This window comes from Streptomyces sp. ISL-1 (assembly GCF_018614585.1).
Classification (GTDB): Bacteria; Actinomycetota; Actinomycetes; order Streptomycetales; family Streptomycetaceae; genus Streptomyces; species Streptomyces maoxianensis.
This window is the reverse complement of record NZ_JAGGOI010000001.1, coordinates 56,711-172,053: the sequence shown is the minus strand read 5'-3', so window position 1 is coordinate 172,053 and position 115,343 is coordinate 56,711. Positions and strand designations below refer to the sequence as shown.

General features: G+C 70.0%; 88 protein-coding genes, 1 tRNA gene and 3 pseudogenes (2 of these 92 running past the window's edge). 43 read left to right on the top strand and 49 right to left on the bottom strand.

The features are described 5' to 3' along the window. Positions 1–633: the 5' portion of a polymorphic toxin-type HINT domain-containing protein gene (locus tag J7E87_RS00710; RefSeq protein ID WP_215088933.1), read on the bottom strand. 6,243 nt of this gene lie to the left of the window's left edge; only the first 633 of its 6,876 coding nucleotides appear in the window; its start codon is at positions 631–633; its stop codon lies off the left edge, out of view. Between the two features lie 147 nt (positions 634–780). Continuing rightward, on the bottom strand, positions 781–4,086 hold the full coding sequence (locus J7E87_RS00705) for a LamG domain-containing protein (protein WP_251016767.1): 3,306 nt from the start codon (positions 4,084–4,086) through the stop codon (positions 781–783). Between the two features lie 818 nt (positions 4,087–4,904). Between J7E87_RS00705 and J7E87_RS00700 the strand changes: the two genes are divergently transcribed. The 13 genes from J7E87_RS00700 (at position 4,905) to J7E87_RS00640 (ending at position 22,734) form a co-directional block, all read left to right on the top strand. Then, complete coding sequence (locus J7E87_RS00700; protein ID WP_215088932.1) at positions 4,905–6,065, top strand: ROK family transcriptional regulator; 1,161 nt, start codon at positions 4,905–4,907, stop codon at positions 6,063–6,065. A 97-nt stretch (positions 6,066–6,162) separates the two neighbouring features. Continuing rightward, positions 6,163–7,500 carry an ABC transporter substrate-binding protein gene (locus J7E87_RS00695; protein WP_215088931.1) on the top strand — a complete coding sequence of 446 codons (1,338 nt, stop codon included), beginning with the start codon at positions 6,163–6,165 and terminating at the stop codon, positions 7,498–7,500. Positions 7,501–7,591: 91 nt separating this feature from the next. Further along, positions 7,592–8,473 (top strand): carbohydrate ABC transporter permease, encoded by an 882-nt coding sequence (locus tag J7E87_RS00690; RefSeq protein ID WP_215088950.1) that lies wholly within the window; start codon positions 7,592–7,594, stop codon positions 8,471–8,473. Between the two features lie 5 nt (positions 8,474–8,478). Beyond that, on the top strand, positions 8,479–9,390 hold the full coding sequence (locus tag J7E87_RS00685; protein WP_215088930.1) for a carbohydrate ABC transporter permease: 912 nt from the start codon (positions 8,479–8,481) through the stop codon (positions 9,388–9,390). A 7-nt stretch (positions 9,391–9,397) separates the two neighbouring features. Continuing rightward, complete coding sequence (locus tag J7E87_RS00680; RefSeq protein WP_215088929.1) at positions 9,398–10,663, top strand: 6-phospho-beta-glucosidase; 1,266 nt, start codon at positions 9,398–9,400, stop codon at positions 10,661–10,663. Then, the gene (locus tag J7E87_RS00675; RefSeq protein WP_215088928.1) at positions 10,660–11,655 is read left to right on the top strand and encodes an N-acetylglucosamine kinase; all 996 of its coding nucleotides are present in this window, start codon (positions 10,660–10,662) and stop codon (positions 11,653–11,655) included. Before J7E87_RS00680 ends, J7E87_RS00675 begins: the two co-directional genes overlap by 4 nt. A 285-nt stretch (positions 11,656–11,940) precedes the next feature. After that, positions 11,941–13,332, top strand: a complete 1,392-nt coding sequence (locus J7E87_RS00670; RefSeq protein WP_374195109.1) for a hypothetical protein — start codon at positions 11,941–11,943, stop codon at positions 13,330–13,332. 11 nt (positions 13,333–13,343) lie between these two features. After that, complete coding sequence (locus tag J7E87_RS00665; protein ID WP_215088927.1) at positions 13,344–14,354, top strand: glutamate ABC transporter substrate-binding protein; 1,011 nt, start codon at positions 13,344–13,346, stop codon at positions 14,352–14,354. 73 nt (positions 14,355–14,427) lie between these two features. After that, complete coding sequence (locus tag J7E87_RS00660; protein WP_215088926.1) at positions 14,428–15,714, top strand: hypothetical protein; 1,287 nt, start codon at positions 14,428–14,430, stop codon at positions 15,712–15,714. Then, the gene (locus J7E87_RS00655) at positions 15,711–18,446 is read left to right on the top strand and encodes a serine/threonine-protein kinase (protein WP_215088925.1); all 2,736 of its coding nucleotides are present in this window, start codon (positions 15,711–15,713) and stop codon (positions 18,444–18,446) included. Before J7E87_RS00660 ends, J7E87_RS00655 begins: the two co-directional genes overlap by 4 nt. Before the next feature lie 3 nt (positions 18,447–18,449). Next, on the top strand, positions 18,450–19,835 hold the full coding sequence (locus J7E87_RS00650) for a PP2C family serine/threonine-protein phosphatase (protein WP_215088924.1): 1,386 nt from the start codon (positions 18,450–18,452) through the stop codon (positions 19,833–19,835). Between the two features lie 141 nt (positions 19,836–19,976). Next, entirely contained in the window at positions 19,977–21,335 is a 1,359-nt protein-coding gene (locus J7E87_RS00645) for a VWA domain-containing protein (protein WP_215088923.1), read from the top strand. Between the two features lie 118 nt (positions 21,336–21,453). Continuing rightward, positions 21,454–22,734 carry an FHA domain-containing protein gene (locus J7E87_RS00640; RefSeq protein ID WP_215088922.1) on the top strand — a complete coding sequence of 427 codons (1,281 nt, stop codon included), beginning with the start codon at positions 21,454–21,456 and terminating at the stop codon, positions 22,732–22,734. Positions 22,735–22,787: 53 nt separating this feature from the next. Here the strand turns inward: J7E87_RS00640 and J7E87_RS00635 are convergent, their stop codons facing one another. Further along, complete coding sequence (locus tag J7E87_RS00635; protein WP_215088921.1) at positions 22,788–23,771, bottom strand: methyltransferase domain-containing protein; 984 nt, start codon at positions 23,769–23,771, stop codon at positions 22,788–22,790. Positions 23,772–23,870: 99 nt separating this feature from the next. Between J7E87_RS00635 and J7E87_RS00630 the strand changes: the two genes are divergently transcribed. Next, entirely contained in the window at positions 23,871–24,275 is a 405-nt protein-coding gene (locus tag J7E87_RS00630; protein WP_215088920.1) for a globin, read from the top strand. Between the two features lie 81 nt (positions 24,276–24,356). Here the strand turns inward: J7E87_RS00630 and J7E87_RS00625 are convergent, their stop codons facing one another. The 11 genes from J7E87_RS00625 to J7E87_RS00575 all read right to left on the bottom strand — a co-directional run bounded on the left by J7E87_RS00625 (position 24,357) and on the right by J7E87_RS00575 (position 39,242). Next, positions 24,357–25,511: an aromatic ring-hydroxylating dioxygenase subunit alpha gene (locus J7E87_RS00625; RefSeq protein WP_215088919.1), complete on the bottom strand. Its 1,155-nt coding sequence runs from the start codon at positions 25,509–25,511 to the stop codon at positions 24,357–24,359. Between the two features lie 11 nt (positions 25,512–25,522). Further along, a complete protein-coding gene (gene solA / locus J7E87_RS00620; protein WP_215088918.1) occupies positions 25,523–26,677 on the bottom strand; it encodes an N-methyl-L-tryptophan oxidase in 1,155 nt (384 codons plus the stop codon). A 26-nt stretch (positions 26,678–26,703) separates the two neighbouring features. Then, positions 26,704–29,163, bottom strand: coding sequence for an FAD-dependent oxidoreductase (locus tag J7E87_RS00615; protein WP_215088917.1), 2,460 nt, complete (start codon positions 29,161–29,163; stop codon positions 26,704–26,706). 356 nt (positions 29,164–29,519) lie between these two features. After that, positions 29,520–30,284 carry an IclR family transcriptional regulator gene (locus tag J7E87_RS00610; protein WP_215088916.1) on the bottom strand — a complete coding sequence of 255 codons (765 nt, stop codon included), beginning with the start codon at positions 30,282–30,284 and terminating at the stop codon, positions 29,520–29,522. Between the two features lie 132 nt (positions 30,285–30,416). After that, the gene (locus tag J7E87_RS00605; RefSeq protein WP_215088915.1) at positions 30,417–31,091 is read right to left on the bottom strand and encodes a hypothetical protein; all 675 of its coding nucleotides are present in this window, start codon (positions 31,089–31,091) and stop codon (positions 30,417–30,419) included. Further along, positions 31,088–31,555: a thioesterase family protein gene (locus J7E87_RS00600; RefSeq protein WP_215088914.1), complete on the bottom strand. Its 468-nt coding sequence runs from the start codon at positions 31,553–31,555 to the stop codon at positions 31,088–31,090. The genes J7E87_RS00605 and J7E87_RS00600 overlap by 4 nt, the downstream gene beginning before the upstream one ends. Positions 31,556–31,564: 9 nt before the next feature. Continuing rightward, complete coding sequence (gene ettA, locus J7E87_RS00595) at positions 31,565–33,229, bottom strand: energy-dependent translational throttle protein EttA (protein WP_215088913.1); 1,665 nt, start codon at positions 33,227–33,229, stop codon at positions 31,565–31,567. A 383-nt stretch (positions 33,230–33,612) separates the two neighbouring features. After that, complete coding sequence (locus tag J7E87_RS00590; protein WP_215088912.1) at positions 33,613–34,959, bottom strand: LAETG motif-containing sortase-dependent surface protein; 1,347 nt, start codon at positions 34,957–34,959, stop codon at positions 33,613–33,615. Between the two features lie 334 nt (positions 34,960–35,293). Next, entirely contained in the window at positions 35,294–35,719 is a 426-nt protein-coding gene (locus J7E87_RS00585; protein WP_215088911.1) for a single-stranded DNA-binding protein, read from the bottom strand. A gap of 119 nt (positions 35,720–35,838) precedes the next feature. After that, the gene (locus J7E87_RS00580) at positions 35,839–37,641 is read right to left on the bottom strand and encodes a YfjP family GTPase (RefSeq protein ID WP_215088910.1); all 1,803 of its coding nucleotides are present in this window, start codon (positions 37,639–37,641) and stop codon (positions 35,839–35,841) included. Between the two features lie 5 nt (positions 37,642–37,646). Next, entirely contained in the window at positions 37,647–39,242 is a 1,596-nt protein-coding gene (locus J7E87_RS00575) for a dynamin family protein (protein ID WP_215088948.1), read from the bottom strand. 317 nt (positions 39,243–39,559) lie between these two features. Here J7E87_RS00575 and J7E87_RS00570 point away from each other — a divergent pair. Continuing rightward, positions 39,560–39,632: transfer RNA gene (locus J7E87_RS00570), tRNA-Arg, on the top strand. Between the two features lie 600 nt (positions 39,633–40,232). On the opposite strand, the gene J7E87_RS00565 is transcribed toward J7E87_RS00570, so the two are convergent. Both J7E87_RS00565 and J7E87_RS00560 read right to left on the bottom strand, forming a co-directional pair. Continuing rightward, positions 40,233–41,090, bottom strand: a complete 858-nt coding sequence (locus J7E87_RS00565) for a hypothetical protein (RefSeq protein WP_215088909.1) — start codon at positions 41,088–41,090, stop codon at positions 40,233–40,235. A gap of 74 nt (positions 41,091–41,164) precedes the next feature. Then, a complete protein-coding gene (locus tag J7E87_RS00560; protein ID WP_215088908.1) occupies positions 41,165–41,464 on the bottom strand; it encodes a muconolactone Delta-isomerase family protein in 300 nt (99 codons plus the stop codon). Between the two features lie 507 nt (positions 41,465–41,971). On the opposite strand from J7E87_RS00560, the gene J7E87_RS00555 reads away from it, so the two are divergent. The 6 genes and pseudogenes from J7E87_RS00555 to J7E87_RS00535 all read left to right on the top strand — a co-directional run bounded on the left by J7E87_RS00555 (position 41,972) and on the right by J7E87_RS00535 (position 47,715). Then, positions 41,972–42,463, top strand: coding sequence for a hypothetical protein (locus tag J7E87_RS00555; protein WP_215088907.1), 492 nt, complete (start codon positions 41,972–41,974; stop codon positions 42,461–42,463). Between the two features lie 104 nt (positions 42,464–42,567). After that, entirely contained in the window at positions 42,568–42,957 is a 390-nt protein-coding gene (locus J7E87_RS00550; RefSeq protein ID WP_215088906.1) for a TraR/DksA C4-type zinc finger protein, read from the top strand. 615 nt (positions 42,958–43,572) lie between these two features. Next, entirely contained in the window at positions 43,573–44,637 is a 1,065-nt protein-coding gene (locus J7E87_RS00545) for a lipopolysaccharide assembly protein LapB (RefSeq protein WP_215088905.1), read from the top strand. Next, positions 44,634–45,806 (top strand): polyprenyl synthetase family protein, encoded by a 1,173-nt coding sequence (locus J7E87_RS00540; RefSeq protein ID WP_251016766.1) that lies wholly within the window; start codon positions 44,634–44,636, stop codon positions 45,804–45,806. Before J7E87_RS00545 ends, J7E87_RS00540 begins: the two co-directional genes overlap by 4 nt. Before the next feature lie 400 nt (positions 45,807–46,206). Continuing rightward, positions 46,207–46,344, top strand: a pseudogene (locus J7E87_RS36340) (RICIN domain-containing protein); the annotation flags it as partial. 198 nt (positions 46,345–46,542) lie between these two features. Continuing rightward, positions 46,543–47,715 (top strand): S1 family peptidase, encoded by a 1,173-nt coding sequence (locus J7E87_RS00535; RefSeq protein ID WP_215088904.1) that lies wholly within the window; start codon positions 46,543–46,545, stop codon positions 47,713–47,715. Positions 47,716–47,812: 97 nt separating this feature from the next. Here the strand turns inward: J7E87_RS00535 and J7E87_RS00530 are convergent, their stop codons facing one another. Beyond that, entirely contained in the window at positions 47,813–48,286 is a 474-nt protein-coding gene (locus tag J7E87_RS00530) for a DUF1772 domain-containing protein (protein ID WP_215088903.1), read from the bottom strand. 90 nt (positions 48,287–48,376) lie between these two features. After that, entirely contained in the window at positions 48,377–49,990 is a 1,614-nt protein-coding gene (locus J7E87_RS00525; RefSeq protein ID WP_215088902.1) for a von Willebrand factor type A domain-containing protein, read from the bottom strand. Positions 49,991–50,391: 401 nt separating this feature from the next. Between J7E87_RS00525 and J7E87_RS00520 the strand changes: the two genes are divergently transcribed. Beyond that, complete coding sequence (locus tag J7E87_RS00520) at positions 50,392–50,994, top strand: DNA-binding response regulator (protein ID WP_308312792.1); 603 nt, start codon at positions 50,392–50,394, stop codon at positions 50,992–50,994. A gap of 18 nt (positions 50,995–51,012) precedes the next feature. Here J7E87_RS00520 and J7E87_RS00515 read toward each other — a convergent pair whose 3' ends face one another. Next, a complete protein-coding gene (locus J7E87_RS00515; protein ID WP_215088901.1) occupies positions 51,013–51,870 on the bottom strand; it encodes an ABC transporter permease in 858 nt (285 codons plus the stop codon). Further along, positions 51,867–54,659, bottom strand: coding sequence for an alpha/beta fold hydrolase (locus tag J7E87_RS00510; RefSeq protein ID WP_215088900.1), 2,793 nt, complete (start codon positions 54,657–54,659; stop codon positions 51,867–51,869). The genes J7E87_RS00515 and J7E87_RS00510 overlap by 4 nt, the downstream gene beginning before the upstream one ends. A 144-nt stretch (positions 54,660–54,803) precedes the next feature. Here J7E87_RS00510 and J7E87_RS00505 point away from each other — a divergent pair, with 144 nt between their 5' ends. Together J7E87_RS00505 and J7E87_RS00500 are read left to right on the top strand one after the other, a co-directional pair. After that, complete coding sequence (locus J7E87_RS00505) at positions 54,804–55,220, top strand: GNAT family N-acetyltransferase (RefSeq protein ID WP_215088899.1); 417 nt, start codon at positions 54,804–54,806, stop codon at positions 55,218–55,220. 212 nt (positions 55,221–55,432) lie between these two features. Then, entirely contained in the window at positions 55,433–56,611 is a 1,179-nt protein-coding gene (locus J7E87_RS00500; RefSeq protein WP_215088898.1) for a S8 family peptidase, read from the top strand. 105 nt (positions 56,612–56,716) lie between these two features. On the opposite strand, the gene J7E87_RS00495 is transcribed toward J7E87_RS00500, so the two are convergent. The 6 genes from J7E87_RS00495 to iolC form a co-directional block, all read right to left on the bottom strand. Beyond that, positions 56,717–57,490 carry a DUF2637 domain-containing protein gene (locus J7E87_RS00495; protein WP_215088897.1) on the bottom strand — a complete coding sequence of 258 codons (774 nt, stop codon included), beginning with the start codon at positions 57,488–57,490 and terminating at the stop codon, positions 56,717–56,719. 494 nt (positions 57,491–57,984) lie between these two features. Next, a complete protein-coding gene (locus J7E87_RS00490) occupies positions 57,985–59,484 on the bottom strand; it encodes a CoA-acylating methylmalonate-semialdehyde dehydrogenase (protein WP_215088896.1) in 1,500 nt (499 codons plus the stop codon). A gap of 26 nt (positions 59,485–59,510) precedes the next feature. Beyond that, the gene (gene iolD / locus J7E87_RS00485) at positions 59,511–61,472 is read right to left on the bottom strand and encodes a 3D-(3,5/4)-trihydroxycyclohexane-1,2-dione acylhydrolase (decyclizing) (protein ID WP_215088895.1); all 1,962 of its coding nucleotides are present in this window, start codon (positions 61,470–61,472) and stop codon (positions 59,511–59,513) included. Next, positions 61,469–62,359, bottom strand: a complete 891-nt coding sequence (gene iolB / locus J7E87_RS00480) for a 5-deoxy-glucuronate isomerase (protein WP_215088894.1) — start codon at positions 62,357–62,359, stop codon at positions 61,469–61,471. The genes iolD and iolB overlap by 4 nt, the downstream gene beginning before the upstream one ends. A 16-nt stretch (positions 62,360–62,375) precedes the next feature. Beyond that, positions 62,376–63,260 carry a deoxyribose-phosphate aldolase gene (locus tag J7E87_RS00475; protein ID WP_215088893.1) on the bottom strand — a complete coding sequence of 295 codons (885 nt, stop codon included), beginning with the start codon at positions 63,258–63,260 and terminating at the stop codon, positions 62,376–62,378. Continuing rightward, complete coding sequence (gene iolC, locus J7E87_RS00470; protein ID WP_215088892.1) at positions 63,257–64,399, bottom strand: 5-dehydro-2-deoxygluconokinase; 1,143 nt, start codon at positions 64,397–64,399, stop codon at positions 63,257–63,259. The genes J7E87_RS00475 and iolC overlap by 4 nt, the downstream gene beginning before the upstream one ends. A gap of 129 nt (positions 64,400–64,528) precedes the next feature. Between iolC and J7E87_RS00465 the strand changes: the two genes are divergently transcribed. Both J7E87_RS00465 and J7E87_RS00460 read left to right on the top strand, forming a co-directional pair. Then, complete coding sequence (locus J7E87_RS00465; RefSeq protein ID WP_215088891.1) at positions 64,529–65,440, top strand: sugar phosphate isomerase/epimerase; 912 nt, start codon at positions 64,529–64,531, stop codon at positions 65,438–65,440. A 213-nt stretch (positions 65,441–65,653) separates the two neighbouring features. After that, the gene (locus tag J7E87_RS00460) at positions 65,654–65,851 is read left to right on the top strand and encodes an AlpA family transcriptional regulator (protein WP_215088890.1); all 198 of its coding nucleotides are present in this window, start codon (positions 65,654–65,656) and stop codon (positions 65,849–65,851) included. Positions 65,852–65,906: 55 nt separating this feature from the next. Here J7E87_RS00460 and J7E87_RS00455 read toward each other — a convergent pair whose 3' ends face one another. Further along, positions 65,907–68,231: an MMPL family transporter gene (locus J7E87_RS00455; protein ID WP_215088889.1), complete on the bottom strand. Its 2,325-nt coding sequence runs from the start codon at positions 68,229–68,231 to the stop codon at positions 65,907–65,909. 166 nt (positions 68,232–68,397) lie between these two features. Here J7E87_RS00455 and J7E87_RS00450 point away from each other — a divergent pair, with 166 nt between their 5' ends. From J7E87_RS00450 to J7E87_RS00440, 3 genes are all read left to right on the top strand, one after another. Beyond that, positions 68,398–69,171, top strand: coding sequence for a TetR/AcrR family transcriptional regulator (locus J7E87_RS00450; RefSeq protein WP_308312791.1), 774 nt, complete (start codon positions 68,398–68,400; stop codon positions 69,169–69,171). Positions 69,172–69,317: 146 nt separating this feature from the next. Next, a complete protein-coding gene (locus J7E87_RS00445; protein WP_215088887.1) occupies positions 69,318–69,629 on the top strand; it encodes a heavy-metal-associated domain-containing protein in 312 nt (103 codons plus the stop codon). A 188-nt stretch (positions 69,630–69,817) separates the two neighbouring features. Continuing rightward, positions 69,818–72,013 (top strand): heavy metal translocating P-type ATPase, encoded by a 2,196-nt coding sequence (locus J7E87_RS00440; protein WP_215088945.1) that lies wholly within the window; start codon positions 69,818–69,820, stop codon positions 72,011–72,013. A gap of 403 nt (positions 72,014–72,416) precedes the next feature. On the opposite strand, the gene J7E87_RS00435 is transcribed toward J7E87_RS00440, so the two are convergent. From J7E87_RS00435 to J7E87_RS00415, 5 genes are all read right to left on the bottom strand, one after another. Then, positions 72,417–73,706 (bottom strand): citrate synthase, encoded by a 1,290-nt coding sequence (locus tag J7E87_RS00435; RefSeq protein WP_215088886.1) that lies wholly within the window; start codon positions 73,704–73,706, stop codon positions 72,417–72,419. A gap of 227 nt (positions 73,707–73,933) precedes the next feature. Next, positions 73,934–76,141 carry an ATP-dependent RecD-like DNA helicase gene (locus J7E87_RS00430; protein WP_215088885.1) on the bottom strand — a complete coding sequence of 736 codons (2,208 nt, stop codon included), beginning with the start codon at positions 76,139–76,141 and terminating at the stop codon, positions 73,934–73,936. 764 nt (positions 76,142–76,905) lie between these two features. Next, positions 76,906–77,703: a sugar phosphate isomerase/epimerase gene (locus tag J7E87_RS00425; RefSeq protein ID WP_215088944.1), complete on the bottom strand. Its 798-nt coding sequence runs from the start codon at positions 77,701–77,703 to the stop codon at positions 76,906–76,908. A 65-nt stretch (positions 77,704–77,768) separates the two neighbouring features. Continuing rightward, entirely contained in the window at positions 77,769–78,911 is a 1,143-nt protein-coding gene (locus J7E87_RS00420) for a dihydrodipicolinate synthase family protein (RefSeq protein WP_215088884.1), read from the bottom strand. Then, complete coding sequence (locus tag J7E87_RS00415) at positions 78,908–80,059, bottom strand: Gfo/Idh/MocA family protein (protein ID WP_215088883.1); 1,152 nt, start codon at positions 80,057–80,059, stop codon at positions 78,908–78,910. The genes J7E87_RS00420 and J7E87_RS00415 overlap by 4 nt, the downstream gene beginning before the upstream one ends. Positions 80,060–80,259: 200 nt before the next feature. On the opposite strand from J7E87_RS00415, the gene J7E87_RS00410 reads away from it, so the two are divergent. The 3 genes and pseudogenes from J7E87_RS00410 to J7E87_RS00400 form a co-directional block, all read left to right on the top strand. Next, positions 80,260–81,324 carry a LacI family DNA-binding transcriptional regulator gene (locus J7E87_RS00410; protein WP_215088882.1) on the top strand — a complete coding sequence of 355 codons (1,065 nt, stop codon included), beginning with the start codon at positions 80,260–80,262 and terminating at the stop codon, positions 81,322–81,324. Between the two features lie 110 nt (positions 81,325–81,434). Then, entirely contained in the window at positions 81,435–82,370 is a 936-nt protein-coding gene (locus J7E87_RS00405) for a helix-turn-helix domain-containing GNAT family N-acetyltransferase (RefSeq protein WP_215088881.1), read from the top strand. Next, positions 82,367–83,128: pseudogene (locus J7E87_RS00400) on the top strand (sugar phosphate isomerase/epimerase family protein); the annotation flags it as partial. The gene J7E87_RS00405 and the pseudogene J7E87_RS00400, both read left to right, overlap by 4 nt. Here the strand turns inward: J7E87_RS00400 and J7E87_RS00395 are convergent. Then, positions 83,031–83,987: an EamA family transporter gene (locus J7E87_RS00395; RefSeq protein WP_215088880.1), complete on the bottom strand. Its 957-nt coding sequence runs from the start codon at positions 83,985–83,987 to the stop codon at positions 83,031–83,033. The pseudogene J7E87_RS00400 and the gene J7E87_RS00395 overlap by 98 nt on opposite strands. Before the next feature lie 104 nt (positions 83,988–84,091). Between J7E87_RS00395 and J7E87_RS00390 the strand changes: the two genes are divergently transcribed. The 3 genes from J7E87_RS00390 (at position 84,092) to J7E87_RS00380 (ending at position 87,826) form a co-directional block, all read left to right on the top strand. After that, positions 84,092–84,991: a LysR family transcriptional regulator gene (locus J7E87_RS00390; protein WP_215088879.1), complete on the top strand. Its 900-nt coding sequence runs from the start codon at positions 84,092–84,094 to the stop codon at positions 84,989–84,991. 170 nt (positions 84,992–85,161) lie between these two features. Beyond that, the gene (locus J7E87_RS00385; RefSeq protein ID WP_215088878.1) at positions 85,162–86,979 is read left to right on the top strand and encodes a glycoside hydrolase family 3 protein; all 1,818 of its coding nucleotides are present in this window, start codon (positions 85,162–85,164) and stop codon (positions 86,977–86,979) included. Between the two features lie 133 nt (positions 86,980–87,112). Next, positions 87,113–87,826, top strand: a complete 714-nt coding sequence (locus tag J7E87_RS00380; protein ID WP_215088877.1) for a hypothetical protein — start codon at positions 87,113–87,115, stop codon at positions 87,824–87,826. A gap of 46 nt (positions 87,827–87,872) precedes the next feature. Here the strand turns inward: J7E87_RS00380 and J7E87_RS00375 are convergent, their stop codons facing one another. The 8 genes from J7E87_RS00375 to J7E87_RS00340 all read right to left on the bottom strand — a co-directional run bounded on the left by J7E87_RS00375 (position 87,873) and on the right by J7E87_RS00340 (position 98,699). Next, entirely contained in the window at positions 87,873–89,306 is a 1,434-nt protein-coding gene (locus tag J7E87_RS00375; protein WP_215088876.1) for a S28 family serine protease, read from the bottom strand. Between the two features lie 108 nt (positions 89,307–89,414). Next, positions 89,415–89,825 (bottom strand): hypothetical protein, encoded by a 411-nt coding sequence (locus J7E87_RS00370; protein ID WP_374195107.1) that lies wholly within the window; start codon positions 89,823–89,825, stop codon positions 89,415–89,417. A gap of 68 nt (positions 89,826–89,893) precedes the next feature. Continuing rightward, positions 89,894–91,516 carry a hypothetical protein gene (locus J7E87_RS00365; protein WP_308312789.1) on the bottom strand — a complete coding sequence of 541 codons (1,623 nt, stop codon included), beginning with the start codon at positions 91,514–91,516 and terminating at the stop codon, positions 89,894–89,896. A 304-nt stretch (positions 91,517–91,820) separates the two neighbouring features. Continuing rightward, positions 91,821–95,588 carry an ABC transporter ATP-binding protein gene (locus tag J7E87_RS00360; RefSeq protein WP_215088875.1) on the bottom strand — a complete coding sequence of 1,256 codons (3,768 nt, stop codon included), beginning with the start codon at positions 95,586–95,588 and terminating at the stop codon, positions 91,821–91,823. A 118-nt stretch (positions 95,589–95,706) separates the two neighbouring features. Beyond that, positions 95,707–96,675 carry a serine hydrolase gene (locus J7E87_RS00355; RefSeq protein WP_215088874.1) on the bottom strand — a complete coding sequence of 323 codons (969 nt, stop codon included), beginning with the start codon at positions 96,673–96,675 and terminating at the stop codon, positions 95,707–95,709. Between the two features lie 196 nt (positions 96,676–96,871). Further along, positions 96,872–97,708, bottom strand: a complete 837-nt coding sequence (locus J7E87_RS00350) for a protein kinase (RefSeq protein ID WP_215088873.1) — start codon at positions 97,706–97,708, stop codon at positions 96,872–96,874. A gap of 67 nt (positions 97,709–97,775) precedes the next feature. After that, positions 97,776–98,219 carry a hypothetical protein gene (locus tag J7E87_RS00345; RefSeq protein WP_215088872.1) on the bottom strand — a complete coding sequence of 148 codons (444 nt, stop codon included), beginning with the start codon at positions 98,217–98,219 and terminating at the stop codon, positions 97,776–97,778. 249 nt (positions 98,220–98,468) lie between these two features. After that, complete coding sequence (locus J7E87_RS00340) at positions 98,469–98,699, bottom strand: hypothetical protein (protein ID WP_215088871.1); 231 nt, start codon at positions 98,697–98,699, stop codon at positions 98,469–98,471. 125 nt (positions 98,700–98,824) lie between these two features. On the opposite strand from J7E87_RS00340, the gene J7E87_RS00335 reads away from it, so the two are divergent. After that, the gene (locus J7E87_RS00335; protein ID WP_215088870.1) at positions 98,825–100,168 is read left to right on the top strand and encodes a hypothetical protein; all 1,344 of its coding nucleotides are present in this window, start codon (positions 98,825–98,827) and stop codon (positions 100,166–100,168) included. Here J7E87_RS00335 and J7E87_RS00330 read toward each other — a convergent pair. Continuing rightward, positions 100,146–100,679: an NUDIX hydrolase gene (locus J7E87_RS00330; protein WP_215088869.1), complete on the bottom strand. Its 534-nt coding sequence runs from the start codon at positions 100,677–100,679 to the stop codon at positions 100,146–100,148. The two genes, J7E87_RS00335 and J7E87_RS00330, sit on opposite strands and share 23 nt — an antisense overlap. Positions 100,680–101,044: 365 nt before the next feature. On the opposite strand from J7E87_RS00330, the gene J7E87_RS00325 reads away from it, so the two are divergent. Beyond that, a complete protein-coding gene (locus tag J7E87_RS00325) occupies positions 101,045–101,818 on the top strand; it encodes an aminotransferase class IV family protein (RefSeq protein ID WP_215088868.1) in 774 nt (257 codons plus the stop codon). Positions 101,819–102,034: 216 nt separating this feature from the next. Here the strand turns inward: J7E87_RS00325 and J7E87_RS00320 are convergent, their stop codons facing one another. Genes J7E87_RS00320 through J7E87_RS00310 form a run of 3 tightly spaced genes read right to left on the bottom strand, consistent with a single transcriptional unit; the run spans position 102,035 to position 106,193 of the window. Continuing rightward, the gene (locus J7E87_RS00320; RefSeq protein ID WP_215088867.1) at positions 102,035–103,717 is read right to left on the bottom strand and encodes a thiamine pyrophosphate-binding protein; all 1,683 of its coding nucleotides are present in this window, start codon (positions 103,715–103,717) and stop codon (positions 102,035–102,037) included. Further along, positions 103,714–104,682: an agmatinase gene (gene speB / locus J7E87_RS00315; RefSeq protein ID WP_215088866.1), complete on the bottom strand. Its 969-nt coding sequence runs from the start codon at positions 104,680–104,682 to the stop codon at positions 103,714–103,716. The genes J7E87_RS00320 and speB overlap by 4 nt, the downstream gene beginning before the upstream one ends. Before the next feature lie 41 nt (positions 104,683–104,723). Continuing rightward, the gene (locus J7E87_RS00310; RefSeq protein WP_215088865.1) at positions 104,724–106,193 is read right to left on the bottom strand and encodes a sodium:solute symporter; all 1,470 of its coding nucleotides are present in this window, start codon (positions 106,191–106,193) and stop codon (positions 104,724–104,726) included. Between the two features lie 122 nt (positions 106,194–106,315). Here J7E87_RS00310 and J7E87_RS00305 point away from each other — a divergent pair, with 122 nt between their 5' ends. Together J7E87_RS00305 and J7E87_RS00300 are read left to right on the top strand one after the other, a co-directional pair. Continuing rightward, positions 106,316–107,998, top strand: a complete 1,683-nt coding sequence (locus J7E87_RS00305) for a PucR family transcriptional regulator ligand-binding domain-containing protein (RefSeq protein ID WP_251016764.1) — start codon at positions 106,316–106,318, stop codon at positions 107,996–107,998. A 96-nt stretch (positions 107,999–108,094) separates the two neighbouring features. Continuing rightward, a complete protein-coding gene (locus J7E87_RS00300; protein WP_215088863.1) occupies positions 108,095–108,577 on the top strand; it encodes a hypothetical protein in 483 nt (160 codons plus the stop codon). 102 nt (positions 108,578–108,679) lie between these two features. Here J7E87_RS00300 and J7E87_RS36335 read toward each other — a convergent pair whose 3' ends face one another. After that, on the bottom strand, positions 108,680–108,841 hold the full coding sequence (locus J7E87_RS36335; protein ID WP_374195105.1) for a hypothetical protein: 162 nt from the start codon (positions 108,839–108,841) through the stop codon (positions 108,680–108,682). A gap of 315 nt (positions 108,842–109,156) precedes the next feature. Between J7E87_RS36335 and J7E87_RS00290 the strand changes: the two genes are divergently transcribed. Together J7E87_RS00290 and J7E87_RS00285 are read left to right on the top strand one after the other, a co-directional pair. After that, the gene (locus J7E87_RS00290; RefSeq protein ID WP_215088862.1) at positions 109,157–110,314 is read left to right on the top strand and encodes an acyl-CoA dehydrogenase family protein; all 1,158 of its coding nucleotides are present in this window, start codon (positions 109,157–109,159) and stop codon (positions 110,312–110,314) included. Positions 110,315–110,324: 10 nt separating this feature from the next. Beyond that, positions 110,325–111,197 carry an acyl-CoA thioesterase II gene (locus J7E87_RS00285; protein WP_215088861.1) on the top strand — a complete coding sequence of 291 codons (873 nt, stop codon included), beginning with the start codon at positions 110,325–110,327 and terminating at the stop codon, positions 111,195–111,197. 6 nt (positions 111,198–111,203) lie between these two features. Here J7E87_RS00285 and J7E87_RS00280 read toward each other — a convergent pair. The 3 genes and pseudogenes from J7E87_RS00280 to J7E87_RS00270 form a co-directional block, all read right to left on the bottom strand. After that, a pseudogene (locus J7E87_RS00280) lies at positions 111,204–111,332 on the bottom strand (transcriptional regulator); the annotation flags it as partial. 75 nt (positions 111,333–111,407) lie between these two features. After that, positions 111,408–112,196, bottom strand: coding sequence for a phosphatase (locus J7E87_RS00275; protein ID WP_215088860.1), 789 nt, complete (start codon positions 112,194–112,196; stop codon positions 111,408–111,410). 91 nt (positions 112,197–112,287) lie between these two features. Continuing rightward, positions 112,288–112,881 (bottom strand): TetR/AcrR family transcriptional regulator, encoded by a 594-nt coding sequence (locus J7E87_RS00270; RefSeq protein WP_215088859.1) that lies wholly within the window; start codon positions 112,879–112,881, stop codon positions 112,288–112,290. A 108-nt stretch (positions 112,882–112,989) separates the two neighbouring features. On the opposite strand from J7E87_RS00270, the gene J7E87_RS00265 reads away from it, so the two are divergent. Both J7E87_RS00265 and J7E87_RS00260 read left to right on the top strand, forming a co-directional pair. Beyond that, positions 112,990–114,606, top strand: a complete 1,617-nt coding sequence (locus J7E87_RS00265) for a carboxyl transferase domain-containing protein (RefSeq protein ID WP_215088858.1) — start codon at positions 112,990–112,992, stop codon at positions 114,604–114,606. A 14-nt stretch (positions 114,607–114,620) separates the two neighbouring features. Continuing rightward, positions 114,621–115,343, top strand: the beginning of a protein-coding gene (locus J7E87_RS00260; RefSeq protein WP_215088857.1) for a biotin carboxylase N-terminal domain-containing protein. Its footprint extends 1,224 nt past the window's final position; only the first 723 of its 1,947 coding nucleotides appear in the window; the start codon lies at positions 114,621–114,623; its stop codon lies beyond the right edge, outside the window.

Below are 115,343 nucleotides of genomic sequence, written 5' to 3'. Positions count from 1 at the left end.
CGTGGTCAAAGCGCAAGCGGGCAGTTGGAGCACTTGCAGGCGCCCGGCCCAGTCACCGCCATAAGCCGAGGCAAACTTGCCGTAGCCGATGCCGAGTTGCGCGCTGCCGCCGCTGACCGGTCCCGTGGCGTTGAGTACTACGCCCTTCACGCCGAGACCGGCCGCCGCCTTCTGGTCCAGGACACGTACCTTCACTGAGCGGGCTTCGGCGGGCTGGGACTTAGCCCCCTTGGGCGTGGCCGGCCGGCCGAGCGTGAGGGGCAGCGCGCCAGGAGCCGCAGTGGCTGTTCCCTTTGCGGGCAGCGTCAGTTCGGCAGTGGCGGCTGAGGGCCAGCTGACCTCTCTGCCACGGTCGGTCCCGGCTCGCTTGGTGTCCTGGCGGCGCGCCTCGGCGGCACGTCGCAACGAGGCCACGGCCTGCTTGTCGGGCTTCGGAGAAACCGGCCGGACATTGTCCTTGCGATGCGAGGGCGGCTTGGAAGTACCAAGGGGCTGCGCGTCGGCGACATAAGAGATGGGCGTCAACAGACCTGGCACCAGGATGAATCCGGTAAGTGTCGCGACGCGCTGCATCCAGCGCTTACTGCCTGGTCTCGCACGACCTGCGCGCCGAGGCGTCCCCTGCTGGTTCATTTCCGCTCCCATTGGCCGCGGTCTCGGCCGCGGCTCACCGCCCCGCATCCAACGGGGGTCGCCATCTGTGAAAGTTCTCGAATCCGCCGGTACTGCCCGGCGGGCCGGCCGAGCGTGATCCACGCACCGCTCGGCCATGAAGCCTCGCTACGTGCCCGCACCGATCGCGGACGCGACCCCGTCCGCGGTCAGAGCACCACTCCAGATACGCAATTGATCAAGGCTGCCGGGGAAGTAGTGGCCAGTCGTCCCAGTCCTCGCACCCCTGCCCGCAGCGAGTTCACCCGCCCCCTGCGCCCACGCGGTCAGACCCGCGCTGGGATTTGCATTTTGTGCGGTGGCACCGGTGTAGAGCCGAAGTTTGCCCGGCGGGCCGTTCGGGTCGGCTGGGTCGGTCTGAGCGGCGTCAAAAACAGCCGTAACGTCTACTGGAACGTCGAAACCGTCGGACGATAGGCCTGTGTCCGCCTTCGCCTCCGCCCTCGCCGTCACTGTGCCCGAGCCGTCCACCGCAGTGCGCTCGAAACGCCACAGGTAGGAAACGGGTCCTTCCTCGTCCGGCTGGACTTTGGTCAGCCACAGTGCCCATGACGACTCACCGGCGTTCTTCTGGCCCGCCACCATTCCGCGATAACCGACCGGCTTGGCCTCCCATATGGCGCGGTCGACGCGAACGCGTGCGGAGACACTGAAGGAGCCGGTCTCGTCTACGACCGGACCGGTCGTGGACGCGTATCCCTTGTCCCCGTCCAGGAGCAACGTCGTGCCCTCAGCCTCGCTCGTGCTGAGTTGTGCTCCTTCGGCCGACAGCTTCAGACCGGATCGGTCATAGAGGCTGAGGTCCTCGATCTCGCTCCCGGTGGCCAACTCGGCATTCCAGTCAGCGACGAGAGCTGCCGTCGGCACGCCAGCCTGCTTCAACTCCGACTCCTCCCGGATTTGGTTCGGGAGAAGCGCGCGTTGCCACACCGCAACCTCGTCCAGCTGGCCGCGGAAGTACTGCTGGAAGGTGCCAGTGGCTTTAGTCCGACCAAACTGCAGACCCGTGGTGGACGCCCAGGGTTCGTACGTTGCCGCTTGTTCTGAGAGTCGCACGGCGCTGCCTTGCGGACGGCCATTCACGTACAGCTGGATGGTGTCATCCGTCTTGTCTCCGTTGTTCTTTGTGTCGAACACGCCGGCCAGGTGCGTCCACACGCCTACTGGCGGACTCGCGGCGTCACTGTACGAGGCCACGTCCAGCGCGTCGGCCTTGTCTTGAGCTCCCCTGTTGAACACCCATTTCTTGTACCCGGCGGCGTAGTAGAGAGTGAACGCCGTGTCCTGGTCACCTGGGGCGGACAACACGACGCGGTTAGCCGTCGCATCGGTCAGATATGCCCACGCCGACACGGTGAACGATTCCCTGGTGTCGAGTACGACAGCGGACCCCGTGGAGGCGTACGCCTGCTGCTTGGCCGGATCCGTGCTGGCCAGCCCCAGCGAGTAGTCGTCCTGGCCTCTCCTGGAAAGACTGGACCACGCGGCACCGCCTGCCAGCGCCGCTGAGTTGCGTGCTCCAACGGTCCCGCTGTCATACGCCAACTGGTCGCCGTGCTCCTCCGGGGACTCGTCGAAACGCCAGCGTCCAACCTCGGCCTCGGCCGGCCTCACCTTGAAGGAGAACGATGCAGTGTCGCCCCATCGGTCACGCACGTCCTTTGCCTGCACGAACAATCGATCTTCCCCGGCGATCGTTGGGGTGAACGGGACCGTGCCCGCCTCGGCAGCGCTCACTGGCTCGACGTTTGGCTGCGTAAGGGACCAGTAGCGGTAGCCCGTGACATCGGTGTCGGCCGCATTCGGCTTGAACTGGAACGTGCCAGGCTCGCCCGGACCGCCGTCGCCCACGCAGCTGGTGCAACCCATGTAGGGACCGACGGGAATTACTTGCGGTGCCTTGGGCGCCAAAAAATCGGTCTTGAAGTAGCACCATGGCGTGTAGGCCGAAGCCATGCTCGAAGTCGTGCCTTCATGCGTCCAGTACGACTGAGTGCGCATCCTGACCCGATACAGGATGCTGTCCGCCCGGTACGTCGTCCTCACCGATTCCAGTGTCCCGTCTGGGTCGAAGCCAGTGCTGGGTGAGGTGGCATCCCAGGTGTGGATCCAGTTCTTCGTCACCGGGTCCTGCCGCTCAGCGTCGAAATAGACCCGCAGAGATCCCTTGAACGCGGTGGACGTGGGCTGCACCAGCGCCTGGGCCCCGGCTTCGATCATGGGATCTGAACGTGTCACGGTCAGCGGGTCGTTGTCCGGGTTGCAGTGCCGGGAGGCTCCGTAGCCGGGAATCACCCCGTACGGGGTCGGCAGGCCCGGCTTGGGCACATAGTTGATCTGCAGCTCGGCATTGTCGTCGAACCGCTTCCAGGCGTCCGGATTGTTCTCGTCCTGCGCCCGTAGCATCAGCGTCAGCCGTGAGAACTTGCCGTCGGCAAACGACCGCACCGTAGATGTCAGGTTCTCGTCGCTCTCCGACGGATTGTCGCTGAACTCGACCCAGCTGTCCGGCTGTTCGGGGGTGCAGTTGGTGCCTCGTCCCGCCGACACGTTGACATCGCCCATCTTGTCCAGATGCGCGGGCCCCGGCCAACTGCTGCCTTCAGAGATGTTGTTCGTGCGCCACAGGTCCACCTGATGCGCACTGCAGGAGAACGACCAGGTCTCGTACGCCCGGAAGTCCGCGTCCACCACGTACTTGCCGGCCAGATTGGTCGGGGCAAACTCGAAGTACATCCGGTTCGTGTGGTCCTTGTCGCAGTACCACGGCCCCACGCGGTAACAGCGGCCCACGCCCTCATCGCCGTCGAAGTCCCAGAACCGGTCCCCGTCCGACGAGAGCACCGTGCGCTCCTGCAGTGCTGCGCCCATCGGCGGGTCGATGAAGACCGGGTAGACCGTCTCCTCGCCCCGCAGCAGCTCCAGATCCGGCTTCACCGCAACTGCGGTGCCGTCCACCTGTACGGGCAGCTCCGCCGTGGAGTCGCCCGCGCCCGGACGGTTCGGGTCCTCCGTCGGCTCCGGCTCGTCCGCCTCGGCCGCAGCCGTCGAACGCATCAACTGCGGCTGCGCGCCAGCGTCGCCTGCCGAGTCCCACATCACCCCGGCCGGTCCCGTGAATGCCGCGTTGCCGTCCCCGTCGATCGCGCGCAAGCCGCCGCCCGCGCCCGCCGCAATCGACAGACCATCACCCTTGGCCGTCAGCTTGATCTGCTCCAGCGCCGGATTCGCAGCAGCCTCCGCCGACTTGACCACCAGCACCTCGCGGTAGCCCTCGGCCGTCGCGGTCAGCTTGAGGTCGACGCCTTCGAAGACCTCCGGGTACGTGGCTGTGGCCCCCGACAGCTGCGGCTCCGGCAAGGATCCCGGCCAGTCCAGCGACATCGAGCCCCTCTTGCTGCCGAGGCTGATCATGGGGTCGGCGCTGCCGCCCCCGGAAAAGGAGAGGTCGACCGCCGCGGACTTCGGGCCGACCATGCCATCCGCGCGGCGCTCCAGCGTGACGTCGATGCCGCGCCACGAGCCGTCCTTGGTCCGGGCTCGCTGGGGCCGGGTCGACTGCGTCAGTGTGAACGTGCCGTCCGGGTTCGCCATCGTGGTCGAGTACTCGGTGCGCTCTTCGACCACCTCGACAGGCTCACCGGACTCCGCTGCCAGCGCAGACGAGGAACTCTGATCCACCGATCCCACGGCAGTCGGCACCTGCGCGGGCGCTGCCGCGAACGCGGGCGCCGACGTTGAGCCCATCAATAGCCCGCAGGCCAACGTCACGATCACCGAGCGTCTGCCGCCCAGAGCACGCCAAGACATAGCTCTCCCCACCCCAGGGCCTCCCCAGGCCCATCACAAAAGTGCTGATCAAGTGAGGATCAGCCGGCGCAGCTTAGGCACATCTACGTGTCCACGACAATCAAAATCAGTCGCTGACTTCAGGTCACGTAAGAACCTGACCCCACCCCAGACTTGCGGAAACCGGCAAGAAGTCGAGCAAGAGCCACATGGGAGAGCTCCCCATAAGGCTCCGGCGCACGTAACGCTTTGGTTGCCTCATCAGCGCCGACCATTGACGCCCACCCGACCTGCGCCTTACTTTCCTCTCACCGAATAGGAAACTTTCCTAACAGTCCACCTCGGGGACATTCGGCAGCAGAAGGGCAGGTGCACCCGCCGTGGCCATTACGACACCCGGTACTCCGGGGACCACACCCGGTACCCCCCGCGTCCTGCGCGCCATGAACGATCGCGCCGCGCTCGATCTGCTGCTGGCGCACGGGCCCCTGTCGCGCACCAAGATAGGGAAGCTGACCGGGCTCTCCAAGCCCACCGCCTCCCAGCTGCTCGCACGGCTCGAGGCCGCCGGCCTCGTCGTCGCCACCGGTACCACCGAGGGGCGGCCCGGGCCCAATGCCCAGCTGTACGCCGTGAATTCGCGGGCCGCCTTCGCCGCCGGGCTGGATGTGACCCCGCAGCGCATCCGCGCCGCCGTCGCCGACATCACCGGCGCCACCGTCGGCGAGTTCGAGCTGAAGACCCCCGGGCGGCGCGCCGCGAGTGTCGTACGGCAGGTCACCGAGGCGCTCGACGGGGCGGTGAAGGCCGCCGGGGTCACCCGCTCCGACGTGCACCGTCTGGTCATCGGCACGCCCGGCGCGTTCGATCCGTCCACCGGGCGGCTGCGGTACGCGTCGCATCTCCCCGGCTGGCACTCCCCCACCCTGCTCGACGAGCTGGCCGCCGTGCTGCCGATGCCCGTCGAGTACGAGAACGACGTCAACCTGGCAGCGGTCGCCGAACAGCGCGTCGGCGCCGCGCACGGACATGAGAATTTCGTGCTGCTGTGGAACGAGGAAGGCCTCGGCGCCGCCGTCGTCATCGGCGGCCGACTGCACCGGGGCTTCACCGGCGGCGCCGGCGAGGTCGGCTTTCTGCCGGTGCCCGGCACTCCCCTCGTACGCCGGGTGACCAAGGCGAACAGCGGCGGCTTCCAGGAACTGGCCGGCGCCCAGGCGTTGCCCCGGCTGGCGCGCGAACTCGGGATCGAGGGCGTCGGGCACGGCCCGCACGCCGACGTCGCCACCGCGCTGGTCTCCCGGGCGGCGGGCGCCGAGTCCGGTCCGTACCGCGAGCTGCTCGACGCGTACGCCACGGGGCTCGCCACCGGTCTCGCCTCCATGGTCGCCGTGCTCGACCCCGAGCTCGTCGTCCTGTCCGGCGATGTGATCACCGCCGGCGGGGAGCCGCTGCTCGAACGTGTGCAGGCGGAGCTCACCGAACTCGCGGCTTCGAGGCCGCGCCTTGTGCTCGGTTCCGTACGCGAACACCCGGTCCTGCGCGGGGCGTTGGAGAGCGCCCTGGCCACCACGCGGGACGAGATCTTCGACACCTCCCGCTGAGAGACCCCGCCGACAGTCCTGCCGACAGTCCCGCCGAAGACCGCTGAGAGAACCGCGAAAACCCCTGCCACCTCGACCCGTCACAGGGAGACCCGCCATGTCCACACGCACCAGGACCACGGCCGCCGCGCTCGCCGCGACCGCCGCGATATCCCTCCTCGCCTCGGCCTGTACGGGGTCGAACGACACCGCCGCGAACGACGACCCCAAGGCCGGGACCACCATCACCTTCTGGCACGGCTGGAGCGCCCCCAGCGAGGTCAAGGCGATCCAGGACAACGTCGCGCGCTTCGAGAAGGAGCACGCGAACGTCAAGGTCAAGGTCGTCGGCAATATGACCGACGACAAGACCAACCAGGCGCTGCGGGCGGGCGGTTCGAACGCCCCGGACGTCGTCGCGTCGTTCACGACCGACAGCGTCGGGAAGTTCTGCGCCTCCGGTGCGTTCGTGGACCTGAAGCCGTTCCTGGAGAAGTCGAAGATCGACCCGGCCAAGGTCTTCCACAAGCCACTGCTGGACTACACCCAGTTCGACGGCAACCAGTGCTCGCTGCCGCTCCTCAATGACGCGTACGGCCTCTACTACAACAAGGACGCGTTCGAGGAGGCCGGGATCACCGCCCCGCCGAAGACCTGGAGCGAGTTCGAGAAGGTCGCCGAGAAGCTGACCAAACCCCAGGGCGACAGCTACTCGCAGCTCGGCTTCATGCCGAACTACCACGGCTACGAGACCACTCCGATGCACTACGTCTCGCAGTGGGGCCCGACCTACTTCGACGCCGAGGGCAAGTCCAACATCGTCAAGGACCCGGCGTTCTCGGAGATGCTGACCTTCCAGAAGGGCCTGGTCGAGAAGCTGGGCGGCTTCACCAAGCTGGAGAAGTACCGCAGCACCTTCGGCGACGAGTGGGGCGCCAAGCACCCCTTCCACACCGGCCAGGTCGCCATGCAGCTCGACGGCGAGTGGCGGCTCGGCATGGCCAAGGACGCGAAGGTGAAGTTCGAGATCGGCACGGCGCCGCTGCCCGTCGCCGACGACCAGGCCGCCGACTACGGCAAGGGCTATCTCTCCGGCACGATCATGGGCATCGCCTCCACCAGCAAGAAGCAGAACGCCGCGTGGGAGCTGGTGAAGTACATGACCACGGACACCGACGCGGTGGTGGCCTTCGCCAATGGCATCCACAACGTGCCCTCCACGATCGAGGCGCTCCAGTCGCCGCAGCTGAAGATCGACCCGGAGTTCAAGACCTTTATCGACATCGCGCAGCACTCGAAGTCCAGCACCACCCCGGCCAACGTGGACGGCGGCGCGTACCAGGTCACCTTCCAGGACTTCGGCTACCAGTACGAGGCGGGGAAGGTGAGCGACCTCAAGGCCGGTCTGGAGAAGACCGCGCGGCAGATCGACACGGACATCGCGAAGGCGAAGTAGCACCGTGACGACGGACACTGTGGCCTCGAAGCGCCTGCGGTCCGGCCTTGTGGCGAGGCGCAGAAAACAAGCGCTGCGCAACGCGGCCTTCATGTCGCCCTGGCTGATCGGCTTCAGCGTCTTCTTCGCCTACCCGCTGATCTCCACCGTCTACTTCTCCTTCATGAAGTACGACGGCTTCCGGCCGCCCGTCTTCAACGGCCTGGACAACTGGACGTACGTCTTCAGTGAGTACCGGATGTTCTGGCCCGCTCTGCAGAACACCCTGTGGCTGGTACTGGTGATGGTCACCTGCCGGGTCGTCTTCGGCCTCGGTGTCGGAATGCTGATCACCAGGATCAGGACGGGCGCCGGCGTCTTCCGCACCCTGTTCTATCTGCCGTATCTGGCCCCGCCGGTCGCGGCGACGCTCGCCTTCGTCTTCCTGCTCAACCCCGGTACGGGACCGGTCAATTCGATCCTCGAATCGATCGGACTGCCCACCCCCGGCTGGTTCACCGACCCCGCCTGGTCCAAGCCGGCGCTCACCTCGCTCGCCCTGTGGGGCATCGGCGACCTGATGGTGATCTTCATGGCGGCGCTGCTGGATGTGCCGAAGGAGCAGTACGAGGCGGCGGAGCTGGACGGCGCGTCCGCGTGGCAGCGCTTCCGTTTCGTCACCCTGCCGAACATCTCGCCGATCGTGATGTTCGCCGTCGTCACCGGCGTGATCCAGACGATGCAGTACTACACACAGCCGCTGGTCGCCGGAAAGGTCGCCTCCGGAGTCATCGGCGGCAGCGGGCAGCAGTTCGAGCCCGGCTACCCCGAGAAGTCCACGCTGACGCTGCCGCAGCTGATCTACAACCTCGGCTTCCAGCGCTTCGACTACGGCTCCGCCGCTGTCATCGCGCTCGTTCTGTTCGTGCTCTCCATGGTCTTCACCGCGTTCTTGATGCGACGGCGCGGCGGACTGATGCAGGCAGGTGAGTGACCGCCATGACCCAAGTACTGGACAGGCCCGGCCGGCCCGGAAAGCCCCTCGCCCCGGCGCCGACCGCTTCCCGGGCCGCACGCACGGCGCGCCGCAGGGCGCTGCTGCACTGGATCGCCGTGCACTCGCTGGGCATCGCGGCCGCGCTCTTCTTTGTGCTGCCGTTCGTCTTCGTCGTCCTCACCTCACTGATGAGCGACCAGCAGGCACTCACCCGCGATCTTGTCCCCAGGACCTGGGAGTGGGACAACTACGCCCGGGTCCTGGACACACCCGGCTTCCTGACCTGGTGGAAGAACACCCTTCTGTACGCGGGTCTCGGCACCGTTCTGACCGTCGCGTCCTCCATCCCGGTGGCCTACGCGCTCGCCAAGTTCCGCTTCCGCGGCCGCAATCTGTCGATGATGCTCGTCATCTCGACGATGATGCTGCCGCCCCAGGTGATCATCATTCCGATGTATCTGTTCTGGGCGAAGCAGCTGGACCTGGCCGGCACGCTCTGGCCGCTGATCATCCCGATGGCGTTCGGCGACGCGTTCTCGATCTTCCTGCTGCGGCAGTTCCTGCTCACCATTCCCAACGAGTACCTGGACGCGGCGAAGGTCGACGGCTGCGGTGAACTGCGCACGCTGATCAAAGTGGTGCTGCCGATGGCCAAGCCGGGTATCGCCGCCGTCGCGCTCTTCCAGTTCTTCTACGCCTGGAACGACTACTTCGGCCCGCAGATCTACGCATCGGAGAACCCGGCGGCGTGGACTCTGAGCTACGGCCTGGAGTCGTTCAAAGGCGCTCACCACACGGACTGGAACATGACCATGGCCGCGACCGTCCTGGTCATGGCCCCCGTGATCCTCGTCTTCTTCTTCGCCCAGAAGGCATTCGTCGAGGGCGTCACACTGACCGGAGTGAAGGGCTGATGCACATATGAAGCTCGCAGTCGTGGGTGGCGGATCCACCTACACCCCCGAGTTGATCGACGGCTTCGCCCGGCTGAGGGACACCCTCCCGATCAGTGAACTGGTGCTCATCGACCCCGCGGCAGACCGCCTCGAGCTGGTCGGCGGCCTGGCGCGGCGGATCTTCGCCAAGCAGGGTCACGACGGGAAGATCGTCACCACCTCGGATCTGGACGCGGGCGTCGCGGACGCCGACGCGGTGCTGCTGCAGCTGCGCGTGGGCGGGCAGGCGGCCCGGAACCAGGACGAGACGTGGCCGCTGGAGTGTGGATGCGTCGGGCAGGAGACGACGGGCGCGGGTGGGCTGGCCAAGGCGCTGCGGACCGTCCCGGTCGTTCTCGACATCGCCGAGCGGGTGCGGCGTACCAGCCCTGACGCCTGGATCATCGACTTCACCAACCCGGTGGGCATCGTCACCCGGGCGCTGCTGCAGGCCGGGCACAAGGCCGTCGGGCTGTGCAATGTCGCCATCGGCTTCCAGCGCAAGTTCGCGAAGCTCCTCGAAGTGGCCCCGTCCGACGTCCACTTGAACCATGTGGGCCTCAACCACCTGACGTGGGAGACGGGTGTGCGGCTCGGCGGCCCGGACGGTACCGATCTGCTGCCGAAGCTGCTGGCCGAGCACGGCGACGCGATCGCGGACGAGCTGCGGCTCCCGCGCCAGGTGCTGGACCGGCTGGGTGTCGTCCCCTCGTACTACCTGCGGTACTTCTACGCGCACGACGAGGTCGTACGGGAGCTGAGGACCAAGCCGTCGCGGGCCGCCGAGGTCGCGGCGATGGAGAAGCAGCTGCTCGCGATGTACGGGGACCCTGCGCTGGACAGCAAGCCGGAGCTGCTCGCCAAGCGCGGCGGCGCCTTCTACTCGGAGGCGGCAGTGGACCTCGCGGCCTCGCTGCTGGGCGGCGGCGGCAGCTCGGTGCAGGTGGTGAACACGTACAACAACGGCACGCTGTCCTTCCTGCCGGACGACGCGGTGATCGAGGTGCAGGCGCGCGTCGACGGCGGCGGCACCACGCCGCTGCCTGTGCCCGAACTCGACCCGCTGTACGCGGGGTTGATCGCCCATGTGACGGCGTACGAGGACCTGGCGCTGGAGGCGGCCCTGCGCGGCGGCCGCGACCGCGTCTTCAAGGCGCTGCTGTCGCATCCGCTGATCGGCCAGTACGAGTACGCCGAAGCGCTCGCCGACAAGCTGATCGCGCACAACCGGGAGCACCTCGCGTGGGCATGACCGCACGTGGCGTCCTGGCCATCGACGCCGGCAACAGCAAAACCGACGTCGCGGTGGTGGCGGCCGACGGGACTGTCCTCGGCAAGGCCCGTGGCGGGGGGTTCCAGCCGCCGTTGGTCGGCATCGAGGCGGCTGTCGACGCCCTGGGCCGTACGGTCGCGGCCGCCGCGTCCGCGGCCGGTGTCACCACGGCCGGTGGCACCGCGCTCTGCGAACCGTTCGTCGCTCATGTCTCGGCCTGTCTCGCCAATGCCGATCTGCCGGTCGAGGAACGGGAGTTGGCGGCGGCGGTGCAGGCGTGCGGCTGGGGGCTCACGACCGAGGTGCGCAACGACACGTTCGCCATCCTGCGGGCGGGCGTGGATGAGCCACGGGGGGTCGCGGTGGTGTGCGGCGCGGGCATCAACTGCGTCGGCATGCTGCCGGACGGCCGTACAGCGCGCTTCCCTGCGATCGGCCGGATCTCCGGCGACTGGGGCGGTGGCTCGGGGCTGGCGGAAGAGGCGCTGTGGTTCGCGGCGCGGGCGGAGGACGGACGCGGCGAGCCGACTGCCCTGGCCCGTGCGCTGCCCGCGCACTTCGGCCTGGACTCCATGTACGCCCTGATCGAGGCACTGCACCTGGGGCGGATCCCCTCGGCGCGCAAGCACGAGTTGACGCCGGTCCTCTTTGCCACCTCCGCGGAGGGCGACGCGGTGGCCCGCTCGGTGGTGCACCGGCTGGCCGAGGAGGTCGTAGCCCTGGCCACGGTGGCGCTGACGCGGCTGGATCTGCTCGACGAGGAGGCGCCCGTGCTGCTGGGCGGCAGCGTGCTCGCGGCCAGGCACCCGGAGCTGGACGAGCAGATCGGCAAGCTGCTCGCGGCCAAGGCGCCCAACGCGGTGATCGAGGTGGTGACGGCACCGCCGGTGCTCGGCGCGGCCCTGCTGGGCATGGACCGGATCGGGGCTTCGCAGGAGGCACGCGCCAGGCTGCGCTCGAACTACGCGTAGCCACCTGTATCTCCGGTCACCGGAGGGGGTGACCTCACGCCCGTCCGGTGACCGGCGATGCCCGACATCCGTGCGACGGGGAACCGATCAAGGGGCCGAAGCGTATTCATGATGGGGAGAATGGCGGGGGAGACGGGGCCTGGCGGATACTGACTGCTGCGGCAGGACAAGATCCAGTCAATCCTGCTGTGTCTGTCAGTCATTGCGGCCATACTGCTGGCCGGGGGGACGTCCCCCCGACCCGCCGGGGGGCGGGCCGACGTCAGAGACCAAGGGGGAGGTCACGTGACATACCCGCCGACGGTGCGCACCGCGCCCCAATCGGCTCCGACGCATGCGCCCGCGCAGCCCCCGGCCGCACCGCCCGCCCACCGAGGCGTCTGGGCCGTGGGCAAGGAGCGGCTGCGCACGGCCGCGACGACCGAGCCGGGGCGACTGCAGATCATCGGGGCCGTTCTGGCGGTGCTGGTAGTGGCGTTCGGCGCGGTGACAGCGTTCGAGATCTCCGACCGGGCATCCGCGGCCGACGACGTGGTGAGCCGGAGCCAGCCGCTGAGCGCGGACGCCGCGTCCATCTACCGCTCGCTGGCCGACGCCGACACTGCGGCCTCCAGCGGTTTCCTGGCCGGCGCCGAGGAGCCCCGCGCGGCGCGCGAGCGGTACCAGAAGGACATCGCGCTCGCGTCCCGACTGCTGGTCAAGGCCGCGGCGAACACGGACGGTTCGAGCGAGTCGGGCCGCCAGATCGCCGCCCTGAACGAACAGCTCCCCCGCTACACCGGCGTGATCGAGACGGCCCGCGCCTACAACCGGCAGGGCCTGCCACTCGGCGGCGCGTATCTGCGTTTCGCGAACGGGCAGATGACCCGGGATCTGCTGCCGGCCGCCCAGAAGCTGTACGACGCGGAGACGGCCCGGCTCGAACGGGACGACGACCACGCCCGATTCTGGCCGGTCTCCTCGCTCGCCGTGGGCGTGGCCGCGCTGGCCGCTCTGGTGTGGATGCAGCGCCGCAACTACCTGCGCACGAACAGGGTGTTCAACCACGGCCTGCTCGCCGCCACGGCCGCCGCCACCGTCGTACTGCTGTGGCTGGCCGTAGGGCACACGGTGGCCCGCGCCGAGCTGAACGCCGCCGAGGCGCACGGCCAGAAGTCACTCAAAGTGCTCAACGACGCGCGGATCAGCTCCCTGAAGGCGCGGGCGAATGAGAATCTGACGCTCGTCGCGCGGGGCGCGGTGCTCACCGACGACGGCAAGAGCGACAAGTACGAGACGGACTACACCTCGGGCATGAAGAAGCTCGGCGACCGGCTGAGCGAGGCACGCAGCCTCGCCGACGACAAGGAAGGCCTCGGTCCCGTCGAGTCCGCCGTCAAGGGCGTGTCCGAGTGGAAGGTCCGGCACGCCAGCGCCAGTACCACCGACAAGGCCGGTGACTACGAGGGCGCGCTGGCCAAGGTCATCGGGCCCAAGGCGTCCACCGGCCAGTCCTTCGACCAGGTGGACGACGCGCTGGCGACGGCGCTCGCGCACGAGCAGCGGGAGTTCACCCACGCCGCCGAGGACGGGCGCGGCGCGCTGACCGGGCTGCCGGTCGGCGCCGCGTTGCTGGCCGTGCTGGGTGCGGCGGGCGCCGTGCTCGGCATCAACCGCAGGCTTTCGGAGTACCGGTGAGAGGAGGGGCGATGACGGACCTGAAGGCGAGGTTCCGCGGCTGGGGCGGCGTCGCGGGGATGGCCGCTGCCTGTGCGCTGACCGCCGCCGTCACGCTGCTGCCGCTGTCCCACGGCGGTGCGGACGACCTCGGCTCCGGCGCGGACGGCCGGAGCGCCGCATCGGCGACGCCCGCCAAGGACGACGGCTGTACGGAACCGGAACGCTCCCTGTCGCCGTCGGCGGCGAACGGGCCGAACATCGACGCGATCGTGGCGCGGGGCAAGCTGATCGTCGGCGTCGACCAGAACAGCTACCGCTGGGGCTACCGCAATCCGGCCACCGGCGGTCTCGAAGGCTTCGACATCGATCTCGCCCGGGCCATCGCCCAGGACATCCTCGGCGAGCCGGACGCCGTCATCTTCCGCGCCATCCCGACCAACCAGCGCATACCCGCGCTGAACAACGGCACGGTGGACATCGTCGTCCGCACGATGACGATCAACTGCGCCCGGATCAAGCAGGTCGCCTTCTCCACCGCGTACTTCCAGGCGGGCCAGCAGGTCCTCGCCTCCGAGGGCTCGTCCATCACCGGATACGACAAGTCCCTCGCCGGGAAAAAGGTCTGCACGGCGGAGGGATCGACGGCGTACGACGCGCTGGAGAAGAACTCCTTCGGCGCCACGTTCAAGGACAAGCACGACGGGCAGCCGGGAGACGAGGACGTGCTCACCGTGTCCAACCAGCTGGACTGCCTTGTGCGGCTCCAGTTGGGCCTCGTCGATGCGATCGTGACGGACAACGCCCTCGCGGCCGGCCAGGCGGCGCAGGACCCGGCGGTCGAGCTCAAGGGCGGCAAGCCCTTCACCACCGAGTACTACGGCGTGGCCACCAAGCTCGGCAAGACCGACCTGGTGCGCCGGGTGAACAAGGTGCTCGACGAGTACCGCAAGGGCGCCTGGACGAAGGCGTACAACAAATGGCTGGTGGCCGATCTCCCCGGGATAACCGGGCCGCCGGCGCCGAAGTACAGCGCCGGCTGAGTACGAACGACTAGTCCTGGCAGGAAGAGCAGAGAGGTGATCGATGGGCGTCGCGGGACCCCCAGGGCCGGTCATGGACCGGGACGAGGTGGACCGTGCGCTGGCGCGGCTCGGCGCGGAGCACGAGGCGGTCGAAACCTCGCTCCTCGCCCTGCAGGACCACGCGGGCCGCAGGCTCCTCGAAGGCGCCGAGCTGACGGGCGTCACCAAGGACCGCTGGGCCTCCGCCGAGCAGGCGATCAGCCTGCTGTGGGGGTACTTCGACGCGTACACCGCCGCCCTGAACGACACCCGTGAGCTGCGCGCCAGGCGCCGCTGGCCGAACCGCGAGGACCTGGTGGAGCTGACCGACCGGCTGCGCGGCCGCAGCGTCACGATCGCCAGCTCGGCCACCCACACCTCGCCCTCGATCACCGGACCCGCCAAGCTCTCCGAGCAGTTCACGCTCGAAGAGCTCGTCGCCCGGATGAATGAGCTGTACGCGAGCTCGCTGGACATGGTGGTGACGGCCGACTCGGTGTGGTCGGCGCTGCCCGCCCGGATAGGTCTGCTCTCCGCCGAGCTGCAGCGCACCCGCTCGCTCGCGCACTCCGTCGGCGTACGGCCCGGGGAGCACCCGGCCGGCGACGAACTGGAGTCGATCACCCATGAACTGTCCACGCTGCGCGCCCAGGTGATCTCCGACCCGCTCGCCTTCTGGCGGCCCGCACTCGGCAGTTCGGCGCCGGGCGGCGGGCGCCCCGACACCGACCGCTACGACCGTGCGGCGCGCGCCCTCGAAGACATCCGCCGGGAGATCGAGGCGGTGCTCCGGGTCCGGCAGGACTCCGAGGAGCGGCTGATCCGGCTGCGCGACGTGCTGTCGCGCGCCGACCGCACGCTGACCGAGGCGCGGTCCGCGCGCGGCGAGGTGCTGGCGAAGATCGCCGCCTCCGAGGTGCCCGCGGTCAGCGGCCCGTCGACCGCGCTGCAGGAGCGGCTCGCCACCGCCGCCGAGTACCGCAGGCATTCTCAGTGGCACCGGCTCTCGCCGCTGCTCGAGTCCCTGGAGCGCGAGGCGGAGGACGAACTGCTGCGCGCCCGTGAGTCTTTGACGGCCGTCACCGCCCCGCTCGCGGTCCGCGCCGAGCTGCGCGGCCGTCTCGACGCGTACAAGGCGAAAGTGGCCAGGCACGGGATGGCGGAGGATCCGCTGCTGATCGAGCGGTACGACGCGGCCCGCCGGATGCTGTGGAGCGCGCCGTGCGATCTGCGCGTCGCCGAGCAGGCGGTGCTGCGTTATCAGCACGCCGCCGCCGAAGTCCTCGTCCCGGGACAGCCGGGACCGTCCGGGCCCAATGACCGCAGGGGGGATTCATGAGCGAGAACAAGAACTGCCAGCGCCCCGGCTGTGAGGGCTCGTACGAGGACATGGGCAGTGGTGAGCTGTACTGCGACACCTGCGGCCTCGCGCCCGTCGTCACCTCCAACGGGATGGTGTCATCGCCGCCCACCGGCATTACGGGCGGCGGCCGGGACTCGGGCTCGGGGCGTGGCAGTTCGCGCTCGTCGCGGGCCTCGTCGCGCTCGTCGACGTCGCGCCGTTCCGTGTCCGGGCGGCTTTCGCGCTCGCTGAGCGGGAGCAGCACCTCGTCCCGGTCGGTCTCGGTGCGCAGCTCCGGCAGCTCCACGGGTGCGTCGGGCCGCAACCGGCTCGGCGCGGGCCTGGTATCGGTGCCGGACGTGCCGCGTCCCGATCCGCGTACCGCGGTGATGGAGCACCCCGAGGTCCCCGAGCGCAAGCGGTTCTGCTCGCGCTCCGACTGCGGGGCCCCGGTGGGGCGTTCGCGCGGGGAGCGTCCCGGGCGTACAGAAGGGTTCTGCACCAAGTGCGGCCATCCGTACTCCTTCGTGCCCAAGCTCGCCGGCGGGGACATCGTGCACGGGCAGTACGAAGTGGTGGGCTGCCTCGCCCACGGCGGCCTTGGCTGGGTCTATCTGGCGGTGGACCGCGCGGTCTCCGACCGGTGGGTGGTGCTCAAGGGTCTGCTGGACACGGGCGACCAGGACGCGATGGCCGCGGCGATATCGGAGCGCCGCTTCCTCGCGGAGATCGAGCACTCCAACATCGTCCGGATCTACAACTTCGTGGAGCATCTCGACCAGCGCACCGGCTCGCTCGACGGCTACATCGTCATGGAGTACGTCGGTGGCAAGTCGCTGAAGGAGATCGCCAACGAACGGCGCGACCCGGGGGGCAAGCGCGATCCGCTGCCGGTCGAGCAGGCGTGTGCGTACGGCATCGAGGCCCTGGAGGCGCTCGGGCATCTGCACAGCAGGAACCTGCTGTACTGCGACTTCAAGGTCGACAATGCCATCCAGCAGCAGGACCAGCTCAAGCTCATCGACATGGGCGCGGTCCGCAGGATGGACGACGACGAGTCCGCGATCTACGGCACGGTCGGGTACCAGGCCCCGGAGGTCGGAGAGGTCGGCCCGTCGGTGGCCTCCGACCTGTACACCGTCGCGCGCACGCTGGCCGTGCTGACCTTCGACTTCCAGGGCTACACGAATGTCTTCGTGGACTCCCTGCCGGACCCGGAGAACATCCAGGTCTTCCAGACCTACGAGTCCTTCTACCGGCTGCTGGTACGGGCGACGGACCCGGATCCGGCGCGGCGGTTCGCCTCGGCGCAGGAGATGGCGGAGCAGCTGACGGGGGTGCTCAGAGAGGTCGTCGCGATCCAGACGGGCCGCCCGCGGCCCGCGCTGTCCACGCTGTTCGGACCTGAACTGCGGGTCACGGACACGCAGTTGTTCGCGGAACTGACGGGGGACGTCTCGCAGCTGGGCGGGCGTACGTCGGCGCGCGCTGGCCGCGGCCGCGGCAAGCGCTCCGCGGCGGTAAACGGTTCGGCGGCGAACAGCTCGGCCACGGTGGGTGGCGGTCCGACGGTTGGCGGCGGCCCGGCCGCTGCGCACCCCTGGGGCGCCGGGACGCTGCCCGGCGGAGCCGGGAACGCCGGCGGCATGCCGGCGGCGGGTTCCGGTCCGGGCCAACTGGGCGCCTCCGGCTCCGGATACCCCGGCGGCGGAGCGGCCAGTGCCTATGCCGCCGCACCGATCCCCGCGCCGCGCCCGGCCCCACTCACCTCCGCCCCCGCGAACCTCTCCCTCGCCCCGCAACTCGCCGTACTCGACTCCAGGGCGACCTCGCTGGCCCTGCCCGTGCCGCACGTCGACCCGGACGACCCCAACGCGGGATTCCTCGCCGGCCTGATGGCCTCCGCGCCCGCCGAGCTCATCGCCGCGCTGCACTCCGCGTCCGCGGCGTCCCCGGAGACCCGGCTGCGCGAGCTGCGCGCCCGGCTCGAGATGGGTGAACTGGACTCCGCGACCCGGGCTCTGGCCACGCTGGAGAGCCAGCACCCCGACGACTGGCGGGTCGTCTGGTACCGCGGTCTCACCTCGCTGGTGACCGGGGACAACGAGGTCGCCGCCCTCTCCTTCGACGCGATCTACGACGCGTTCCCCGGCGAGGCCGCGCCCAAGCTGGCGCTCGGCGTCTGCGCCGAGGTGCTGGGCCAGCTGGACAATGCCGCGGAGTACTACCGCCTGGTGTGGACGACCGACCCGAGCTATGTCAGCGCCGCGTTCGGCCTGGCCCGGGTGCAGCTCGCGGCGGGCGACCGGCCCGGAGCCGTACGGACTCTGGAGTCGGTGCCGGAGGCGTCGATCCACTACACGGCCGCCCGGGTCGCTGCCGTACGGGCGAGGCTGCGGCGACGCGCCGCGCACGAACCGCTTGTCGGCGACCTTTCGGCCGCCGCCGCGCAGGTGGACGCCCTGAAGGACTTCGGTCTGGACGCGGTGCGCCGCGCGCAGTTGTCCACAGAAGTGCTCGGCACGGCCCTCGACTGGGTACTCTCCGGTAGTCCCGGAGCCCCGCCGTCCGGACAGAGCGTGCTGCTCGGCAGCGAACTGGACGAGCGCGGCCTGCGCTTCGGGCTGGAACGCTCCTACCGGGTGCTCGCCCGGCTCGCCCAGCGCGGCGAGGAGCGGATAGACCTGGTGGAGCGGGCGAACCGCTTCCGCCCCAGGACGTGGGTGTGATTGATGGGCTCGCAGATGCACCAGTCGGCCGCCGGGGCGACATGCCCGAGCTGCACCGAGCCGCTGGAAACGGGTGACCTTTTCTGCGGTGCGTGCGGATACGACCTTTCCGTCGTGCCGGCGCCGCCGGACGACCACCCGACCATCGCCATGGGCACGCCGGTGGAGTGGCCGACGGCCACCGGGACGGACAGCTCGGGCGTGCCCGCGTCGGCGCATCTGCCCGGAGATCTGCCGGGCACGGACTCGGGCGGCGGCCCGCTGCCTGCCTCGGCCGTGCGCTACGACGACCCGCCCGGCGCACCGAACGCCTCGCCGGGCGCCTCGCCGAACGCCTCTCCCGCGGCGCCGCCCAACCCCTCCTCCAGCGGCGACTTCGAGCTGCCCGCCCCCGAGGCAGGCGCCGCCGACCCGCGCGCCGCGGGCCCGGTCGCCACCACCGCGTCCGGCAGCAAGGTCTGTGTGGCCTGTCGCGCCGGCCATGTCGACACCGACGGCTACTGCGAGAACTGCGGCCACGCCCAGCCCCGTGAGCGCGACCACATGGAGCAGGAGCTCGGCTCGGTCGCGGCCGTCAGCGACCGCGGGCTGCGCCACCACCGTAACGAGGACTCGTTCGCGGTGTCGTCCACGGCCCTGCCCGACGGCTCGCCCGCCGTCGTCGCGATCGTCTGTGACGGGGTGTCGTCGGCGACCCGCCCCGACGAGGCCTCCGAGGCTGCCGCGAGCGCCGCCAATGAGCTGCTGCTCGAGTCGCTGCCGCGCGGCACCCACCCCCAGCAGGCCATGCACGAGGCGATCGTCGCAGCCTCCGAGGCGGTCAACTCCCTTGCCAGGGAGCCCGGTCAGGGCGAGGCGATGGAGCACGACCCGCACCACCACCAGAACGCCCCGGCCTGCACGATCGTCGGCGCCGTGACGGCCGGCGGCCTGCTCGTCGTCGGCTGGGTCGGCGACAGCCGCGCCTACTGGGTACCGGACGACCGCAGCGGCGCGCCCGCCCGGCTCACCGAGGACGACTCCTGGGCGGCCCAGATGGTGGCGGCCGGCCTGATGAGCGAGGCGGAGGCGTACGCCGACGAGCGCGCTCACGCCATCACGGGCTGGCTCGGGGCCGATGCGTACGAACTGGAGCCGCACACGGCATCGTTCAAGCCGGACCGTTCCGGCGTGGTCGTGGTCTGCACGGACGGCCTGTGGAACTACGCGGAGGGCGCCGAGGACATGGCCCGGGCGATCCCGGGCGATGCGGCGGGCCGTCCGCTGCACAGCGCGCAGGTTCTGGTCGGCCACGCACTCGACGGCGGGGGCCACGACAACGTAACAGTGGCCGTCCTGCCGTTCGCCGTGCCGCACCAAGGGGCAGGATCGGCCTACAACAGGGCTTGAGCCCCCTTATGTCCGCCGAGTTGCCGCATGTCGCCGCTTGTCACCGCCTGTTGCGCCTACGCACTCTTTCGTCAGTTCACTGCCTATCCCTGCCCATCTCCGCCCATCTCTGCCCAAGTGGAGCCTCAAGGAGCCGATCAGATGGCCAATTTCTCCAAGTCACAGGTGCCGCAGTTCTCCGTCGAGGTGTACCAGAACGAATATCTGCCGGAGGGCGGCCGCGAGGTGAACGCGATCGTCACCGTCACCTCCACCGGAGGCGGCACGAGCGGCAGAGCTCCGCTCGCCGGCGCTTCGCGCTCCCCTGCGTACATACCTGGGCAGGCGCCGAGCGCCGCCGTGGTGATCATGGTCGACTGCTCCGGCTCGATGGACTATCCACCGACCAAGATGCGCAACGCCCGTGACGCCACGGCCGCCGCCATCGACACCCTGCGCGACGGCGTCGCCTTCGCGGTCGTCGCGGGCACGCATGTGGCGAACGAGGTCTATCCGGGCGGCGGCCGGCTCGCGGTCGCCGATTCGCGGACCCGCGGCCAGGCCAAGGAGGCACTGCGGCGGCTCACCGCGGGCGGCGGCACCGCGATCGGTACCTGGCTCCGCCTCGCCGACCGGCTGTTCGCAACCACCGACGTAGGCATCAGGCACGGCATCCTGCTCACCGACGGCCGTAACGAGCACGAGTCGCCCGAGGACCTGCGGGCCTCCCTCGAAGTCGGCGCGGGCCGCTTCACCTGCGACGCCCGCGGCGTCGGCACCGACTGGGAGGTCAAGGAGGTCACCGGCATCGCCTCCGCCCTGCTCGGCACGGCGGACATCGTCGCCAACCCGGCCGAGCTGGCCGCGGACTTCACCAGCATGATGGAGAACGCGATGGGCAAGGAGGTCGCGGACGTGGCGTTGCGGCTGTGGACGCCCGTCGGCGTGGAGATCAAGTTCATCAAGCAAGTGGCGCCGACGGTGGAGGAGTTGACGGGACGGCGTACGGAAGCGGGCCCGCGGGCCGGTGACTACCCGACCGGCTCCTGGGGCGACGAGTCCCGCGACTACCACGTGTGCGTGCAGGTCCCGGAGGCCGGGATCGGCCAGGAGATGCTGGCGGCACGGGTCTCGCTGATCATTCCGGCCGCGGACGGCGGGGCTCCGCAGGTGCTGTCGCAGGGTCTCGTACGGGCGGTGTGGACGGACGACATGGTTGCGTCCACCTCGATCAACCCTCAGGTCGCGCACTACACAGGCCAGGCCGAACTGGCACAGGTCATCCAACAGGGGCTTGATGCCCGCAAGTCGGGCGATTATGACGGCGCGACAGCGAAGTTGGGCCGTGCGGTGCAGCTCGCGGCGGATTCCGGGAACGAGGACACGGCGAAACTGCTTTCGAAGGTGGTGGACGTCGTCGATGCCGCGACAGGTACTGTGCGACTGAAGGCGAAGGTCGCGGAGGCCGATGAGATGACTCTCGAAACTCGGTCCACCAAGACGGTTCGTGTGAAGAAGTAGTCGGCACCAACGCCGGCGCAAACGCCGACAGAACGCTGACAACGCCGCCGGAAACGCCGCCGGAAACACCGCAGTGAAACGGCCCTCGGGCCGGACGAGGAGAGGGGGAAGCGCCGACATGCCGACCTGCCCGAACGGACACCAGTCGGGTTCCGACGACTGGTGCGAGGTCTGCGGCCACCGCATGGCCGGTCCTGGCGCTCCCGCGGGTGCCGTTCCGCCGCCGCCTCCCCCACCGTCGGCCTATGGCTACCCGGGCCCCGGCGATCCGAACGCCACCGCCCAGGCCGAGCTCTGCCCGCAGTGCCGCACCCCCCGCGAGGCCATGGCCCCGTTCTGCGAGGAGTGCCGGTACAACTTCCTCACGCACACGGCGACCTCGTACACCCCGGTGGCCCCGCCCCAGCAGCAGTCGGCCGGGCTGAACCTCCCGCCGGGCTTCCAGTCGCATCCTGCGCCCGCGCCCGCGCCGCCTCCTGTCCCGCAGCAGCACGATCCCTACGACTACCAAGCTTCGCGGCCCTCGCAGATGAACCGGCCGGCCGAGCCGCTGACGAACGACCCGTCGCAGCAGCCGCCGCAGGCGTTCCAGCAGGGGCCGCCGCCCCCGCCGTCCTTCCAGCAGCCGCAGCCGAGCCCGCACAGCCCGCCCCCGCCGTCCTTCCAGCAGCAGTCGGCGCCGCCCATGCCGCCGCAGCCGCAGCAGACGGGCGGCGGGGACGACTGGATGCTGCCCCCGCCCTCGCAGGCGCCGCAGCAGCCGCAGGCACCTCAGGCGCCACAGCAGCCCCAGGCGCCGCAGGCGTTCCAGTCACCGCAGGCGTTCCAGCAGCAGATGCCACAGCAGTACGCCCAGCAACCGGGTCCGCAGCCGGGGCAGCATGGGCAGCCGGGTCAGCCCCAGGGGCAGCCGGGTCCGCAGCAGCCGCCCCAGTACCAGACCCAGGCGCCGGCTCAGGCCCCGGCCCCGGCCCCGGCCCCGGCCCCGGCCCCGGCGGGCTGGACGGCGGTCATCGCGCCCGACCGCGAGTACTTCCTCGCGATGATGCAGCGCAGCGGCCCTGACGCCGGTGGCCTCAACCTGCCCGCGTACTCCCCCGAGCAGCACCTCCCGCTCGCCGGCAACCAGATCACGATCGGCCGCCGCCGGCACTCCACCGGCGAGTCCCCCGACATCGACCTGTCCGTCCCGCCCGAGGACCCGGGCGTCTCGCACCAGCACGCGGTGCTGGTCCAGCAGCCCGACGGCTCCTGGGCCGTCGTCGACCAGAACTCCACCAACGGCACCACGCTCAACGGTGCCGAGGATCCGATCCAGCCCTATGTACCGATCCCGCTGAACGACGGCGACCGGGTCCACGTCGGCGCCTGGACGACCATCAGCATCCGCCGCGGCTAGCCCCGCACGTACGGCTGTCAGCTGAAAGTCGGCCGGTAGAGCCGGTAGAACAGTCAGCCGGCCGGCCGCCCGAGCGGCCAGGCGTACGGCCCCTCGGGGTCGTCCAGCCATGCCCACTGGTGGTGCCCGCTGACCGTGACCCCGAATCGGTCCCGCTGCGGGCGCCGCTCCCGCTCCCACAGCGAGAGCGCCTCGTGCGGATCGAGGCTGCCCGCGGTCAGTGTCAGCAGGAAACGGAAGAGTTCGTTCTCGGCCGCGCGCCTCGGCAGCCCTCCGGTGCGCCCCTCCGGTGCGTGCCCGCCGCCGCGCAGCGGCACGAAGTAGGCGGACGTCCGCAGGAAGTTTCCCTCCGCGGTCCGGCCGCGGCTGCCGTCGCTTACCCGTAGCGCGATCAGCCCGGTGAAGAGCGGGGCCAGGATCCGCGCGCCCGGCCGGCACTGCGGCAGCCAGTCGAACGGCACGGACGCCAGCGTGCAGGTCGCGATGATGCGGTCGAAGGGCGCGCGCTCCGGGCAGCCGCGCGCCCCGTCACCGGTGATCACAGCCGGGTGGTAGCCGGCCGCCGCCAGGTGCGTACGCGCGGACTCGGTGATCTCCGGGTCCACGTCGACGGTCGTCACCAGGTCGTCGCCGAGCCGGTGCGCGAGCAGCGCCGCGTTGTAGCCGGTGCCCGCGCCGATCTCGAGGACGCTGTGCCCGTCCTGTATCCCCAGCTCCTCGAGCATCCTGGCCATCAGCGAGGGCTGGCTGCTGGAGGAGATCAGTTCGCCGTCGCGCACCCGGGTGGCGAGCGGCCCGTCCTTGTAGGCACCCCGCAGCCACTGGCTGCGCCGCACGGGATCGGGGTCCTCGCGCCACAGACGCTCGTACGTGCCGCCCCGGACGACGAAGTAGTACGGCACGAACAGATGCCGAGGCACCTCCTCGAACGCCGCCCGCCAGGCGGGATCGCTCAGCCCGCCCTCGGCCACGATCGCCCGCACCAGCGACTGCCGCGCCTCGGCGGCCGGCTCGGCATACTCCAGGTCCGCACCCATGCGTCTACTGTCCCGCCGCGCCCCGCCCGAGGCGAGCACCCGAACGTGGGTGGTCCTAGGACCTGAGTCCTCGGCCGGTGCGTCTGAGACGATGGTGGGGTGAAAGAGATTCCGCGCGGCACGCTTCAGGAGCAGACCTTCTACGAACAGGTCGGCGGCGAGGAAACCTTCCGGCGCCTCGTACACCGCTTCTACCAGGGCGTCGCCGAGGATCCGCTGCTGCGGCCGATGTACCCGGATGAGGACCTGGGTCCGGCCGAGGAACGGCTCACGCTGTTCCTGATCCAGTACTGGGGCGGGCCCCGCACCTACAGCGACAACCGCGGCCACCCGCGGCTGCGGATGCGGCACGCGCCGTTCACCGTCGACCAGGCCGCGCACGACGCCTGGCTGAAGCACATGCGTACCGCCGTCGACGAGCTGGGCCTTCCCGAGGAGCACGAGCGGACGCTCTGGAAGTACCTCACGTACGCCGCGGCCTCGATGCTGAACACCGGGGACTGACAGCACCGGAACCGAGGCCCGGACCGATAGGTCTGCCCGGGGTCTGTCCGGCATGATCGGCCTGATCGGCCGGGCAGGATCCTAGGCGATCTGCTCGGTCACCCACGCGTGGAACGCGCCGATGTGGTGCTCGCTGGGCACCAGCACCCCGCCCGCCCGGTAGGCGCGCGAGTCCATCGCCGGCTGAGTGCGTTCGCAGGCGTCGAAGTCCTGCACATTGACCCGGTGGAACAGTTCCACGGAGCGTGAGACGTCCGCCCCGGCCTCGACGACCTCGGGCGCGTACAGCCAGTCGCACTCGACGACCGTACGGTCATGGCTCATCGGGAACATCCGGTGCACGATCACATGGTCGGGGACGAGGTTGATGAAGACCTGCGGCTTGACGGTCACCGCGTAGTAGCGCCGGTCCTGGTCCTCGGCGAGCCCGGGCAGCCGGTCGAAGCCCGCGCCGCCGTCGACGGTGAAGCCCTGCGCGCCCTCGGCGAAGGCCGCGCCGTGGCCGACGTAGTACTGGGCCGCGTAGCCGCGTGCGAACTCCGGGAGCACGTAGGTCAGTTCGGGGTGGATCGTGGCGCAGTGGTAGCACTCCATGAAGTTCTCGACGATCAGCTTCCAGTTGGCCTTGACGTCGTAGCTGACGCGCTTGCCCAGGGCGAGTCCTTCGGTGCGGTAGCGCTCGACCGCGGCGGTGTCGCCGAGCCGCTCGACGGCCGCGCCCATGACCGTCGCCTCGAAGGACGGCGGTTCGTCGGCCAGGCACACCCAGGCGTAGCCGAGCCACTCGCGCAGTGCGACGGTGCGCAGACCGTACGCGGTGCGGTCGATGTCCGGCATCTTCGCCAGGTTGGGCGCGGCGACGAGCGCGCCGTCCAGGTCGTAGCTCCAGGCGTGGTACGGGCAGCGCAGCGTACGCCTCACCTCACCCGCCTCCTCGGTGCACAGCCGCGCCCCGCGGTGCCGGCAGACATTGAGGAAGGCCCGCAGCTCGCCGGAGCGGTTGCGGGTGATCACGACGTTCTCCCGGCCCACCTGGACCGTGCGGTACGCGCCGGGTCCGGACAGATCCCCGGAGCGCACCGCGCAGAACCAGAGCGACTCGAAGATCCTCTCCTGCTCCCGGGCGAAGATCCCCGGATCGGTGTAGTGGTGCCCGGGCAGGGTGGTGATCAGGCTCGACGGGAGCGCCGGAGCCGGCAGGGGCGGCGGCGTCGTCGAAAGCGGCGTGGTCGTCATGGCGGCCTCCATCAGGCGGGCGCGATCGCGATGCGACCGGGGTCGAAGAGCTCGATGGGGTGGTGCGTGGTGCCGTCCAGCGCCAGGTCGGCGAGGATCTCGCCGACCACGGGCACGAACTTGAAGCCGTGCCCGGAGAATCCGCAGGCCACGGTGACGGCGCCGGCGTGTGCCGGATGCCGGGCGATGACGAAGTGCTCGTCGGGGGTGGTGGAGTACATGCAGGTGGCGGCCTTGATGAAGGTGCCGGGGAGGGTCGGGACGCACCGCTCCAACTGCTCGGCCATGGCGCGTACTTCATGGTCGTGCACGGTGCGGTCGATGGTTTCCGGTGTGCAGACGGTTCCCTTGCGGAAGAAGGCCACCTTGGCGCCGCCGTCGGGTCCGTCGATGGCGGGGAAGCCGTAGATCTGGACGCCCGCCGCGTCCTCCCAGATGTAGATGGGGTGCCGCTCGGGCACATACGGTCCGGTGCCGCCCGCGGGCTGGAACCAGTACATGATCTGCCGCTCGATGGTGAACGGCACATTGAGATCGGTCAGCAGCTGCGGAGCCCACGCGCCGGGGCAGATGACGAGTTGGCCGGCGGTGTAGGTGTTCTCGGCGGTGTGGACGCGGACCCCGTCGCGGTACGGCTCCCAGCGCGTCACCGGCTCCTCGAAGTGCAGGTCCGCGCCGTGCCGGGTGGCGAGCTGGAGGTGGGCGGCGACGGTGGTCTCGGGCCGCAGCAGCCCGGCCCGCGCCTCGTAGAGTGCTACTTCGTCGTCGGCGGGGGTGAGGGTCGGGTAGCGGCGGCGCAGCTCCTTCGCGTCGAGCATCTCGTGCGGCAGACCCCACTGCTCGGCGGAGCGCAGCGACCCGGAGACGGTGCGGGACTGTGGCCGCCCGACCATCACCCCGCCGCACAGTGTGGCGACATCGCGCCCAGTCTCCCGCTCCAGCTGCTCGTACAGCTCGTAGGCGCGCAGCAGCAGCGGTACGTAGGCGGGGTCCTCGAAGTACGACTGGCGGGTGATGCGCGAACCGCCGTGGCTGGAGCCGCGATTGTGCACCGGGCCGAACTTCTCCAGACCCAGCACACGCACGCCGCGGGCGGCGAGATGGGCTGCGGCCGCACTGCCCATGCCGCCGAGGCCGAGGACGATCACGTCGTATGCGGGTGCCATGTGCATCCCTTCTGCGGGGTACGTCTCTACTTGCGGATGCGGGTCATCCCGGGGTCGAACAGGGGCTCTTCGGCGACGGTGGCGGCGACCTTCTCGCCGAAGTACTCGACATGGACGGCGCTCCCGCTCGGAAGCGTCGGCAGCCAGGCGTACGCGATGCAGCGGCCGATCGTGTAGCCGTAGCCGGCGCTGGTGACATAGCCGGCCGGGACGCCGTCGACATGGACCGGCTCCCTGCCGAGGACGACTGCGGCCGGGTCGTCGAGCGTGAGACAGGTGAGGCGGCGGTGCGCGCGCTCGGGATCGAGTCCGTCGCGTTCGGGATCGAGTGCGTCACGCCCGGCCTCGAGTGCGTCGCGCCCGGTGAAGTCCCCCTTGTCCAGCCGTACAGCGAAGCCGAGCCCGGCCTCGTACGGACTGTCCTCCGCGGTCATGTCCTGGCCCCAGGCCCGGTAACCCTTCTCCAGGCGCAGCGAGTTGAAGGCGCTGCGGCCCGCCGCGATCACCCCGAGCGGCTGTCCGGCCGCCCAGAGCGTGTCCCAGAGCCTGAGCCCCAAGTCGGCGGTGGTGTACAGCTCCCAGCCGAGCTCGCCTACATAGCTGAGGCGCAGCGCGGTGACGGGGACATGACCGATATAGGTCTGGCGGGCCTTGAAGTAGCCGAAGGCACGGTGGGAGAAGTCGTCACGGGTCAGCGGCTGGACGAGCTCGCGGGCAAGCGGTCCCCAGACTCCGATGCAGCAGGTGCCGGAGGTGATGTCGCGTATCTGCACGGCGGCGGGGGCGTGCCGCAGCAGCCAGTCGAGGTCGGCCGGCGAGTTGGCGCCGACCTGGAATCGCTCGTCGCCGAGCCTGGCGACGGTCAGATCGGACCGTACGCCGCCCGACTCGTCGAGGAGCAGGGTGTACGTCACCGAACCGACCGGTTTCGCAAGCTGGTTGGTGGTCATCCGCTGAAGGAAGTCGAGGGCGCCGGGGCCGGTGACTTCGAGCCGCCTGAGCGGGGTCATGTCGTAGAGCGCGACCTTCTCGCGGGTGGCTTTGGCCTCGGCGGCGGCGATCGGCGACCAGTAGCGCGCGGACCAGTCGTCGCGGGTCAAAGTCCCTTCCACGAGAGAGGAGTTGGCCTCGTACCAGTGGGGCCGCTCCCAGCCCCCGCCCTCCAGGAAGTACGCGCCGAGCTGCTGCTGCCGCCCGTAGAAAGGGCTGGTGCGCAGCGGTCGCGGCTGCTCAAGCGGCTGGAGGGGGTGGATGACGTCGTACACCTCGACGAAGTTCCGCGCGCTGCGCTCGGCGACGTACGCGGGTGAGCGCTGCGCCTCCTCGAAGCGGGCGATGTCGCACTCGTGGATGTCGGTGGCCGGGCGGCCGTCGGTCATCCACTCGGCGACGGCTTTGGCGACGCCGGCGGAGTGGGTGACCCAGACGGCCTCGGCGAGCCAGAAGCCGCGCAGTTCACGGGATTCGCCGAGGACCGGCATGCCGTCCGGGGTGAAGGAGAAGACGCCGTTGAAGCCCTCGGCGATCTCGCTCCTGGCGAGAGCGGGGAGGAGTTCGGTCGCGTCGTCCCAGCTGGGCGCGAAGTCGTCGGGGGTGAAGGCGAGGGAGGAGGGCATGACGGGCGCGTCCTCGTACGCGGGGACGGTGAGCGGGTCGACGGGCATGGGCCGGTGCGCGTACGACCCGATGCCGATGCGGTCGCCGTGCTGCCGGAAGTACAGATCGCGGTCCTGGTGCCGCAGGATCGGCAGTGCGTCGGGCAGCTGCCGCACGGCGCCGGTTCTGGCGTACTGATGGGCGAGCGGCAGCAGCGGTACGTCGACCCCGGCCATCGCCCCGATCACCGGCCCCCAGAACCCCGCCGCCGACACGACGCGCTCGGCGGGGAAGCTCCCCCGGTCGGTGACGACGGCGGTGACCCGCCCGCAGTCGCGCTCGATTCCGGTGACGGTGTGCCGGTCCAGGAACCGGGCGCCGCGAGCCTCGGCGCGCTCCATCTGGACCCGCGCGGCATCCACGGCCCGGGCGAGCCCGTCATCCGGCGTATGGAGCCCGCCAAGGATCTTCGCCTCGTCGAGCAGTGGCCACAGCTCCATGCACCGGCCGGGGTTGAGCACCTCGGCCCGCACACCCCAGGAGGCGGCGAGTCCGGCCTTGCGGTGCAGATCCGCCAACCGGGCGCGGGTGGTGGCGACTTCGAGCCCACCGACCGCGTCGAAAGCGCCGAGGGCAGTGAACTTCTCGACGGTGTAGGCGGCGAAGGAGGTCATCGTCCGGGACGGATTGGTCTGGAAGACGAGCCCGGGCGCATGCGACGTGGAGCCGCCGGGCGCGGGCAGGGGCCCTTGTTCCAGCACGGTGACGTCGGTCCAGCCGCGTGCGGTGAGCTCATCGGCCAGGGAGCATCCGACGATGCCGGCTCCGATGATGACAACGGGTGTGGGGACGGGTGCGGCGACGGATGCGCCGACGGGTGTACGGGCCATGCCTCAACCCCCAGCTGTTGCGCTGTGCACGATGGGTTGCGCGATGAGAGACATAGTGGGAACGGCGGACGGTCACCGTCAAGGGCCCAGAGGCAACGCACGGTGTGTTTCCCGACCTGTAACACGGCGGGCGTCGGGAAAGGGTGCGTGGCCCCCTGCCGGAAACAAGCCACGGCGGGCGGTGGCGCCGGGGTGCCGCCGAGGGCGGGGCGGTGGGGCCGGGCGCGGAGGGCGCCGGGGGCCCGGGGGCAAGGGACCGGGGCGTCCGGGCTCAGCTCGCCCGGCGGGCAAAGGCAAGGCGCGCTCAGGCGGTCCGGCGCAGGCGCGCTCCCGCGGAGGCGTGTGCGCCGCCCCGCTCAGCCCCCGTACCCCATGCGGCGCGAGAGCTCCTCCGCCACCGCCATCGTCCGCTTGGCCAGTTTCGGCAGCAGCTCCTCGCCCAGGCGGTACGCCGGGCCCGACGCGCTCAGCGCCCCGATCACCGCCCCGTCGTGCGCGTACACCGGTGCCGCCACCGCGTTCAGGCCGATCTCCAGTTCCTCCACCGCGACCGCATAACCCTGCTCGGCCGCCAACGTGAGCTGGGTGCCCAGCTCCGTGGGAGAGGTGACCGTACGCTCCGTGAACCGTTCGAGCTCGCCGCCCAGCACCTGGTCCTTGGCCGTCACAGGGGCGTGTGCGAGCAGGATCTTGCCGCTGGACGTGGCGTGCAGCGGGGTGCGGCGGCCCAGCCAGTTGTACGTCGTCACCGACGCCACCCCCCGCGCCTGGGCCACGTTGACCGCGGCATCGTCGTCGAGAATCGCGATGTTGACGGTTTCGCCGGCCTCGTCGGCAAGCTCGCGGCAGAGCGGCGTGCCCTCCTGCGAGATGTCGAGCCGCACGGCCGCCGCGCCCGCGAGCCGCAGCATTCCGGCCCCCAGGCAGTACTTTCCGCGGTCCTTGGCCTGGGTGACGAGACCCCGGTTCTCCAACACCCCGAGCAGCCGGAACGCGGTCGATTTGTGCACGCCCAGCTCGTCGGCGATCTCCGTGACGCCTGCCTCGCCGTGCCGCGCGAGGCTCTCGAGCACGCTCACGGCGCGGTCCACCGACTGCACGGCACTGGACTTGTCCGTCATCCGTCGTACCCCCGTATTGCTTTACGCACTGCGCGTTTCCTCGCGATCCGCGTTGCACGTTTCCGCGTTGCGCATCGCGCTACACGATGCACCATGTGCCGCGCATGCCCATTCGGCCGAGGGTTAACCGGGTCAGCCGGACCTGGTGGGGGTGACGCTCAGTCCGCCCAGGCCGCCCGTGCGTACGGCGATCGACCCAAAGGGCGTACGCAGTCTGAGCCATGCGCCCGTGGACAGCAGTGCGACCGGGACTCCGGGCCGCAGAAAACCGAGCGACTGAGCGGCGTGCACGGCGCGCAGCGGCAGCCCGGTTCCGCCGACCGTGCGCGACCAGATCTCGCGCCCGATGCGGTCCCGCTCGGCGCGCGTACGCCGCTCGGCGGGCAACTGCTCGTCACGGGTACGGAATTCAGCCACGGCCGCGGCCACCGCGCCCCGCATCGCGGTCACTTCGGGTAGCCCGGGCAGTTCCCGCCAGCCGCCGCGGGGCGGCAGCAGGCCGGCCCAGGGCGGCCCGGTGACTGCGGCGGGCACGGTGAACTCCGCCCCGCCCGCGCCGCCGAGGGACTCCAACAGCTCACCGGCCGAGACGGTGACATCCAGCTCGACCCGGTCACCGAGCCGTGCCGTACGGATCGCTAGCACCTCGAAGGAGGGCGGACGTCCGAAAACGCCGAGCGCGCCACCGCCGGCCTGAAGCCGGACGGCGGCGGCGCGGTCGTAGTGGATGAGCCGGGCGAGGAAGGCGGCGAGATCTTCCGCCTCCCCCGCGTCGGCGAAGTGCAGACTCCGCACAGGCACGCTCATGCCGCGAGAGCACTCTCGTCGGCATTGGCAGCATTGGCGGCGTTGTTGGCGTCGTCGAGGTAGTTCTGGAGGAAGGACTTCTCCTCCGCGCTGATCCGGCGCGGACGCTCCGCACTCAGGTCGTACGGCACGACGATGGTCGAGGCCTTCACATACACCTGCGAGGGCCCTTCCGCGTCCTTGACCTCGTACGCGATGGTCAGCGACGCCGCGCCTATCTTCGTCACCCACGACTCGATGATCACCGGCTCGTGCCGGTGGACCAGTGGGCGCTTGTAGTCGATCTCGTGCCGGGCCACGACGGACCCGCCGGCGAACGACGGGGAACCGTCCCCCGGCGCCAGCCGGAACATGAAGTCAATGCGCGCCTCTTCCAGATACCGCAGGAAGACGACGTTGTTGACGTGCCCGAAGGCGTCCATGTCCGACCAGCGAAGGGGGCAGCGGTAGATGTGCCGGGCCATGTGTGAACCTCAGCCCCGGGTCAGCTTCTTGTACGTGGCACGGTGCGGACGGGCGGCGTCCGGGCCGAGCCGCTCGACCTTGTTCTTCTCGTACGAGTCGAAGTTGCCCTCGAACCAGAACCACTTGGAGTCGCCCTCGTACGCCAGGATGTGCGTGGCGACGCGGTCGAGGAACCAGCGGTCGTGGGAGACGACCACGGCCGCGCCGGGGAACTCGAGCAGTGCGTTCTCCAGGGAGGAGAGCGTCTCGACGTCGAGGTCGTTGGTGGGCTCGTCGAGGAGCAGCAGGTTGCCGCCCTGCTTCAGGGTGAGCGCCAGGTTGAGGCGGTTGCGCTCACCGCCGGACAGCACACCGGCCGGCTTCTGCTGGTCCGGGCCCTTGAAGCCGAACGCCGAGACATAGGCGCGGGACGGCATCTCGACCTGGCCGACATTGATGTAGTCGAGCTCGTCGGAGACGACGGCCCACAGGGACTTCTTGGGGTCGATGTTGGCGCGGTTCTGGTCGACGTAGCTGATCTTGACCGTATCGCCGACCTTGATCACACCGGAGTCGGGCTCTTCCAGTCCCTGGATCATCTTGAACAGCGTGGTCTTGCCCGCACCGTTCGGGCCGATGACGCCGACGATGCCGTTGCGCGGCAGCGTGAAGCTCAGGTCGTCGATGAGGACCTTGTCGCCGAAGGCCTTCGAAAGCTTCTCGACCTCGACGACGACACTGCCGAGCCGCGGGCCCGGCGGGATCTGGATCTCCTCGAAGTCCAGCTTCCGCATCTTGTCGGCCTCGGCCGCCATCTCCTCGTAACGGGCCAGACGGGCCTTGGACTTGGCCTGTCGCCCCTTCGCGTTGGAGCGGACCCACTCGAGCTCTTCCTTCAGACGCTTCTGGCGCTTGGCGTCCTTGGCACCCTCGACCTTGAGACGCGAGGACTTGTTCTCCAGGTAGGTGGAGTAGTTGCCCTCGTAGGGGTGGGCGCGGCCGCGGTCGAGCTCCAGGATCCACTCAGCGACGTTGTCGAGGAAGTACCGGTCGTGGGTGATGGCGACGACGGTGCCGGAGTACTTGGCGAGGTGCGCCTCCAGCCACTGCACGGACTCGGCGTCCAGGTGGTTGGTGGGCTCGTCGAGGAGCAGCAGGTCGGGGGCTTCGAGCAGCAGCTTGCACAGGGCGACGCGGCGCTTCTCGCCACCGGAGAGGGTGGTGACGGCCCAGTCGCCGGGCGGGCAGCCGAGCGCGTCCATGGCCTGCTCGAGCTGAGCGTCCAGGTCCCAGGCGTTGGAGTGGTCGAGATCCTCCTGGAGCTTGCCCATCTCTTCCATCAGGGCGTCGGTGTACTCGGTCGCCATCTGCTCGGCGATCTCGTTGAACCGGTCGAGCTTGCCCTTGACCTCGGCGACGCCGAGCTGGACGTTCTCCAGCACGGTCTTCGACTCGTCCAGCGGCGGCTCCTGCAGCAGGATGCCGACGGTGTAGCCGGGCGAGAGGAACGCGTCACCGTTGGAGGGCTGCTCCAGACCGGCCATGATCTTGAGCACGGTGGACTTACCGGCGCCGTTGGGGCCGACCACACCGATCTTCGCACCGGGCAGGAAGCTCAGCGTCACGTCATCGAGGATGACCTTGTCGCCGTGCGCCTTGCGCGTCTTGCGCATCGTGTAGATGTACTCAGCCAAGAGAAACCGTCCGGCAAGAAGTGGGTGGGCAGATACACCCCATCTTGCCTGACGTCCACCCCGGGATGGAAACCAGTACCGGCTGCCGCTCCGATCCGGGCTGCGGCCGGTCCGCACGCCGACTCATGCGGTCGACGTCGGTCGCTGTTGGTCGCCGTTCGGTAGCCATTTGGTAGCCGGTGGCGAGGCTTCGAGGGCCCACAGACGGCCCCGCTCGGGATGGTGTTCAGCCGACCGGTGCGCCGGCGCTCACCTGCGCGGCTCGCCGGCTCGCGCCCTGCCGGCTGCTGCGACGCCCGATCACAGACCGCAGACGGCCCCGGCGCGCGCTTCGCACCGGGGCCGTCGTCAGCGCAGTGTCACGCCGCACTTACACGTGGTCACTACTCTGCGGCCGTCGCCCGCTTCCTGCGGAGGAAGAAGACCGCGCCGCCGCCGATCGCGACGAGCGCGATCGCGACGCCCGCGATCATCGGGGTGGCGTTGGAGCTGCCCGTCTCGGCGAGGTCGCCGCCCCCGGAACCGGAGGACGTGCCGCCGGCCGAGGCCGGGCTGGGCTGGGACGACGGGGTGTCCGTGCCCGGGCTCGGGGTGCCGGTGGTCTTGCAGTCCAGCACACCCTTGAAGTTCTTCTTGAAGCCGTCGGGTCCGGTGATGGTGAAGTCGTACGCCTCGTCCTCGGCGACCGGAACGGTGACCGTCCTGGACTCCCCGGCCGGGATCGTGTGCTTCACGCCCACCAGCTCGAAGGTGAACGGCGCGTCGCCCTTGTTCTCCGCGGTGATGTCCACGCCGCCCTTGGCGCAGTTCTTCTCCGCCGAGAGCGCCGGTATCGCGCCCGCCTTGGCCCAGGTGGCCGTCGCGTTCGCGGTGACCGTGGACTCGCTGGAACCGGCCAGGATCTGGGTCTGGCTCTTAGTCACTCCGGCGAACGCCCGGCCCACCGGCACCGAGGTCGTCGCCTGCGTGGTCAGCGTCGCCGAACCGTCCGCGGCACCGGCCGGGACGTCGAAGAACAGCTGAGTGCCGTCGACGGCGGAGGTGACGGGCTTGCCGGCCGCGTCAGTCAGCTTGATCCCGCTGGCGGCCGCCTCGGCCGGCGGGGTCACGGAGACCTGCCCGGCGTCCGTGCGGACCGTCACGGGACCGAGCCGCCCACCGGCCTTGCCGGAGACCGCGTTCGGCTCCAGGCTGAGCGAGGCCTTCGGCTCCGCGAGGTTCTCGGCCTTCGACTCCAGCCAGTCCGCGAGCTTCTCCGCCGCGGGGTCGAGCGCCTCGACCTCTGCCTTGTCCGAGTAGCGCCAGATGGCGACCTGAGTGCCGGCCGCCGCGGTGCGCTCGGAGAGCGGGCCGCTGCCCGCGTCCTTGGCCAGCGCGCCCAGATCGTCGACCTGGGGGTAGGAGTGCTGCAGGATCCAGCGGATCTTGCCCGCGTTCTCGTTGCCGCCCAGCGACGTCTGGCTCCAGGGGGTCTCCAGGTACTTCGCCTGGTCCTGGGTCGGGTTGTGGATGTCGATGCAGTAGGTCTTCAGCTGACCGCCGCCGTCGACGGTCATCTCGAAGACGCCGGCGGGGATTTCGCGAGTCTTGCCGTCCGTGCGGAGCACGGCGCGGTCAAAGGTCTTCAGCCCATCGAGAGTGGCGGCCGCGCCACCCTGGTGCTGGACATCGTCGTCGGCGGCTGCCGCACCCGCGCCGGCTATGGAGCCGGTCGCGAGGAGGCCCGACATCAAGGCCGCGGCCGTAAGACGACGAGCAGCGCCCCGCCTGCGTACAACTGACGCAGAGAACAAAGCAAACACAGAATTCCCCTCCGAGCGAGGCCCTTTATTCGCGCGTGAGCACCGTGTTCACGTCGGATCACGTGTGGGTGTGACGCGTGGGGGGAGTGCCTCGCCTGTTGACTCAAGTGCCCCGTGAGTATGCGGAAATCCTAGGGACGCAGCGCACCCCAGTCCCCCGTCATACCGTCCTACAACCATTCCGACTCGGAATCGTTATCGACGCTCGTCCGGACACGACCGTATCTCCGTTCCTGAATCGACAAATCCACCTAACTCCCGCTCAAGCCACGGATGTCGGCGTCCCCTGCGCCTCCTCGGCCGTGGGACGGTGCGTCAGATTCGGTTCCGCCTTCACCACTCGCCGGAATGCCGCGGTCCCGCGAGTCAGATCGTGACCCACCGCCACCGCGTCGATCTCGACGGACGTCCTGCGCTGCCCGTCCCGCTCCTCCTCGCGTACCTTCAACCGCCCATGGACGAGAAGAGGTTCACCGACGGAGACCGACCCGGCCAGATTTATGGCGAGGGACCGCCAGGCGAAGACCGTGTAAAAGCTGGTGTGGCCGTCCGTCCAGATTCCGTTCTGCCGGTCGTACCGCCTCGGTGTCACCGCGAATCGGAATCGAGCCATCCCTCCCGCAGCCGATTCCCGGTACTCCACATTCGTGGCGACATTGCCCACCACCGTCACCATCGTGTCGTTCACAACGGCCACCTCCCCGTCCGGTTACACGGCCCGGTCTGCCCTGACCGATCTCCATGCTGGACCGCACGGGAAGATCCCGCCGACGCCTGTGGACCACCGCCCCGTTGTGGATAACCCCGTCAGCCCAGAAGCCGGACCGTCCCGCCCCCGCCACTCCCCGATCCGCCCCCGGCCCGGCCGGCCCCCGCCTTCCCCGACACGGTCGCGTACTGCTCCCGCACCTCCCGGTAGCGCATGAGCTCCCCCGCGATGGGGTCGAGCACCTTCGCCCGACCGCACCCGGCCGCCGCCTCATGAAGCCGCCGCTGCGCGTCCTGCCCGTACCGCCGCGCCGGCCCCCGTACAGCCGCCGCGCACGCCCATTCCACCAGCGGCCCGCCAACGATCCCGGCGAGCATCACCATCACGGGCGGCAGCAGCCCCGGCGTCAGTACACCGATGATCTGGCCCACCAGCCACAGTCCCCCGTAGACCTGAAGCAGCGTCATAGCCGCCTGCGCCAGCACCGCGGCAGGCCACCACGCGGGCCGCAGTGGCCGCTCCTTCGTCGCCGCCGCCTCGCGCTCGGCCAGCTCGTCCAGCGCCTCCGGCAGCCCTTCGGCCCCGCGCACCGCCGCCTCGCGCACCGCCTGCGCCCACGGCGCGGGCAGTCCGGCGGCCGCCTCGTCCGCGACCGTACGCACCGCCTGCTCGACCCGCTGGCGAGCCGTGAGCTCGTCCTCCACCGGCGCCCCGGGCTCCGGCAGCCCGCTCCCCGGCATACGCGTGCGCTCGTACCACCGCCACAACCGCAGCCATGGCGTCCCGCACGCCCGGCTGGCGTTCCTCCGCCACACGCGCTCCGCCGCCTCACCCGCCGCACTGGCGCCGATCGCCTCCGCCAGCCGGGCCCCGAAGTCCTCGCGCGAGCGTTCATCGAGGCCGGTGCGGCCGTCGGCGAAGTACACCGAACGAAGCTTCGCCGCAGCCGCGTCGACATCCGCGGACAGCCGGCGCGCGGCGGCACTGCGGTCCTGCACGAACTTCCCGATCAGGTCGCGCAGTTCGCCCACGCCCTCCCCGGTCAGCGCGGAGAGCGCGAGCACAGTGGCGCCCGGCTCGCCGTGTTCGCCCACGGCCATGCCGTCCTCGTCGAGGAGCCGGCGCAGATCGTCGAGCACCTGGTCGGCCGTATCGCCGGGCAGTCGGTCGATCTGGTTGAGCACCACGAACGTGATCTCCGCATGCCCGGCGAGCGGCCGCAGATACCGCTCGTGCAGGGCGGCGTCCGCGTACTTCTCCGGATCGACGACCCAGATCACCGCGTCCACCAGTGCCACCACCCGGTCCACCTGCTCCCGGTGTCTGAGCAGGGCCGAGTCATGGTCGGGCAGATCGACCAGCACCAGCCCGTACAGCTCCTCGTCGCCGCCCGCCAGGGGCCTGCGCCGTAGCCGTGGCGGAATGGCGAGCCGGTCCAGCAGTCCGGCCGCGCCCTCCGACCAGGTGCAGGCGATCGGCGCGGCGGTGGTGGGTCTGCGGAGCCCGGTCTCCGAGATCGGCACTTCGGCGAGGGCGTTGAAGAGGGTCGACTTCCCGCTCCCCGTCGCGCCCGCGATGGCTACGACGGTGTGCCGCGAGGAGAGCCGCTGCCGGGCCGCGGCCTCGTCGAGGACGCGCCCCGCCTCGGCGAGGGTCTGCCCGTCCAGCCGGGTCCGCGAGAGGCCGATCAGTTCGCGCAGGGCGTCGAGCCGTACCCGCAGCGGCCCGACGTACGGCCCGCCGATCGGCACATGCACCTCGCCCCACGGGTCGTCCTCGCCGTCCGTCCCGTCCTCCACCTCGCCGTCCTCGCCGCCCGCGCGCCGGGCGATCAGCCCGTCGTCCCAGCGGCCGGCGGCCTCGTTCTCGTCGTCAGCGCGTTCGTCCGTGATGGCGGTCACCGCCGTCACCTCTCCTTCTGCAGTACGGAAAGTGCGGCGATCAGCTCGGCCTGCGGCTCCGGGGTCACTTCGAGTGCGTCGAGGGGTGCGAGGCGGCGGTCGCGTTCGCTGTGCAGTACGCCGTCGATGTACGTCGCCATCAGCTCGCCGCCCCTGTCACGCAGCTTCAGCGCGCCCTGCGCTCCGATTCGTTCGGCGAGCCGCTCCCCCGCGCCGCGGGCCCGGCGCCCGCCGAGCAGCGCGGCCGCGACCAGCGCGGCAACCGCCTCGGGGTCGGGCGCGGCACTTCTGTCCAGACGGCGCACCTCCTCCTCGGCGAGCTCCTCCAGCTCCCGCCGCCAGCGGCGTACGGCGATCCCGATCCGCTCTGCCGTCTCCAGATCCAGCCGCCCCTGGACGACAACCGCTCGCGCGGCCGGCTCCCGCCGCCACGCCTCCTGGACGCGCTCGTCGGCGGCGGCGACGGCACACTGCAGCAGCGCGGACAGGCTGCCGACCAGCGAGTCCAGCAGCTCGCCCGCGGAGCTGTCGCGTGGATAGCCGCGCCAGCGGGTTCGCGCGTCCCCCGCGAGCACCGCCCCGCTCCGGAGCTGCACGCGTACCCGCTCGCGCTCCTTGTCGTACGCCTCCTCGACCGCGCCCGTGAGCCGTACGGCTGCCGCGTACTGCGCCGCCACCGCCGCCGCGAGCTCGGGCATCCGCCTACTGAGCGAGTCGATCACGCCCGCCGCCGTACGCCCCAAGGTCTGCTGTCTGGCCGCCGGGTCCTGCGCCCGGTGGGCCAGCCAGGCGAAGAGGGGCGCCACGGCGGTGGTGGGCAGGAGCCCGCGGCCGGCGCCGGCCGACTCGGGCAGCTCCGGGATGGTGAACCGCGGAACCTCCCCGAGACCGGCCTTGGTCAGTAGCGCCGCGTACTGCCGCGAGACATCCGTGATCACCTGGTGCGGCACCCGGTCGAGCACCGTCACCAGCGTGGCGTCGTACTCCTTGGCGGTGCGCAGCAGATGCCACGCCACGGCGTCCGCGTACCGCGATGCTGTCGTCACCATCACCCAGACATCGGCGGCGCAGATCAACTCGGCGGCCAGCAGCCGGTTCTCGACGACGAGCGAGTCGATGTCGGGCGCGTCGAGGAGCGCGAGCCCGGGGGGCAGGGTGGCGGCCGTCTCGATCCGCAGGGAGTTCCGCTTGTCCGCGTCCCGGCCGCCGTCCTCCGCCCCCTCGGCCTCGTCCTGCGGCAGTACGCGCGTGAGCTGCGGCAGCACCCGCATCCCCGCGAACCAGTGGTGATCGTCGGGGTGGCACACGAGCACCGGCGTACGCGTGGTGGGCCGCAGCACCCCCGCCTCGCTGACGCGCCGCCCCACCAGCGAGTTGACGAGCGTCGATTTGCCGGCCCCGGTGGATCCGCCGACGACGACGAGCATCGGCGCTTCGGGCTGCTTGAGCCGGGGCACGAGATAGTCGTCGAGCTGCGCAAGAAGCTCTGCGCGCGTCTGCCGGGCGCGCGCGGCACCGGGAAGAGGGAGAGGAAGACGCACGGCGGCGACACGGTCGCGGAGGGCGGAGAGTGCGTCGATCAGCTGAGGCCGTGCATCCAAGGTCACCACATGCGAAGAATGCCCAATTTTGGCGGCTTTTTGAAGCGTATGGCCCTCCCCTGCGCGCCGGTCGGACAGACGGGACACACGGGACGAGTGGGACGCAGGCATAACGAGTGCACAACGCCCATGACGTGAGACGTCAAAAGCGGTGCGGGAATGGCACCTGCCTGCGATTATCGGTTCGCTTCACCGAACCTCCACATCGTGCCACGCAGGTGAAGCAACCGGGTCAAGGCGATCGGAGCCCTATCCTTGTCCCCGGCGAGGTCACGCACGACCCACCAGTGGCTCCAGGCCACCGAGGCCACGATCCGGCCCCCGTAGCTCAGTGGATAGAGCAGGCGCCTTCTAAGCGCTTGGCCGCAGGTTCGAGTCCTGCCGGGGGCGCACAGCCCGCACGACCGACCGACCCTCCACCCCGGAGGGTCTTTTTGCTGGTCAAAGGCACCATAGCGGGCGGGCAGTAGCAGACACGTAAGCGCCGGACCGCCCTCCGGTGATCATGAGGATGGTCCGGCGCTGTCCGGCTGTCACCGGTTTTCTGCGAGTGGCCCTGTCGAATACGTGTCGAAGTTTTCGCGAGGTGGTCCAGCGATCGTCCGCCAGGGCCGCGAGGTCTCCCCCGGCCTCGATCCGTTTCTGGTGGTTCCTGAGCTGACCGGAGATGCACCGGGCGTACGTGGAGAACAGGACAGGGTTTGCTGTGTCTCGCCGCCCGTATGACGGAGCCGCCACACCGAACGCCTCGTCCAGGTCCTGTGTCGAGCGGATGGCTGTGTACGTAACTCCGGGAGCCGTTTCGAGGTGACGGTGGGCGTGTCACCAGCTGACCGAGATTGCGACGTCAGTTTGTTTTGCGGTCAGTTGGGGACTTCCGGCGGGACTGTGAGGTTGCTCATCCCACTGAGGGCCCACGGGAACTCGCAGGTGGCCCAAGGCCATTGCCTCGCGACGCCGAAGGCGCCTCGACAAAAGCTCCGGCTCTCATCATGGGTGAGCGGACGGCCCCGGAGAGGGGGCGGTGCGCAGGAGGGTATGCAGGGATGCCTTCAGGTTCGCGACGAAGGAGGTGCGGGATTCCTCGTCGAGTAGGTCCAGGGACAGATACGGGTTGAGATCTTCCAGTTCGACCAGCAGGAGTTCGCCGTCCGGGACACGGCAGGCGTCGACCCGTTGGATGCCGTGTTCGATGCCGTTCCAGTCGATGAAGCGCCGGGCGAAGGCTAGGTCGGCCGCCGTGGGTTCGTACGGTTCCAGGAGCCACCGCTGATCGGTGCGGGGCGCGTAGAGGGCGTACTGGAAGGCGTGGTCGATGAAGTAGAACGAGACCTCGTAGGCGAAGTCGATGCGCGGCTGGACGAGAACATCCTTGAACACCAGGTCGCCCAGTCGGTCCCGGGAGACGAATTCCAGGCCGATGGAGTCCGCGCCGAGCTTGGGTTTGACCACGTACTGGTCCGCCTTCGGCAGACGGACCAGGTCCTGCCGGCGGTCGATGGTAGGTATGACCGGATATCCGGCGGCGCTCAAGTCCAAGAGGTACTGCTTGCCGGCCATGTCGGCCTTGCCGGACAGCTGGTTGTAGACACGGGCGCCGCTCTTGACCGCGCGCTCGCGGAAGGCGTCGTACTCGCTCTGGTAGCGCAGGACGGGGCCGCTGTTGCGTACGACCACGGCGTCGAAGGCGTCCATCAGCGCGGCCGCCTCCAGCGGGTGGCACAGGGCGAGGTCGAAGTCCTCGCGGAGGCGGGACGTCAGGAAGATGTCCTCGTCGCAGTACCGCCGGCCGCGTGCCTGGTAGGCCAGGTCGGTGACGTACAAGACCCGCGGACGGGTGGATGGCATTGGCTGCTCCTCGGAGATCGTGCTCAGGAAACCAGGCTCTCGCGACCTCCGCCGTCGCTACGGGGTGGGGGGTCTCACGCGGTGTCGGCCCTGCCCGGGTCGTTGGGGTGGGACTCCACCGCGGTGACGACGGACGTCATCCACGAGCGCAGTGGAAGTGTGTCCAGCACCTTCTCGTGCAGCTCGGCCTCATTGTCGGCGCGCCAAAGGCCGACACTGCGCAGCTCGCCGACCGGACGCCATAGCCGCACCAGGTGACCGGTGACGGCCAACTCCTTCGCGCGAACGGCTTCGGCGGCACGTCGCCGGTCCACCTCGGCCGGGTCCGTACCCTCGGGGATGTTGGTCGTGAGCTCGACCAGGAACTCCTTCATGACCGTCTCCGTGTCTCTGCGGGCGGCCGTGGCGGGTCTCACTGCCGATGAGCACGACCACGGTCTGCCAGGCCGTAGTGAGGGAAGACGTCGCGGATGGCGCCGACGCCTTGCGTGAAGCGCTCCCAGCCTATGGCGTGTACCGGAAACCGCAGATCTCACCGGACGCAGGGTGGAGGACACATGCCTTTCCCGTTGTCGCCTCGGGGCCGCCTCTGGGCCGTCCGAGGCCGATCGGCAGCGGCCCATGATGACCAATGACAGCCACTCATCGGCACTCGACCAGATCCATAACTGACGAAAACCGCAAGAGGACAGGTCTTGACTCGCCCATTGAGACTCCACCGCCCCTTGATGTCCGTCGGACAGGTGCCTCCGGACGTTTCACCTGGATGGGTAGGCGCGAGTCGCGGAACCGTGCGATCCACATGAGGCTGACCTGGGAATCGGTTACGTCACATGACACACGGTCAGTGAGCCGCCCCCTTGGTCCCACAGGAGCACAGCGTGCGTCACTTCAAGCATGTCGGTCTGAGCGCGGCCACTGGACTGGCCGCCCTCCTTGTCTGTTCTCACCCGGCATCGGCTTCCAGCAGTACCGGCCCCGAGCCTGAGAGGGTCTTCCAACTGGTCGCGAGGCAGACCCAGAGCCGTTCCATCGATGTGGACGAGTCGTCAAGGCCCAGCCAAGGGGACGAATTCATCGTCAGCGGGGATCTCCTCCTTGAAGGCTCCAAGGTCGGCAATTTCGGCGACGTCTGCACAATTACCCGAACCGCCCCTGGTGATGAGGTCGACCTGCAGTGCGTGGGCTCCCTTTCCCTGTCCCCGGGGCAGATCACCTTCCAAGGCCGGTTCACCACTACCGCTGCCGGCCCCGGCGAAGTCAGCCTCGCGATCACCGGAGGCACGGGGTCCTACCGCACAGCCCACGGCTTCATCCACGCCGAAAACGTCAGTAACAGGGATACCCGGCTCACCGTCCACCTCATCCGCTGACAGCCAGGAGAGGCATCCCCGGAGCGACGGCCACAACTACAGCGCAGGTCGGCAAGGCGCGGGGCGCGCGGAATGCGACCCCGCGTGCTGACGTTGTCGCCCTTATGGACGATTTGTCTGCCGATGCCACTTTCCCCCCGATCGAGCGCGAGTCCGTCCGCGAGCGACTGGCGGCCGCGCGCGCCGGCACGAGCGCGCAGATCGCGGCACTGAGCCGTGACTTCGACGGAATCGTCGAGGCGAATGCCCTGGTGGCGGTCGACGACGAGCACGACCCGGAGGGGTCGAGCACTGCCTTCGAGCGGGCCCATGTCGCCTCTTTGCTGGCACAGGCGCGCGACCACCTGGACGATCTGGATCGGGCGCTGGAGCGGCTGGAGCGAGGCGAATACGGGCGGTGCGAGAGCTGCGGTGAGCCGATCCCGGCGGAACGCCTGGGGGTGCGCCCGGCGGCGAGCACTTGCGTGCGCTGCGCCGCGACCCGCCCCCGCTGACCAGGGGCGGGCTCAGAGCACCCCGGCGCCTTGCCGGGGCGGACCGCATCCGGAGTTGAGAACCGGGCAGCCACGTGGCCCGGCAGGACACCGCGTACTCGTACTTGGCGGCACGCACCCGATCGCGGCAGCGGCCCGCGTGCGAACCGTCGAACTTGCCGGAGCCGCAGCGATCAACCCGTCCGCCGGCGTCACCGACGTGGCGGAGCGGGCCGACGTGACAGCGATGGCATGCGCCGCTCATCGGGCGTTCGGCCTAGATCATGCCTTGTCGGCTCCGCATCGCCGGGGCACGGGACAGCCGGACCCATGGGCGATTCGTCGCGCGGCACCTTCCGTTCGCTTCGGGAAGCAACGCAAAGAGCGCGATCGACGTCTTGATCAACGGCAAGTGTCGAAGCGGGTGTCTGCAGCACCCTTCAGGGCCCCATAGCGCAGCGGGGTTGCCGGCAGGGGTTCCACCTCCCCATACCGGTCAACTATGCACTCCATGTATAGACGGAGTGCATAGTCTCTGCCTCGCCGAGTCCCCTGCACCGACCACCCCCCTTCTGACCTGTTCGCTCGCGCACTCTCATGACCCCTGGCCAGAGCCCGGAAAGCAGAAAGGCACCCATGTACAGCAAGGCCTTCGCCGCCGAATATCAAGGCGCCCTCCGATCAATGTCGGTGAACTCGTCCGTGGCCGACGTACTGGCCAAGGGGACCGAGCAGTTGCGGGAAGCCAAGCTCTCGGGTTCCCAGCAGGAGGTCGCGCGGTCCGGGCTTGCCGTCGCGGAAGCACATCGCCGCCTGGGTCACGTCAAGGAGGCCGACCGGGCCTGGAAGGCGAGTTACCGCACCGCGCGGTCGGTCGGCGACCTGGGGGCGATGGCATGGGCGTTGTGGAGCGGCGGCACGCTCGCCCGTCAGCGAGGCGCCCTGGCTCTGGCCCGCCGCCTGCTGGGGCTCGCCGCCGACCTCGGCGAGCGTGGTGGCGACGTCGTGGCCCGGGGTTACTCGCTCGCCGGGATGGCCGAGACCGGCCGGATCCAGGGTGATTACGAGGCCGTCCGCGCCCTTCACGAGCAGTTGCTCGCCGAGGCTCGGCGGCGCGGCGAGGCCCGTCACACGGTGTGGGCACTGGAGGGCATCGCGCAGATACACCGGAACACCGGCTCGTACGACACCGCGCTCGCAATGTTCGAAGAAGCTGCTGAGATAGCCGAGAAGGCTGACGACAGGCGTGGCCGGGCGTGGGCACTGCGCGGCATCGCCGACATCGTGTCCGCACGGGACGACGAGCCGGATCGCGCCCTGGGTCTGCTCCGCGAAGCGGAACTCATCTGCAGTGAGATGCACTTGACCAGCGCTCTGGCCTACAACCACAAGATGCGCGGCAACGTGCTCTTCCGCGCCCGCCGTTACGAAGAGGCGCGACAGGCGTACGAACAGACGCTGGCGGAGTTCCGCGCCATCAGCGAGCCGCGTGGCGAGGCGCTGGCCCGGCTGGGGTTGGTCAAGGCGCTCGCCCATCTGGGGCGGGACCAGGCGGAGACGGCCGCGGATCTGGACGAGTTGTGTCTCGACCTCGACCGGATCGGTCTGCATCATGCCCGCGACATGGCCGACAAGGCCCGGGCCGAACTCGGAATACCGCCCATGCCCTCCGGGACGGGCGGGGAGGGCGGTCTGCGATGACCCAGCCGATGGCAGCCAGCGACGAGCAGGCAGCACTCCATCTGACGGCACCCCATCCCACGACGCCCCATCCGACGACACAGCATCCGTCGACACCGCAGCCCACGGCACCACAGCCGGCACCGCGGCCCACGGCACCACAGCCCACAGCACCGCAGATCCTCCTCCGCTGCCGGGAACTCGTACGGCCCGCCCTGGCCGCGGCAATCGAACGCCTCCATCCCTGGCCCCGCGAGATGGCCGCCTTCTCCCTCGGCTGGTGCGACGTGGGCGGCAAACCCGGATCCGGTGCTCATGGCAAAGGCGTGCGCCAGGCCCTCACCGTGCTCTGCGCCGAAGCCGCGGGCGCGCCCGGCGAGACTGCCGTCGCCGGCGCGGTGGCCGTAGAGCTGATCCACACCTTCTCGCTCCTGCACGACGACATCATGGACGGCGACGAAACGCGGCGGCAGCGCGAGACCGTATGGAAGGCGTACGGCACAGGTCCTGCGGTTCTCGCCGGGGACGCGCTGTTCGCCCTCGCCCTGGAAACGCTGGCCACATCGCGGAACGCCAACAGTGGCGCTGCGATACGGAAGTTGTCCGAAGCGTTGAACGCTCTGGTACGCGGTCAGGCTGAGGACCTGCTCTTCGAAACCCGCCCCTGGACGGGTCCGAATGCCGTGCGACTGCACGAGTACCAGTCCATGGCGGACCACAAAACCGGTGCCCTCCTGGGCTGCGCCGCCGCCCTGGGCGCCGTACTCGCCGGAGCTCCGCCTTCGACCGTCACCGCTCTCGCCCAGGCGGGGCAGCACCTCGGCGTGGCATTCCAGGCGGTCGACGACCTGCTCGGCATGTGGGGAGATCCCGAAGTCACCGGCAAACCCGTTCACAGTGATCTGCGCCGGACGAAGAAGACGTTCCCCGTCCTCGCCGCACTGAACACGAACGGCCCTGTCGCCCGTCGCCTCCTCGCGCTCCTTGAATCTCCTTCTGCGATGGACGACGTCACCGTCCACCATGCCGCCGAACTCATCGAGGAAGCCGGCGGGCGCGCCGCCACCCTGGACGAGGCAAGCCGTCACCTCGACATGGCCTCGGCCTGCTTGAACAGCGTCCCGCTGGCGCCGACGGCTGTCGGCGAAATCCTTACGCTGCTTCCCTTCCTCATCACGCGAAGAATGTGACGGGCTGCCGCCTGGAACGCCCGGACCCGGCGAGAACGGCCCCCACCCCGGACTGCGGCCCGCCGTCCAGGACCTCGGGCCACTGAGCCCCTCACCCCTCACCCCTCACCCCTCACCCCTCACCCCTCACCCCAAGGGCCCTGCTCCCGTCGGGAGCAGGGCCCTTGTTCTGACACTGGTGCCCACACCCGCGGGCCCCCGGTTTGTCATGCACCTGGACAGAGGTTGAGACCTGTGCTCTCATGCCAACTGCCCCTCCCTTCAACGTTGTACACAGCTCACCGGCGTACACGCGCAAGACCCCGTCCCCCCTCGAGGTCAACGGCAGGAGCGCCCCCCATGCCGCTCAACCGACGCCCCTTCCTCCAGACGGCCACCCTCACCCTCGGCCCCGTCGCGCGGCGCAGGCTGGCTCCTCGTACGCAACAGCTACAGCGGCAAGGTCCTGGGCGTGGACGGGATGTCGACCGCCAACAGCGCCCAGGTGGCGCAGTTCGACGACAACGGCACCCCAGACCACCTCTGGAGGTTCCTCTGACCGAGGACACCGCCCGGGCGGTCGAGGCCGCCTGGGCGCCCTGAGACGACAGCGCGGACGCCGTGCCCGGATCTGCCTCTACGAGGTCCGTCGCGCAGCGCTCTGAGAGCGCTCTCGGACGACTGAGCGGCCATCAACCCACAGGAAACGACAGAAGGGTTCACCACGGTGATACGCACATCAGTGAGACGCACGTCCATGAATCGCACGTCAGTGAAACGCGCCCTCGGATTACGCATCGGAATGACCGCGCTGCTCGTCCTCGGCGCGTGGGGCGGGGCATCCCTCACCCCAGCCGTCGCCGCGGCCCCCGAGCCCCCGCTCTCGGCCGGTCTGCTGACCGCCATGCAGCGGGACTTGGGCCTCACCGAGCCGCAGGCGCGCGAACGGCTCGCGCGGGAGCGGGCCGCAACTGCCCTCCAGGGCGCGGCGGAACGCGCCGCCGGCGCCTCGTACGGAGGCTCCTGGTTCGACGCCTCCACCGGCAGGCTGACTGTCGCCGTAACCAGTCGGAGCGGTGCCTCGGCCGTAGGGGAGACAGGCGCGGCGGTCCGGCTCGTACAGCACAACGCGAAGGAGCTGGACGCGGCCAAGGCGCGCATCGACCGGCAGGCGGCGCAGTCGGCGCAGGGCGCGCCGCAAGGAGTGACCGGCTGGCACGTCGACCCGCGGACCAACCAGGTCGTCGTCGACATCATCGCGTCCCGCCGTAACGACACCGATGTCCGGGCCTTCGTCGACCGCGCCCGCCGGGCCGGGCCGGTGCGGGTCGAAGCGGCCATGAGCCAGGCACCGGCCACTTTCGCCGCCGGAACCGTGGGCGGCGACCCGTACTACACGGGCAACGTCCGCTGCTCCATCGGCTTCTCGGTGCACGGCGGCTTCGTCACGGCGGGACACTGCGGCAGGCCCGGCGACTTCGTTCGCGGCTGGGACGGCTCCGGCATGGGCACCTTCCAGGGCTCGTCCTTCCCTGGTGACGACTACGCCTACGTCGGCATCGGCCAGGGCTGGTGGACCGTCCCGGTGGTGCTGGGCTGGGGCACCGTCCCCGACCAGCTCGTACGCGGCTCGGCGGAGGCCCCGGTGGGCGCCTCGATCTGCCGCTCCGGGTCCACCACCCACTGGCACTGCGGCACCGTGCTGGGCAAGAACGAGACCGTCAACTACAGCCAGGGCGCGGTCCACCAGATGACCAAGACCAGCGTCTGCGCCGAACCCGGCGACTCCGGAGGCTCGTTCATCAGCGGCGACCAGGCGCAGGGCGTGACCTCCGGCGGCTGGGGCAACTGCGGTAGCGGCGGTGAGACCTGGTTCCAGCCGGTGAACGAGATCCTCTGGCGGTACGGGCTGACGCTGCACACGGCCTGACGCACGCCGGCAGCTCTCGACGGACGCGGCCTCTCGGGGGCTGGACCGGGCCGCAACCCGGCCTGGCCCAGCCCCCCCAGGCGGCGGGTTGCGCCGGTCAGCTCAGCGCGGCGCCGACCAGCAGGGCGAACGCCGCGATCGTGAACAGCGTGCGGATCAGGTGGAGGAGGTTCCAACGGGGCTCGAAGGCCGCGCGGACCTCGCTGTCGGGGGCGGCCGGGGATGCGCTCTCCGCCGTGGCCAGGGCGTTGTTCAGCGGGATGTTGCCGGCGATGGTGATCAGGTGGTTGATGACCGCGCACACCAGGCCCGCGACGATCAGCCACCGCTGGGTGTCGGTGCGCCCGTCGACGGGCACGGCCAGTGCCGCGGCGGGGAAGGCGATGATCCCGAAGAAGAGGAGCAGGAAGACGGGGCGCGGTACAACCTCGTTGATACGGCGTATGACCGGCAGGAACTGGTCGTCCGGCAGCTTGGCGAGCGCGGGCATGACCGAGATCTGGAAGGTCAGCATGAAGCCCGCGTACAGCCCCGTGAAGATGATGGCGAGAGCAAGGAGAAGGGTGGCCATGGCCCACATCATGGCCCGAGGGGACGGGCGACGCAGCGCCCCGCCGCGCCCCCTCCCTCGCTCCCGCAGCCGCCGCGCAGCCCCTTCCCCTCAGTCCCGCACGCGCTGCGCCTGAGCGATCGCCTCCGCCAGCTCTCCCACCGCGCCGTCCTCCGTCGAACTCGCCAGCTTCCTCGCCCGGGCCGCCAGTTCGCCCAGCTCCGGCGCCCCGGGCATCGCGCCGCCCCGCAGTGACTCCGCGAAGTACGCCGCGACCGCCGTGACCTGGAGCCGCTTCGACGCCTCGTCCCACAGCGCGCCGTCGATCGCGTCCGTCTCGACGGAGCCGGTTTGTTCGTGCGGCGCCCGCGTCCTCGGGTCGAGCCAGCGGACGGTCGCCGTCGCGACATGGCCGCTCGCACCCTCCCTGAGCCGTACGACATACAGCGCAGTCACCGTGTGGCCCGGGCCCACCTCCCCGCCGTCCACCGTGTCATTGCGGAAGTCCTCGTCCGCGACCGCCCGGTTCTCGTATCCGATGAGGCGGAACTGCCGCACGGTCTTCGGGTCGAAGGCCACCTGCGCCTTGGCGTCCCGTGCGCGCAGTTCGACATGCGTGGGCAGCTGGTCGCAGAAGACCTTCCTGGCCTGCGCGCTGGTGGAGACATAAGTGGTGTGCCCGTCGCCCTTGTCGGCGAGCCGCTCCATCAGCGCATCGCCGTACTCACTGCCGACGCCCACGCCGAACAGCGTGATGCCGTACGTGCGTCGGGCGTCGTCGATCCGGTCCAGGATCGCGTCGGCCTCGGTCTCGCCGGTGTTGGCCAGCGCGTCGGAGAGGAGGACGACGCGGTTGGTGGCCCCGCGGCGACGGCCCTCGACCGCCTCGTCGTAGCCACGCCGCACGCCCGCCTCGACATTGGTGGAGTCCGTCGGCTCCAGGCTGTCGATCACCTCGTGGATACGGTCGCGGTTGTCGTCGACCCCGGTCATCGGGAGCCGCGTCCTGGCCTCGTCGCTGAAGGTGACCAGCGCGATCGAGTCGTCGTCGCGCAGCTGGTCGGTGAGGATGCCCAGTGCCTCTTTGACCAGGTCCAGCCGGCCGGGCTCCGCCATGGAGCCGGAGATGTCGATGACGAAGGTGAGGGCCGCCGGCGGCCGTTCACCCCTGCGGTCGGAGGGGCGGGTTGAGAGCCCCACGCGCAGCAACGACCAGTCCTCGCCGGCCGCCGCGTCATCGCCCCGGGCGCGGATCTCGCCCTCCGCGCTGCCGGGCCGCGCCCCGTCGACGGTCACCGAGAAGCCATTGCCCTTCGGCCGCGGATAGTCCTGCCGGAAGCTGTTGACGAACTCCTCGGGCCGGACCTGACCGGGCTCCGGCCGCCGCCCGTCGGCGAGAGTGCGGCGGGCGTAGCCGTACGAGGCGGTGTCCACGTCGAGCGCGAACGTCGACAGATAGTCGGGTGCCCGCTGGGGTTCCTGGAACGCGTCGTCCTTCCGCGCCCCCTCAGCCCCGCCGTCCACACCCGTCGCGGGCGCGCCTCCTCCCCCGTCCGGCGCTATCGGCGCGGGATGGGCCCTCCCGCCGTCGTTCGCCCGCTCCTTGGCTCCGCTCCCGGAGGCCCTGTCGCCCTGGCCGCCACCGCCGCAGCCGGCGGTCAGCAGCATGCCGCCGGCCAGCACCGCGGCCAGCACTCCCCTGTATATCCGTGCGCTGAGCTTCATCTGGGCTCCCCTGTTTCGTCAGCACTTGTGAATGTGACGTCCGAGAGGGCCCCGGGGAGCAGTCGAAGAAGTTGCGGATGAATCTCAATGCGGCAACGGCGGGCGGGAGCTGCCCCCGGAACCCCGTTGCTCTGCCCTTCCGACCTCCCCCGACCGTTCCCGGAACGAAGGGAATGGCAATGACTCGCCAGCCGCGTAACCGACGCTTGTCACGATGTGCAGTCGTGTGCGTACATGGAGTGGCATGCGGATCCGAGGGGACGGCCCGTATGGCGTGTGTGAAGGGCGGGGGATGATCTGTCATGGCAGTGGGGGCGGCACCGGGCTCGGTACTCGGTCGGGAGGTTTCCAGGTCTGTCCTGCGCGAAGCGCAGGGACAGCCGGTTCAGGGAGCGAGACAGGTGAGAGCGGCCCTGACCGGGCTGGTCCGCTCGGCGCGCCATGAGCTCCTCAGCTTTGACGACCCGGCGGGCGCGCTGGGCCACGGCATCCCGGAGCCGTTCCTCGAATTCGGCGGCGCCTGTGTTCGTAATGCCGCCGAACAGACCGCGGCGGTGCGGCGGATCGCGCCCCGGCACGGACTGACCCATCTCACACGGCCGTGGCTCTGCCCCGGCGCGACCCGGGTGACGGACTCCATCCCGTTCAAAATGGTTGTGGCCGACCGGTCGGTCGCCGCCGTTCCCCTCGATCTGGAACTGCACTTCAACGGCGTGCTTTTGATCCGCGACCCGGTCGTCGTCCAGGCCCTTGTCCGCACGCACCGCGCATGGTGGGACACCGGTGACAATCTGACGCGGCAGACCGTGCCCGGCGCCGTGCCGGCCCATCTCAAGCCGGTGCTCCTGGCCCTGCTCGCCGGGTTCACGGACGAGTCGGCCGCGGCCCGGCTCGGCATGTCCGGGCGTACGTACAGCCGCCGCGTCGGTGAACTGCTCACCGACCTCGGCACGACGAGCCGCTTCCGGGCGGGAGCGGAAGCGGCTCGTCGGGGCTGGGTGTAGCGAGGCCTGTGCCGGCGACTACGACACGATGTCCTTGCGGGAGAAGTTCCGGAAGGCGAGCGCGAACAGCACCAGGGCGTATGTCACCGAGACGGCCGCGCCCTTCACCATGCCGCTCCACTCCAACTGCGGCTGCAGCGCGTCGATCCATGCGAACTGCCAGTGCGCGGGCAGCGCATCACGCCACGACCCGAGCGCCGTGACCGCGTCCAGCACATTGCCGATGATCGTCAGTCCGACCGCTCCGCCGACCGCGCCCAGCGGGGCATCGGTCTTGGTGGACAGCCAGAAGGCAAGCCCGGCGGTGACCAGTTGGGAGAAGAAGATGAACGCCACGACCAGCGCCAACCGCGACACCGTGTCGCCGGCGGCCAGGGAGCCGCCCGTGGGCAGCTTCAGCGACCCCCAGCCGTACGCCGCGCTGCCCGCGGCCAGGGCCACCAGCGGCAGGAGCACCATCGCCGCCGCGCTGAAGCCGAGCGCCACCGCCAGCTTGGACCACAGCAGCCGGGTCCGCGGGACGGGGGCCGCCAGCAGATAGCGCAGCGAGGACCAGTTGGCCTCCGATGCCACGGTATCTCCGTGGAAGAGGGCCACCGGCACCACCAGCAGGAAGCCCGCGGAGACGAACAGGCAGGTGGCGGCGAAGTTCGCGCCCGACGCGGTGGCCGTGTCGATCAGAGTGACCCGGCCGCTCTCCCGGCCGTCCGGCGTGCCGCCGATCGCGAAGGCGGCGATCAGCACGAGGGGCAGCGCGGCCAGCACCCCGGCCATCACCAGCGTCCGCCTGCGCTTCAGCTGACGTACCGCCTCGACACGCAGCGGCAGGGTGTGCCGTGCCCGGTAGCCGGGGGCCGAATCGACCAGCGTGCTCATGCGGATCCTCCGATCAGGGTGAGGAAGGCATCCTCCAGGCGGCGGTGCGGACCGACGCCCGTCAACGGCACGTCCAGCCGGACGAGTTCGGCGATCATGTCGGTCGCGGTGGCCCCGTCGAGCCGTACGAGCAGACCTTCGTGCGTACGGGTCGCCGAACCGATCCCCGGCAGCGCGGCGATCTTCTCGACCAACGGCTCCGGCACCTCATCGGCGGTGGTGACGAGCAGCGTGTCGCTCTCGCCGGTGATCTCGGCGACCGGTCCTGCCTGCATCAGCCGGCCGCGGTCCATGACCACCAGATGGGTGCAGGACTGCTCGACCTCGGAGAGGAGGTGACTGGAGACGATGACCGTCCGGCCCCCGGCCGCGTACCGGATCATCACGTCCCGCATTTCGCGGATCTGGGGCGGGTCGAGTCCGTTCGTAGGCTCGTCGAGGATCAGCAGATCCGGCATGCCGAGCATGGCCTGGGCAATGGCCAGTCGCTGCCGCATGCCCTGAGAGTAGGTGCGTACGGCGCGGGCGAGGGCGTCGCCGAGACCCGCGATCTGCAGGGCCTCCTCCATGTGCGCGTCGCTCGCGGGCCGGCCGGTGGCCCGCCAGTACAGCTCCAGGTTGTCGCGGCCCGACAGATGCGGCAGGAAACCGGCGCCCTCGACGAACGCGCCGACCCGGGAGAGCACGGGCGCACCCGGCCGGATGGCGTGGCCGAAGACGCGGATCTCGCCGTTGTCGGGCCGGATGAGCCCCATCAGCATGCGAAGGGTGGTGGTCTTGCCCGCGCCGTTGGGGCCGAGGAGACCGAGGACCTGGCCCTTCTCGACGCGGAATGAGAGCTCCCGTACGGCGTACCGGTCGGCGGACTTGGCGTACCGCTTGGTCAACCCGGTGATCTCCAGGGGCACTTCGGCGAGCTCGGGGTCGGGCGCCGGGGCGACCGTCCGGCGGCGAGCGGTGATCAACAGGCCGGCTGCCAGCAGTGCGCCCGCGGCCGGGAGAGCCCAGGTCCACCAGGGCAGTCCCGCGGCCTGGGTCTTCACGGCGGGCGCGGTGGGCACGGCGAGCGCGCCGGCGTCGAGGAGAGAGACGGTGTACGTGGCGGGGGCGGGCGGCGAGGCATAGCCGAGGTCGGTCGCGGAGAGGACAAGCCGCAGCCGGTGCCCGGCGTCGACTTCGTGGTCCACGGCGGGCAGGGTCAGTGTGACGTCCTTGCCCTGCTCGGCGTTCTCGACGCGGACCGGCGCGACGAGCTGGGAGGGCAGCACCTGTTGGCGGCCGTCGGGCCCGACGTCGTACACCTTCCCGAACAGGACGGCGTCGCCGGTGTTGGAGGCGATCTTGACCCGGACGGTCGGCGAGCCCGTGATCCGCAGCGACCGGGCCAGCGGCGCGGAGTCGAAGCGTGCGGACTGGCCGGGGAAGTCGAGCGAGAGGCCGACACCGAGAGAGGAGAGCTGGCCGAGTCCGCCGCCGAGGCCCGGGACGGCGGAGATGGCGGGCGGGTTGGCGCCGGCCGGGTTGGCGAAGCGCTGCTCGCGGCCGGTGAGCGGGATCGGCTGTGTGCCGCTCGAAAGACCCGGGTAGCTGTCGCCGGTCGCGCCGCGCAGCAGAGCCTCGCCGTCGGTGGAGTCGACGCCTCCGGCGCGGCTGACGCGGAAGGCGGGTCCGGTGTCCGCGCCCTTGTCCTGCCCCAGATACCGGTCGAACCAGTCGCCGATGCGGCCCTCGACGCGGCCGGTCTCCCGGTCGCCGCCGTCGTGCCCGCCCGCGATCCAGTCGACCGAGACGGGCGCGCCGTTGGCGCTGATCCGCTTGGCCATGGCGTCGGCGTGCGAGAGCGGGAAGAGCGAGTCGGCCTGGCCCTGCACGATGAGCGCGGGCACCTTGATGCGGTCGCCGAAGGCGGATGGACTGCGGCGTTCGAGGAGCGTACGGGCGGCGGCGTCGGGCTTTCCTGCGACGGCGACGCGCTCGTACATGGCGCAGAGCGCGGGCTGGAAGCTCCCGCAGCCGCTCGGGTTCGCGGGGCCCGGGGCAGTGTCGGCCCTGGCCGTCCCGGTGGCCGCGCCCGCGCCACCGGCAGTCGCGGGACCGGCCGGGGCGTCACCTGCGGGGGCGGCTCCTGCCGGGGCGTCGGCGGGGGTGTCGGCGGGGGCGGCTCCGTCCCTGGCGCCCGCGGAGCCGGTGGAGAAGAAGATTCCGGCCCAGAGCTTCTTGAAGACGCCGTCCGGGAAGAGGGCGTCGGCCAGGTTCCAGTAGGTGATCTGGGGAGCGATCGCGTCTACGCGCTTGTCGTGCCCGGCGGCGAGCAGCGAGATCGCCCCGCCGTAGGAGGAGCCGGTGACGCCGACGCGCGGATCGCCGTCCCCGTCCAGCTGGACCTCGGGCCGTTTCGCCAGCCAGTCGATCAGGCGGGAGACGTCCTTGACCTCGAAGGCGGGATCGTTGATCCCGATCTGCCCGGTGGACGTGCCGAAGCCGCGGGCGGACCAGGTCAGCACGGCGTATCCGTCGCGGGCCAGCTTCTCGGCCTGGGCGCGGACGTCGTCCTTGCTGCCGCCGAAGCCGTGCCCGATGAGCACGGCGGGCCGGCGCGCCTTGCCGCCCGTCGTGAAGTAGGAGGTGTCGATCTTCGCCCCGGGCATCTCCTGCACCCGGTCCTCACGGTGCACGGGCGGTGCGCCGTCGTCGGCGACCGCGGTCCAGGTGCCCGCGCCGGCGAGGACGGCGAAGGCGGCGACGCCTGCGAGCCATCGGCCGCGCGGCCGGGGAAGTCGGATCTGCATGGTTGAACCCTAAGCGGCTGCCCTGTGCCGTCTCGGCTGCCGCCAGGCGGAAGTCATGAGCCTCCGCAAGTAGTACGGAGTACGGTCGCCGTACACCAGACGCGGTACGCGCCCCCGTGGGGAAGGGGCCGGAAGGGGACCCGTATGGACATCCGGCGCGCGACGACCGTGTCCGAGCTCACCGCGGCCGAGCACCTCTACGACGGCCCGGCGCGTGCCGAGTGGGCCGAGCGCTTCCTGGCCGCCGCCGGGCATCTGATGCTGATCGCCTATGTGGACGGGGCGCCGGCCGGGATGATCTCGGGCGTCGAGATGCTCCACCCCGACAAGGGCACGGAGATCTGCCTGTACGAGCTGTCGGTGGACGAGACGTACCGCAGGCGGGGCATCGGCAGGGCTTTGGTCGAGGCATTGCTGAAGGTGGCGCGGGAGCGGGACTGCTACGACATGTGGGTCGGCGTGGACACGGACAACGATCCGGCGCTCGCGACGTACCGTTCGGCGGGGGCGAAGGACGACGGCGATTTCGCGATGCTCACCTGGGACTTCCCGGAATCGTAGCCTCCGGAACCATCTATTCGTAGCCGATCAGGCCGTTGCAGCCTCCGTCTGACGGGTGCTCACATTCTGCCTGCCGTAAGGCTTCCACTTCGTTCCGCCCCCTTGTGTCGCAGGTCACGTCACGAGACTCTGGTCAGCGCGTATGCACCTCCTGACACCATGCACGACCGTACTTGCCCGTATTCCGGTCAACGAAAGGTCAGGCGCACGAGATGAGAAGCACTGCCCGCCGCTTCGGGGCGCTGATACCCACAGTCGCCCTTGCGGCCGGTCTCCAGTTCGCCGCCTCCCCCACCGCGCAGAGCGCGACCATCGGCGATCTCCGTCTCGCTCCCACTGCAACTGCCATCCAAAACAGCTGGATTGTCGTCCTTAAGGACGGCTCAACGCGTGCCGCCGATCTGGGCGTCACGCCGAAGCACACCTACCGCAGCGTCCTCGATGGCTTCTCCATGACGACGTCACGCGCGAGGGCGGCAGAGCTTGCCGCCGATCCGCGTGTGGCGTACGTCGAGCAGAACGCCACAGTCCGCCTCAACGGCACCCAGGCCAACCCGACTTGGGGCCTCGACCGCATCGACCAGCGGGATCTTCCGCTGTCCAAGTCGTACACATACAACACATCCGCGTCGAATGTGAACGCGTACATCATCGACACCGGGATCCGCACGTCCCACAGCGAGTTCGGCGGCCGCGCGAGCGTCGGCACGGACATAGTGGGGGGCGGCCAGAACGGCCAGGACTGCCAGGGCCACGGCACGCATGTCGCGGGCACGGTCGGCGGCAAGACATACGGCGTCGCCAAGAGCGTCAAGCTCATCGCCGTACGGGTCCTGGACTGCAACGGCTCCGGCTCGACGGCGGGGGTCATCGCCGGCGTCGACTGGGTGACGGCCAACGCGCAGAAGCCGGCTGTGGCGAACATGAGCCTGGGCGGCGGCGCCAACACGTCGCTGGACAACGCAGTGAAGAAGTCCATTGCCTCGGGCATCAGTTACTCCATCGCCGCGGGCAACGGCAACATCCTCGGCCTGCCGGCGAACGCCTGCAACTACTCGCCGGCCCGCGTCCCCGAGGCGATCACGGTCGGCGCGACGGACAGCACCGACCGGCGGGCGTCGTTCTCGAACTACGGGACGTGCCTGGATCTGTTCGCGCCGGGCGTGAACATCACCTCGGCGTGGAAGGACGGCGACACGGCGACGAACACGATCTCGGGAACGTCGATGGCCGCACCGCACACGGCAGGTGTCGCGGCGCTCTATCTGTCGACGCACGCCACCGCCACCCCGGCGCAGGTCCGGGACGCAGTGGTGAACAATGCGACGAGCGGCAAGGTCCAGGACCCGCGAACCGGGTCACCGAACAAGCTGCTGCACTCGCTCTTCTAGACCCGCTCTCCCGGTGGACCCGCTCCACCGGCCGGGCAACTGCCCGAGGAGCGCCTCCCCAACCGGGTACGGGCGCTCCTCGGGCAGTCCTGCTGTCGGCTCCACCTACTGCGACTCTGAATGCTCATGTCCCATGCAGGGGCGCGCGGCATTGCACCAGCCGCCCACTCGGTCCTGCGCCGGCCGGGTAAGGGTGATGTGACGTACGAGTTGATGGAAACAAACCATGGCGGCGAGGGCGGGGAGACCGGCGACGGCCACTCCGCTGATGGTCCTGGGCGCCTCGGCCATGCAGGTAAGGACGGCGACCGCGCAGAAGAGCACGGCGAAGGCCCAGGAGTGCGGAGCGCTGCGACGGTGCAGCGCGGCGCGCAGGATCGACAGGGACGCGACCATCCAGGGGCCGTACACCAGCATCGGCCACCAGGGCGCCAGGGCGTGATCGGCACCGGGGGCGGCGACCTGTCGCAGGATGTCGTGGGTGAACAGGCCCCCGAGGACGCTCACCATGGCAATGATGACCATGCTCACCGCTGCGAGGGCGTAGCTGAGGGTCTGGTTGCGAGTGAGCGTCCAGGCTCTCGCGTTCACCTTGTGCATCGGACGCCGGCGGTGGCAGGACGGGCCGGTCGTCGGGGGCCGCAGATCCATGACGGGCTTCGACAGATCCACCGGTTCGGGGGCGTCCTGCAGGAGCTGCGTCAGCTCGACGTCCGGTTCCCAGCGCCCCTGCAGAACATCGAGGTCAGGAGCGGAGATTGGTTCCTGCCCGAACGCGGGATGGTAGCCGTCCCATTGGCCGGGGAGGGTGGCGTACGCCTCGCCGTATTGCTCAGCTGCACTACCGTACGTCCCGAAGTGGTCATGTCTGTCATACATGTGGTTCCTGCCGTGAACGATGTCGGTGAAGGAAGCTGTGGCCGCTCCCGCAGCAGGCCGCAGCTGTAGCGTTCAAGCGCACGCGCGGCGGTCACGTAGTGGAGCGACGGGCGTAGTCGTCCTCGATCTGCTCCATGGCCGCCATGAAGTCCGCCAGTTCCGGGTTCCACGGCCGGATCAGGGCGGCGGCACCTTGCGTGCTGGTGTTCATGGGCCGCAGGGGCGCTCGTTCGGAATACGGGTTGATCAATTCGGGCTGTCCGATAGGCGTTTTCACAGACCTCTCAACGACAACCGCGCCCCGCCCGCTGTCGGCCACCTGGATGACAAATAAATAGGAATTAGGGTAAATCAGTTCTCCCATTCGGCGCAGCCCTGTCCGGCGGCACCGCGAGTGAACTGCGTTCCCTCGTCCGTGAGTTGGATGAGCCACCCCGAAAACAGGCGCGGCCCGTACGGATGGGGTTCCGTACGGGCCGGGTGACCGGTGGTCGTCAGTGGTTGCGCGGGAATCCCAGGTCCACGCCCGCCGGGGCGTCCGAGGGGTCGGGCCAGCGGGTGGTGACGACCTTGCCGCGGGTGTAGAAGTGCACGCCGTCGTTGCCGTAGATGTGGTGGTCGCCGAAGAGCGAGTCCTTCCAGCCGCCGAAGGAGTGGTAGCCCACCGGGACCGGGATCGGGACGTTCACGCCGACCATGCCGGCCTCGATCTCCAGCTGGAAGCGGCGGGCCGCGCCGCCGTCGCGGGTGAAGATGGCGGTGCCGTTGCCGTACGGGGACGCGTTGATCAGGGCCACGCCGTCCTCGTACGTCTCCGCGCGCAGCACGCACAGCACCGGGCCGAAGATCTCGTCGCGGTAGGCGTCCGAGTCGGTCGAGACATGGTCCAGGAGCGACAGGCCGATCCAGTGGCCGTCCTCGAAGCCGTCGACGGTGTGGCCGGTGCCGTCCAGGACGACCTCTGCGCCCTGGGCCGCAGCGCCCGTGACGTAGGAGGCGACCTTGTCGCGGTGGGCCTTGGTGATCAGCGGGCCCATCTCGGACTCCGGGTCGTTGCCCGGACCGATCTTGATCTTCTCGGCGCGCTCGCGGATCTTCTGGACCAGCTCGTCGGCGATGGAGCTGACCGCGACGACCGCGGAGATCGCCATGCAGCGCTCACCGGCGGAGCCGTACGCCGCGGAGACCGCCGCGTCCGCGGCGGCGTCCAGGTCCGCGTCCGGGAGGACCAGCATGTGGTTCTTCGCGCCGCCGAGCGCCTGGACTCGCTTGTGGTTGGCGGAGGCGGTGGTGTGGATGTAGCGGGCGATCGGGGTGGAGCCGACGAAGGAGACCGCGGCCACGTCCGGGTGGGCGAGCAGCGCGTCGACCGCGACCTTGTCGCCATGGACGACATTGAGCACGCCGTCGGGCAGGCCCGCCTCGGCGGCCAGCTCCGCGAGGAGGTTGGAGGCCGACGGGTCCTTCTCGCTCGGCTTCAGTACGAAGGTGTTTCCGCAGGCGATGGCCAGCGGGAACATCCACATCGGCACCATCGCCGGGAAGTTGAAGGGCGTGATGCCGGCGACGACGCCGAGCGACTGGCGGATCGAGGAAACGTCGACCCGGTTGGAGACCTGGGTGGACAGTTCACCCTTGAGCTGGGTGGTGATGCCGCAGGCCAGCTCCACGATCTCCAGGCCGCGGGCGACCTCGCCCAGCGCGTCGGAGTGGACCTTGCCGTGCTCGGCGGTGATCAGCTCGGCGATCTCGTCGCGGTGCGCGTCCAGGAGCGCGCGATAGCGGAAGAGGATGCCGGTGCGCTGCGCGAGCGAGGACGTGCCCCAGGTGGAGTACGCCTCTTTCGCCGCTGTGACGGCCGCGTCGACCTCCTCGGCCGACGCCAGCGCGACCTGCGTAGTGACGGCGCCGGTCGCCGGGTCGGTGACCGGGCCCCTGTTGCCGGACGCGCCCTCGACGGTCTTGCCACCGATCCAGTGGTTGACGGTCTTCATTTCGTGCTCCTTCACAGATGGCGGCGTCACAGATGGCGGCGTCGGGCTGCGACCTGCCGGTCGTACTCCTCCCGGGCCTTGACCGCCGACGGCCGGGTCGCGGTCTCGGCCACCGGAACATCCCACCACGCCTGCGCTGGAGGCGCGCCCGACACAGTGTCTGCCGTTTCGGTCTCCACGTAGACACCTGTGGGGACCTGCGCCTCCCGCGCCTCGGCAAGCGCTTCGCGCAGGTCACGCACCGTCTTGGCGCGGATCACGTGCATCCCCAGCGAGGCGGCGTTGGCGGCCAGGTCGACGGGGAGCGGGGCGCCGGTGTACGTACCGTCGCCGGCGCGGTGGCGGTAGGCGGTGCCGAAGCGTTCCGCGCCCACCGACTCGGAGAGGCCTCCGATTGAGGCGTACCCGTGGTTCTGCAGGATGACCACTTTGATCGGGATGTTCTCCTGGACAGCCGTGACGATTTCGGTGGGGTTCATCAGATATGTACCGTCGCCGACGAGCGCCCAGACGGGCCGTCCGGGAGCGGCCATCCCGACGCCGATGGCCGCGGGAATCTCGTATCCCATGCAGGAGTAGCCGTACTCGACGTGGTACTGGTCTGCGGAACGGGCCCGCCACAGCTTGTGCAGGTCGCCGGGGAGCGAGCCCGCGGCGTTGATCACGATGTCGTCGCCGGTGACCAGAGCGTCGAGTGCGCCGAGCACCTGGGGCTGGGTGGGGCGGGTGTCCGGGTCCTCGGCCTCGTACGCGGCGTCGACGCGGTGCTCCCAGCGCTCCTTGTCGTCGGCGTACTCCGTCTCGTACGCGGGCTCCACACGGAAGCGCGTGCCCAGCGCGCCGGCCAGCTCGTCAAGGGCGGTGCGGGCGTCCGCGACGAGTGAGAGTCCGGACATCTTGTGGGCGTCGAAGGCGGTGATGTTGATGTTCAGGAACCGGACGGACGGGTTCTGGAAGAGAGTCGCGGAGGCAGTCGTGAAGTCGGACCAGCGAGTGCCGACCCCGATCACCAGATCCGCGGTACGAGCTAGTTCGTCGGCCGTGGCCGTGCCTGTGTGGCCGATGCCGCCGACATCGCAGGGGTGGTCGTGCGGCAGCGAACCCTTGCCTGCCTGGGTGGAGGCGACCGGGATGCCGGTCGCCTCGGCGAAGGACCGCAGGGCTTCCTCGGCCTCGCTGTGGTGGACGCCGCCGCCCACGACGATCAGGGGGCGGCGGGCCGTGGTCAGCGCGCGCCGCGCCGCGTCGAGCGCGTCCAGGTCGGGCCGGGGCCTGCGCACCTGCCAGACGCGTTCGGCGAAGAACTCCTCCGGCCAGTCGTACGCCTCGGTCTGCACGTCCTGGGGCAGCGCGAGCGTGACCGCGCCGGTGGTGGCGGGGTCGGCGAGTACGCGCATGGCCTGAAGGGCGGCCGGGATCAGCGCCTCGGGGCGGGTGACGCGGTCGAAGTACCGGGATACCGGGCGCAGCGCGTCGTTGACCGACACATCTCCTGCGTAGGGGACTTCGAGCTGCTGGAGGACCGGGTCGGCGGGGCGGGTCGCGAACACGTCGCCGGGCAGCAGCAGGACCGGCAGCCGGTTGATGGTGGCGAGGGCGGCGCCGGTGACGAGATTGGTCGCGCCCGGGCCGATGGAGGTGGTGACGGCGTGGGCGGAGAGGCGGCGGGACTGGCGGGCATAGCCGACGGCGGCGTGCACCATGGCCTGTTCGTTGCGGCCCTGGATGTACGGCATACCGGTGCCGGACGAGACGGATGTGCCGGCCGTGCTTGACGTGCCAGCTGTGCTTGACGTGCCAGCTGTGCCTGCTGTGCCTGCTGTGCCGGACTCGAGGAGCGCCTGGCCGATTCCGGCGACGTTGCCGTGGCCGAAGATGCCCCAGGTGGCGTTGATCAGGCGGTGGCGGCGGCCGTCGCGCTCGGTGTACTGGCGGGCGAGGAAAGCGACGAGGGCCTGGGCGACGGTGAGTCGGCGCGTATTGCTCATCGGGGGCCTTCCTGGGCGTCGGCTTCGTACAGGGGCAGTCGGGGGTCGACGGGCTGCGTCGGCCACGTGTCGCGGATCCAGCCGTGGTCCGGGTGGTCGCGGATCAGCCATTCGCGCTTGTCGCCCGGGCCGGCCATGACGTTCAGGTAGTACATGTCGCGGCCGGGCGCGGCGATGGACGGGCCGTGCCAGCCGTCGGGGATCAGGACGGCGTCGCCGGTACGGACTTCGGCGAGGACGTCCGTACCGCCGGGCCGGGACGGGGAGACCCGGTGGTAGCCCATGCCACCGCGGTCGATCTCGAAGTAGTAGATCTCCTCGAGCTCGGACTCGACGCCCGGGCAGCGCTCGTCGTGCTTGTGCGGCGGGTACGAGGACCAGTTGCCGCCGGGGGTGAGCACCTCGACCGCGATCAGCTTGTCGCAGGCGAAGGTGTCCGCGGCCGCGAAATTGTTGACCTGCCGCGAGCAGTTGCCCGAGCCACGCAGCTCGACCGGTACCTCCGGCGCGGGGCCGTAGCGAGCGGGGAGTCGTCGCTCGCACTTCGCTCCTGCCAGGGCGAAGCGGCCTCCCGCACCGGAGGCGATCTGTGCATGGGCATCGCGCGGTACGTAGGCGAAGTCCGTCACTCCGCCGAACACGCTTTCTCTGCCCCGCAGTTCAAAGGTCTCGCCCTGCGTCCGCACCGTGCAGCCGCCGGTGAGCGGCAGCACGATCCACTCGCTTTCCCCGGCGGCGAGGGAGTGTGAGCCGCCGGGCTCCAGCTCCAGTACACGGAGGCCGGAGTACCCCCAGCCGGCCTGCTCGGGGTCGATCCTGAGGGCGTACGGACCGCTCGCCGCGCTCCCCGCCGGCACGTACTGCTTCTGGTCGTCGGTCTCGCTCATGACTTCTCCGTACCCCCTACAGCAGTCCCACGGCCGTATCGACCGCCCCGGCAACGTCTCCGTCGACCGGATAGAGCAGCGAGCGGCCCACTACCAGTCCTTGCACTGTGGGCAGTTGCAGCGCACCACGCCATTTCTCGTACGCGCCGTGCTGGTCGTCGCCGATCTCGCCCCCGAGGAGGACCGCGGGCAGGGTCGAGGTCTCCATCACGGCCGCCATGTCGTCGGGGTTGTCGGTGACGGGAACCTTCAGCCAGGAGTACGCGGAGGTGCCGGCAAGCCCGGACGCGATGGCGATCGACCGGGTGACTGCTTCGGCGCTGAGATCATTGCGGAGGAGGCCATCGATCCGGTGACAGATGAACGGCTCTATGAAGACGGGAAGCTGACGCTCAGCCATATCGTCCACGGCGCGGGCGGTGGCATGCAGTGTGTCGAGGGAGGCGGAGTCCTGGTAGTCGATACGGAGCAGCAGTTTGCCCGCGTCGAATCCGAGCCGGTCCAGGTCCTGGGCGCGGTGTCCGGTGAACCGGTCATCGAGCTCGAACGCGGCGCCCGCGAGGCCCCCGCGGTTCATCGAACCCATGACGACCTTGTCCTCAAGGGCGCCGAGGAGGAGCAGGTCGTCGAGGATGTCGGCGGTGGAGAGGACGCCGTCGACGCCGGGGCGGGAGAGGGCCAGACAGAGCCGTTCGAGCAGATCGAACCGGTTCGCCATGGCGAGGCGGCGGTCCCCGACGGCGAGGGCGCCGCGGGCGGGGTGGTCGGCGGCGATGATCATCAGGCGTCCGCTGTCGCCGATGAGCCGGGGTCGCCTGCGCCGCCGGGTGGCTGCCTCCGCGACGGCCTCGGGATGGTGGGTGCGGATCCCGACGAGCTCGGCGATGTCGACGCGGCTCACGATGCGGCTCCGGTCGGGGGTGTGCCGCCGGGCTGGTACGGCGCGGCGACTGTCGGGGCCGGGGACGGCGGCGCGGATGGGGACGGCTTGCCGGTCGGCGCGGCAGCAGTCGGGGCCGGGGACGGCGGCGCGGGTGGGGGCGATTCGCCGGTCGGCGGGGTCGAGGCGGCGGCGGTCGGGGACGGCGGGACCGGGCCGCCGGTCAGGACCTGGTCGACCTCGGCGGCGTGGGGCATGGCGGTGGAGCAGGCCAGGCGGGCGGCAACGATGGCCCCGGCGGCGTTGGCGTACCGCATGATGCGCTCCAACTCCCACCCGGAAAGCAGCCCGTGGCACAGCGCCCCGCCGAACGCGTCCCCTGCACCGAGCCCGTTGACCACCTCTACGGGGACGGGCGGGACCTCGGCCTGCGTCCCGTCCCGGTGTACGGCGAGGACACCTTTGGGGCCCTGCTTGACGACGGCGAGCTCGACCCCGGCGGCAAGGAGCGCGCGAGCCGCGGCGTAGGGCTCGCGCTCGCCGGTGGCGATCTCACACTCCTCCAGATTGCCGACGGCGACGGTGGCGTGCGCCAGCGCCTCGGCGTAGTACGGCCGCGCCTCGGCCGGATCCCCCCAGAACATCGGCCGCCAGTCGAGGTCGAAGACGGTGATGCCGGACCGGTCCCGGTGGGCTAGCGCGGCCAGCGTCGCCGTACGACTCGGCTCCGCGCACAGCCCGGTGCCGGTCATCCAGAAGACGCGCGCCGCCCGGATCTCGGCGAGGTCCAGCTCGTGCTCGTGGATCTCGAGGTCGGGGGCCTTCGGCTGCCGGTAGAAGTAGAGCGGGAAGTCGTCCGGCGGAAAGATCTCGCAGAAGGTGACCGGGGTCGGGTAGGCGGCGACCGCGGTCACCCAGCGGTCGTCGACCCCGAACTCCCCCAGCGCCTGATGGAGATAGTCCCCGAAAGCGTCCTTGCCGGTACGGGTGATCACCGCCGTCCGCCGGCCGAGCCGGGCCGCCCCGACCGCGACATTCGTGGCCGAGCCGCCGAGGAACTTTCCGAACGTGTCTACCTGCGCCAACGGGACCCCGGTACGCAGTGGATACAGGTCCACCCCGATCCGGCCCATCGTGATCACGTCATACGGCTGAGGCATGCGCGTCCCTTCGGTTCGACGCCGGCTGCCCCCAGGTCTAGTGCTCCTTCCTGAACCCTGTCAACATTTTGTCCTTACATTCGGACGAAGGCTTGACACCCTTCCGCGGCGGCCGGAAAGCTCGTCCGCATGACCTCATCCGTCCCCTCCCTGAACCGCATCCGGGTCGGCTCGGCCCCCGACTCCTGGGGGGTGTGGTTCCCCAACGATCCTCAACAGGTCCCCTGGCAGCGCTTCCTCGACGAGGTCGCGAGTGCCGGTTACGAATGGATCGAGCTCGGCCCCTACGGCTATCTACCGAGTGACCCCGCCCGCCTCACCGAGGAGACCGCCCGGCGCGGCCTGAAGGTCTCGGCGGGAACGGTCTTCACCGGGCTGCACCACGGACCCGCCGTCTGGGACAGGACCTGGGCGCATGTCTCCGATATCGCTGCGCTGACCCGGGCAATGGGCGCGGAGCACCTGGTCGTCATCCCCTCCTTCTGGCGCGACGACAAAACGGGCCAGGTGCTGGAGGACCGGCAACTCACCCCCACGCAGTGGCGCGATCTCACCGCCCTGACCGAACGGCTGGGCCGCGAGGTGCGCGAGCGGTACGGACTTAAGATCGTCGTCCATCCGCATGCGGACACCCATATCGACACCGAGGAGAACGTCAGCCGGTTCCTCGACGCCACCGATCCCGAACTGGTCTCCCTCTGCCTGGACACCGGGCACTACGCATACTGCGGAGGGGACAGCGTCAAGCTGATCGAGACCTACGGGGAGCGGATCGGCTACCTCCATCTCAAGCAGGTGGACCCGGAGATCCTCGCCGAAGTCGTGGCGGACGAGATGCCGTTCGGTCCTGCGGTCGGCCGCGGCGTGATGTGCGAACCGCCTGCCGGAGTACCCGCGCTGGAGCCCGTACTGGCCGCGGCCCAGGCGCTGGACGTCGAACTCTTCGCGATCGTCGAGCAGGACATGTACCCCTGCCCGCCGGACAAACCCTTCCCGATCGCCCGGCGGACCCGCGGTTTCCTGCGCTCTTGCGGTGCGTGACGCGAACACACCACTTCCGTCAGGGGGTGTTGCCTCTTTGTGACGCATGTCTGCGTTTTGCGTGCCTTCCGTCACAGTCGATCAACAGCCCCTCCCCTCACTCCCCTCGCGGTCGTTCAACGGGTAGCTCAGTGATCGCCAGCGTCCGCGCTGCAGCTCCCCAGACGGCCCCCCGCGCCGCCGCTGCCGCGCACGCACGGAGGTGCCACACCGATGACGGACAGCAGACTCTGGTCCTACAAGGACATCGCCGCGCATATCAGGGTGCAGCCGGACACAGTCCGTTCCTATCGCAAGCACGGTCTGCTCCCGCCGCCCGACCATGTCGAGGCCGGGAAGCCCTACTGGTACGCGGACACGATCCGCCTCTGGGTGGCCAATCGCCCCGGGAACAGGAGCCGCAGAGAATGAGCACCGCGCGAGGTGAACTCAGGAGCGGGCGATCCACGGCGGTGACACCGCGGTGTCAGGCTCTGACGATGTCCCGTGCCCCGTCCGGGTTCGAGTCCGGTTCCGGGTCCGTCTTCGGCTGCGAATCCGAAACCGCGTCCGAGTCCGAATCCGAGTCGGGCCGCTGTGGCACGGGCTGGGGTATCTCCCCCTCGCTCAGCCCGAATCGCTGATGGAACCGGCGCAGCGGCGCGGGCGCCCACCAGGTCGAGGCACCCGTCAGCTTCATCACGGCGGGGACGAGCAGGCTGCGGACCACCATGGCGTCCATCAGCACGGCCAGCGCGATTCCCAGACCCAGCATCTTCGTGTTTGTCACCCGTGAGGTGCCGATGCCCACCATCACGACCGCGAGGATCACGGCCGCCGCGGTGATCAGCCCGCCGGTGCGCTGGAGGCCGAATCGCACCGCGTGCTCGTGGTCGTGGGTGCGGTCGTACTCCTCCTTGATGCGGGAGAGCAGAAAGACGCCGTAGTCCATGGAGAGCCCGAAGGCGATGCAGAACATCAGCACGGGCAGCGTCGTCTCGATGTCACCGGTGGAGGTGAAGGCAAGCAGGCCGGAGAGATTGCCGTCCTGGAAGACCCAGACGACGGCGCCGAACATCGCCGTCAGGCTGAGGGCGTTGAGCACGACCGCCTGGATCGGGATCAGCACACTGCCGGTGAGCAGGAAGACCAGCAGCAGAGTCACCACGGCGATGATGACGAGCGCCAGCGGCAGGCGGTCGGCGATGGCGGCCTTGGAGTCCTCCAGCACCGCTGCCCTGCCCGTCACCGAGGTCTCGAACGGAGCGGGGACGTCGCGCAGTTCATGGACGAGCCGCTGCGCCTCCTCCCCCACCGCCTCACCCTTGGGCTGCACCGTGAAGTATGCGGCTCCTCCCGAGGTGACGGGACCGTCGACCCGCAGCACCCCCGGAAGGGCAGCGACGCGGTCGCGGTATTCGGCGTACGCGGCGGGCGTCGTCGCGGCTTTGCGGGACTCCGCCTGCTGGGCCACCACCGCTAGGCCGCCGGCCGGGCTGCCGGGGAATCCGTCCCGTATCTGCTGCTGGACCACATGGGACTCAGCGGTCGACGGCAGCTGGCGATCGTCGGGGGTGCCGAACTTGACGCCCAGGAAGGGCAGTCCGAGCAGCACCAGACCGGCGACGGTGGCGAAGGCGAAGAGCGGAGCCCGGCGCATCACCAGGGCCGCAACCCTGGCCCATCCACCGCCGGCCGCTTCCCCGTCCGCGCCTGTCTCCTCGGACGATGCGCCGCCCTTGCCCCGGCCACGCCGGAGGAGGCGGCGCAGATCCAGCGCGTTGACCCGGTGGCCCAGGAGCATCAGCGCGGCCGGCAGCAGGATCAGCGCGGCGCCCGCGGCGAGCAGCACCACCGCGATCCCGGCGTAGGCGAAGGAGCGCAGGAAGTACTGCGGGAAGACCAGCATGGCCGCCAGCGACACGGCCACGGTCAGCGCGGAGAAGAGAACCGTGCGGCCCGCGGTGCGCAGGGTGATGCCCACGGCCTCCCGCACTTCCGCCCCCGCCGCCAGCTCCTCCCGGAATCTGCGCACGATGAACAGGGCGTAGTCGATGGCGAGTCCAAGACCCAGGGCCGTGGTGAGGTTCTGCGCGAATACCGAGACATCGGCGAACTCGGTGATGCCGCGCAGCACGGCATTCGTCCCCAGGATGGCGACGATGCCGACGCCCAGCGGGAGCAGCGCCGCGATCGCGCTGCCGAAGACCATCACCAGCAGCACCAGCGTCACCGGAAGGGCGATCAGCTCGGCCCGCAGCAGGTCTTCCTGGATGATCGTCGTCATCTCGTGCTGCACGGCGACGGGGCCGCCGATCGAGACCTCAACCGGGCCGTGCGCACCCCGGAAGTCGGGCGCGATCCGCTCCAGTACCTCGGCCCTGGCCTTCTCGTCGCCCTCGATCCGAGCCGCTATGAGCGCCTGCCGGCCGTCCTCGGCGCGCAGCGCGGGTGAGCCGGTCTGCCAGTACGAACCGACACCCGTGACCTCCTTCTCGGCGGCGAGCCGCTCCGCCAGCCGCCGTCCCTCGGCTGCGACCGCGGGAGCGTCCACGCTCGCCTGCCCGCTGTCCACCAGCAGCAGCACATTCGGCTGCGATGAGGGGAACTCACGCTCCAGCGCGGCCGTCGCGTACGTCGACTCGGCGGCCGGGTCCTCCCAGCCGCCGCTGCCCATGCGTTCGGCGACCCCGCTGCCGGCGAACACGGCGAGTGCGGTGAGCACCAGGGCGGCCAGCAGCGAGAGCCGCGGCCGCGCGGTGACAAAACGGGTCCATCCCCCGACCGGCGGCGGGCCGTTGACTTCGGACATGGTGCGGTGTCCCCTTCACCGTGGCCCATGCGCAGGCTTCCCGGGCAGGCAGCATGAGTCGACTATTGCCAATACACTGGCAAACACGAGCTATCGCTCGCATTAATCAAGAATGCGAGCGACCACTCGCGTTTGTCAACCGCATCAGGAAAGCTGGGGATTTCACGTGCCGGAGGAGCCCACGACGCCGGAGACCGCCGCGACCGCCGCGACCGCCGCGGCCAAGGGAGCCCCCCGACCGGCCTCGACCACACGGGCCGGCCAGGACTCCGGGACCAGCAAGGACTCCGGGACCGCCAGTACGCCGGGGGCGGCCAAGCCGCGCCGCCGCCAGGCCCGCGGCGAGCGCCGTATCGCCCAGCTCCTCGAAGCCGCCGCGAACGTCTTCTGCAGCAGCGGCTACACCGCGGCCAGCACCAACGCGATCGCCCGCGAGGCCGGTGTGTCCCCCGGCACGCTCTACCAGTTCTTCCCGAACAAAGAGGCCATCGCCGTCGAGCTCGGTGGCCAGCTCCTCGACCGGTGGCGCGAGTCCCACGGCGCCGCCCTGACCGCCGCCAACCTCGACCTCCCGCTCGACGAGTTGCTGGACGCGGTCCTCGATCCACTCTTCGAGTTCAACCACGAGAACCCGGCCTTCGCCGTCCTGATGCACGGCCCGGACATCCCCGGCCAGATCACGCAGGAGTTCAACGCCCTGCACGAGGGGCTGCTCACCCGGATCGAGGAGATCGTCGCGGGGTACCTCCCCGAAGCCCCGCCCGCCGAGCTCTCCCGCACCGCCACCACGATCTTCGCCATCTTCAAGGCAGGCCTGGATCTGGTCCTCGCGCACGAGGGCGAGGAGCGGCAGGCGTACATCACGGAGATCAAGAAGGTCATGTTCGGGTACCTGAACCCGATACTCGGCGAAGCCGTGCCGCCGACGACGGAGCGGTGAAACGCCGCGCCGCATTCACATTAATACCCCCTAGGGGTATAGTCTGGTGAGTGTCGGGCAGCCACGGCATTCCCTCGTCTCTCCGGCACACCATGCACCTGGTACGTGAACTCAGTACGTGTTGCACCGCCGAAGAGGAGAACGCCATGACCGCCGAGACCAAGACCGAGACCGCCCAGGCGACCGGCTCCTGCTGCTCGCCCGCCGGCTCCTGTCACGACGGCGCGGCCGACGTCGGGATCGGCGCGGTCACCACGGTCTACCAGGTCACCGGGATGACTTGCGGCCACTGCGAGGGCGCGGTCGCCGGCGAGCTCTCCGAGTTGCCGGGCGTCACCTCCGTGAAGGCGGTCGCCGCAAGCGGCGAGGTGACGGTGGTCTCCGAAGCCCCGCTCGACGAGACGGCCGTGCGCGAGGCCGTGGACGAGGCGGGTTACGAGCTCGTCGGCCAGGCCTGAGCCGGGCGCCGAGCGGCCCGGGACACCTGCCCGGCGCCCAGCACCGGGCACCCAGCGCCCGCGTCCGCAAAGCCCTTCCGCCGGGCCGTGCCCGACCAGTCCGACGCTGGTCGCGTACGGCCCGGCGCCCGTTGTGGAGATGGAGTCCTGAAGTGGAAAGTTCCCAGGTCGAGCTCACCATCGGCGGGATGACCTGCGCCTCGTGCGCCGCCCGCGTCGAGAAGAAGCTCAACCGCATGGACGGCGTCAGCGCCGCGGTCAACTACGCGACCGAGAAGGCGAAGATCTCCTACCCGCACGGGCTCGAGGTCGCCGAGCTCATCGCCACCGTCGTCAAGACCGGCTACACCGCCGAGCAGCCCCCGGCGTCAGAGCCGGCATCCGCTCCCGGCCCGGCATCCGACGCGGCCTTCGCAGCGCACGCCGACCCGCAGTCCGCCGCCCTCCGCGAGCGCCTCACCGTCTCAGCCCTGCTCGCGATACCCGTCGTACTCATGGCGATGATCCCGGCCCTCCAGTTCGACAACTGGCAGTGGCTCTCACTCACCCTCGCCGCCCCCGTCGTCGTCTGGGGCGCGCTGCCCTTCCACCGGGCCACCTGGACCAATCTCAGGCACGGTGCGGCCACCATGGACACCCTGATCACCGTCGGCACGCTCGCCGCCTTCGGCTGGTCGCTCTGGGCCCTGTTCCTCGGCCACGCGGGCATGCCCGGCATGCGGCACGGCTTCGACCTCACCGTCTCGCGCACCGACGCCTCCTCGACGATCTACCTCGAAGTCGCCGCCGGCGTGACCACCTTCCTCCTCCTCGGCCGCTATCTGGAGGCCCGCTCGAAGCGGAAAGCGGGCGCTGCCCTGCGCGCCCTGATGGAGCTGGGCGCCAAGGACGTCGCGGTTCTGCGCGGCGGTACGGAGATGCGGATTCCGGTCGGCCGGCTCGCGGTCGGCGACCGGTTCGTCGTACGCCCCGGGGAGAAGATCGCCACCGATGGCACGGTCATCGAGGGCGCTTCCGCCGTCGACGCGTCGATGCTGACCGGCGAGTCGGTGCCGCTGGATGTGGCCCCGGGCGACCCGGTCACCGGGGGCTGCGTCAACACCGCCGGCCGTCTCGTCGTGGAGGCCGCCCGGGTCGGCGCGGACACCCAGCTCGCCCGGATCGCCCGGCTGGTCGAGGACGCCCAGAACGGCAAGGCCGACGTGCAGCGCCTCGCCGACCGGATCTCGGCCGTCTTCGTGCCCGTCGTCCTGGTGATCGCCCTCGGCACCCTGGCCGGCTGGCTGCTGGCCACCGCGGACGCGACCGCGGCCTTCACCGCCGCCGTCGCGGTCCTGATCATCGCGTGCCCATGCGCGCTCGGCCTGGCGACGCCGACCGCCCTCATGGTGGGCACCGGTCGCGGGGCCCAGCTCGGCATTCTCATCAAGGGCCCCGAGGTGCTGGAGTCCACCCGCAGGGTCGACACGGTCGTCCTGGACAAGACGGGGACGGTCACCACGGGCCGGATGAGCCTTCAGGGCGTGTACGTCTCCGAAACCGCCGATGAGGATGATCTGCTGCGCTTCGCGGGCGCATTGGAGCACGCGTCGGAGCATCCCATCGCTCGCGCTGTCGCCGCCGGCGCCGAGAAGCGCGTCGGCGCCCTGCCAGTGCCGACCGTTTTCGAGAACGTCCCGGGTCTCGGCGTACGAGGCGTCGTCGAAGGACACCAGGTGCTGGTCGGACGCGCGCGGCTGCTCGAGAACGCCGGGGTGGAGCTTCCCCCCGAGCTGAAGGCCGCGGCCGCCGAGGGGCATACCGCCGTCTTCGCCTCCCGGGACGGCAAGGCGCTCGGCGTGCTCACCGTCGCCGACGCGGTCAAGGACACCAGCGCCGAGGCGGTGACGCGGCTGCGCGCCCTCGGCCTCAATCCGGTGCTGTTGACCGGCGACAGCAGGGCGATCGCCGACGCGGTCGCTGCCGAGGTCGGCATCGACGAGGTGTACGCCGAGGTCATGCCCGAGGAGAAGGCGGATGTGGTCAGGCGTCTCCAGGCGCAGGGCCGCATCGTCGCCATGGTGGGTGACGGGGTCAATGACGCGGCCGCGCTGGCCACCGCCGACCTGGGTCTGGCGATGGGCACGGGCACGGACGCGGCCATAGAGGCCGGTGACCTGACGCTCGTACGGGGGGACTTGAGGGCCGCGGCCGACGCGATCCGTCTCGCCCGTCGGACACTGACGTCAATCAAGGGCAATATTTTCTGGGCTTTCGGCTACAACGTCGCCGCACTGCCGCTGGCGGCATCAGGCCTGCTCAACCCCATGATCGCCGGTTTCGCCATGGCCTTTTCGTCCGTATTTGTGGTGGGTAACAGCTTGCGGCTGCGCTCCTTCAGGTGACTACAAATAGGTCACAAGACCTTCACAAGGAGACCTAGATCACAGATATTTGGGGGTAACCATTCAGGCTCCTCGCGAGTCTAAATTGGCGATGCCGAGAACGTCTTGGGGGACGTTCATGGGATGTCTTGGGGGACGTCCCAGGCAAGCGTTGGCCGGGGCACGTGCCCGGGGAGCTTTGAGCGGCCCTCCCGTGCGTACGTACCCCGGCAGACCGCCTGAGGAGCTTCTGCGGCCCGCAGACGCCCGGCCGGATCCCGTGGGGGGAATCCGCTCCGGGGATATGGGAAGCGCCCCGCCCGCCGACCCGTGGGGGGATCGGCAGCGGGGCGCTTTCCGCTCACTGCGCCTGTGACGAGGCCGGTTACGAGGCGCGGACGCGCCCCTTGCCGGTGCCCTCGTGTCAGCGGGCCTCGACCGGGACGAAGTCGCGCAGGACCTCGCCGGTGTAGATCTGGCGCGGACGGCCGATGCGGGAACCCGGCTCCTTGATCATCTCGTGCCACTGGGCGATCCAGCCGGGCAGCCGGCCGATCGCGAAGAGCACGGTGAACATCTCGGTCGGGAAGCCCATGGCCCGGTAGATCAGACCCGTGTAGAAGTCCACGTTCGGGTAGAGGTTGCGCGAGACGAAGTAGTCGTCGGAGAGCGCATGCTCCTCCAGCTTGAGCGCGATGTCGAGCAGCTCGTCGGACTTGCCGAGCGCCGAGAGGACATCGTGCGCCGCCGCCTTGATGATCTTCGCTCGAGGGTCGAAGCTCTTGTAGACGCGGTGGCCGAAGCCCATCAGACGGACGCCGTCCTCCTTGTTCTTCACCTTGCGGATGAAGGAGTCGACATCGCCGCCGTTGGCCTTGATGCCCTCGAGCATCTCCAGGACCGACTGGTTGGCGCCACCGTGCAGCGGGCCCCACAGGGCACTGATGCCGGCGGAGATCGAGGCGAACATGTTCGCCTGCGAGGAGCCGACCAGACGCACGGTGGATGTCGAACAGTTCTGCTCGTGGTCCGCGTGCAGGATCAGCAGCTTCTCGAGCGCGGCGACCACGACCGGGTCCAGGTCGTACTCCTGCGCGGGGACCGAGAAGGTCATCCGCAGGAAGTTCTCCACGTACCCGAGGTCATTGCGCGGGTAGACGAAGGGGTGCCCGATCGACTTCTTGTACGCGTACGCCGCGATCGTCGGCAGCTTGGCGAGCAGCCGGACCGTGGAGAGATGGCGCTGGTTCTCGTCGAACGGGTTATGGCTGTCCTGGTAAAACGTCGACAGCGCGCTGACCACGGACGACAGCATCGCCATCGGGTGCGCGTCACGCGGGAACCCGCCGAAGAACCGCTTGACGTCCTCGTGCAGCAGCGTGTGCTGGGTGATCTCACCCCGGAAGCTGGAAAGCTCGTCGACCGTCGGAAGCTCGCCATTGATCAGCAGGTACGCCACCTCGAGGAAGGTGGAGCGCTCGGCCAGCTGCTCGATGGGGTAACCGCGGTAGCGCAGGATGCCCTGCTCGCCGTCGAGGTAGGTGATCGCGGATTTATAGGCGGCGGTGTTGCCATATCCACTGTCCAGGGTCACCAGACCGGTCTGGGCTCGGAGCTTCCCGATGTCGAAGCCCTTGTCACCGACGGTGCTGTCGACCACCGGGTAGGTGTATTCACCGTCCGCGTACCGCAGTACTACAGAGTTGTCGCTCACGTCATCCCTCACCGACGTAGTGCCTCTTTTCGAGGTGCCCTGACTGTCTCTACCATCCCCCATTTGGCTGAGGAGAGTGCACTCGGGGTCGACCATTGGGCCTATCGGCGGCACTCAGTGCCGCCAACCTGCTTATCTTGCCCCGTCCACGCAGGTTCCGGAAACCGGGGTGGCCTTTCCCACCCCGCGGGGCCGGGGGCTTCCCCCGGGCGGCGGAGCCCTCCGAGTCAGCCGCCGGCCAGCCGGTGGTCCACCGCGGTGAAGCGTCTACCCGCGGAAACAGTGCGCACCGCCTGTCCTATCGCCTTACGGGAGCCGACCAGCACGACGAGCTTCTTCGCCCGGGTCACCGCCGTGTAGAGGAGATTCCGCTGGAGCATCATCCAGGCTCCGGTGGTGACCGGGATCACTACCGCGGGGTACTCGCTGCCCTGCGAACGGTGGATGGTGACGGCGTACGCGTGTGCCAGCTCGTCGAGCTCGTCGAAGTCGTACGGAACCTCCTCGTCCTCGTCCGTCAGCACCGTCAGCCGCTGATCGTCCAGTTGGAGCGAGGTGACCACGCCGACCGTGCCGTTGAAGACGCCGTTCTTGCCTTTCTCATAATTGTTGCGAATCTGGGTGACCTTGTCGCCGACGCGGAAGACCCGGCCGCCGAAGCGCTTCTCGGGAAGGTCCGGCCGCGCGGGAGTAATGGCCTGCTGGAGAAGGCCGTTGAGAGTGCCGGCGCCGGCCGGGCCGCGGTGCATGGGCGCGAGCACCTGCACATCGCGCCGCGGATCCAAGCCGAATTTTGCGGGAATTCGGCGTGCCGCCACGTCCACGGTGAGCTTTCCCGCGTCCTCCGTCTCCTCCTCCACGAAGAGAAAGAAGTCGGAGAGCCCCGAAGTGATGGGCTGCACACCGGAGTTGATGCGGTGCGCGTTGGTGACGACACCGGACTGCTGAGCCTGCCGGAAGATGCGGGTCAGCCGGACATTGGGCACCGGGCCACCGTCCGCGAGCAGATCGCGCAGTACCTCGCCGGCGCCGACACTCGGCAACTGGTCCACGTCCCCCACCAGCAGCAGATGCGCGCCGGGGGCGACCGCCTTGACCAGCTTGTTCGCCAGCAGCAGATCGAGCATGGACGCCTCGTCGACCACCACCAGGTCCGCCTCCAGAGGCCTGTCCCGGTCGTACGCCGCGTCCCCGCCGGGCTTCAGCTCCAGCAGCCGGTGCACGGTGGACGCCTCCACGCCGGTGAGCTCGGCGAGCCGCTTGGCCGCGCGGCCGGTGGGGGCAGCGAGCACGACCTTCGCCTTCTTGGCGCGGGCCAGCTCCACGATGGAGCGGACCGTGAACGACTTGCCGCAGCCGGGGCCACCGGTCAGCACGGCTACCTTGTGGGTGAGGGCCAGCTTGACCGCCTGCTCCTGCTCGGGCGCCAGCGCCGCGCCCGTACGCTCCGCCAGCCACGCCAGCGCCTTGTCCCAGACGACGTCATGGAAGGCCGGCATCCGGTCCTGCTCGGTCCGCAGCAGTCTGGTCAGTTGGGCGGCGAGCGAGATCTCGGCGCGGTGGAAGGGCACCAGATAGACGGCGGTCAGGTCCTCTCCCCCGTCCGGGGCCGGGACCTTTTCCCGGACGACGCCCTCCTCCTCGCCCGCGAGTTCGGCGAGGCTCTCGATGACAAGGCCGGTGTCCACCTGGAGCAGCTTCACCGCGTCCGCGATCAGCCGCTCCTCGGGCAGGAAGCAGTGCCCCTGGTCGGCGGACTGCGACAGGGCGTACTGCAGGCCCGCCTTGACCCGCTCCGGGCTGTCGTGCGGTATGCCGACGGCCTGGGCGATCCTGTCGGCGGTGAGGAAGCCGATGCCCCAGACGTCGGCGGCCAGGCGGTACGGCTGGTTCTTCACGACCGAGATCGAGGCGTCCCCGTACTTCTTGTAGATGCGCACCGCGATGGACGTCGAGACGCCGACGCCCTGGAGGAAGATCATGACCTCCTTGATGGCCTTCTGCTCCTCCCAGGCGGCACCGATCAACTTTGTCCGCTTCGGGCCGAGTCCGGGGACCTCGACGAGCTTCTTCGGCTGCTGCTCGATGATGTCGAGGGTGTCGACGCCGAAGTGTTCGACGATGCGCTCGGCGATTCTGGGGCCGATGCCCTTGATCAGACCCGAGCCGAGATAGCGGCGTATGCCCTGGATCGTGGCCGGCAGGACCGTGGTGTAGTTCTCCACCGTGAACTGCTTGCCGTACTGGGCGTGGGAGCCCCAGCGGCCCTCCATACGCAGGGACTCGCCCGGCTGCGCGCCGAGCAGCGAGCCGACCACCGTGAGGAGATCGGCTCCGCCGCGGCCGGTGTCGACGCGGGCGACGGTGTAGCCGGTCTCCTCGTTGGCATACGTGATCCGCTCCAGGACCCCTTCGACCACTGCGAGATTGGACATGATCCGACGCTACCGCCGGGGTCCGACAGTGCGGGTGGCCTGTGGACAACTCCGCGTCGGCGTCCGTGGGGTGGCCCGGAACGGTCGAGGGGGCCCGGTCCTAGGACCGGGCCCCTCTGTTTCCCCTCCGTCAAGGGCTCCCCGAATCCCCCCAGATCCCTCCCCGGGAGCCTTGATGACAGGTACGACTGTCGTCACACGAAAAGGGTTGCACGACAGCGGGGAGTTATTTTTTGGGGATCTCGTGCGGGGGCCGCGGTGCGGGGCTGTTGCTGGTGCGTGGAGCCGCGGTGCGGGTCCTGGGCGTCCGGGGGGCGGGGGGCCGCGGTGTGCGGGTCTGGGGCCGCTCCGGGGCTCGTATCCGGGGCTGCTTTCCTCACCGCGCTTCGCGCGAGTTGCGTCGCTTTACGTCCCGGACACGACCCCTGCGCGTCCCCCTGCAGCCCGAGGTCCCGGAGCGGCCCGTGTGCTGCCGCACACCGGTCCCGTCAGGGGGAGGCTGGGTCGTAGGAGGGGGAAAGCCCGGAGGTAGAGCGGCGCAGCGGGACCGTAGCGAGGAACGAGCGGAGGTCCCGCGAGGAAAGCAGTCCGGGCGCGCCCTCCGGAGGCCCCCGGCGCCCGGCACCACAACGGCCCCGGGCACCTCGGACAGCCCCAACACCCGCACCCCGAACCCCCACGGCCCGCACCCCGGCCCCCGCACTGCGAACCCCCGCGGCCCGCGCCACGGACCGCCGCGCCCGCCCCCGCCCGCCAACAACCCCCTACCCCGCGAACTCCTCGTACCGCGCCAGCACCTCCCCCAGGACCTCCTCCCCGTCCCGCGCCCACAGCCCCTCGTTGAACAGCTCCACCTCGATCGCGCCCCCGTACCCCGCCGCCTCCACCCTGCCCTTCCACTCGCGCATGTCGATCACGCCGTCCCCGAGCTGGCCCCGGCCGGTCAGCACCCCCGCCGGCAACGGGGTTGTCCAGTCCGCCAGTTGGAAGGCGTGGATACGGCCCGCCGCGCCCGCCCTCGCCACCGCGGCCGGCGCCGCCTCGTCCCACCAGATGTGGTACGTGTCCACCACCACGCCGACCTGCACCGCCGGAAAGCGTTCGGCGAGGTCCAGCGCCTGCTTCAGCGTCGAGACCACGCATCGGTCCGCCGCGTACATCGGGTGGAGCGGCTCGATCGCCAGCCGTACGCCCCGCTCTCCCGCGTAGGGAGCCAGTACCGACAGCGCGTCCGCGACGCGTTCCCGCGCGGCCGGCAGGTCGCGGCTGCCCGCGGGGAGGCCGCCCGCGACCAGGATCAGGGTGTCCGTGCCGAGCGCCGCCGCCTCGTCGATCGCCGTGCGGTTGTCGGCGAGGGCGCGCGCCCGCTCAGCCGGGTCGATCGCGGTGAAGAAGCCGCCGCGGCACAGGCTGGTCACCGTCAGCCCCGCGTCGCGTACGAGCTTCGCCGCGGCTTCGACTCCGTATGCCCGGACCGGTTCGCGCCACAGGCCCACCCCCGGGATGCCCAGGCGTACGCAGGAGTCGGTGAGTTCGGGGAGGGTGAGCTGCTTCACCGTCATCTGGTTGATGCTGAAGCGGGTCAGATCGGTCGGCTCGGTCGGCTCGGTCGGCTCGGTCGGCTCGGTCACTGGGCGACTCCGTACATCGTCAGCAGGGACTTCATCCGCGTCTCGGCCAGACCCGGGTCGGGGAACAGGCCGAGGCCGTCGGCCAGTTCGTACGCCCGGCACAGGTGCGGCAGCGAGCGGGCCGACTGCAGCCCGCCCACCATCGTGAAGTGCGACTGGTGCCCGGCCAGCCAGGCGAGCAGCACCACACCCGTCTTGTAGAAGCGGGTCGGCGCCTCGAAGAGGTGGCGGGACAGCTCGACCGTGGGGTCGAGGAGTTTGCGGAACCCGGCGACATCGCCGGTGTCGAGGATCCGTACCGCCTGAGCGGCCGAGGGGCCGAGCGGGTCGAAGATCCCGAGCAGCGCGTGGCTGAAGCCCCGCTCGTCGCCCGCGATCAGCTCCGGGTAGTTGAAGTCGTCGCCGGTGTAGCAGCGGACGCCCTGAGGGAGGCGGCGGCGCAGGTCGATCTCGCGCCGCGCGTCCAGCAGCGAGATCTTGACGCCGTCGACCTTGTCGGGGTGGCCGGCGATGACGTCGAGCAGGACCGACGTGGCCGCGTCGAGATCGGCAGAGCCCCAGTAACCACCCAGTCCCGGGTCGAACATCGGGCCCAGCCAGTGCAGGATCACCGGTTCGCGCGCCTGCCGCAGGAGGTGGGTGTAGAGAGAGAGGTAGTCGTCAGGCGTCCGCGCCGCCGAGGCCAGTGCGCGTGACGCCATCAGGATCGCCTGCGCTCCGGTGTCCTCGACGAGCGCCAGTTGTTCCTCGTACGCCGTGCGCACTTGCGTCAGCGATCCGCCGCCGGGGCCGAGTTGGTCCGTGCCCACCCCGCACGCGATCCGGCCGCCCACCGCCTTCGCCTCCGCCGCCGAGCGCCGGATCAGCTCCGCCGCGCCGCCCCAGTCCAGGCCCATCCCACGCTGCGCCGTATCCATCGCCTCCGCGACGCCGAGGCCGTGCGACCACAGATGGCGGCGGAAGGCGAGCGTGGCGTCCCAGTCGACGGCGGCCGGCGAGTCGGGGCTCGCGTCGGCGTACGGGTCGGCCACGACATGCGCCGCGGAGAAGACCGTACGAGAGGCCAATGCGGCCCCGCCCGCGAACACGGCCGGTTCGGCGCGGGGTTCGTACACCCCGTGTGGGAGCCTGATCGTCACAGCGACAGCTCCGGCACCTCGAAGCGCCGGCCCTGGGCCGAGGACTTCAGGCCCAGCTCGGCGAGCTGCACGCCGCGAGCCCCCGCCAGCAGGTCCCAGTGGTACGGCTCGCCCAGCGCGACATGGCGCAGGAACAGCTCCCACTGCGCCTTGAAGCCGTTCTCGAACTCCCCGTTGTCCGGCACCTCCTGCCACTGGTCTCTGAAGGACTCGGTGGCGGCCAGATCCGGGTTCCACACCGGCTTGGGGGTGGCGGAGCGGTGCTGGGCGCGGCAGCGGCGCAGGCCCGCGACCGCCGAGCCGTGGGTGCCGTCGACCTGGAACTCCACGAGTTCGTCACGCATCACCCGCACCGCCCAGGAGGAGTTGATCTGGGCGACGGCGCCGCCCTCCAGCTGGAAGATGCCGTACGCGGAGTCGTCGGCGGTCGCGGCGTACGGCTTTCCGCGCTCGTCCCAGCGCTGCGGTATGTGCGTGGCGATCTGCGCGGTGACGGAGGTGACCCGGCCGAACAGTTCGTGCAGTACGTACTCCCAGTGCGGGAACATGTCGACGACGATGCCGCCGCCGTCCTCGGCGCGGTAGTTCCAGCTCGGGCGCTGTGCCTGCTGCCAGTCGCCCTCGAAGACCCAGTAGCCGAACTCCCCGCGCACGGACAGGATCTCGCCGAAGAAGCCGCCCTCGACGAGGCGCTTCAGCTTCAGCATGCCCGGCAGGAAGATCTTGTCCTGGACGACTCCGTGCCTGATGCCGGCGGACTCGGCGAGGCGGGCGAGCTCCAGCGCGCCGGCGAGGCCGGTAGCGCTCGGCTTCTCGGTGTAGATGTGCTTGCCGGCGGCGATGGCCTGCTTGATCGCGGCGACGCGGGCCGAGGTGACCTGCGCGTCGAAGTAGATGTCGATGCTGTCGTCGGCGAGCACGGCGTCGAGGTCGGTGGAGATGTGCGCGAGGCCGTGCCGCTCGGCGATCTCGCGCAGCGCGTGCTCGCGGCGGCCGACGAGGACGGGCTCGGGCCACAGGACGTCGCCGTCCCCGAGGTCCAGGCCGCCCTGTTCGCGGATCGCGAGGAGGGAGCGCACCAGGTGCTGGCGGTATCCCATTCGCCCCGTGACGCCGTTCATGGCGATCCGCACTGTCCTGCGTGTCACGAAGGTGCCTCCATATGCCCTCGATACTTCGCGGTCCCTCGATACTTCGCGTTCCCTCGTGCCTCGTCACGGCCGTGTTCCCTCGTCACGGTCGTGGTCCCTCGATGCGGCGGTAGCAAGCGCTTTCTAAGCGGTATGACGCTAGCCTGCCGACAGCGGCCCGGACAAGGGCCCTGTTCCATCTCCCGTGGAGGAAAGCGATGACAGTCACCCTGGCGGATGTGGCGGCGCGCGCCCGGGTGTCCCCGGCCACCGTCTCCCGTGTGCTCAACGGCAACTACCCGGTCGCGGCGTCGACGCGGGAGCGGGTGCTGCGGGCGGTCGACGAGCTCGACTACGTACTGAACGGCCCCGCGAGCTCGCTCGCCGCCGCCACCTCCGACCTGGTGGGCATCCTCGTCAACGACATCGCCGACCCCTTCTTCGGGATCATGGCCGGGGCTGCACAGACGGAGATCAGCGGGCAGGAGGGCTCGGGGCGGGCAGGCGGCGAGAAACTGGCCGTGGTCTGCAACACCGGCGGCTCGCCGGAGCGCGAACTCACCTATCTCACCCTGCTCCAGCGGCAACGGGCCGCGGCCGTCGTGCTGACCGGCGGCGCGCTGGAGGACCCGGACCACATCGCCGCGATGGCCGCCAAGCTGGCGAAGCTCGCGGACGCGGGGACGCGAGTGGTGCTGTGCGGCCGGCCCCCGCTGCCGGGCAGCGAGGCCGTCGTCGCCGCGCTCGCCTTCGACAACCGGGGCGGCGGGCGGCGGCTCACCGAGCATCTGCTGGCGCTCGGACACCGCCGGATCGGTTACGTCGCGGGACCGCCGGAGCGCACGACGACCCGGCACCGGCTGGAGAGCCACCGGGCGGCGCTGGCCGCGGCGGGGATCGACGAAGACCAGTCGCACGTGACCGTGCACGGCCCTTACGCGCGCCGCTCGGGCTACGACGCGACGCTCGAACTCCTGCGCCGTGACCCGGACTTGACCGCAATCGTGGCCGCGAACGACACGGTGGCGCTGGGCGCTTGCGCGGCCCTGCGCGACCAGGGGCTACGTATCCCCGAGGACATCTCCGTGGCGGGCTTCGACGACCTCCCCTTCTCGGTGGACGCGGTCCCGGCGCTGACGACGGTCCGGCTGCCGCTGCATGAGGCGGGCGCGCGGGCGGGCCGTCTGGCGATGGGCAACGAGGCCCCGCCGCCCGGCGGGATCGCGACGATCGGCGCGGAGCTGATGGCACGGGCGTCGACTGCGCCGCCGCGGAAGGGGTGAGAGGCCGGTCGCACGGAGCGCTCGCCGGCACAGCGCCTTGCCGGGCTACGGAGACCGTCGTACCGTTGACTCAGTCAAAGGTGGCCGCTCGGAGCAGCCCGGAGTAGCTCATGCCGATCAATGAAGTCCGCGCGTTCAACCGCTTCTACACCAACCTCATCGGCGCGCTCGACTACAGCAAGCACCTCTACACCCCCTACAGCCTCACCGAGTCGCGCGTACTGTACGAACTCGCCCACAGCCCGCGTACCGACGCCGCCGATCTGCGCGCCGAACTCTCCCTCGACGCCGGTTACTTGAGCAGGCTGCTCACCAAGTTCGAGCGGGAGGGGCTGGTCGGGCGGGCACCGTCGGAGGTGGATCCGCGGCGGCAGCGCATCACCCTCACTCCCCGCGGCCGCGAGGCCGCCGCGCTGCTGGACGAGCGGTCGCGGGAGGCCGTCGGGGCGCTGCTGGAGAAGGTTCCGGCGGAGGAGCGGCCGCGGCTGGTCGAGGCGATGCGCACCGTGCGCGAGATCCTCGGCCGCGGGCGGGCGGCCCACCGCGAAGGGCCCGTCATGCGCGAGCCGGGGCCCGGCGATCTGGGGTGGGTCGTGCAGCGGCACGGTGCGCTGTACGCCGCCGAGTACGGCTGGAACGCCGACTTCGAAGGGCTCGTCGCCCGGATCGTCGCGGATTTCGCGCAGGACCACGACCCCCATCTGGAGCGGGTGTGGATCGCCGAGCTGGACGGGCGGCCGGTCGGGTCGGTGATGTGCGTACGGGACGACGCCCCGGCGACCGCGCGGCTGCGGCTCCTGCTCGTGGAACCGGATGCGCGCGGGCACGGGCTCGGCGACCGGCTCGTGAGCGCCGTCGTGGATTTCGCGCGCGATGTGGGGTACCGGGAACTGGTGCTGTGGACCAATGACGTACTGGCCGGGGCCCGGCGGATCTATCAGCGTGCCGGGTTCACCCTCGTCGCCGAGAAGCCGCACCGCTCGTACGGAGTGGACCTGGTCGGCCAGGACTGGCGGCTTCCCCTGCAGAAAGGAACGGTCGAATGAAGTTCGCCTTCTCAACGCTCGGCGTGCCGGGCATGCCCGTCGCGGACGTGGTCGCGCTCGCCGCGGACACCGGCTACCAGGGGATCGAGCTGCGTGCCGACCCCGAGGAGCCGGTGCATCCGGGGATCGGAGCGCGGGACCGGGCCGCTGTGGTGGCGGAGTTCGAACGCGCGGGTGTGGAGATTCTCACCGTGTGCGGGTACACCGGTGTCGCGGCTCCCGGTGACGACGCTCCGGTGTACAAGGAGCTCGACGAACTGCTGCGGCTGGCCAAGGACTTGGGCGCGCCGAACATACGGGTCTTCCCCGGCGGGGGCGACCAGGACCTGGCCGAGGCGGAGGCCACGGCCGCCCGCCGGCTCGGAGCCGCCGCCGAGACCGCGGCCGGACTGGGCGTACGGATCCTGCTGGAGACCCACGACTCGCACCGTACCGGCGCCGCCGTCTCCCGCATCCTGGGCCCGGTCGGCCACAAGCACGCGGGCGCGATCTGGGACGTGGTGCACCCGTGGCTCGACGGCGAAGAACCGGCGGCGGCACATGCGGCCCTCGCTCCCTTCCTCGGCTATGTCCAGGTCAAGGACGTCGCGTCACGCGACGACCTCGCGCCGCTGCCGCTCGGCGCGGGCGTACTGCCGCTCGCCGAGTGCCTGGCGACACTCACCGAGGAGACGTGGCTGTGCTGGGAGTACGAGAAGCGCTGGCATCCGGAGGCGGCTGACCTGCCGGGGCTGCTGGCTCCGGGACGACAGCACCTGGAGCTCCTGCTCGCGACAGGGACGTGAGCGCCACCCCGCCGACCAGCAGCAGCGCCGCGCCCCAGCGCAGCGGGCTCACCGACTCGTCGAGCAGCAGCGCCGCGGACGACATGCCGAAGACCGGCACGAGCAGTGAGAAGGGGGCGACGGCGGAGGCGGGGTAGCGGTGCAGCAGGAAGCCCCAGGCGCCGAAGCCGAAGACCGTCGCGCCCCAGGCGACGTAGACGATCGCGCCTGCGCCGCCCCAGTCCAGGGCGCGCAGCGCGTCCAGATCGGCCCGCGGGCCTTCGAAGAGGAGGGAGAGCGCGAGCAGCGGCAGTACGGGGACGGTCGAGACCCAGATCATGAAGTTCAGTGCGTCCGGCGGGGAGGCCTTGCGGGTCAGCACATTGGACACGCCCCAGCAGGCCGCCGCCGCGATGACGAGCAGGAAGGCGAGGACCGGTCCCGACGCGCCCTCGTCGTAGGCCGCGACCGCGATGCCGCACAGCGCGACCGCCATGCCCAACACCCTTACTCGTCCCGGACGTTCGCTGAGGACGACGGCAGCGAAGACAGCCGTGAAGACCGCCTGGATCTGCAGGACGAGCGAGGAGAGGCCGGCCGGCATGCCACGGTCCATGCCGATGAAGAGCAGCCCGAACTTGGCCACGCCCAGGGCGAGTCCGACGCCAATCACCCACTTCCAGGCGACCTTCGGACGGCCCACGAAGAAGACCGCGGGCAGCGCCGCCACCAAGAAGCGCAGGGCGGAGAAGAGCAGCGGCGGGAAGTGGCCGAGACCGAGCTCGATGACGACGAAGTTCACTCCCCAGACCGCGGCGACCAGGACGGCGAGTGCGATGTGTACGGGACGCATGCACCGAGGATCACCGGCTCCGACCATGTAGCACCAGCGCGGATTTCTTCATGGTGAAATTGAGCGTTGCTTATGAATGCCCGTAGAAGAGGGAGGTCGGCTTCATGCTCGATCTGGGGCGACTGCGCGCACTGCACGCCGTCTCCGTCCACGGTTCCGTGGCTGCCGCGGCCATCGCCCTCGGGTACACCCCGTCCGCCGTGTCGCAGCAGATCACCAAGCTGGAGCGGGAGACGCGTACGACCCTGCTCGAACGACGGGGACGGGGCGTCGCGCTCACCGACGAGGCGCGCCATCTGGCCGCCACCGCCGAGAAGTTGCTCGCCATCGTCGAGCGCGCCGAGACCACCCTGGAGGAGCGCAGGGGGCAGCCGACCGGACGGCTCGCCATCGGCGCGTTCGCCTCGGCGGCCCGGGGACTGCTGCCCGGCGTGCTCGCCGAACTCGGCCACAGGCATCCGGGGCTCGACGCCCGGATGACGGAGGTCGACCCGCATCTCTCCATCGACCTGGTGGCCCGCGGGATGATCGACCTGGCGGTGGCGCACGACTGGGACATCGCGCCGCTGCCGGCTCCCGAGGGCGTGGAACAGGCCGTCATCGGCGACGACCTGTGCGATCTCCTGGTGCCTGAGGGGCATCCGCTGGCGGCGCGCGCTTCCGTGCGCCGCGAGGATCTGGCGGGGCAGCGATGGATCTGCCAGCCGCCGGGCACGGTCTGCCACGACTGGCTGATCCGTACGCTGCGCGCGGCGGGCTGCGAGCCCGATCTCGTCCACCGGGCCGAGGAGAACCACACTCAGATCGCGCTGGTCGCGGCTGGGCTGGGGATCGCGATGATGCCGCGGCTGGGGCGGGGGGCGCTGCCGACGGGGGTGCGGGCGCTGGACCTGGATCCGGTGCCGAAGCGACGGCTGTACGCGCTGTGGCGCACGGGCGCGGCGCGCCGCCCCGCGATCACGGCGACGGTGGAATCGCTCCAGCGGCACTGGCCGGGCGCGTGAGGAGCCCGGGCCGCGCGCCTTCAGATCGCCACCGCGTCCGGGTGACCTTTCGCGTGCCGCGCGTGCTTTCTGTTGCCACACCCTTGACCTGGCAGTAACTTTCCGGCTATCCGTGAGTCCTTGGAAGTTTCCTTCAACTCCCTTGTCGAGCAAGGCCGGAAGGAGCACCCATGCACGACCGGAGCCTCTCAAGACGCACCCTCCTCACCGCGACCGCCGCCACCGCCGTCGCGGCCGGCGCAGTAGCCGCCGCATCCCCCGCCCTCGCCCACCCGTCCCACCGCGACCGTCTCAAACGGCTGATCTCCCGGATGAGCCTGGAGGAGAAGGTCGGCCAGCTCTTCGTGATGCGGGTGTACGGGCACTCCGCCACCGCCCCCGATCAGGCCGACATCGAGCTCAATCTCAAGGAGATGGGCGTCCGCACGGCCGCCGAGCTGGTCGCCGCGTACCACGTCGGCGGGATCATCTATTTCTCCTGGACGCACAACACCCGCGATCCGCACCAGATCGCCGATCTGTCCAACGGCATCCAGCGCGCCGGGCTCGCCCAGCCAACCCCCGTACCACTGCTGATCTCCACCGATCAGGAGCACGGCATCGTCGCCCGGGTCGGCAAGCCCGCCACCCTGCTGCCGGGCGCCATGGCGCTGGGGGCGGGCGGGTCACGGTCCGACGCCCGCGGCGCCGCGCAGATCGCCGGGGCCGAACTGGCCGCGATGGGCATCCTGCAGAACTACGCCCCGGTCGCCGACGTCAATGTCAATCCCGCCAACCCTGTCATCGGCGTACGGTCCTTCGGCGCCGACCCGGAGGCGGTCGCCCGCCTGGTCGCCGCGCAGGTCAAGGGTTATCAGGGCGCGGGCATCGCGGCGACCTCGAAGCACTTCCCGGGACACGGCGACACCACCGTGGACAGTCACACCGGCATCCCGGTCATCACCCACACCCGTCAGCAGTGGGAGGAGATCGACGCCCCGCCGTTCCGGGCCGCGATCGCCGCCGGTATCGACTCGATCATGACGGCGCACATCCAGTTCCCGGCGCTGGACCCGAGCAATGACCCGGCCACGCTGTCGCGCCCCATCCTCACCGGCATCCTGCGCGAGGAGCTCGGCTACGACGGGGTGGTCGTCACCGACGCGCTCAATATGCAGGGCGTACGGGACAAGTACGGAGACCACCGGGTGCCGGTGCTCGCGCTGAAGGCGGGCGTGGACCAGCTGCTCAACCCGCCGGACCTGGCCGTCGCCTGGAACGGTGTGCTCACCGCCGTCAAGAGCGGCGAGATCAGCGTGTCACGTATCGACGAATCGATCCTGCGCATCCTCTCCCTCAAGGAGCGACTTGGCCTGTTCCGCGACCCGTTCGTCTCCCACCGGCGGCTCGATCGCACCGTCGGCATCGGCGCGCACCTCGCAGCCGCCGACCGGATCGCGGAGCGGACGACAACCCTGCTGGTCAACGAGGGCGGGCTGCTGCCGCTGAGCCGGCGCAGCCGGCCGGAGCTACTGGTGGTCGGCGCCGACCCGGCCTCGCCGAGCGGGACGACCGGACCGCCGACCGCCGTACTGGCGAAGGCCTTCACCGAACTGGGCTTCACCGCCTCGGCGTTGTCCACCGGCATCACCCCCAGCGCGGCGAAGATCGAGGAGGCGGTGGCGGCGGCTGCCGGCAAGGACGCGGTGATCGTCGGCACGTACAACGTCTCGGCGACCAGCCCACAGCGCACCCTGGTGGCACGGCTCGCCGCGACGGGGGTACCGGTCGTCGCCCTCGCCATCCGAAATCCGTACGACATCGCACGGCTCGACGGCGTGGCGGCGGCGCTCGCCGCGTACTCCTGGACCGATGTCGAACTGCGCGCCGCGGCACGCGTGATCGCGGGCCGCGCCGAGCCCCGGGGACGGCTGCCCGTACCCGTGCAGTGGGCGGACGATCCGGCCCGGGTGCTCTATCCCATCGGCCACGGCCTGTCGTACGACTGACGTACGCGGACCCCTCCCGCGCCACCGGCGCACTCCCCCAAGGGTCCCGAAGCACTCCGCGCGTCTGGCGTGCGCCCGCCCCGGCGGGCCACGCTGGACCTACCGGCCGGGGGGCCGGGGCTCGGGGGTCCGGATGGGCACACAACGTCGGTCCGCGAGGGCGGTGAGCGTCCCGGCACTGGCACTGGCACTCGCGCTGGCGTCGGCGCTCACCGCCGGCTGTCAGCAGGCGACGGGACGCGTCACAACGGCCGGCGCCGGCTCCGGGAGCCTCACTGCCACGCCCTCCGGGTACGGCCCGGTCTTCCTCGGCCCCGGCGACTGCGGCTCACGCGGCCGCGACGTCCAAGAAGTGCCCTGCACCAGCGAGAAGGCGACGGCCCGGGTGATCGCCCGCTACGAAGGCCGGTACGCGGGCCGGTACGAGGGCTTGGGAGAGGGCCAGGGCGAGGGTGTGGGCGAAGGCCAGGGCGAGGGGCGGCCCGCGAGCGGCCCCGGCTGCCCGGCGGCCACCGACTTCGTGCTGCACATCTCCGAGAGCCGTCCGGCGGACGACGAGGACGGCGACGGGGAGGTGGGCCGCGGGTACGCCTGTATGCGCAATCTGGAACCGCCGCATCCGGGCGACCCGGGCGGGGGCGGCGGCCCGCTCACCGTCGTCGGCGACTGCGTCTACAACGCCGGCAAGGGGCAGGTGAAGGAGACGGCCTGCGACGGATCGGGCCCGCGGGCACCGGAGTTCGAGGTGGCGTCAGCGGTCCGGAGCAGGGCGCAGTGCCCACCGTCGACGGCGCTCTATGTGCGGCTGGGAGGTGAGAGTCCGGTGGGCTGTGCCCGCCGTCCGTGAGGATCACTCAACGGCGGGCACAGCCCACTCACTTACCAGCGGGGAGTTACGGCCGCAGGGCCGGCTCCCGCTCGATGTCCCGCTTGTCGAGCTTCGCGTCGTACTTCGTCAGCGGCTTCGCATTGGCGGCGTCCTGCTGGACGGCGGCCGGGGCGACGCCCGCCCACCTCAGGATCGCGGCGGTGGCCTTCGCCTTCTGGTCCGCCACCAGGCGGTCGACGTTGGCCCCGTGGTTTGCGCCGGGCGCGACGAACACATGGCTGTCGCGGCTGCCGTGGCCCACCCGGAACTGCTCGGCGCCCCACGGGTCGTTCTCGCCGTAGACGAACATCATCTGGTGGGCGTTGTGCCGGACCCACTTGTCGACGTCGTTCATCACCCACGGCTTGAAGCGCATGGGGATGTCACGCGGCACGAAGTTCCGCGGCGGCTGGTACCCGTACCGGCTCAGCCCGTCCAGATGCGGCTGCTTGATGTCGGGCGAGCCCAGCTCGGTGCCTGCCTGGTAGTAGTACGGCGTGTACGTGCCCAGGCCCTGGTCCGTGTAGAAGGAGAAGCCGGAGATCGCGTCGATGGAGTCGTAGATCTCCTGGTCGGTGGCGGTCGCGGCGGCCGGGATCGACTCGCAGTCGGCGAGCAGGCTGTACTGCCAGAACGCCCAGACGTAGTCGAGGACGACGGCCTCGTACGCCTTGTCCAGGCTGCCGACGGTCGTGAAGGTGTAACCCTCGGCGGTCGCGGCGGCCTGGTACTTGGCCTCCAGCGGAGCGCGGCGCACGAGTGCCTCGCGCTGCACGGCGTTCAGCTTGTCCCGGCACTCCTTGGTGCCGACGTTCTCGAGGAACCGGTCATACGCCGAGTCCTCCTTGTTCACCACGTCGTTGGGGGCGACGTAGGCGACGACGCCGTCCATGTCCCGGGGGTAGAAGCGCTCGAAGTAGGTGGCGGTCATGCCGCCCTTGGAGCCGCCGGTGGCGAGCCACTTCTTGGCGTAGATCTTCTTCAGCGCCGTGAAGACCCGGTGCTGATCGCTGGCCGCCTGCCAGATGTCCAGCTTGGACCAGTTGGCCGGATCGGGCCGGGACGGGGTGAAGAACCGGTACTCCAGGGAGACCTGGTTGCCGTCGATGATCGCCGTCGGCTCACTGCGGCGCGGCGTGGTGCTCACGTTGTAGCCGGAGGTGAAGAAGACGGTGGGGCGGTTGGTGTCCTTGTGCAGCAGGGTGATCCGCTGCTTGAAGGAGCCCTTGTCCGGGTGCCGATGGTCGACCGGCTGCGTGTAGTTGAGGACGAAGAAGCGGTAACCCGGGTACGGCTTCTCCTCGATGAGACTCATGCCCGGTATCGCGAGGATCCGGTCCTTGATGTCCGTGCCGGTTGTCGGCTCTGCGGCGGTAGCCGCACCGGCCGTCGCGCCGGCCGCGCTCATGGTGCCAATGAGCACCACGAGCGACAACAGCCATCTGAGCGCCTTGCGCATTCACCCTCCCCTTGATTCACCAGCAATCGCGGTGAACCTAGCCGGGGCAAGGCCTCGCCCGCCAGACCCAGTTGGCACTGGTCTCGGTCAAGTGGACACGCATCCCGGTCAGCAGAGGATCCAGCCGGTCGAGCCCGCGACGCCGGAGACGGCGCCGGTGGCCCGTACGCAACGGTTGAGGGCGTGCACGGTGACGGGCCCGGCGTGACGGGTGAAGGTGCCCCTGTCCCCGGCGGGGTGACCGCCACGCGCCTGGAGGGAGACGGACATGGCGCGCCGGGTGCCGGGGGTGTTGGAGACGGTGCGGGCGCAGGCGTACTGCCGCTTCTTGTAGACACGCAGCTCGCCGGTCGCGAACTTGATTGTCTTCAGCGGCCGCCCGGTGCAGACGGAGACGACAGCGTCGGCGCGCTGTGTGGCCGGGCCTGCCAGGGTGAGGGCGGCCACGGCCATGAGCACGGCGAGGCCCTGCGCCAGCAGCCGTCGCCCGATACCTATGTTCCCCGCCCCACCAAACACTTGTGCGCCCCCTCGTCACGGCTCCGTACATGCGTACGACGCAGCCGGGAGCTGAATGGTTGCGACGCTCAGCCCACCACCTTGTACAACGCCTGGCCGTCGGGCCCGAAGTCGACCAGGCGCAGCGCCGGGTCCTTCGAGGGCAGACCGCCCTCGGGGTCCCACCGCAGGACCCACTTGGCGTTGTAGCGGTGCAGGATGTCGAGCTGGTCCTTGCGTGACGTGTCGCGCGCGAAGAAGCGCTCAACGGCGGCGTGCCGCTCCTTCTGGTCCGGCAGGAAGATGTCGTCGAAGCCGGGGGCGACGGTGTAGATGCCGTACCCCGGCAGCATCAGACCGGATCGGTATGTCGTCATGACGGTCTCGCCGCGCTTCACCGCGCGGGTCACCCACTCGGGGCCCTGCCAGGACGGCCAGGTCTTCTCCCGTACGGCCTGGGGCAGCGCCTCACCGACAAAGACATAACCGAGCGCCGTGGACTGGGTCCACGCCCCGAACAGCAGCGCGGCGCCGGTGACCGCCGCGAGGGCGTTGCGGACGAATCTGTTCCCGGCTTCCGCGATCGCGAGGGCGATGGCCAACTGCGCGGGGATGATCGCCGCGGGCAGCGCCCTGCCCCACGACCAGTGGCCGGTGAGACCGCCGGCCGCGACCATCAGCGTGCCCAGCGCGAAGAGGATCACCAGCGGGTCGCGCTTGTCCCGCCGCCAACGGAACAGCAGGGCGACGACCCCGAGGAGGGCGAGACCCAAGCGTGCGGGCATGTCGCTGTACAGCGCGTGGTGGATCTCCTCCAGCCCGTCGAAGGCGAACAGCGAGAAGAACGAGTAGTACGGCCACACGGCGATCGCCGCGACGCCGAGCACAATGCCCGATCCCAGTTTCAGCCAGGTCTCCTTGGCCGGCCACGGCCGTGCGGCGAGCAGCACGGCCAGCGCCCCGAAGGTCGCGACGACCCCTGAGAACTGGTGGCTGAGCATGATCACAGCCCACATCAGGCCGAGCCCGAGGAATGCCTTCCATGACGCCGCCGTACGCAGGGCCTTGGTGAGCAGCGCCCAGAAGTGGAAGGAGAGCGCGACGACAAAGGTGCTCGGATACGAGATGACGAGCGCGAGTGAGCCGAGCTCCAGGAAACCGCTCCACGCGAACAGCGGCGGGCCCCAGAGCAGCAGCAGGCAGAGCACGGCCAGCGGTGGCGCGAGCCGGCGCGTGCTGAGCGTCCGGGTGAAGTGCCGGATACCGGTGAGCAGCAGGGGGAGCGTGATCAGGGCCGCGATCCGCAGCACCGTGAAGGCGGTCGCTCCGGTCGCCTTGGCCACCAGGGCGAGCAGCACGGTCCACGGTGAGTAGTACGGGCTGTCGGTGTCGGCATCGACCTGCGGGCTGCCCGGGTGGATCAGATCGGCTCGCAGCCGCTCGATCGTCGCGGCGTGGAGGCCGAGGTCGCCGTTCCACGGCAGTCGTTGGATCAGCAGCAGCAGAAGCAGGGTCAGCAGCAGCACCGCGGTGTACACGACGGTTCGCCCGGCCGCGTCGGTGCGGCGGCGGACAGGTTCGGATTCGGAGGGTGGACGGACAGTGGCCGGGAGGGGGGTGGTGACGTCGTGGGAGCGCTGTCGCCACCCCACCGCGGAGGGCGAGGGCATGGTTGGCGGCGCCGAAGCATCGTCGATCTTGGGGGTGTTCACGTGCCTGCCCTTCACCGGATTCAGAGCCTCCGTCGGCTTGATCCTGGTTTATCAGGGATTCGGCTCCTCCCGGCGGCGCGAAAGGCGTGTCGCGGCCGGACCGGTGTTGGTTCTTCGTCCAACTCCGCTGTACTTAACCGGCGGCAGGCGGGGCCGGGTCACACCGGCGCCGGCTCGTCCTCCCCGATGAAGGTGCGCCACAGCGTCGCGCACCTCCTCTTCGTCGCCCCCGCGTTGCTCAACCCCTGGGGGCCTCATAAGCTTCGGCCGACCGGCCGGACTCCGTCCTGCCTGCAACGCACCCTCACACGGTGGCCGGCTCGTCCTCCCCGATGAACGTGCGCCACAGCATCGCGTACTGCCCCTCCAGCGCGAGCAGTTCGTCGTGGGTGCCGTCCTCGGCGACCCGGCCGCCGTCCATCACGATCACCCGGTCCGCGCGCGCCGCCGTCGTCAGGCGGTGGGCGACGACCAGCGTGGTGCGGCGGCCGGTGAGACGGTCCGTGGCCTGGTTGACCTGGGCCTCGGTGCCCAGGTCGAGGGCCGCGGTCGCCTCGTCGAGCAGCAGAATGTCCGGATCGACGAGCTCTGCGCGGGCCAGGGCGATCAACTGGCGCTGACCCGCCGAGAGGTTGCGGCCGCGCTCGGAGACCTCGTGGAGGTAGCCGCCGTCAAAGGTGGCGATCATGTCGTGCGCGCCGACGGCCCGCGCCGCCGCCTCCACCTCGGCGTCGCTCGCGCCGGGGCGGCCGTAGGCGATGGCGTCCCGGACCGTGCCCGCGAAGAGGTACGCCTCCTGCGGGACGACGCCGAGCCGGTGCCGGTACGCCGTCAGATCCAGCTCGCGCAGATCGATGCCGTCGGCGGTGACCCGGCCGGCCGTCGGGTCGTAGAACCGCGCGACCAGCTTGACCAGCGTCGACTTTCCCGCGCCGGTCTCGCCGACGAAGGCGACAGTCTGACCGGCCGGGATGCGCAAGTCGATGCCGGTGAGGGCGGCTTCCTCGTCACCGTAGGAGAATTTCACGTCCTCGAAGGCGATTTCGCCGCGCAGCGACAGCACATCGAGGGGCTCCTTGGCGGCGGCTGTCGACGTCGGCTCCTGCAGCAGTTCCTGGATGCGCCTGAGGGACACGGTCGCCTGCTGGTAGCCGTCGAAGACCTGGGAGAGCTGCTGCACGGGGGCGAAGAACAGATCGATGTACAGCAGATACGCGACGAGCGCGCCGGCGGTCAGGGTGCCCGCCTCGATCCGGCCGGCGCCGACGATCATCACGGCCGCCGCGGCCACCGTGGACAGCAGCTGGACGAAGGGGAAGTAGACCGAGATCAGCCACTGGCCGCGGACCCGCGCCTGGCGGTAGCTGTCGCTGCGGGCGGCGAACCGGCCCGCGCCGTCGCGCTCGCGCCGGAAGGCCTGGACGATCCGCAGTCCGGACACGGACTCCTGGAGGTCGCCGTTGACAACGCTGATGCGCTCACGGGCCAGTTCGTACGCCTTCACGCTCCGCTTGCGGAAGAAGTACGTGCCGACGATCAGCACCGGCAGGGTCGCGAAGACCACCAGCGCCAGCTGTACGTCGATGACGAGCAGGGCGGCCATGATGCCGAAGAAGGTGACCACCGAGACGAACGCGGTGACCAGTCCGGTCTGCAGGAACGTGGACAGGGCGTCCACGTCCGTGGTCATCCGCGTCATGATCCGGCCGGTCAACTCGCGCTCGTAGTAGTCGAGTCCGAGCCGCTGGAGCTGCGCGAATATCTTCAGGCGCAGCGAGTAGAGGATCCGCTCACCGGTGCGGCCCGTCATCCGGAACTCGCCGGTCTGCGCTGCCCACTGCACGATCACGCTCACCAGCGCGAGCGCGGATGCCGCCCATACCGCGCCGAGAGCCATCTGGGTTACGCCCTTGTCGATGCCGTGCCTGATCAGTACCGGCAGCAGCAGACCCATACCGGCGTCGACAGCCACCAGCAGCAGGCCGACCAGCAGCGGCAGGCCGAAGCCGCCGAGCAGCCGGCGCAGCCCGTACTCGTGCTCGGGGCGCACGGCCCGGTCCTCGTCGATGCCGGGGGTGCCGTCCGCCGGGGGCAGCGCCTCGACCTGGGCGAGCAGCTCGGGCGTCGCGCCGGGCATGGGAGTACCACCCGCGCCGGAGGCTATGAGGGACGACGACGCTGTGTTCGTTTCCTGCCCCCCGGTCCCCTCGCGCTCCCACAGCCGGGGCGTTATGCCGCGCTCGGCGTCGAACTCGGCGTCGAGTTCGTCCCGTACGGTGTGGTCCTCCTCCAGATCGACGGCCGGCAGCGGGGTGTGTCCCGGCGATACGCCGCCGAGCTCGTCCGGGTCGGTCAGCAGTCGCCGGTACAGGGCCGAGCGGCGCGTCAGCTCCTCGTGGGTGCCGATGTCGGCGAGCCGTCCGCCGTCCAGCACGGCGATGCGGTCGGCGAGGCCGAGGGTGGAGCGGCGGTGGGCGATCAGCAGGGTCGTACGCCCGGCCATGACCGATCTGAGCGCCTCGTGGATCTCGTGCTCGACGCGTGCGTCGACGGCCGATGTGGCGTCGTCGAGGAGAAGCAGCCGGGGGTCGGTGAGTATCGCGCGGGCGAGCGCGACGCGCTGGCGCTGGCCGCCGGAGAGGGTGAGGCCCTGCTCGCCGACCTTGGTGTCGTAGCCGCCGGGCAGCTCGGCGATGAAGCGGTCGGCCTGCGCGGCGCGCGCCGCGGTCTCGATCTCCTCCTGGGTGGCGTCCGGCTTTCCGTACGCGATGTTCGCGCGCACCGTGTCGGAGAAGAGGAAGCTGTCCTCCGGCACCAGCCCGATGGCCGCGCGCAGCGAGTCGAAGGTCAGCTCGCGCACATCGTGGCCGCCGACCAGGACCGCGCCGTGCGTCACGTCGTAGAAGCGGGGCAGCAGCAGCGAGACGGTCGACTTGCCGCTGCCGGAGGAGCCGACGACGGCGACGGTCTCACCGGGCCTGATCTCCAGCGAGAAGCCGTCGAGGACCGGGCGCTTCTCGTCGTAGCCGAAGCTCACGTCGTCGAATTCGACGGTGGCGGGGGCGTCCGCCGGGAGTTCCTTCGTGCCGTCCTTCATGGTCGGCTCGGTGTCGATCAGCTCCAGTACGCGCTCCACGCCGGCCCGCGCCTGCTGTCCGACGGTCAGCACCACGGCGAGCATCCGGACCGGGCCGACGAGCTGCGCGAGATAGCTGGAGAAGGCGACGAACGTGCCAAGCGTGATCTGCCCGCGGGTGGCGAGCCAGCCGCCGAGCGCCAGCATCGCGACCTGCCCGATCGCGGGGACGGCTTGAAGGGCGGGGGTGTACTTCGCATTGAGCTTGACGGTGCGCAGCCGCCCCGCGAAAAGCTTGCGGCTCACCTCGCGCAGCTTGCCGGTCTCCTGGTCCTCCTGCCCGAAGCCCTTGACGACACGTACGCCGGAGACGGCACCGTCGACGACGCCCGCGACAGCGGCGGCCTGGCTCTGCGCGTACCACGTGGCGGGGTGCAGCCGGGTGCGGCTGCGCTTGGCGATGAACCAGATGGCGGGGGCGACGGCGATCGCGATCAGGGTGAGAGGCAGCGACAGCCACGCCATGATCACCAGGGATATGAGGAAGAGCAGGATGTTCCCGATGGTCATCGGGAGCATGAAGAGCAGGCCCTGGATGAGCTGAAGGTCGCTGGTGGCGCGGCCGACGACCTGTCCGGTCGACAGTTCGTCCTGGCGGCGTCCGTCGAGGCGGGTGATCGTCCCGTACATCTCGGTACGCAGGTCGTGCTGGACGTCGAGCGCGAGGCGGCCGCCGTAGTAGCGGCGGACGAAGGTGAGGACGTAGACGACCAGTGCGGCGACGACCAGCAGCCCGGTCCACAGCGCGAGGGAGCTGGTCCGGTCGCCGACGACGTCGTCGATGACGACCTTGGTGATCAGAGGCACGAGCGCCATGACGGCCATGCCGGCGAGCGAGGAACCGAGCGCGAGTATCACGTTGCGCCGGTATCGCCAGGCGTATCCGGACAGCCGCCGCGCCCACCCCTGATCTGCCGACTGCTCTGCCGACGCCACGTGGTGCCTCCCGTTTTGATCTGGTCTACCGGAAGGCACCAACGCGGCAAGCAGGGGATTTCATCCCGCTGCAACAAATCGTGGCTTGGAACGGGCCACGGCGGTGATCAACGAGTGATCAACGGGTGGCGGGGACCGCATCCCTCGGGGCCGTCTCCGGGGTGCCCGGCAGGGCCTCCTGCGGGACGGCGGGCGGCGTGAAGACCTCGGCCGTCGCCGTGGCCGCGGGGGCCAAGTCCTTGTGGACCGCGCGGGCGACCCTCTGGATGGTGTCGACGCCGTACTGCATGGAGCTGTTGTCGTGCGTCAGCACGGAGATCGTGTAGCTGTGGCCGCCGCTGGTGAAGGCGCCCACGCTGTGGACGCGCCAGCCGTGCGTGGCCCGCGAGAGCCAGCCGTTCTTGATCTGGACGCGGGCAGTGCTCGGTGCGCCGGCCGAGACGCCCCAGCGCTGCGAGGCGACGACCTTGTACATCAGCCCGAGGGTGTAGCCGCGCGAGGCGTCGGTGAGGACTGTGTTCTTCAGGGCCAGCAGATTCAGCAGGAGCATCTGGTCGCCGGCGCTGATCTGGGTGAGGCCCCAGTAGCCGCCCGAGCCGGGGATCGTGCGGGACATCTTGGCGGCATTGAGGAAGCCCTGGATCTTGGTGACGCCGAGCTGCTTCCACAGTGCGCTGGTGGCAGCGTTGTCCGACTTGGTGATCATGTCGGAGGCAAGCTGCTTCTCGCGGTCGGTCAGCTGACGACCGGTCTTCTGCGCGTCCCACAGGAGCGTCGTAAGGACGGTGACCTTGACGACGCTGGCGGAGTCGTAACGTTCGCCGATCCGCAGCCCGCAGGTGGTGTTCGTGGTGTTGTCGCGCACGGCGACGGCGGCCGTGGAGGCGCGGCCGACGAGCGAGGCGGTGATGTCCTGGGTCAGCTTGGCGGCAAGTCCCGACTTGCCGGAGGTGCAGCTGACCGTCGGCGTCGCGGCCGCCGCGGGCGTCGCGCCCGCGGCCAGCGGCACCAGCACGACAGCGGCGATGACCGCGGCGGCGGCACGGGCGCGCCGTGATGTGCGGCCCGTTATTCGGTGGTGAGTCATGGAGGCTTTCCGTCCCCTTGAGCTGGAGGGGGTGCGCTTCTGCGGCGCACCCGCTCCACATGACTCACGAGTGGCTGAAAAGTTGTACGGCTTGTACCGCGTCTTGTATGGGTCGGGCCACCGGGCTGAAGGGTCAGCCCCTCGAAGGTGAGATTGCGGGCGGCCCGCCCGGCGGGGGCGACCTTGGAGGGGACGCTCAGCTCAGGGCCTTGCCGACCTCGTAGATGGTTGGCCGTTCGCCGGGCGCGGGGCTGAGCATCGCCTCGATCAACGTGCCTAGCTCACCGGCTACAGTCACGGGCCGACGTTTGCCATTCGCGACTGCCTGCCGTTGTACAGGACGCGGCGCGTCGTCCGGGTACTCGACCGCCCGCCACCCGGTGGCGGAGATCAGCAGAGACGCGCCGAGGGCGTAGATGTCAGCGGCCTGCGTTGGCTCAGCCTCTCCGGTGGCGAGCACGCTTCGTGCGATCTCTGGAGCCTCGTAGTGGACGAGGCAGCCGCGGAATGGGAAGTCGTACCCCTCAGGCACGTGCCCACCACGGGCCAGGGCGAGGTCGATGAGGTGCGTCCGCTCGGGGCCGACGATGAAGTGAGCCGGCTGCACATCCCCGTGGGCCCAGCCCTTGGAATGGAGTTCGGCCAGGGCCTCGGCGCAGCCCAGGGCAACGCTCGTGTGCGGTTCGACCGACGAGCCCTTGGCACGGCACCGCTCCCACAGCCGGTACAGGTCGGGGCCCTCATGCCATGGCTGGATGTTCCACGTCCCGCGCTCCCACTCGCCGTACGCGATCTCCTCGCAGCCGAGGCGGTGCAGAACAACACCTTCACGCGCGGGTGCGAGACCCGTCCAGGGCTGAGCAGGCCACTCGGGTGCTGCCTCGATCGGATAGCCGAGCTTCACGGCGTACCGGCCGCGGTGGCTCGCCACCTCCCAGACCGTGGAGCCCCGGCGGTTGAGTACGAGACGCTGAGCCGTGGGCATGAGCGCGTCGAGAACCACGAGCGGCAGTTCAAAGGTTGGGCCGGACAAGGTCGCTTCTCCTTCCAAGCGGCGCGGCCGACCCGGCAAAGGCCGACCGCGTCGCAGTCACCGAGGACTACACCTGACCGTAGGGCCGACCGCAGTCCGAGTCGCACTGCGCGAGGTTCTCGCCGTTCACGGTCCACAGGTCGTCGAAGACCATGAACCCTGCCGCCTTCATGGCGTGCGCCGACGCGGCGACCAGCTTCGGGTCCCGGGCGCCTCCGCCTGGCTTCGGGTTGTGGTGCAGGAAGCGGCCGGCGTGGGTCTCGCAGAGTGCGGCGTACTCCTTGGTGTGCAGGATGAGCGCGTGGAGGCCGAGGTCGACGTCGTCGGACGGGACCATCGGGACGGTGGCGGTGGCTGCGGTGACCAGGAAGCCGACGGCCTGGTCCGCGATCCGCTCGGCACGCTCGGGCGTCTGCCCGTCATGGGTAACCACGAAGTGGGCGAGGCTCTCGAACAGCTCCTCGCCGGCCACCGCGCGGCCGGTCGTGTGGTCGTTCGCCGTTGCAGTCATGCGTACGTCTCCTTGAATTGAGGCAGTGCATGGCAGTTACTCCCACTCCTGCCGCCGAGCTCGGCTCATAGACGACAGAGACTGGGTTTGGATGGCCCGCCCTGAACGGGGACGGGGAGCCGCAGTTGGCACCCATCCAGGGCGGACCGGTCTACTGGCTGGTACCGAGGGCCATCCCGAGGACCAAGTCGCACGAGCCGCTGATGCAGATGTTGAACAGGACCCCGGCGTACCTGCCGATGACGCGCATCACAGGCCGACCCGGCTGTTGTTGTTCTTCACGGCCAGGCGTTCGCTCAGCTCTTCCCGCGCACTGAGTGCCACGACCTTGTCGGGCATGGCGTCCCACTCAATGCCGCCCTGCATCGGCCGCATCTGCACACGACCTCCGATCTCACCCATGACAACGCCTACGCGGCCACTGGCTGTGTCTTTGGCCAGTTCACCGACGCCTGGTCTGGTCTGCTGGTTGCTCGCCATGGGCAGAATGATCGCGATTCGTGAACTGCCGCCAAAAGGTCCGACTGATTACCCAGCTTGGGTAAGGTCACGAGAGGTATGCAAGCAGCGACGTTGCGTGGCCCTCATCTATGGGAGCTGGCCCGATGCCCAAGCCGACTCGTCCGCGAGAGTTACCTGCCGGGCTTCTCACTAATCCCGAGATGATCAAGGCGTGTCGAGTTCGGGACTTCACGCGGGTCTTCACGCTGGTGAAGTCCCATGCGGGCATCTATCCATCAATGATCGCCCGGCGATGCGACCTGACGCCCAGCCGTGTCGGTGAAGTAATGGCGGGGCGCCGTCAGTTGCTGCACATGGACGTGATCGAGCGCATCGCGGACGGTTTGCGCATCCCAGGGCACATGCTCGGACTTGCCCGACGCGCGTGGGAGACACCTCCGGCCCTTGTCGTGACTGAACGTAAGCCGCCTCAGGCCGTGCCCCCAGAGCCCGCAACGCCCGCTGCTCTGCCGGGCTCCGATGTGGACAGCGTCCTCGCCCTCACCTCGCGAACCAACCTCGGCCCTTCCACGCTTCAAGCGCTTCGCTCCTCGATCGAGGACTACTGGCGACGGGACGACCAGCACGGCGGCGAAGCCCTGAGACCGGCGGTGGTCGGTCAGCTTCGATACGTCGTCGGGCTCTTGAAAGAGAACCGGCCGGCACCCATCCAGCACGGCTTGTACGGGGTAGCGGCCGAACTCGCACGCCTCACCGGCTGGACGTACTTCGACGCGCGCCAGTACAACCAGGCCCGCGCGTACTTCACCGAGGCGTTGCATTTCGCCAAGGAGGTCGACGACCGGCAATTCATGGCCAACGTGTTGGCCTGCATGAGCTTGCAGGCGACGTACCAGGACAAGCCAGGGGACGCGTTGGCGTTCGTCAGCGCGGCCAGAGACGAGGCCCTTGCCGCGTTCGGCACCACCGCGCGTGTCCTCTCGATGCTGTCCTTGCGGGAAGCATTCGCCCACGCAGCGCTGGGCAGCCGGACCGCCACCCATGAGGCCATCGCAGAAGCCCATCGCCAGTTCGAGCAGATCCGGGCGAGCGACCCCGATCCGGCATGGGTGATCTACTTCGACGAGCCGAAGCTCATCGTGGATACCGGCATCGCTCATGGTCGGCTGGGTGAAGCTGCGACTGCCGAACCGTTGATTGCCGATGCCCTGCGCAGGGAGAACAGCGCGAACCAGCGGGGGCGCGCATTTCACGCGTTCTGGCTCGCCCGCACACAACTCCGCCTCGGCAAGTTGGACCAGGCATGCCAGACCGCAACGGAGGCATTGGGGCCCGCATCATCCGTCGCCTCCGAGCGCGTAGCGGGACACCTTCGCGAGTTCTACGACGAGTTGGCCCCGCACCGACGAGAGCCCGTGGCCGTAGCCTTCGAGTCACGTCTGCGGGAAATCCTCCCCACGCAGGTCAGCGGATCCTCTCATCCATGAGCACGTACAAGAGGCCTACAAGGGATCCACTGCTGACGATCTCGCGACTGTCGATCATGCCCCGGATGTCCGCCAGCGGGATCCACTCGATGCGGTCGGATTCGTTCTTCTCGGTCGGCGGACCGACGTATGCGGCCCCGTCGGCACGGAACAGATGATGCTGTGAATCCGTGATCCCGTTCGCCGGTTCCGCGTAGATGAGCGGCCTCATCGGCTCCGGTCGCCAGCCCGTCTCTTCCAGCACTTCACGAGCGGCAGCCTCAGCAGGAGTCTCCCCAACCTCGACCAGGCCCATGGGCAGTTCCCAGGCCCACGCGTCCGTGATGAAGCGGTGACGCCACATCATGAGGATCTCTTGCCGATCGTTGATGACGGTGGCCACGGCCAGGTGACGCAGCTTGACGACGTGGTACTCCCAACGGCGTCCGTCCGGCTGCTCCACATCGGTCAACCACACATTGACCCATGGGTTCTCGTAGATCGGACGTTCCCCGTGGATCTTCCACTGCATCGCTGCGGCCCCTCTCGCTGGACTCCTAGCATCCCAGAGCGAGGCACTCCCTTGGCTAGGTTCCGGCAAATTCGCGTCACATTGACGAATACGCTGCAGTGCTCAGCGCACCGCCTCCATCGACACCTGATTCGAGAACCACTGCAATAGGCTGCTGTGGGTTCTCTGCCGGTCATGTGTCGATTCAAGACGGGCTTCCCGCGCGAGCGGCAGGCCGCTCAACCCCTTGCCGCGCCCGTCGTTCACCTCGGTTGGGTCGGTGACGCGCCAGGGCGTAAGTCGTGGCCCCGAACTCTCACCGAAGTGCGAGCCCGTGCGAGAGCTATTGGCGCAGGCGCAATGGGCGCGGCTGCCATTCTGGGCGTATGGCAGAACTCGACGGACGCCCCGTCAGCCTGGATCAGCTCCAGACGCTCGCGCTGACCAACTACGGCCACTTCACCAGTCTCCGGGTGGACCATGGCCGGGTCCGCGGCCTGTCACTCCACCTGGACAGGCTCGCCCGCGACTGTCGAGCCCTGTTCGGAGCGGACCTCGACACCGAGCGTGTACGCGATCTCATCCGGCGCATGGCACCGGCCCGCGGGGCGACCACGATCCGCGTCACGGTGTTCGACCCGACCACGGACCTGGCACATCCGGACCACGCCACGGACCCTCAAGTCCTCGTAACGCACAGGTCGGCCGTCGCCCTCCCCCTCCCACCCCTGCGCGTGCAGTCGTCCCTGTACGTACGCGACTCTCCCGAGGTGAAGAGCGTGGGGCTCTTCGGCCTGCTCCACCATCGGCGCGCGGCCCAACTCAACGGATTCGACGACGCGCTCTTCGTAGATGGGAGAGAGCTCATCTCCGAGGGCGGCACCTGGAATATCGGCTTCTTCGACGGCGACCAGGTGATCTGGCCGGATGCAGATTGCCTCGCGGGCGTGACGATGCGACTCCTCCAAAAAGCCCACGAATACCAGCGCGCAGCCGTTTCTCTTGGGGACCTCGCTTCCATGGAGGCGGCCTTCGCCACCAACGCCGCCATTGGAGTGCGCGCCATCACGCGCATCGATCGCAGGAGAATGCCCGGCGATCACCCCGTCATCGACATTCTCCGTATGGAATACATGGACGTAGACGGCGAACCCATCTGATCCGGAAATCGGTCGTGGGCGGCCTGGTAGGTAGGTTGGTGGCGATGGCAAGGCAGGAGGCGGGTGGCCACGGGCTGTCTCAGACTCGTCGTACGGGCGAACAGACCGTCCCGCCCTCCTAGCCCTCGTAGTCCACGTCCCCCGGCCGTCCGGACATGACCCGGCCCCGCCGCTCTCGGGGGATGGGAGCGGCGGGACCGGGGATCAGAGGACGGCTCAGGCGTGCGTCGGGGCGAACATCCTCAGGACCGCGGGGAGTACGACCACCGACGGGCCCGGCTCCGTGAGCGCCTTGCCGAGGTCTTCCGTCAGGGACTCCGGTGTCGTACGGACCGCGGGGACGCCGAAGGACTCCGCCAGCGCCACGAAGTCCGGGCGGGACAGTTCCGTGGCCGTGGCCTCGCCGAAGGCGTCCTTCATGTACTCGCGCAGGATGCCGTAGCCGCCGTCGTCCACGATCAGCCAGGTGACCGGGAGGTCGTACTGGCGCGCCGTGGCCAGTTCGGCGATCGAGTACATCGCGCCGCCGTCGCCCGAGACCGCGAGGACCGGGCGGCTGCGGTCCGCCGCCGCCGCGCCCAGCGCCGCGGGGTAGCCGTAGCCGAGGCCGCCCGCGCCCTGGGCCGAGTGCATGGTGTTCGGGTGGCGGGCGTCGAAGGCCGACCAGGCCCAGTAGGCCAGGATCGTCATGTCCCAGAAGCTCGGCGCATCGTCGGGCAGGGCCTCCCTGACGGACGCGAGTACCTGCTGTTCCAGGGTGAGGTCCTGGGACGCGATGCGTTGGCGGACATTCCCGAGGACCGTGCGTACGGTCTGGGCCGCCGTCTCGTCCTCGCGCTCCTCCACCGTCTCCAGCAGCGCCGACAGCGCCAGGCGCGCATCCGCGTGGATGCCCAGGGCCGGGTGGTTCGACTCCAGCTTGCCCGCGTCCGCCTCGATCTGGATGACCCGGCCGCGCGGGGCGAACGTGTGGTAGTTCGAGGACAGTTCGCCCAGGCCGGAGCCGACGACCAGTAGTACGTCCGCGGACTCGAGGAAGTCCGTGGTGTGGCGGTCCTCCAGCCAGGACTGGAGTGAGAGCGGGTGCTCCCACGGGAACGCGCCCTTGCCGCCGAAGGTCGTGACGACCGGCGCGTCCAGCTTCTCCGCGAGCGCGAGCAGCTTGCCGGACGCGTCGGAGCGTACGACTCCGCCGCCCGCGATGATCGCCGGACGGGAGGCACGGGACAGCAAGTCGGCTGCCACCGCGGTCAGTTCGGGACGCGGTACGACATCGTGCGGAGTCGCGTCCATCGCCGTGACGACCGGCAGCGTCGTCTGAGCAAGCAGGACATCCTGGGGGATCTCAACCCACACCGGCCCGTGCGGGGCGGTCAGCGCCGACTCCCATGCCGCGGCGATCGCCGACGGGATCTGGGACTGCGTACGGGCTGTGTGAACCGACTTCACCACACCCCTGAACGACGCCTGCTGGTCGCGCAGTTCGTGAAGATAGCCGTGGCGTCCGCCGCCAAGACCGGCACTCGGAATCTGACTGCCGATCGCGAGCACCGGCGCCGAAGCCGCGGCCGACTCCTGGAGCGCGGCCAGCGACATCAGCGCACCCGGGCCTGTGGAAAGCAGCAGTGGGGCCACTTCACCTGTCAGACGGCCGTACGCGTCGGCCGCGAAGCCCGCGTTGTTCTCGACGCGCAGTCCGACGTACTCCAGCTGCGAGCGGCGCAGCGCGTCGAACATCCCGAGCGCATGCTGGCCGGGCAGGCCGAAGACTGTCGTCGCGCCCAGGCCGGCCAGGGTCTCGACGACGAGGTCGCCGCCGTTGCGGCCGGGCGGAGGGTTCAGCGCGGCAGCCGTCTGGGCCGTTGTCGGACGCAGAACGAGGTCGTGGTCGTGCGTCACTTCGCGCGGCCCTCCGCGATCTGGCGGGACATGATCGTCGTCAGCTCGTACGCCGTGTGCGACGCCGCGACCGCGGTGATCTCGGCGTGGTCGTACGCGGGGGCGACCTCGACGACGTCCGCCGAGACGAGGTTGCAGGAGGCCAGACCGCGCAGAATCTCCAGCAGCTCGCGGGAGGTCATGCCGCCCGCCTCGGGGGTGCCGGTGCCGGGGGCGTGGGCCGGGTCGAGGCAGTCGATGTCGATGGAGATGTAGAGCGGGCGGTCACCGATGCGCTGGCGCAGCTGGTCGGCGACCTCGTCGGCGCCCCGGCGGTAGACGTCGGCGGAAGTGATGATGCCGAAGCCCATCTTCTCGTCGTCGGTCAGGTCCTGCTTGCCGTACAGCGGGCCGCGGATGCCCACATGGGAAAGGGCGGAGGTGTCGAGGATGCCCTCCTCGACGGCCCGCCTGAAGGGAGTCCCATGGGTGTACTCCGCGCCGAAGTACGTGTCCCAGGTGTCCAGGTGCGCGTCGAAGTGGAGCAGGGCGACCGGGCCGTGCTTCTTGGCGACCGAGCGCAGCAGCGGCAGCGCGATGGTGTGGTCGCCGCCGAGCGTCATCAGGCGCGCGCCGGTGCCCAGGAGCTCGTCCGCCGCGGCCTCGACCGCTTCGACTGCCTCGTTGATGTTGAACGGGTTCGCGGATATGTCACCCGCGTCCGCGACCTGCGCGAGAGCGAAGGGCGAGGCGTCCTGCGCCGGGTTGTACGGGCGCAGGAGCCTCGACGCCTCGCGGATCGCGTTACCGCCGAAGCGCGCGCCGGGCCGGTAGGAGACCCCGGAGTCGAAGGGCACGCCGACCACGGCGACATCGGCACGGCCGACCTCGTCGAGTCGGGGCAGCCGGGCGAACGTCGCGGGTCCGGCGTACCGCGGGATACGGGACGAGTCGATCGGGCCGCGCGGCTGCTCGTTGCTGCTCATGTGAATTGCCTTCTTTCGTACGCTTCGTTGCGGTCTCGACTCTAGCTGGGTACAGACACCGATTCAGCCGGGGCCTCGTCGTCCTCGGTGGACCGGCCGGCCAGGCGCTCTCGCCAGTTGGCGAGGATCGCGGGGTCTGTCGGCCTGGTCGCCAGAGAGACGATCAGGTACGCCGCGAGGGAGGACAGCAGGCCGTAGTAGATGGGCTCGTTGGCGAGGATTCCGTACGACGCCATCAGGCCGATGACCGCGACGCCGCCGACGATCACCGAGGCGAGCGCGCCGTACACGGTGCCACGCTTCCACAGCAGTCCGCCCAGGATGGGCACCAGCAGGCCGCCGACGAGCAGGTTGTACGCGACCGTGAGCGCCTCGATCACGTTGTTGAGCGCGATGGCGATACCGATCACCGCGACTCCCATGATCAGGATGAAGACGCGGTTGCCCCTCACTTCGTCGTGGTCGTCACCGCGCCGGGACGCGACGCCGCGCAGCCGGGACCAGACGTCGTTGTTGGCGACGGTGGCGCAGGCGATGAGCGCGCCGGAGGATGTCGACATGACGGCGGCGAGGGCGGCGGCCAGCACCAGACCGCGCACGCCCATGGGCAGTTCGTCCTTGACGATGGTGGCGAAGGCGTCGTCGGCGCTCGGGAGCTTCGGGTAGAGGACCCGGGCGGCCGTGCCGATCACGGCGCCGGCCAGGGCGTAGACGAGGCAGTACGTGCCGGCGACCGTGCCGCCGTAGCTGGCGACCTTGTCGGTGCGCGCCGTGAACACCCGCTGCCAGATGTCCTGGCCGATCAGCATGCCGAAGGTGTAGATCAGGACGTATGTGAAGATCGTCTCGCCGCCGATGCCGAGCGGCGCGAAGTACTCGCTCGGCAGCTGGGCCTTCATCTCGGCGAAGCCACCCGCCTTGACGACCGCGATGGGCAGCAGGAGCAGCAGTACGCCGACGGTCTTGACGACGAACTGCACCATGTCGGTGAGGGTGATCGACCACATGCCGCCGAGCGCGGAGTACGCGACGACGATCGAGCCGCCGAGGATGATCGCGACGGTGCGGTTCATGTCGAAGAGGACGTCGAAGATCGTGGCGTACGCGATGGTCGAGGTGACCGCGAGCATCAGGGTGTACGCCCACATCACGACGCCGGTGAGGATGCCTGCCTTGCCGCCGTAGCGCAGGTCGAGCATCTCGGAGACGGTGTAGACCTTGAGGCGGGCGATGCGCGCGGAGAAGAAGATGCTCAGCGCGAGCAGGCCGAGGCCGATGGCGAAGACCATCCAGGCGCCTGAGAGGCCGTACTTGTAGCCGAGGCCCACGCCGCCGATGGTGGAGGCGCCGCCGAGGACGATGGCGGCCATGGTGCCGGAGTACATCCAGGGGCCGAGCCGGCGGCCCGCGACCAGAAAATCGCTCTTGGACTTGGCGCGGCGCATGCCCCACCAGCCCATGCCGAGCATGCCGGCCAGATAGACGACGATTACTGCATAGTCGACAGCCATCGGCTTCCTTTCGTCTCGTCCCCCGGGTCCTCGGGTCTTGTGCGACGACGGTAGGTGGCCGGAAAGCATCGCTGAAGTGTACGTTTCATCCATTCTTGACGCCGCTAATGGATGGACTGTCCATGCCGGAGATCGCAGCAGCCCCACCGACCCCGCCGATCCCTCTCGCCGCGCTGCTCGCCCGCGAGGAACTCGGCCTGCGGCAGATCGCCGGGCCGGTGGAGGCGGGCGCGGCGGTGCACTGGGTGCACACGTCCGAGATGGCGGACCCCTATCCGTATCTGCTCGGCGGCGAGCTGCTGCTGAGCGCGGGGGTGCTGCTCAAGGACCCGGACATGTACGTCTCGCGGATCGTGCAGGCGGGGGCGGCGGCGCTGGGCTTCGGGGTGGCACCGGTGTACGACACGGTGCCCCAGGCACTGATCGAGGCGTGCGACCGGCACGGGCTGCCGCTGATCGAGGTGCCGCCGCCGACGACGTTCACGGCAGTGGCGCGGGCGGTCTGGCGACTGATGGCGGAGGCCCGCCACCGGGAACTGCGCCGGGTGACGCAGGCCCAGCAGGGCCTCGCAGCGGCGGCGGCCCGCCCGGACCCGGTCCCGGCGGTCCTGCATCAGCTGGCGGCCCGCCTGGGCGGCAAGGCGGTACTGCTGGCTCCGGACGGCACGGAACTCTCGTCGTCGGGCCGGGCGCCGGGCCCGGATGCGGGGGCGGCGCTGAGGCGGCTGGCGCGGGTGGTGAACCGCCGGCCGGCGGCGGAGGAGGCCGGCCGCTCCGGGGCATTCGCGGGCGATGCGCCGGCGGGTTCCGCGCCCGGGGCCGGGGAGGTGCCCAAGCCTGCGCCCGCGTCCGGGACCGGTGAAGCGACCCGGCCCGTACGCGGGACCGGTGGGGCGACCCGGCCCGTACGCGCGGCCGGTGAAGCGACCCGGCCCGTACGCGGAACCGGGACCGGTGAAGCGCCAAGACCCGCGCGAGGGATCGATGAGGCCACCCGCCCGGTTCCCGCGTCCGCCAGTGACGCCATTCCCGGCGCCCATCTCGCCGCCTACGCACTCGGCGGCCACCAAGGGCTCGTCCTCGGGCTCGCCACCCCCCGGCGCGAGGCCGGCGACCACACCGTCGCCGGGGTCGCCGTCGTCCTCCTCTCGCTGCTGACCGCTCCCCACCAGGGCGCCGACAGCAGCGGGCGCAGCGCCGCCCTCGTACGGCTGCTGCTCGGGGCCGGGCCCGCCGAGGCCGCGGCGCTGCTGGGGGCAGACCGGTGGACCGTCGTCCACGCACGCGGCGGGAGCGGCACCCCCTTCGCCGCCTCCGCGCTCGGCGCCGCGCTCGGCAGTGCGCTCGTCGACCCGGCCGACGACGGGGCCGTACGGATCCTTCTGCCGGCCGACAGCGAGGTCACCCCACAGCCCGGCTGGGTGCTCGGCGTAAGTTCCCCCGTCCGTCCCGATGAGCTCGCCGCCGCCGACACCCAGGCCGCCAGGGCGGTGCACCGGGCCGCCGCCACCAGTACGGATCTGGTCAGGCACCGCGGCACCTCGCTGTCCGCGCTGCTGGCCCCCGAGGAGGCGGCCGCCCACGCCCGGCTGCGCCTCGCCCCGCTCGCGGACTCCCCCGCCCTGCTGGACACCCTGCGCAACTGGCTTTCGTTGCACGGCAGTTGGGACCGTACCGCCGCAGCCATGGAGATCCACCGCAATACCGTCCGCCAGCGCATCGCCCGCTGCGCGGCCCTGCTCGACGAGGACTTGGACGACGCGGACGTACGGATGGAGCTGTGGTTCGCCCTGCGTCACACGTGACTCGCCTCGGTTCCGTAGGGAACCCACGATTGTTGCGCCCCAAGGCTGTCGCAGCACACCAAGTCCCTTACTGGTCAACCGTGTTGGAATGCGGTCATGGCCACTCCCGCTGACGGAACCATGCGTCGCTCCCCGGACGAGCCCACCCAACGCCTGCGCGCCGAGATCGTGCGGCTACGGGACGAGGCGACGTGCCAGAAGGCACTCGCCCACCGCCGGGCCGAGTTCTGGACCAGAGCCGACATCGCCCTCGGTTTCCCCGCCGCCCTCCTCGCCGGCACAGCCGGAGCGGCGGGACTGGCCGCGGCCGACGCCCGTATCCCCGCCGCGTTGATGGCTCTGGCCTCGGCCGGGTTCGCGGCCGGCGCGGGCTTCCTCAGGAGCGACTACCGGCGCAGAGCCAATAAACGCGCCCGGCAGGCATGGGCCGCGGTGGAGGGCAGGGCCACCTTGAAGCTGGCGTGCGACCGCCTGGTCCCCGAGGACCTCAGGGAGCTGCTGGAGTACCGCCAGGTGGCGCTGGCGGCCTACGACGGCGAGGACCCTCAGTCCCCTCCGCCCTCGCTGCCTCCGGGCTGAGCACACGTACCAACCCGCGGCACTCGGCTGAGCGATCTCGCCCATCCACATACGCCGCCCGACGGGCGAGCACGATGACGGTCTCGATCGCGTCCGTCTCGATCAGCTCGGCGCGGATGTCCTCCTCGAGAACGGCGGGGTGCTCAGCACCCCGTCGTAGCGGTCCGCGTCCGCCTTCGGCGCGTGTGTGCCGACTCCGAGAGCGTGTCGCCCGTGCGCAGGTCGAAGCGGGTGCCCGTGCACCACCATGTTCATCGTGGACATGACCGAGGAGCCGCTGTCGACGTCCTGGCCCGCGAAGAACCTGTCCGAGGTGTCGCCCCGTGTTCCTCCACGTACTCCTTCGCGTGGATGAACATGCCGCCCGAGCCGACGCAGGGATGGTCACAACTGACATCGGCTCGCGTTGGGTGGCACGGGAGTGTGCCGAGCCTCACCCTGGACAGCTGCGGTGACTGCCCGGTAACTTTTGTATGAGCAAGCGCTTAGTTGCACCATCAATTGAGCAACCACGACGGCGCTGGACCACCTCCGCGAGAGCGGCGGCGGTTCAGCCGCAAAGGGAAGGGGGGCGTCCCCGTGCGCCGTACCGTTTACAACGAGGACCACGAGGCGTTCCGCGAGACCATCCGCGCCTTCATCGAGGCCGAGGTCGTCCCCGTCTACGACGAGTGGTTCGCGGCCGGCCAGGCGCCCCGCGACTTCTACTACAAGCTCGGTGAGCTGGGCGTCTTCGGCATCAACGTCCCCGAGGAGTTCGGCGGCGCGGGCCTGGACACGCACAAGTTCGAGGCCGTGCTCTACGAGGAGACCTCGCGCGCCGGCGTCAACTTCGGCGGCTCCGGCGTGCATGTGCTGCTCGCCCTGCCGTACATAAAGCTGCTCGCCACCGACGAGCAGAAGAAGGCCTACCTGCCGAAGTTCGTCACCGGCGAGGAAATGTGGGCGCTGGCGATGACCGAGCCGGGCACCGGCTCCGACGTCGCGGGCATGAAGACCACGGCCAAGCTCTCGGAAGACGGCACGCACTACGTCCTCAACGGCGCCAAGACCTTCATCACCGGTGGTGTGCACGCCGACCGCGTAATCGTGTGCGCCCGCACCTCCGCCCCGCGTGAGGACGACCGCCGCTTCGGCATCTCGCTCTTCGCGGTGGACACCAAGTCGGAGGGCTACTCGGTCGGCCGCAAGCTGGACAAGCTCGGCCTGCGCACCTCCGACACCGCCGAGCTGGCCTTCGTCGATGTGAAGGTGCCGGTCGAGGACCTGCTCGGCGAGGAGAACAAGGGCTTCTACTACCTCGGTCAGAACCTGCCCTCCGAGCGCTGGGGCATCGCGTTCGGCGCGTACGCGCAGGCCAAGGCCGCTGTCCGGTTCGCCCAGCTGTACGTGCAGGACCGCACGGTCTTCGGCAAGCCGGTCGCCTCCTTCCAGAACACCAAGTTCGAGCTGGCCGCCTGCCAGGCCGAGGTGGACGCCGCCGAGGCCGTGGCCGACCGTGCCCTGGAGGCCCTGGACGCGGGCGAGCTGTCCGCCGCGGAGGCCGCGTCCGCGAAGCTGTTCTGCACCGAGGTCGCGCACCGCGTCATCGACAGGTGCCTTCAGCTGCACGGCGGTTACGGCTACATGAACGAGTACCCGATCGCCCGGCTCTACGCCGACAACCGCGTCAACCGCATCTACGGCGGCACCAGCGAGGTCATGAAGTCGATCATCGCCAAGTCCATGGGCCTGTAGAACTGTATTGATGAGCACACCACTTGACGGACTGCTCGATCTGCTCGACCTGGAGCGGATCGAGCAGGACATCTTCCGCGGACTGTCCCGCTCCGCCGTCGTACCGCGCGTCTTCGGCGGACAGGTCGCGGCCCAGGCGCTCGTCGCCGCGGGCCGCACCGTCCCCGAGGACCGCACGGCCCACTCCCTGCACGCGTACTTCCTGCGCATGGGTGACCCCGGCGCACCGATCGTCTACACGGTCGACCGCATCCGGGACGGCCGCTCCTTCACCACGCGCCGGGTCGTCGCCGTCCAGCACGGCCAGCCGATCTTCCATCTCTCGGCGTCCTTCCAGACGTACGAGGAAGGACTTGAGCACCAGGCGGAGATGCCGTCCGCGCCCGACCCGGAGACCCTGCCGACGGCGGCCGAGATCCTGCCGCGCGACCTCGATCCCGAGGTCGCCCAGCGGCTGCTGGAGGCCAGGGCGGCGGTGGATCTGCGGTATGCGGAGGCACCGCCGTGGAGCACGGCCGGGCAGCCGCGCGAGCCGCGCTCGCAGGTGTGGTTCCGTACGAACGGCAAGCTCGACGGAGCCATCGACGAGCCGCTGCTGCACGTCTGCCTCGCCACGTACGTCTCCGACATGACGCTGCTCGACTCGGTGCTGCTCGCGCACGGTCGCGGCGGCTGGGCGGTCGGCGATGTGGTGGGCGCCTCGCTCGACCACGCGATGTGGTTCCACCGGCCCTTCAGGGCGGACGAGTGGCTGCTCTACGACCAGGAGTCACCGTCGGCGTCCGGCGGCCGCGGTCTGGGCCAGGCGCGGATCTACACCCAGGACGGGCGGCTCGCGATCACCGTCATCCAGGAAGGCGTCGTTCGCGTACCCCGCGGTTGACGGCGCTCAGGCGGCGGGCGTGTGCGCGGTGAAGGCGACCCGTGAGGTGTCGCCGTCCAGCACGAGACTGAGGGCCGCGTCCAGAGCACGCGCGAGACGGGCGAGCAGCGGCAGCGTCGGCATGGTCCCGCCAAGCCTCGAAGGCGTGAGAAGTCCGCCGTACGAGTGATGTCGGACCCCGTACTGACGCCCGCCGTAACCCTGGGGGAGTCAGCCCTGGGACGTCAGCCCCGCCGCGTCCAGCAGATACGCGGTCATCGGGTCGTAGAAGCGCGGATCGGTGACGTGGTCGTCCAGGGGCACCACCGCCTGGAGGGTTCCCTCAGCCTCACCGATGAAGAGCGCGGGGTCATTGCTGTCGGCGTACCCGACGGAGTCCAGCCCGCGCTGGCCGGCGCACCCGGCCCAGCCGTGGTCGGCCACGACGAGGTCGGGCCGCGGGCGGCCCTCCCGCTCGAGTGCGTCCAGGATCGCGGCCATGGGCGCCGGGGAGTGCGTGTGCCACAGGGTCGCGCCGCGCTCCAGCATCGCGACGTCAGCGAACTGGAAGACCATGCCCTCGTCGGCGGTGAGCCCGCCCGGAATCCGTACGATCTCGCAGCCTGCGGCCCGCAGCGCGTCGGCGGTCTGCCGGTGCACGTCCAGCAGCCCGCCGGGATGTCCGGTCGCGAACAGCACCCGCTCCTGCCCTGCGGCGGCCTTGCGCAGCCGGGCGGCCATCCGGTCCAGGGCGTCGATGGTCAGCTCGGGGTCGATGGTGTCCTGCCCGGTCCGGTACTGGGGATCGTCATTGACACCGCACCGCTCCGCCATCACGGCGAGTACATCCTGCTCATCGGTCCACCGGTCGCCGAGCTCCAGGCCGAGCCAGAAGTGACGGTCGCCGTTGGCGAGCTTGCGGTAGTGGGAGAGGTTGTTGTCGCGGGGTGTGGCGACGTCTCCGGCGATACGGGTGCGGACGAGGTGTTCGACAAGGGCGGCACGGCTGGGTATCGGCATGAGCCCATTGTGCCGTCCGGCAGGCCCGCGGCGCCCTGCGTCCCGAACGATGGACGCCACCGACGGGCAACCGGGCGAAACCCCCGGGCCGTCAGCCCGCCAGTGACGCGAACGCCCCGTGCGCCAAGCGCCGCAGCAGCGTCTCCGTCGCCGCGCGGTCCGGCAGGACACCGCCGTACGAGCCCAGGTGCGGCGTGGAGTTGAGCAGGCCGAACACCGCGTGAACCGCCGCTCGGGCCTCCGACTCCGCAACGTCCGGGTGGAGTTCGCGGACCGCCGCGACCCACAGCTCGACGTACTGCCGCTGCAACTGCCGCACCAGCTTGCGGTCGCTGTCGCGCAGCCGGTCCAGCTCACGGTCGTGGAGCGTGATCAGCGGGCGGTCGTCGAGCGCGAAGTCGATGTGTCCGTCGATGAGCGAGGCGAGCAGCATCTCGGGGTCGGCGTCCGCCTCCTCGACGCGGAGCCGGCCGCCGCTCAGCAGCCGTTCACTGATGCCCACCAGCAGCTCCGCGAGCATCGCGTCCTTGCCGGGAAAGTGGCGGTACAGGCCGGGGCCGCTGATGCCGACGGCCGCCCCTATCTCATCCACGCCGACGCCGTGGAAGCCGCGCTCGGCGAACAGGCGCGCGGCCTCCTTGAGGATCTGCTCGCGGCGCGTCGGGGCATCGGTCCTGGTGGTCATGACATTGATTCTAGACAACGCTGTTAGCGGTCGTTAACCTGAAGGAAACACGTTAACGCTCATTAACTTTTTCTCGTACGAAGGCGTACGGCAAGGGGGCTCACGACGATGCAGCAGGCACCCGTGCTGGCGAGCGCGGCGGACCCCGCCTCTCCGGCCTGGCAGGCCAACGAGGAGGCGCACCAGGAGCTGGCCGACGCCCTGCGCGCCAAGCTGACCGCGGCCCGCCTGGGCGGCGGCGAGAAGGCCCGCGCCCGCCACACCGCGCGCGGGAAGCTGCTGCCGCGCGACCGCGTGGACACCCTCCTCGACCCGGGCTCGCCCTTCCTGGAGCTCGCCCCGCTCGCCGCGGAGGGGATGTACGACGGCCAGGCCCCGGCCGCCGGAGTGATCGCCGGGATCGGCCGGGTCAGCGGCCGCGAGGTGGTCGTCGTCGCCAATGACGCCACCGTCAAGGGCGGCACGTACTACCCGATGACCGTCAAGAAGCACCTGCGGGCCCAGGAGGTGGCGCTGGAGAACCGCCTGCCCTGCGTCTATCTCGTCGACTCCGGCGGCGCCTTCCTCCCCATGCAGGACGAGGTCTTCCCCGACCGCGAGCACTTCGGGCGGATCTTCTACAACCAGGCCCGGATGTCCGGCGCCGGCATCCCGCAGATCGCGGCGGTGCTCGGCTCCTGCACCGCCGGCGGGGCGTACGTCCCGGCGATGAGCGACGAGGCCGTCATCGTGCGGAACCAGGGCACGATCTTCCTCGGCGGCCCGCCCCTGGTGAAGGCCGCGACCGGCGAGGTCGTCACGGCGGAGGAGCTGGGCGGCGGCGAGGTCCACTCCCGGATCTCCGGCGTGACCGACCACCTCGCCGAGGACGACGCGCACGCGCTGCGGATCGTACGGAACATCGTGGCGACGCTTCCCGAGCGCGGCCCGCTGCCCTGGTCGGTCGAACCGGCCGAGGAGCCGAAGGTGGACCCCGCCGGGCTGTACGGCGCGGTGCCGGTGGACTCCCGCACCCCCTATGACGTACGCGAAGTGATCGCCCGGATCGTGGACGGCTCCCGGTTCGCGGAGTTCAAGTCGGAGTTCGGCACGACGCTGATCACCGGCTTCGCCCGGATCCACGGCCACCCGGTCGGAATCGTCGCCAACAACGGAATCCTGTTCTCCGAGTCCGCCCAGAAGGGCGCGCACTTCATCGAGCTGTGCGACCAGCGCGGCATCCCCCTGCTCTTCCTGCAGAACATCTCGGGCTTCATGGTCGGCCGGGACTACGAGGCCGGCGGCATCGCCAAGCACGGCGCGAAGATGGTCACGGCGGTTGCCTGCACCCGCGTGCCGAAGCTGACGGTCGTCCTCGGCGGCTCGTACGGCGCGGGGAACTACTCGATGTGCGGCCGGGCGTACTCCCCGCGCTTCCTGTGGATGTGGCCCAACGCCAAGATCTCCGTGATGGGCGGCGAGCAGGCGGCGTCGGTGCTGGCCACGGTGAAGCGGGACCAGCTGGAGGGCCGCGGCGAGCAGTGGCCGACCGCCGAGGAAGAGGCCTTCAAGGAGCCGATCCGAGCGCAGTACGAACAACAGGGCAATGCTTATTACGCGACGGCCAGGCTGTGGGACGACGGCGTGATCGACCCCTTGGAGACCCGGCAGGTGCTGGGCCTCGCGCTCACGGCCTGCGCCAATGCCCCGCTGACCGACCCCGCCTTCGGCGTCTTCCGGATGTGAGACGGACCATGACGATGTTCAGCACAGTGCTTGTCGCCAACCGGGGCGAGATCGCGGTCCGGGTCATCCGTACGCTGCGTTCGCTGGGGGTGCGCTCGGTCGCCGTCTTCAGCGACGCGGACGCGGACGCGAGGCATGTACGGGAGGCGGACACCGCCGTCCGTATCGGCCCCGCATCCGCGGCCGAGAGTTACCTGCGCCCCGACCGTCTGCTGGAGGCCGCGGCCCGTACCGGCGCCGAGGCCGTCCACCCCGGCTACGGCTTCCTCGCGGAGAACGCGGGCTTCGCGCAGGCCTGCGCCGACGCGGGCCTGGTCTTCATCGGACCGCCCGCCTCGGCGATCTCGCTGATGGGCGACAAGATCCGCGCGAAGGAGACCGTGCAGGCGGCGGGCGTCCCGGTGGTGCCCGGCTCGTCGGGCTCCGGCCTGACGGACGACCAACTGGCATCCGCTGCCCTGGAAATCGGCATGCCGGTGCTGCTGAAGCCCTCGGCGGGCGGCGGCGGCAAGGGCATGCGCCTGACCCGGGTCGAGTCGGCGCTCCTGGAGGAGATCGCGGCGGCCCGTAGGGAGGCGCGTGCTTCGTTCGGCGACGACACCCTCCTTGTGGAGCGGTGGATCGACCGCCCCCGGCACATCGAGATCCAGGTGCTGGCGGACGGCCACGGCAATGTGGTCCACCTCGGCGAGCGCGAGTGCTCGCTCCAGCGCCGCCACCAGAAGATCATCGAGGAG

What these genes read in the sequence shown, in the direction of transcription:
- J7E87_RS00705 (WP_251016767.1), bottom strand. Translation starts at nt 4,086, where the DNA reads ATGATCAGCCTCGGCAGCAAGAGGGGCTCGATGTCGCTGGACTGGCCG.
- J7E87_RS00700 (WP_215088932.1), top strand. Translation starts at nt 4,905, where the DNA reads ATGAACGATCGCGCCGCGCTCGATCTGCTGCTGGCGCACGGGCCCCTG.
- J7E87_RS00695 (WP_215088931.1), top strand. Translation starts at nt 6,163, where the DNA reads ATGTCCACACGCACCAGGACCACGGCCGCCGCGCTCGCCGCGACCGCC.
- J7E87_RS00690 (WP_215088950.1), top strand. Translation starts at nt 7,592, where the DNA reads ATGTCGCCCTGGCTGATCGGCTTCAGCGTCTTCTTCGCCTACCCGCTG.
- J7E87_RS00685 (WP_215088930.1), top strand. Translation starts at nt 8,479, where the DNA reads ATGACCCAAGTACTGGACAGGCCCGGCCGGCCCGGAAAGCCCCTCGCC.
- J7E87_RS00680 (WP_215088929.1), top strand. Translation starts at nt 9,398, where the DNA reads ATGAAGCTCGCAGTCGTGGGTGGCGGATCCACCTACACCCCCGAGTTG.
- J7E87_RS00675 (WP_215088928.1), top strand. Translation starts at nt 10,660, where the DNA reads ATGACCGCACGTGGCGTCCTGGCCATCGACGCCGGCAACAGCAAAACC.
- J7E87_RS00665 (WP_215088927.1), top strand. Translation starts at nt 13,344, where the DNA reads ATGACGGACCTGAAGGCGAGGTTCCGCGGCTGGGGCGGCGTCGCGGGG.
- J7E87_RS00660 (WP_215088926.1), top strand. Translation starts at nt 14,428, where the DNA reads ATGGACCGGGACGAGGTGGACCGTGCGCTGGCGCGGCTCGGCGCGGAG.
- J7E87_RS00655 (WP_215088925.1), top strand. Translation starts at nt 15,711, where the DNA reads ATGAGCGAGAACAAGAACTGCCAGCGCCCCGGCTGTGAGGGCTCGTAC.
- J7E87_RS00650 (WP_215088924.1), top strand. Translation starts at nt 18,450, where the DNA reads ATGGGCTCGCAGATGCACCAGTCGGCCGCCGGGGCGACATGCCCGAGC.
- J7E87_RS00645 (WP_215088923.1), top strand. Translation starts at nt 19,977, where the DNA reads ATGGCCAATTTCTCCAAGTCACAGGTGCCGCAGTTCTCCGTCGAGGTG.
- J7E87_RS00640 (WP_215088922.1), top strand. Translation starts at nt 21,454, where the DNA reads ATGCCGACCTGCCCGAACGGACACCAGTCGGGTTCCGACGACTGGTGC.
- J7E87_RS00635 (WP_215088921.1), bottom strand. Translation starts at nt 23,771, where the DNA reads ATGGGTGCGGACCTGGAGTATGCCGAGCCGGCCGCCGAGGCGCGGCAG.
- J7E87_RS00625 (WP_215088919.1), bottom strand. Translation starts at nt 25,511, where the DNA reads ATGACGACCACGCCGCTTTCGACGACGCCGCCGCCCCTGCCGGCTCCG.
- solA (WP_215088918.1), bottom strand. Translation starts at nt 26,677, where the DNA reads ATGGCACCCGCATACGACGTGATCGTCCTCGGCCTCGGCGGCATGGGC.
- J7E87_RS00615 (WP_215088917.1), bottom strand. Translation starts at nt 29,163, where the DNA reads ATGGCCCGTACACCCGTCGGCGCATCCGTCGCCGCACCCGTCCCCACA.
- J7E87_RS00610 (WP_215088916.1), bottom strand. Translation starts at nt 30,284, where the DNA reads ATGACGGACAAGTCCAGTGCCGTGCAGTCGGTGGACCGCGCCGTGAGC.
- J7E87_RS00605 (WP_215088915.1), bottom strand. Translation starts at nt 31,091, where the DNA reads ATGAGCGTGCCTGTGCGGAGTCTGCACTTCGCCGACGCGGGGGAGGCG.
- J7E87_RS00600 (WP_215088914.1), bottom strand. Translation starts at nt 31,555, where the DNA reads ATGGCCCGGCACATCTACCGCTGCCCCCTTCGCTGGTCGGACATGGAC.
- J7E87_RS00590 (WP_215088912.1), bottom strand. Translation starts at nt 34,959, where the DNA reads ATGTCGGGCCTCCTCGCGACCGGCTCCATAGCCGGCGCGGGTGCGGCA.
- J7E87_RS00565 (WP_215088909.1), bottom strand. Translation starts at nt 41,090, where the DNA reads ATGCCATCCACCCGTCCGCGGGTCTTGTACGTCACCGACCTGGCCTAC.
- J7E87_RS00560 (WP_215088908.1), bottom strand. Translation starts at nt 41,464, where the DNA reads ATGAAGGAGTTCCTGGTCGAGCTCACGACCAACATCCCCGAGGGTACG.
- J7E87_RS00550 (WP_215088906.1), top strand. Translation starts at nt 42,568, where the DNA reads ATGGACGATTTGTCTGCCGATGCCACTTTCCCCCCGATCGAGCGCGAG.
- J7E87_RS00545 (WP_215088905.1), top strand. Translation starts at nt 43,573, where the DNA reads ATGTACAGCAAGGCCTTCGCCGCCGAATATCAAGGCGCCCTCCGATCA.
- J7E87_RS00540 (WP_251016766.1), top strand. Translation starts at nt 44,634, where the DNA reads ATGACCCAGCCGATGGCAGCCAGCGACGAGCAGGCAGCACTCCATCTG.
- J7E87_RS00535 (WP_215088904.1), top strand. Translation starts at nt 46,543, where the DNA reads ATGAATCGCACGTCAGTGAAACGCGCCCTCGGATTACGCATCGGAATG.
- J7E87_RS00530 (WP_215088903.1), bottom strand. Translation starts at nt 48,286, where the DNA reads ATGGCCACCCTTCTCCTTGCTCTCGCCATCATCTTCACGGGGCTGTAC.
- J7E87_RS00525 (WP_215088902.1), bottom strand. Translation starts at nt 49,990, where the DNA reads ATGAAGCTCAGCGCACGGATATACAGGGGAGTGCTGGCCGCGGTGCTG.
- J7E87_RS00515 (WP_215088901.1), bottom strand. Translation starts at nt 51,870, where the DNA reads ATGAGCACGCTGGTCGATTCGGCCCCCGGCTACCGGGCACGGCACACC.
- J7E87_RS00510 (WP_215088900.1), bottom strand. Translation starts at nt 54,659, where the DNA reads ATGCAGATCCGACTTCCCCGGCCGCGCGGCCGATGGCTCGCAGGCGTC.
- J7E87_RS00505 (WP_215088899.1), top strand. Translation starts at nt 54,804, where the DNA reads ATGGACATCCGGCGCGCGACGACCGTGTCCGAGCTCACCGCGGCCGAG.
- J7E87_RS00500 (WP_215088898.1), top strand. Translation starts at nt 55,433, where the DNA reads ATGAGAAGCACTGCCCGCCGCTTCGGGGCGCTGATACCCACAGTCGCC.
- J7E87_RS00495 (WP_215088897.1), bottom strand. Translation starts at nt 57,490, where the DNA reads ATGTATGACAGACATGACCACTTCGGGACGTACGGTAGTGCAGCTGAG.
- J7E87_RS00490 (WP_215088896.1), bottom strand. Translation starts at nt 59,484, where the DNA reads ATGAAGACCGTCAACCACTGGATCGGTGGCAAGACCGTCGAGGGCGCG.
- iolD (WP_215088895.1), bottom strand. Translation starts at nt 61,472, where the DNA reads ATGAGCAATACGCGCCGACTCACCGTCGCCCAGGCCCTCGTCGCTTTC.
- iolB (WP_215088894.1), bottom strand. Translation starts at nt 62,359, where the DNA reads ATGAGCGAGACCGACGACCAGAAGCAGTACGTGCCGGCGGGGAGCGCG.
- iolC (WP_215088892.1), bottom strand. Translation starts at nt 64,399, where the DNA reads ATGCCTCAGCCGTATGACGTGATCACGATGGGCCGGATCGGGGTGGAC.
- J7E87_RS00465 (WP_215088891.1), top strand. Translation starts at nt 64,529, where the DNA reads ATGACCTCATCCGTCCCCTCCCTGAACCGCATCCGGGTCGGCTCGGCC.
- J7E87_RS00460 (WP_215088890.1), top strand. Translation starts at nt 65,654, where the DNA reads ATGACGGACAGCAGACTCTGGTCCTACAAGGACATCGCCGCGCATATC.
- J7E87_RS00455 (WP_215088889.1), bottom strand. Translation starts at nt 68,231, where the DNA reads ATGTCCGAAGTCAACGGCCCGCCGCCGGTCGGGGGATGGACCCGTTTT.
- J7E87_RS00445 (WP_215088887.1), top strand. Translation starts at nt 69,318, where the DNA reads ATGACCGCCGAGACCAAGACCGAGACCGCCCAGGCGACCGGCTCCTGC.
- J7E87_RS00440 (WP_215088945.1), top strand. Translation starts at nt 69,818, where the DNA reads ATGACCTGCGCCTCGTGCGCCGCCCGCGTCGAGAAGAAGCTCAACCGC.
- J7E87_RS00430 (WP_215088885.1), bottom strand. Translation starts at nt 76,141, where the DNA reads ATGTCCAATCTCGCAGTGGTCGAAGGGGTCCTGGAGCGGATCACGTAT.
- J7E87_RS00425 (WP_215088944.1), bottom strand. Translation starts at nt 77,703, where the DNA reads ATGACGGTGAAGCAGCTCACCCTCCCCGAACTCACCGACTCCTGCGTA.
- J7E87_RS00410 (WP_215088882.1), top strand. Translation starts at nt 80,260, where the DNA reads ATGACAGTCACCCTGGCGGATGTGGCGGCGCGCGCCCGGGTGTCCCCG.
- J7E87_RS00405 (WP_215088881.1), top strand. Translation starts at nt 81,435, where the DNA reads ATGCCGATCAATGAAGTCCGCGCGTTCAACCGCTTCTACACCAACCTC.
- J7E87_RS00395 (WP_215088880.1), bottom strand. Translation starts at nt 83,987, where the DNA reads ATGCGTCCCGTACACATCGCACTCGCCGTCCTGGTCGCCGCGGTCTGG.
- J7E87_RS00390 (WP_215088879.1), top strand. Translation starts at nt 84,092, where the DNA reads ATGCTCGATCTGGGGCGACTGCGCGCACTGCACGCCGTCTCCGTCCAC.
- J7E87_RS00385 (WP_215088878.1), top strand. Translation starts at nt 85,162, where the DNA reads ATGCACGACCGGAGCCTCTCAAGACGCACCCTCCTCACCGCGACCGCC.
- J7E87_RS00380 (WP_215088877.1), top strand. Translation starts at nt 87,113, where the DNA reads ATGGGCACACAACGTCGGTCCGCGAGGGCGGTGAGCGTCCCGGCACTG.
- J7E87_RS00375 (WP_215088876.1), bottom strand. Translation starts at nt 89,306, where the DNA reads ATGCGCAAGGCGCTCAGATGGCTGTTGTCGCTCGTGGTGCTCATTGGC.
- J7E87_RS00355 (WP_215088874.1), bottom strand. Translation starts at nt 96,675, where the DNA reads ATGACTCACCACCGAATAACGGGCCGCACATCACGGCGCGCCCGTGCC.
- J7E87_RS00345 (WP_215088872.1), bottom strand. Translation starts at nt 98,219, where the DNA reads ATGACTGCAACGGCGAACGACCACACGACCGGCCGCGCGGTGGCCGGC.
- J7E87_RS00340 (WP_215088871.1), bottom strand. Translation starts at nt 98,699, where the DNA reads ATGGCGAGCAACCAGCAGACCAGACCAGGCGTCGGTGAACTGGCCAAA.
- J7E87_RS00335 (WP_215088870.1), top strand. Translation starts at nt 98,825, where the DNA reads ATGCCCAAGCCGACTCGTCCGCGAGAGTTACCTGCCGGGCTTCTCACT.
- J7E87_RS00330 (WP_215088869.1), bottom strand. Translation starts at nt 100,679, where the DNA reads ATGCAGTGGAAGATCCACGGGGAACGTCCGATCTACGAGAACCCATGG.
- J7E87_RS00325 (WP_215088868.1), top strand. Translation starts at nt 101,045, where the DNA reads ATGGCAGAACTCGACGGACGCCCCGTCAGCCTGGATCAGCTCCAGACG.
- speB (WP_215088866.1), bottom strand. Translation starts at nt 104,682, where the DNA reads ATGAGCAGCAACGAGCAGCCGCGCGGCCCGATCGACTCGTCCCGTATC.
- J7E87_RS00310 (WP_215088865.1), bottom strand. Translation starts at nt 106,193, where the DNA reads ATGGCTGTCGACTATGCAGTAATCGTCGTCTATCTGGCCGGCATGCTC.
- J7E87_RS00305 (WP_251016764.1), top strand. Translation starts at nt 106,316, where the DNA reads ATGCCGGAGATCGCAGCAGCCCCACCGACCCCGCCGATCCCTCTCGCC.
- J7E87_RS00300 (WP_215088863.1), top strand. Translation starts at nt 108,095, where the DNA reads ATGGCCACTCCCGCTGACGGAACCATGCGTCGCTCCCCGGACGAGCCC.
- J7E87_RS36335 (WP_374195105.1), bottom strand. Translation starts at nt 108,841, where the DNA reads ATGTCCACGATGAACATGGTGGTGCACGGGCACCCGCTTCGACCTGCG.
- J7E87_RS00285 (WP_215088861.1), top strand. Translation starts at nt 110,325, where the DNA reads ATGAGCACACCACTTGACGGACTGCTCGATCTGCTCGACCTGGAGCGG.
- J7E87_RS00275 (WP_215088860.1), bottom strand. Translation starts at nt 112,196, where the DNA reads ATGCCGATACCCAGCCGTGCCGCCCTTGTCGAACACCTCGTCCGCACC.
- J7E87_RS00270 (WP_215088859.1), bottom strand. Translation starts at nt 112,881, where the DNA reads ATGACCACCAGGACCGATGCCCCGACGCGCCGCGAGCAGATCCTCAAG.
- J7E87_RS00265 (WP_215088858.1), top strand. Translation starts at nt 112,990, where the DNA reads ATGCAGCAGGCACCCGTGCTGGCGAGCGCGGCGGACCCCGCCTCTCCG.